A 97,038-nucleotide genomic window follows, 5' to 3' on the forward strand; every position below is an offset into this window, starting at 1 on the left:
ATTCTAAGGATGCAGAAAGATATATAAAGGAGGCAGGATCTCAAACACTTATAAGATTAAAACCAAATTGGATTAGAAATAGAATCATTAATGAGAAAAGAGAAATAAAATTTAATAGATTAGCTTCTCTTAAAGTGATGTTGTATTCTCAGTACTATAGATTATATGATCCTTATTGGAAGCCTGAGCCTCAAGAAGTAACAGATGTAACAATTTTTGCAGCCGCTCCTTATGTTGATAGTATAATTACAGAAAAATTTCAAGCTAACATTTTTGATAAAATTAATAATAAAGTGCCAAAGCTGAATAATATGGAAGTATTTAGACTTAATCACATAAGATATTAGTCTTTGATTAATTACATTAAAGTTTTGAGGTGAATACTTGATGAACATTTTTACTGCCTTAAGTCAGGGTAAAGGAAGCTTAAATGAGAATAACATGAGTGCAATGCTTTCGTTTCTTATTAATCCCTATCAAGAACATGGTTTAAAAGACACTTTTTTAAAAGAATTCCTTAAACTTTTAGATGAACTTACTACAAAAGAATTATTTGAAAATAACAGTGACCTGCTGAAAAATAAAAATAGTCTTGAAGTAGAAGTTACTCTTGAGTCTCCATATAATTACAATGGTCAAAAACGATATTTAGATATTGAGATTCAGCTTTATGATGATGTTTTTGATCCAGTAACAGCTGAATATGAAACTAAAGAAATTCTAAAAATAGCTGTTGAAAATAAGATAAAACCTTCTTCTGCTCAAAATGATCAGTTTAAACAGGAGTATAAAGCTATTAGATCAGAAATTAATAGAACTGAAGATAAAGAAACAAAAGTGTTAATGGTTTTTCTAACTCCTTCTGGTGATTTTAATTCACTTAAAAAAGAGTTCGATAATCTAATAATTGATCAGGAGTCAAATGATGATAAGGTTTGGTTGAAGTGGGATGCGGCGGATGATTCAGATACACTTGCAGGATTATTAAAGTCACTACTTAAGAGTGAAGCCAACTTTGAGATTGATCCTATTTCAGATTATGTTAGGAACACCCTTAAAGCCTTTATTCGACATATTATTGAGACGAATATTAAATTCACTTCTCCAGAGCGAGTAGCTGATGATTTGGGTGATATTAAAGAGTCTGTAACTGTAGAGCTAAGAGATGGAAAATATAGAATTGAAAAGTACGAGAGCAGCTCAATTAAGGTCTATAATCTAAATGAACAGGAATATGAAGTAGCAAAACCATTATTAAGAAAGATAATAAGAGATAAAGATTTAGATGTCAGTTTATATTTTGACTCAGGGAATAAAAGAAATACTAGATCACTGGGGAGAAAGGTAATAAAAGCATTGAAAGTAAAGGGATAACTAAAGGAGTTTTATAACGCAAGGAGGTTTTTATGGAGAATTGGGTACCAGTTGTAGGAACTGTTTCTTCTATAATAGGGACAATTGCTGCAATTATTGCCGCTTATTATTCTTTCAAATCCAGACCCAGAAAAGTTAAAGATTTAAAGGTTGCAATTGGAGAGATTACCTGTTTAGAAGATAAAGATCAGTGGAATGTTAATTTTTCTTTTTGTAATGCAGAAGATAGTTTGATTGCTAAGAATGGGATAGTAGTTGTAGAAACAGATAGTATTGATTTCATTAAATTTAATCCTATTCAAGATGCATCAGGTAGGTTTACTGTTCCAAGTGTTGCTTTTGAGAATAATTCTTTTAATTATTCTTTTAAAAATATTAAGCCAGAAACAAAACAAATTGTATCAATAAAATTGGCTGCAAAGCCAGGTGATTACCTTTTGCAGTGGCGTGCAAATGGAGAAAATATTAAAAAGGTTAATGGTGAAGTAGAACTAAAGCTAAAAAACAATTAGACTGTCAATTCACCACAATAGTTAATAAGGTGAGTTGACATTTGTGGTCTTTATCGCTGTTATAGCAACCTTAGCGGCGGTGAAGGCCCAATATTTTGCTTATGAAATCACTTCAATAGATGTCTATACTGTGTTAAATGAGCCTTTATGTATCTTAAACAAATTAGAGAGGGGATTAAACTATGAAAAAAGTTGAGCCGATCAGAGACAAGGAATTGATTGAGGAGATTAAACGCTTATTGCTGATGGATAATTACAGAAATTATCTGCTTTTTGTGCTCGGAATTAATACTGGCCTTAGAATTGGAGACATGCTGCAACTAAAAGTTTCTGATGTAAGGAATAAGACACACATCCAGATCAAAGAACAAAAGACTCAAAAGTCAAAGAAGTTCTTTATTAATGGTGCATTGCGAGATGCTTTAGATCAATACATTAAAAACATGGTTGATCATGAGTACCTCTTTCAGAGTAGGAATGGGGCCAACAAACCGATCACTAGAAGTCAGGCATATAGAGTGCTAAGTTCTGTAGGTAAAGAAGTTGGTCTGGAATCCATTGGCTGCCATTCCACTCGCAAAACCTTCGGTTACCACCATTATCAGCAGTACAAAGATGTAGCAATGCTGCAGAAGCTTTTTAACCATTCTGCTCCGAGCATTACTCTAGATTATATAGGGGTAAATCAAGATTTGATGGATGATTCAATGCGAGAATTTGAACTGTAAGTTAGAAAATAGATAGTGCTCTAAGTTCCTATGTAAAAAGGGCTGAGAAGGCTCGAGAATAGCTGTTTGAAGACCTGTATTTATGCTGGAGATTCTTTATGTAGAACGGTTAAGAACAGCTTTAAATAGCCTTTGTGCGCTCCCTGTAGTATATTGGTTGTTAAGTCTTTTTTTCTACTGCAGATATGTGCTATAATAGAGTTAGTAATACGCATCTGAGTATAATAAGTCCAGTAGGAGGATAATGACATGCCTAGAAAAATGGAGATAGAATATCCTGACACTTTGCCTGATTTACTTCAAGAAAGTCCTGAAGAATTTGAACGAGAAGCTAAATTGGCAATGGCGGTCAAATTATTTGAACTTAAACGAATATCTTCGGGTATGGCTGCAGAAATGGTTGGGATGGATCGAGCCGCATTTCTGTTAGAGTTGCACAGATATGGTGTAGAAATGATAAACATGGACCCAGAAGAATTAGCTTCTGATGTTGAGAATGCCTAAAACTCATTAATTCCTTCATTACTGGCAAATCTCTTGAAGGAGGTGATCATAGTGGGGAAGAAGGAAAAGAAATCTGATTGTCATTTCATCTTAAAAAAGAAGAAAAAAGGTGGTGATAAGAAGCAGGTTAGTATTCAATTAACTCAAGAACGAATTGATAAAGTTAATGAACTAAGTGAGAGATCTGGCCACAATAAGTCATACATTCATGGAGAAGCACTTGATTACTATTTTGATAATGTTGAAGTAATAGACTAATTTTTTAAGATACATCATCTCATTTTTATAAATTCGAGCAGTATGTCGATTACGATATTATCTATTTTGATAAAGAAGATAAGATGAATCAGCATTATGACAAGAGTTATCAATTGTTTTAGAGACATAATATAAATATCAGGAGCTGATAAGCATGACAAAGCAATTTGAAGTTGGCGCAAGTTACCAGGCAAAGAATTATAGAGACAGTGGCTATAACTTTCCAAAAGGAGAGTATCACCTTAAAATTATCCAGGAAGGATTTCCTGAAAAGCCAGTTAATGATGAAGAAGAACTAGTCATTGCTGAAGAACAGTGGCTGGAAGGTTTAGAGGGTACTGATCAATACAAGACTGATCTGGAAGGTAATTGGTACTATTTTGAGTTTCCTTTAAATGATGAAGGAGTAGAATACATGTGGATACCTGAATCACTGGTATTTGATGTATTTGAATAAACGTTAAGTATAGCAAGAAATGGACCTTTTCTTTCTCTGGCCGGCTGAACCACTATTATATAAGTTTTAGACATAGATCTCCTGTTGGTTATAGCCCGGCAGTTAAAATCCTGCGGCGCGCATCCAGGTGTTATCTAATAGGGAGTAAGAGTAAAATATTTAGTTGTCAATGTTCAAGCAGGAGAGACACTATGCTGCAATAGTAGCTGGCATATATCCCTGATCTTTGTAGAAAAGTTCATGCTTTGCCTGATAGTATATATCTTTGGTTATGATGTCACTATTAAGTTTCTCTGCTATTTCTAGAATCTTATCCAGTAACTGGCCTGCTCTTTGTTCTATCATTGAGTAGAGATTAGAATCTTCCATAACTCTTCTTTTTATGTTGGAGCTTTTTGAATACTCTCCCTTACCTTCGATTAACCCACTTTCCCAGTCTACCCCAACAGAATTACTAAACACATATTGGTCCACCTGTCGTTGTAATTCAGGAGTAATTACCTCCAGTGGCTGTTTTAGTAAGTCATTACTTCTCAAAAGTATTTTTCTATTTTTAGTTCTAGAATCTTTTCTAGTTTCACTAATTTCTTCGCAGAGATAATTTGACAACTTAGTCGCTTTTGCCTTTAAATTATCTTTTTTACTGATGTGTAGGCCAGGTCTACTAATCGAATTAAGAGAGCTAATATGAGCTATTCCGTGACCCCACTTATCCTGAAGTTTAGATTGCTCCAGGTACTTTAGATTAGACAGCATGTGAAAGTGTGGTCTACCATTTTCCTGGAATTCTAACACTGCTATGTATTTGAAGTCACCTTCATAGGCTTCTGATAAATTCTTCAGATTCTCAATGAATTTACTGAAAGCAGAGTAGGCATTTTCAATATTATACGGAGACTTACCAGACAGAAGAGAGTTGATTCTTGAAGCAAGTTCTCTTTTAATAGCTTGATTACGAGCACTGACACTTTTGAATGTTTTTTCATCCTTTACAAAAGATTCTTCTATTTTGGAAATCATAGATGAAGCCTGCTTGATTAAGATGTTTATAATTTTTTTACGTAGATAATTTTCTTCCTCACTGTTATTTAAGTATCTTCTATCTTTCTCCTTTTTATACTTCAGGTTGGTCTTACCTTTAAGAAGCTGCAATTCACTTTCACTCAACTGATCAGCAAGGTAGAGTTCATTTTTATCTTTATCGCTTCTTTTTGAAGAAAAGAGGTTGTAGAAGTCTACATCTCCCATAGTTACTGTGGTAAAAGTATTCATGTCTTCAATATTAGCAATGGTCAATTTCCAGGTCTTCTTTTTCAGTTGATTGATATTAGAAGCTATTCTTTCTTCTGGAGTTGGAGTATAGGTACTTTTACTTCTTGATGGTTTGTTATCATTTGTCTTAGACTTCCATTTATTTTCCTTTTCTCCGCCCCTGTATATTTCATCTTCATAACTTATTTCATCGAGAATATTACCGTATAGATCTAGCTTTCTCGAGTACCATACTCCTTTAATATCCCTTTCGATAGAGTTTAATGTTGCTACATTTCTGCCTTCCGCCTTATCCTCATTCTTTTTCATGGTAGTTCTGAGATTTTGAGCTGTCACTGTCATTGTTATTACCTCCGTTATTGTTTTCCTGTTTCTTTCTGCTCTGGAATATATCTTCTTTAAGCAAACTAAGTATTTGAATGTTACTGAGTTTAGATTTCTTTAACTTTAAGATTTCGTCTACTTTCACTGTTTTAGAAGCCTCCTTAATCCGATCACAGGATTTCGTAAGTACTTAAGTAGTTATTTAAAAGAACTTAACAGCAGGTCTTTTTTTATGGCTGAAGGCAGAGAACCTTGCTTGGGATCCTCTACCTTCATCCCCCCATTTTAAAAAGTGCTTCTATATATATAATACCGATTAAAAGGCCGTTTTTGACAGTGAAATTCAAATTTTGATAATAAAATTACTCAAGCTCACTAAAAGAGCATATGTTCATTTAGAATGAAAGTTAAAATATTAGTAAATAAAAAAAGACCCAGGCCCGTTAAGACCTGGATCTGTTGGAGGATTTTCAGATTATTACTTCACTATTCTGAGTGTGATAATTTCGGGGGAGAGGAGACTCTTCTTTCTCCCCCTACTATTATAATTAAACGATTACCTGTTCTTCCAAATCTAGATTTTCTTCAGATCCGTAAAACCAGGCAAGGAACTCTGCCCTTGAGACTGTCCATTTACCTCCCATCTTTCTTGCAGGAATTTCTCCTGCTTCCAGCATCATATAAATTTTAGAATCAGATAGGGGTAAAAGCTCTTTTAAGTCGCTCACACCTAAAGAAAAAGGTATCTGCTCAAAGTCAAAGTTGATCTGTTCTTTTACTGCATTCTTAAAATAAATTATCAGATCTGTTTTAGTATCTTTCATCTTAAATCCTCCTAAAATATTAGTGTGTGCAAATATTGAACAACAATCAATTGCTGCTTATTTGCTTTATTACAATAATATTATAGCATGAAGCCTTCTTTTTGTAAAGTATAATCCTAAAATAATTAAAAAAGTGTTTGTAATAATCCCGAAAATGTGTTACAATCTATTTAGAGGTGAGAGAAAGTGAAAAAAGATAAAGTGAAATTAATGAATTTAGTAAGTAGAGCAATTGGTGATAAATCAGTCACGAAGTTTGCTAAAGAAGCAGACATACACAGATCTTATTTATCTAAACTCAAAAACGGGTCGCTTGAGTTTGATCCTAAGCCAGATATTTTAGAAAAAATAGCCGAGAATAATGATAAAGTTCGTTATATTGAATTAATGGTAGCCGCAGGTTATCTGGATGAGAAGTATCTTTTAGTTATGGATAAGGATGACGAGGGGCAATATGAGGAAAAAAAAGACACTCAAGGAGCAAAAGGGTTACTTTCAACTTATCTTGAGCAGGTAGAAAAGAAGAACCCTAGAGAAATGGTTACAAGTTACAATTATAATAATGAAGCTTTTTGGGATGAGAAGCAAGAATGTGTTAAAGAAGACTATTTCACTTTTCCAGAAGGGTATGTTACAGATTCCTCTTATGCTTTAAAGATGACAGATAATAAATTTAAGGATTGGGGAATTGTCAGAGGTGATTACATTCTAATTAGACCCATGAATGATGAGCCTGAGAATGGCTCTACAATATTAGTGATTATCAGAAAAGGTGGTGATTGCAACAGAACAATAAAAAGATACTACATTATTAATAAAGATAAGGTGAGGCTAGAACCAGATTTTGAGAACTATGGTGAAATTGATAAGACAGAAATTGAAGTTAAAGGATTAGTAGTTTTTGTAGGAAGACAATATATAAAATAATAGGAGGAATTAATATGGGAAGCTTTAAAAAGTTAAAGTCAGGAAACTGGCAAGCACAAGTTTATATTGGGAAGGACCCAGAGACAGGAAAGACAATGAGAGAGTATAAGACATTTACCCGTAAGAGAGATGCAAAAAAATGGGCTAGAAAAATGGAATTGCAGGCTGATCAGGGAGTTGTAGTACAGACGGACATGACAGTAAAGGATTTGTTACTGAAGTGGTTTGAGGAGTACGCGGTTGTTCAGACAGAAAAGACTACTCATGATAGATATGAGATCATACTTAAAACTCACCTGATTCCTGCCCTCGGACATATTAAGTTAAAAGAACTGAGTCCGGCTCACATTCGAGTATATTTGCAGAAGAAGCGGAAAGACGGGAGAAAAGACGGTAAAGAAGGCGGGTTATCAGAAGCAACTTTATTAAAGCACTATAAGAAGCTAAAGCAAGCTTTAAGCTTTGCGGTTAGAAATAGATACATTGCAACTAACCCTGCTGATCCTGTTGAAGCACCAAAAATTGATCGGAGAAGGAATAATACCATTGTTGCTTTAACGAAAGAAGAAATAAGTAAACTGTTAGATGTTGCTAAAGAGGATGATCCGCTATTACATGACTTTATCTATCTTGCAGTCCATACAGGGATGAGAAAAAGTGAGCTTTTAGGCCTGGAATGGGATAATGTTGACTTTGAGAATAAGAAGATTCGGGTGAGACAGGCTCTTGTAGGTGAAAAGGGTAATGGCTCTGTTCTAAGAGAAAGTACTAAAACGGCAAATAGTAACAGGAATATCGATATTACTGACGAAATAGTAGAAGTACTGAAGAAAAGAAAAGAGAAACAGGAGGAGTTCAAAGAATTCCTGGGAGATAATTATCACGATGAGTATAATCTGGTGTTCTGCAAAGAAGATGGTGAAAAATATTACCCGGACAGGTATAATGTTAGATATGCTGAATTAAGAGATAAAGCTGGGTTAGATAAAGAAAAAACGCTCCATACACTTCGCCATACACATGCTTCGATTCTGCTGCAGCTAAATGAACATCCTAAGATTGTTCAGGAGAGATTGGGTCATGCCTCAATCACTCAAACAATGGATACTTACTCTCATTTAATTCCAACTTTACAGGCTGAAGCTGCTGAAAAAGCTTCTAAATTTCTGGATGCTTGATTGCGGTGGATAGAAAGTACTGCGGTGAAATCACGGTGGGAAGCTTAATGAGAATAGATACTGAAAAAGAAAAACTGCTATAATCGCTGTTATAGCAGGAATGATATATGGTGCCCCCGGTAGGAGTCGAACCTACGCTCAAGGCTTCGGAGGCCTTTGCTCTATCCACTGAGCTACGGGGGCAGTACTTAAATTATTTTAACAGACAGTTTGAATAATGTCAATAAGTTGTATGATTTTAAGTATAATTAGATTATTTGCTTAAAAAGATTATCAATATTTTTAAATCATATATAAATTCTTAAAAAATTTTAGCGTAAAGAAATTATTTAACAGATATAAATTCTTTTAAATGCTACAATTTTTATAAATACAAATTATACAGGGGGAGAAAATATGATTGATATTTGTGATTCTGATGAGTGAGCACCATCATGAACACGATCATTCTGCAGTTGGAAATATTAAATTTGCTTTTTTCTTAAATTTATCATTTTCAATTATTGAAATTATTGGTGGTTTGTTAACAAACAGTATGGCAATTTTGTCAGATGCCTTACATGACCTTGGAGATTCAATTTCTCTGGCAGTTTCCTGGTATTTGGAGAACTTTTCGCAAAAAGAAGCAGACGATGATTTTAGTTATGGTTATGCTCGTTTTTCTCTGCTGGGAGCTTTAATTAACAGTATAGTTTTAATTTTAGGATCGTTTTTTATATTATCTGAAGTGGTTCCAAGACTTTTTAATCCTCAAACTGTTCAACCTAAAGGAATGTTATTTTTATCTATTTTTGGGATAATAATCAATGGAATATCTGTTTTAAAATTACGAGGTGGCAGTTCTTTAAATAAAGAGGTGGTTAGCTGGCATCTGATGGAAGATTTACTTGGTTGGACAGCAATTTTTATTGTTAGTATAATTTTGATTTTTAAAAGTGTCCCTATTTTAGATCCCCTTTTATCTTTATTAATTAATATTTATATTTTATATAATGTTATATCAAAGCTGAAAAGAGTTTTAGCTATATTTCTACAGGGAGTTCCAGATGATATTAATATTGAAAATTTACAGCAGAGAATTGTTGAACAGAGCAATGCTCTTGCTGTTCATCATACCCATGTCTGGACATTAGAGGGTGAGAAAAATTTTTTGAGTACACATCTAATTGTCAGAGATCAGATGAAAAGAGACGATATTATTGAATTAAAAACAAGAGTTAAAAAACTGCTTGCTGAAGAAGGAATTGATCATGTTACAGTTGAAATTGAGTATGAAAATGAAGAATGTGAGTCTGAAGACTGTAGGGCTTAAGCCTGGAATTTACTTGACACAAATCTTTTAATATGGTAAAGTAATTAAAAATAGAAAATTGTCTTATCGAGAGTGGTGGAGGGATCTGGCCCTGAGAAACCCGGCAACCAGCAGTTATACTGCCCGGTGCTAAATCCAGCAGGTTAAGCCTGAAAGATAAGTAGTTGTGAAGCCCACTTCTACTTAAGAAGTGGATTTTTTCTTTTTTATGTTATTTTTTAAACATAAAATTTTAGAAGCTTTTAATAATTAAGCAGAGAGTAATTTGATTAGAGCTTATAAGTAAATAACTTTTAAAAGTAGTAGAGCAGTATGAGGAGGTTAAAATGAAAATTAAAAGTATTTTTGACGAAAAAGAAGTGGTATTTTCTCTGGAGGTATTTCCTCCCAGAGCAGATGTGCCAATTGAAAATATCTATCAAACTTTAGAGGAGCTGAAAGATATTGACCCTGATTATATAAGTGTGACCTATGGGGCTGGAGGTGGAGTTCACAAAAATCGAACCTGTGAACTATCTTCAATTATTAAAGAAAAATATAAGGTAGAAGCACTGGCTCATTTGACATGTATTAACTCTGATCAGCGGACTTTAAATAAAATACTGGCCAGACTCAAAGCAAAGAATATTGATAATGTACTGGCTTTGCGGGGAGATAAACCTGTTGACGGTGACCCATTAGGAGATTATAATTATGCTTATCAGCTGGTTGAGCATATCAAACAACAGACTAATTTTGGAATTGCAGCTGCCTGTTATCCAGAAGGCCATTTAGAAACAGAGAGTCTGGATCAGGATATTGAGTATTTAAAACAGAAGGTAGATTATGGAGTGGATTATTTAATCTCACAGATGTTTTTTGATAATTCTCTTTTTTATAAATTCAGAGATAAAGTAGAGGAGAAAGGGATAAATGTACCAATTGAAGCAGGAATAATGCCGGTAATAAATAAAAAGCAGGTTGGAAGAATTATAGAATTATCTGATGCTTATTTTCCGGATAAATTTCAGAAGATTTTAGATAAATATGAAGATAATCCTGAGGCTTTAAGAGATGCTGGAATAGCATATGCAGTTGAACAGATAGTTGATTTGATTTCCAGTGAAGTAGATGGAATCCATCTTTATACTATGAACAACCCTTATGTGGCTCGTAGAATAAAAGAAGCCGTTGGTTCTTTAATAACCCACATTAATGGTAAAAAGGTTGGTTAAAATGGAATTTAAAATTGACAGAAAAGAAGTTTTAAGATACTTACAGACTGCTAAAGATATAGAAGATAAGAATATAAATCGTCTGCTTGCTGAATCAATTTCAGAAATAAAAGAGTTGATTAATTTTCGTTATCTATATCATAAATTTCCGATTGAACATACAAAAGAGGGTGTGAAAATAAAAAATACTACTTTAACTTTAAAAGGTAGAAGTATTAAAAAACATCTCCAAAATTCAGCGGAAATTTATCTAATGGCAGCCACACTTGGAGCTCAGGTAGATAAAAAGATTTCCTTTTATGAGAAAATTTCTGTAACTAAGTCAATGATTTTTGACGCCTGTGCCACTACAGCGATTGAAGAGGGTTGTGACCGGGTGGAAGCTGAAATTAAAGAGAAAGCACTAAAAGAAGGGAATGACGATATAACATTTCGCTATAGTCCTGGATATGGTGATCTCGGGATAGATATTCAAAAAGAATTTCTAAGGATTTTGAAGGCACCAAAAAAAATTGGCTTAACTGCTTCCAGCTATAATATGCTGCTTCCGACTAAATCTGTAACTGCAATTATTGGGGTTATAGACAAGAAAACAGCTGCAGAAGAACATTCAATTAAGCAGGAGCAGAAAATAGAAAATTCGAAAGATAGGGACTTAGAATTTGAAAAAAGGCACTGTAAAAATTGTCTTCTGTATGAAGATTGTGAGCTTAGAAGAAAGGGGATTTACTGTGGAGCTAAAGGCTAAATTGGGTAAAGAAATAATTTTATTTGATGGGGCAATGGGTACAGTACTTCAGCAGCGGGGGTTAAAGGCTGGCGATGTTCCAGAAAAATTAAATATTGAAAATAGCAAAGAAATTATTGATATTCATAAAAGTTATCTTAAGGCTGGTGCTGAAATTATAACTACCAATACCTTTGGAGCAAATGCTTTAAAAATGCAAGAAATTAAGTATTCAGTTGAAGAAATAATTACAGCTGGAGTGGAAAATGCCAGACAGGCAGTAATTGAGTTAGGTGTTGACGCTGCAGTAGCTTTAGATATGGGACCTCTGGGAGAACTCCTGGAACCAATGGGCAGTTTAACTTTTGATGAAGCATATGATCTCTATCAGCAGCAGGTTCTGGTAGGAGTTGAATATGGTGCCGATTTAATACATATAGAAACAATTTCTGATCTTTATGAAGCCAGAGCTGCAGTACTGGCAGCTAAGGAAAATTCCAATCTGCCTGTATTCTGTACATTAACTTTTGAAGAAGATGGCCGCACTTTTACAGGTGGCAGTATTCGTTCCATGATATCTGTGCTGGAAGGTCTGGGTGTTGATGGAATTGGACTTAATTGTTCTTTAGGGCCGGAAAAACTGGAACCATTAGTAGAAGAAGTTTTAGAGTATTCTGAGAAACCAGTTATTCTGCAGGCAAATGCAGGTTTGCCAATAGTTGAAGATGGAGAAACTGTATTTAAGATTTCACCTGAAGACTATTTTAAGCCGTTGGCAAGATTATACGAAAAAGGACTGGCAGTTGTTGGTGGTTGCTGTGGCACTAACGAAGAGTTTATTTCTTTGATTGCAGATAATTTAAAAAACAAAAAAGTCAAAGAACGGAATGTAATTAATGAAAGTCTTGTTTGCTCGCCTTCTCAGTATGTTAATCTAGCAGGAGTTAATGTAGTGGGAGAAAGAATTAACCCCACCGGTAAAGCAGCATTTAAACAGGCTTTGAGAAATGATGATTTAGATTATATTCTCAAGGTAGCGGTTGAAGAAGTTGATGCAGGAGCAGATATTCTTGATGTTAATCTGGGACTGCCTGAGATAGAAGAAAAAGAAATGATGGTCAAAATAATTAAAGAGCTGCAGGGGATTTTGGATACTCCCCTTCAAATCGATTCCAGTGATCCTGAAGTTATAGAAGAAGCTTTGAAATATTATAATGGGATTGCCATTGTCAATTCGGTTAATGGTGAAATTGAAGTTCTCGAAAATACTTTTCCTGCTGTTAAAAAATATGGAGCAGCAGTAATCGGACTGACTATGGATGATGATGGGATTCCTGATACTGCTGCAGGTCGTTTTGAGATAGCAAAAAGAATTGTAAAAAAGGCAGCTGAATATGGGATTAGTAGAGACAAAATTATTATTGACTGTTTGACACTTACTGCTTCAGCCCAGCAAGAGGGAGTTAAAGAAACTCTTAAAGCTTTAAAAATGGTAAAGAACGAACTGGGAGTCAAAACAACACTTGGAGTTTCCAATGTTTCTTTTGGGCTTCCAGCGCGTCCTGTTTTAAATAGAACTTTTTTGAGTATGGCCCTTTATCAAGGCTTAAATTTACCGATTATTGATCCTAATGATGAAGAGATGATGGCAGCTGTTAAAGCAGCAGCTGTTTTAAATAATATTGATCAAGGAGCAACAGAATATATAAAATATATGGCAGAAGTAGAGACTAATTCAGCTAAAACAGAAAATTCTCAAGAAAAAAATAAAAGTCATGATTTAAAAACAGTCATTGTAAAAGGTCTAAAAAGTGAAGCTGCTAATTTAACTGAGGAAATTTTAAAGGAAAAAGAAGCACTGGAAGTAGTGAATTCTTACCTGATTCCTGCTTTGGATATTGTGGGTAATCGCTACGAAAAAGGTGAGATATTTTTACCTCAGTTAGTGCAGTCGGCAGAAACTGTTAAAGAAGCTTTTGCTATTTTAAAACAGGATATGGCCAGTAAAGGGGGAAGGGATATTTCCAAAGGTACAATAGTAATGGCTACTGTAAAAGGGGATGTCCATGATATTGGCAAAAATATTGTTAAAACAGTACTTGAAAATTATGGATATCAGATTATTGATCTGGGACGCAATGTTAATATTAAAGAGGTAGTCCAGGCTGTTAAAGAAAATCAAATTAAACTTTTGGGATTAAGTGCATTAATGACTACGACAGTTAAAAATATGGAAAAAACAATTAATGCTGTTCGTGAGATATCACCCACAACCAAAATTATGGTTGGAGGAGCAGTTTTAACGGCAGATTATGCTAAAATGATTGAAGCTGATTATTATGCTAGAGATGCTAGAGAAGCTGTTGAAATTGCCAGAAAAATATTTACTGATTAACTTTTATTTTAAGCATTTTAATAATCAAAATGCCTCCAATTTAAAATCTGGAGGCATTACTAATTTTGCTATTCTGTTATTTCACTATTTTCTTGTTCAGCAGCAAGCTCAGCATAATGAATAGCGTGTTGTTTTAACTCAATTATTTTTTCTTTTGTAATACTTCTTACTATTTTGGCAGGTACGCCTAAAACCAGACTGCCGGGCGGGATAACAGCATTTTCGGGGACAACTGCTCCGGCCCCTACAATTGAACCTTCTCCAATTTTAGCTCCACTTAAAATTGTAGTGTTCATTCCAATTAATGATTTATCTGCAATTTTACAGGCATGAATTACTGCATTATGACCAATTGTTACATAATCACCGATTTCAACTCCTCTGTTTTGCTCAACATGAATTGTTGAATTTTCTTGAACATTGGAAAATTTACCAATTTTGATCCTGGCAAGATCAGCTCTAACTACACTATTATACCAGACACTACTGTGTTCAGATAATTCTACATTACCAATTATTTTACTTCCGGGAGCAATAAAAGTGTTTTCGGCAACTTTGGGACTATAATTTTTAAATTTATAAAGCATTTTTAAAACCTCCAGTCATTTTACTCTAATTAATTATTTCTATTAAAAAGATAAAACTCCTCTTTATAAAGGTGATTAAACTTGCAAGCATTGTTAAAATAATTTATAATTAAAGATGTATGAAATTAGAGGTGAAAAATATGTCAAAAAAAAGAGTGGCTATTTTTGGTGGAACCTTTGATCCGCCACATTTAGGGCACTTTATTTTAGCTGAACAGATTGTAAACCGTTTTGATCTGAATGAAGTAATATTTATGCCTGCTGGTAGACCGCCACATAAAAAAAACAAGGATATTTCACCTGATTTTATAAGATTTAGTATGTTAAAATTAGCAGTAGATAACAATAAAAACTTTTTGCTTTCTGATTGGGAATTAAAAAATGATGGGTATTCATATACTGCAAAAACTCTGGCGCAGTTTGTACCCCAGTTAGATGCAGAAGAAGTTTTTTTTATTATAGGCGCAGACTCTCTCGCTGAAATTTTCAAATGGAAAGAACCTGAGTATCTATTATCTGAAGGAAAGTTTATTGTTTTTAATAGGTATGGGTATAATTTTGAGGATATTTTAAGTCAGCCCAAATATTTACCCTATCTGGATAATATCCTGACATATCAGGGGTTGAATATAGAAATCTCCTCTTCTTTTATTAGATCTGAAATAAAAAAGAATAAATCTATTCGCTATTTAACTCTGGATAGAATTGCAGAGTACATAATGGAAAATAATCTTTATAGGTGATTGGATGTCATTAAACAAAAAAAATTCGAATTCAAATCTTGATTTAGAAAAAATAAAATCACTGCTGGGAAAAGAAAGGTATCAGCATACAAAAATGGTATTGAAATCAGCTTTAAAACTGGCAAAAAAACTTGGCTTGGATTTAACTAAAGTAGAAACAGCTGCTTTATTACATGATATTGCTAAAAGCAAAAGAGATTTTGAATTAAAAGAAATAATTAAAGATTCAAGATGGGAGCCTGATCAACTCGAATTAGAGATAGAACCGGTTTTACATGCACCGGCAGGAGCTGTAATGGCAGAAGAACTTTTTGGTGTAACTGATTTGGAAATTCTGGAAGCAATTAGATTTCATACACTTGGTCATCCGGAAATGGGAAAGATTGCTCAGGTGATTTATGCAGCTGATTTTATTTCTGAAGATCGTAATTTTGATGGTTTAGATGGGATCAGATCAGAAATTGAATCAAATTTTTATTTTGGACTTTATTTAATAACTACTCATATTTTTAGATATCAGCTGGAAAAAAATAATTTTATTCATCCGTATTCGAATGATTTACGAAATAAATTATTAAAAAAAAGAAGTGATTAATAAATGTTGGAAAAATTAACTGACTGGAAATATATTGCATTAATAATATTTCTAGTTATAATTGGTGTTGCAATTCCCTTTTTGTGGAATGATGAATTAAGTCAGATTTCATCAAGTGGACCTTTTAAAGAAAATAAAGTAAACATTCTGGCTGTTGGGTATGATTCAAATGTCAACGGCCCTTCACGAGCAGATACTATTATTTTAATTAGTCTTGATGTAGAAACGAATGAGGCAGGATTAATCTTTTTACCGCGTGACACTTATGTGAATTCTGACAAAAGAAAATTTACCAAATTAAATTCTTCTCATGTTTATGGGGGGATTGAATTAACCCGCAAAACTGTAGAAGAAATGTTAGAAATTGATGTAGACTATTATCTGGAAACAGACTTTAGAGGTTTTGAAAAGATTATTGATCGTCTTGGTGGTGTAAATATTAATGTTTCTCGAAACTTACACTATGTTGATAAAGCGGGAGGCCTTTATATTGATATTCCTGCTGGTGAGCAGACTTTAAATGGAAAAGAAGCTTTAGAATATGTACGCTACAGAGATTTAAGAGGAGATATTGGAAGGATTGAGAGACAGCAGAAATTTTTAGATGCTGTTTTAGCAAAGGTTCTTTCTCCTACCATAGTCACTAAGATTCCCGGAATAATAAAAGAGGTTAATAATGCTGTTAATACAAATATTCCGATTCAGGATATTACACCATTTTTAAACACAGCTAAAGAGATTGATCTCAGTAATATAGAGAGCAAAATGTTGCCTGGTAAAGCAAAATATATTAATGGAATTAGTTATTGGGTTCCTGATATGCAAGCAGCGGAAATAATGGTTGATAATTTGATAAGAAATAAATCTTATCTAAATAATAAAGACTATCAGCTCAATATTTTAAATGGAGTTGGCGAATCAGGTGCAGCTTCCAAAACGGCAGAACTACTTAAAAAATATGGCTTTCAAATTGCAGATATAGGTAATGCTGATAATTATGCTTATCAAAACTCAATTATTAAATATTATGTGAAAGATGATCAGGAGACTGCTGCTAAGATTGCTGAATTACTTGGAGGTAAAACTGAATTTATAGAAACAGATAAAAATGTTTCTGAAGAAAAAAATAATAAGATAGAGGTTATAGTTGGTAAAGGCTATAGCAAATCTGTCTGAGGAGGAAGTTATTAATGTCAGATTTAAATATTAAAGATATTGCTTTAATGGCTGCTGATGCTGCCGATGATAAAAAAGCTGAAGACATAGATGTTTTAAATGTACAGGGCTTAACAGTAATTGCTGATTACTTTGTACTTTGCAGTGCTAATTCGGATAAGCAGGTCAGAGCGGTTGCCAGAGCTATTGAAGATAAGTTAGCAGAAAAGGGTATTGAACCTAAAAGAATGGCAGGGATGAATGATGCCCGTTGGGTCTTGATTGATTATGCCGATGTAATTGTTCATGTCTTTCAAAAAAGAGAAAGAGAGTATTATGATCTTGAAAGGCTCTGGTCAGACGCAGAGAAAATTCTGCGGCAGGAAGAGCAAGATAAAGAGTAGACTGACCCGAGTTTAATTTTATTTTATTATAGAAAGATAAAATTTCAATTTAATGAGGAGAGTGAAGATCTTTGCAGGACTATTATCCGTTTCAAAAAGTAGAGGAAAAATGGCTTAAAAACTGGGAGGAATCAGATTTACATAAAACTGGAGATGATCCTGATAAGGAGAATTATTATGTTCTAGAAATGTTCCCTTATCCATCCGGTAATTTACATATGGGTCATGTGAGAGTGTATTCAATTGGTGATGTTATTGCCCGCTATAAGAGAATGCAGGGTTATAATGTTTTGCATCCAATGGGATGGGATGCTTTTGGCTTACCTGCAGAAAATGCAGCTATAAAGCATGGAAATATTCATCCAAAGGAATGGACCTGGGATAATATTGCTCATATGAAAGAACAGATGAAGGCTATGGGTTTAAGTTATGACTGGGATCGCGAAGTAACAACAGCAGCAGAGGACTATTACAAATGGACTCAATGGTTTTTTACTAAGATGTTTAATGATGATTTAGCTTATCGTAAAGAATCTACTGTTAACTGGTGTCCTAGTTGTGAGACAGTATTGGCAAATGAACAGGTTGTAAACGAATCCTGTGAACGTTGTGGTACTGAAGTAGATAAACGTGATTTAGAACAGTGGTTTTTAAAAATTACTGATTATGCAGAAAGACTTTTAGATGATCATCAGCTACTGGATGGCTGGCCCGAAAAAGTTAAATTAATGCAGAAAAACTGGATTGGCCGAAGTGAAGGTACAAGAGTTAACTTTAAGCTGCCAAAACTTGATAAAGATTTGGAGGTATTTACCACCAGACCTGATACCCTATTTGGTGCAACTTATATGGTTTTGGCTCCTGAGCATCCTTATGTCAGAGAATTAACTGAGGGTACAGATAAAGAGGAAGAAGTTGAGACTTTTGTTAAGAAAGTTAAAAAACAAAAAGAACAGGAAAGAACTTCAGCAGAATCAGAAAAACTGGGTTTATTTACAGGTGCTTATGCTGTTAACCCAGTTAATAATAAAGAGATACCAATTTATATAGCAAATTATGTACTGATGGGTTATGGAACAGGTGCAATAATGGCTGTACCAGCTCATGATCAGCGAGATTTTGATTTTGCCCGTAAATATGATATTGAAATAAAAGCTGTAATCCAGCCGGAAGATAAAGAAGAAGAACTGGTTGGTAAAAAGATGGATGAAGCCTACGCTGGAGATGGATATTTAATTAATTCTGGTAAATATAATGATTTAAGTGTAGAAGAAGCTTTTGACAAGATGGCAGAAGATTTTTCTGAAGCAGGATTCTTAAAGGTTGAAACCAATTACAGATTACGTGATTGGTTAATTTCCCGTCAGCGATACTGGGGAGCTCCAATTCCGATTGTTTACTGTGATGATTGTGGTCCAGTTGCAGTGCCAGAAGAAGATTTGCCGGTTAAATTACCTCATGATGTTGAATTTTCTCCAACCGGTGAGTCTCCATTAAAAAAAGTAGAGAGTTTTGTTAATACTACCTGTCCTGAATGTGGTGCTCCAGCAAGACGTGAAACTGATACTATGGATACTTTTGTCGATTCTTCCTGGTATTTTATGCGTTATGCAGATCCTAAAAATGAGAAACAACCTTTTACCAAGAAAAATGTAGATCAGTGGTTCCCTGTTGATCAATATATTGGTGGAATTGAGCATGCAATTTTACATCTTCTATATGCTCGTTTCTTTACAAAAGTTGTGCACGATATGGACCTGACTGATCATGTAGAACCATTTACAAATTGGTTGGCTCAGGGAATGGTGCTTAAAGATGGAGCAAAAATGTCTAAATCTAAAGGAAATGTTGTTGATCCCAAAGATATTCTTGCTGAATATGGTGCTGACACGGCCCGGTTATTTATACTTTTTGCTTCACCACCAGAAAAAGATTTAGAGTGGAGTGATAAAGGAGTTGAAGGAGCTGATCGGTTTTTAAATCGTGTTTGGCGTTTTGTAACTGAGAACCTTGATTTGATTAAAAACGCTGAAGGAAAAGTTGATGTTGACGTTCTGGATAAAGAGGCTAAAAAACTTTATCGGTCAATGCATGCCAGTATCAAAAAGGTGACTGAAGATGTTGGTGAAAGATTAAACTTTAATACAGCTATCAGTGCAATTATGGAATTAACAAATGAAGTATATTCTTATCTTAATGACCGTAGTTCAGAGAATACAGATGCTGTGTTAATTAAAGATGTAGCTGAAAACATTGTGCTTTTACTGGCTCCATTTGCTCCTTTTATTACAGAAGAGTTATGGGAGTATTTAGGACATGCCGGAAATGTTCATCAGGCAGTCTGGCCTGAATATGATGAAGAGGCTCTTAAAAAAGATGAAATTACTATTGTTATTCAGGTAAATGGTAAAGTAAGAGATAAGATTAATGTGGCTGCCGATGCGCCTGAAACTAAAGTAAAAGAAAAAGCTATGGCTGCCGAAAAAATTCAATCTTATCTTGAAGACGGTAATTTAATTAAAACTATTTATATTCCAAAGAAATTAGTTAATTTAGTCATTCAGTAAAATTTACAGTTGACTTGTATTATTCGAATTATGTTAAAATAAATAGTTATTTTTTAAATAGCTCCTGGAGCTGAATGTAAATTCAGTTTACAGGAGTTTATTTATTAGTAACTCTTATTTATAAACTTGATAATTCAACTATAAATTGATAAAAGCTGTTGACTTTGAAAATCGTTTTCAGTATAATAAAGTTAGAGAAATAAATATTGCTGGTAAAGTTAATTTAAATAACTAAAGCTTATTTATAAAAAGAAGCAAAGCAGCAGGAGGTAAAATTGATGACTTTAGTTGATATGAAACATGGACATAAATTTATAATAGATAAAATTGAAGATAAGGATACTCGTTTACAGGCCTTGCGTTTTGGAATTAGTGAGGGTTCGGAAATAGAGTGTGCTGGTTCAATGCCAGGTGGACCTGTTATTTTAAAGAAAAATTTGCAGGAGATTGCTATTGGTCGCAGGACAGCTGAGAAAATAAGTGTCAAGAAAAAAGGAATGATTTAATTGAACGACTGCAGTCAGATAAATATTGATAGTGAACTGCAGGCTAATAAAAAGATAGTGCTGGCTGGAAATCCTAATGTAGGTAAATCAATATTTTTTAATTATCTTACAGGGATTTATGTCAGTGTTTCTAACTATCCCGGGACTACCCTTGATATAAGCAGCGGGAAAATGGGAGATGCAGCTGTTTATGATACACCAGGAGTTTATGGAGTCGGTTCCATAAATGATGAGGAAAGAGTAGCCAGGGATTTTATTATGTCTGCGGATATTATTATTAATGTTGTAGATGCAAGCCATTTAGAAAGAGATCTTTTTTTAACACAGCAGTTAATTGATCTCGACAAAAAAATAATTGTTGCTTTAAATATGATGGATGAAGTAGAAAAAAATAATATTTCTATTGATCTGGAAAATCTGGAAAAAGAGCTGGGAGTTCCTGTTATTCCCACAACTGCTGCTAAAAATAGAGGTTTAGATCGGGTTAGAGATTCAATTGATAGTGCGGTTAATGGTAATAGTATATTTTCCAACAACTCTAATTTAGGTCAGAAATTAAATAATATAAGAACAGCAGTGAAAAACACAGCTGATGCTTTAATGATTCTGGAGGAAGATGAAAATATTCGCTGCAATTATCCTGAGCTTCAGAATATTCCTGATCTCAGAGAAGAAATTTATACTGCTCGTCGTCAGAGGGTAGATCAAATTACAAATAGTGTTTTGACATATGATCAGAATACAGGTCAATTTGCTAGAAAATTGGGTTCATATATGTTGAAACCAGCAACTGCAATTCCGATGCTTTTAGTGCTTTTATATTTTATTTATCAATTTATTGGAGTTTTTATTGCGCAGACTGTTGTAGATTTTACAGAAGGATATATTTTTACTGATATTTACGAGCCATTTGTTAGAAATATAATAGCCAGTTCAATTGGTTTTGATAACTTTTTTGGTCAGCTGCTGGCTGGAGAATATGGGATTTTAACCATGGCGGTAACATATATTTTTGGCCTTCTTTTACCTTTAGTTGCCGGTTTTTATTTTTTGCTTTCTTTACTAGAAGACTCGGGTTATCTGCCAAGAATTGCTGTTTTGATGGATCGATTACTGCAAAAAATTGGTCTAAATGGAAGGGCAATTATCCCTATGCTTCTGGGCTTTGGCTGTGTGACCATGGCTACTATCACCACCAGATTATTGGGGACCAAAAGAGAAAGAATTATTGCTATTTTTCTTCTTGGTCTTGCTATCCCCTGTTCAGCTCAGCTTGGAGTTATTGCAGGGTTAATAGCTCAGCTTGATCTTGTATATATTTTAGTATATGTTCTAACAATATTTGCTGTCTATGTTCTTGCAGGCACTTTCTTAAATAAAGTTTTGCCTGGTGAATCAAGTGATCTCTTAATTGATCTACCTCCGATTCGATTACCAGATCTTAAGAATGTTTTTAATAAAACCTATCAGCAGACAGTAGCTTTTGTTAAAGAAGCTGGTCCTATCTTCGTTTTAGGTGCAGCTTTAATTACTGTGATGCAGAAAACAGGACTTCTTGCTTTAATTACCAGCCTGGCAGAACCAGTAACTGTTAATTGGTTGGGACTGCCTGCGGAAACAGCTACAGCTTTTGTAATGGGAATAATTCGTCGTGATTTTGGTGCTGCAGGATTGACTGCCATTGCACTGACTCCAGCTCAGGTAACTATTTCTTTAATTACTTTGACTCTATTTGTACCCTGTATAGCAGCAATGATGATTATGGTTAAGGAAAGAAATTTTAAAGAAGCAGTTTATATTTGGTTTGGAAGCTGGATTACAGCATTTATAACTGGGGGGCTTGTTAATTTTTTGATATTTTAAATTAACTTAATTTAATTGAGTTAAAATCTTGACTGTCTATTTATTTGATATTAATTTTAAAAGAAAGAGGGTGCAGCAGGTTGGATAATTGTAATTTGAACAAACAGAACAGTGAGGATAAGAAAATAATTTGTCCTACCTGTGGTTATAAGATGGAAAAATTTAAAACAATTAAATGTCCGCGCTGTAATAGTTATTTATTCAAAAAGTGTTCTGAATGTGATAAATGCTCTTTATTTTAGAAATTATTTCTGTTAAAATATATTTGGATTAATAAACTGAAGCTTGATCATGATTTTTGTAATATTTGTTTTTGATTGGATTTATATAATTAATTGAAGAAAGAGTGATTTTGATGAAGGAAAAAGCAAGAGTGATAAAAAAAGAAGATGGTCAGAGTTTGGTTCAGATAATAAGGACATCTGCCTGCAGTCACTGTGACGAAAAATGTATGCTGGCTGATGATTCACATGAGGTAGAAGAGATGGAAGTTCTTGTAAATGATCCAATTGGAGCAGAGGTTGGTAATATGGTTGAATTAGAAATGGGGGCCAGGCCAATTTTGTTTTCTGCTTTTATTGTTTATCTTTTGCCTTTAGTAGCTATTATAGCTGGTTATTTTGCCGGCAGCAGCTGGTTATCTGTGTTTGTCAGTAGTGCAGAAATAGCTGGAATTATTGGCTCTGGAATCGGATTTTTACTTTCATTTGTTTTACTGAGAGTTTTTGATAAAAAAGCTGGATCTAAAAGTTATTTTCATCCTGAAATAACACGAGTTGTAACTCACAATGGATTTTATTATGATAATTAAAATATAATGAAGGATCAGGCGGCAGGCTGGATGCCTGCCTGGAGCCTGGACTGCAATGGTTATCGACTGGACTTAGAGGTGGTTATATTTTTTATCGATTTAAAAAAAGAAAGTAATTAATATATGAATGATTTATCAGAATATTTTTACTTTTTAAAAATACTTGCAATTCTCTTAGGACAGCTATATAATTATAAAAAATAAGATTCATAATAAATAAATCCAGTGAATGAGAAAGTAAAAATAATTTTGCTTTTAGAAGCAAGGTGGAGTAGCTGAAAGTCCATCAGGTAGATTATTTTGAAACGCACTCAGGAGGATCTCTGTTGAAAGAAGTAGGTGGAGACGTCGGACACGCGTTAAGTTCTAGAGTGGTCAGTTATTGCTGGCAACTGGAGTGGTAACACGGGTAATTCCTCGTCTCTTTTTGTTAAGAGTACGGGGGTTTTTTAGTTTATAATGGTTTTTATAAGATCATTGTTTTTTTAACTTGATATTTTAGTTTTTTAAATTATTAAAGTAATTGAAGAATTAGCAAATAATTTTTAAAAGCCAGCGAGAATTTAAGGAGGAGATTATTATGGCTTATAATTTAAAAGGAAGAAATTTATTAACTCTTAAAGATTTTTCAAAGGACGAAATTAATTATTTATTATCTTTATCGGAGGATTTGAAGGCCAAAAAGAGAGCAGGTATTGAAGGGAAAAGTCTCTCGGGGAAAAATATTGCTTTGATTTTTGAAAAGCCATCTACCAGAACCAGATGTGCTTTTGCAGTAGCTGCAAAAGATGAAGGGGGAATGCCTGAATATCTTGGTAAAAATGATATTCAGCTTGGAAAAAAAGAGACTGTCGCAGATACAGCAAGAGTATTGGGGAGAATGTTTGATGGAATTGAGTTTAGAGGCTATGAACACAAAACTGTCGAAATTTTGGGCGAATATGCGGGTGTCCCTGTTTGGAATGGATTAACTGATCTTTATCATCCAACTCAAATTCTTGCTGATTTTTTGACTTTAAAAGAAAACTTTTCTAAACTGGAAGATTTAAATTTGGTTTATACTGGTGATGGAAGGAATAATATGGCGAATTCACTTATGGTGGGTTCAGCAATTATGGGAATTAATTATACTATTGTTGCTCCTGAAGAACTCTGGCCTGATAAAGATCTGATTAAGGAGTGTAAAAAAACAGCAGCTGAGTCAGGAGCAAAAATTGAAATAACAGCTGATATAAAAGATGGTGTTGAAGGTGCTGATGCAATCTATACTGATGTCTGGGTTTCAATGGGTGAAGAAGCTGAATTCAAAAAAAGAATTGAACTTTTAACTCCCTATCAGGTTAATATGGAGATGATTAAGCTGACAAAAAATCCAGATGTTATATTTCTGCACTGTTTGCCAGCTTATCATAATACAGAAACTGAAAACGGCAAAAAAATATTTGAAGAATATGGATTGAAAGAAATGGAAGTTTCAGATGAAATTTTTGAGAGCAAGTATTCTAAGGTTTTTGATCAGGCTGAAAATAGAATGCATACAATTAAAGCTGTTATGACAGCTACACTATAGGGGTGATTGCAGTGATGACAGCAGTTAGCAGAAAGAATAAGTATACATGTCGACAGGGTAAATTAGTTGATGCAGAGGAAATCCATATTTTAATGCAGCAGGCCTTTGCAGATTATGCGAAGAAAGATGATGGAGAGAAAGTAATTAACTCTGCCTTAAGAGAAGAATTAGAAGCTGTAAAGGCAGATTTAAATAGAAATACTGTATTGGTGCTTAGTGATGGAGATCAAATAATTGCTTCTCTTAGACTGGAAGAGATTAGCGAGAAAAGATATCTTCTTAAACGTTTTGCAGTCTCACCTGATTATCAAAATCAGGGACTTGGAACAATGCTTTTTCAGCAGGCAGTAGATAAATTAAAGAATTTAGATGCACATTACTTACAGCTCTATTCTTCTTTAGAAGATAAAAAATTAATAAGTTTTTATCGGGGACTGGGTTTTAATTGTCTGGAAACAGACCATAGTAAAGGTTATGAACGAGGTCTCTGGGTAAAAACAATTAAATAAATTTGTCGAAATTCCCTCGACAAACTTCATTTTAAATAATATTAAATTATTTAAGAATGGAGAAGTGAGAAACCCACTCTGTTTGCGAGCAGTGTGGGTTTCCTTATATCTGTTTTTTAAAGGTATTAGACTATTTTGGCAGAAATAATAGTATAGGATAAGATTATAAATTTGGGGGAATTGAAATGCAAAAAAAAGAGATTCTGCAATCTATTCCAGCTGTAAATGATTTTTTGGCTGCGCCTGAGGCTGGTTTATTAATAGAAAAATATTCAAGAAAAGAATTTTTAAAAGTATTGAGAGAAGAGTTAAATAAAATTCGCAGTCAAATTATTAATTCCAGAGGTGAAATTCAGAAGGATGAATTCGATTATAGTTCTTTAAATATAAAAATTATAATAAATAATCTAGCAGAAAAATTAAAATTAGAGTCAAATGTTGGCATAAAGAAGGCTATTAATGCTACCGGAGTAATTATTCATACAAATCTTGGTAGGTCAGTATTAGCAAAAGAAGCTTTAAATAAAGTTATGGAAGTTTCAGAAAATTATTCTACTCTGGAACTTGATCTTAAAAGTGGTCAGCGCGGTTATCGCTCTAAAAAAGTCAAAAAAATATTTAAGGATTTAACTGGAGCTGAATCCGCTGTGGTTGTTAACAATAATGCGGCAGCAGTGATGCTGATTTTAACTGCTCTGATGCGGGATAAAGAAGTAGTAATTTCCCGGGGTGAAATGGTTGAGATAGGTGGCTCTTTTCGAATTCCTGAGGTGATGGAAAATAGTGGGGCTATTTTAAAAGAAGTTGGTTCCACTAACAGAGTTTATGTAAAAGACTATTTGAATGCTGTTAGTGAAAAGACTGGTGCTTTTATAAAGGTTCACCCAAGTAATTATAGGATTGAAGGATTTACACATTCAGTTAAAACATCAGAATTAGTAAGAGTAGCCAAAAAAAATAATCTGCCAGTAATTGAAGATCTGGGCAGTGGAATTATATTTAACTTAAGTGAATATGGCCTTCCAGATGAGCCAACTGTAAAAGAAAGAATAGAAGCCGGGATAGATATTTTAACTTTCAGTGGTGATAAGCTTTTGGGGGGGCCACAGGCGGGGATTATTGTTGGCAGGAAAAAATATTTAAATCAGATTGAATCACATCCAATGATGCGAGCTCTGCGAGTAGACAAGATGACTCTTGCAGCCCTGGAAGAGACGCTTAATCTTTACTATAATTTTGATGAGGCAGTTAAAAAAATTCCAACTTTAAAGATGATTACTGAAAAGCCAGAAAATGTTAAATCAAAAGCTCAGCAACTTTTAAATAAGATTAAAAAAGTAGAAGGATTAAAGATTGAATTGGTAAAAACAGAGGCCAGGGTGGGTGGAGGAGCTTTTCCGGTAAGTACTTTTGACAGCTATGGGTTGGCAGTTGAAACTGGAACAAAAGATATCGAAAATTTAGTTTCAAAACTTAGAACTTCAAAAAATTCTGTAATTGCTAGAATTCAGGCAGACAGAGCGATTTTCGATTTGAAAACTGTTAGATCGATCCAGCTTGATCAACTGGCTGCTTCTATAAATAAAGCCGTATCTGAGGTGTTTTAAATGAGTAAAAATGTTATTATCGGTACAGCAGGCCATATAGATCATGGCAAAACAACTTTGATTAAAGCTCTAACCGGAGAAGATACCGATCGTCTGCTGGTAGAAAAGCAGCGAGGAATTTCGATTGAATCTGCCTTTACACATCTGGAAAACAAGGAAACTCAGGTGCGTAATTTAAATCTGGGAATTATAGATGTTCCGGGCCATCAGAAATTTGTTAATAAAATGCTTGCAGCAGCAGGTGGAATAGACCTGGCTTTAATAGTAGTGGCAGCAGATGAAGGTGTAATGCCTCAGACAAAGGAACACCTTTCAATATTAGAGTTAATGGGAACAAAATCAGCTCTAATTGTAATTAACAAAATAGATCTAGTTGATAAAGAATGGCTTGCTTTAATAAAACTGGATATTTTAGATCAATTTAGCGGAACTTTTGCAGATAATGCAGAAATTTTAGAGGTTTCAGCAGTTAAAGATCAGGGAATAAAAAAATTAAAAAATAAAATAATTGAACTAGCTGCTAAGATTAAGATAAATTCGACGGTTCAAATTCCTTATTATCCTATAGATAGAGTTTTTTCTTTGAAAGGACAGGGAACTATTGTTACCGGGACTCTTTTTACGGGAGAATTTTATTCAGGACAGGAATTATATTTATACCCAAAAGCAAAGAAAATAAAAATTAAAGGCATGGAAAATCATCGAAAAAAAATTAAAAGAGCAAATTCAGGCAGCAGAGTGGGTATTAATCTCAGTTATCCAGATAAAAATGAAATCAGGCGCGGTGATGTTATCTCTACTGCTGAATCTTTACTTAGCACCAAGTATGTGGAAGCAAAATTGAAGATTCTTGATTCAATAAATTTTCGGGTGACAAATGGGGACAGAGTTCATTTTTATGCTGGTGCTAATGAGGTGATGGGAACTATTAATATTTATGGAAGAAAAGAAGCCTTTCCCGGAGAAGAAATATTTATAAAAATAAAGCTTGAACAAAAAATATCACCTTATTACAGGCAGAAATTTGTGCTTAGACGTTTCTCGCCTCTGCAAACTATAGGTGGTGGTGAAATACTAGAAATTGATCCTCCTCCCAGAAGAAAAAAAGATTCGAAAGAAGTAATCAATCATCTAAATTTATTAAATGAAATAACTATCAAAGATACTCTGGAGTTATTTATTAAAAATCAAACTATTACATATCTAAATTTCTTAAAGAAGAAAACTTCTTTAAAGACTGAAAACATACTAAGCCTCCTTTCAGAATTAAAGGCGGCAGATAAGATTGTAGAACTAAAAACTGATTATAGTTTTATTCATCACGATAATTTTAATGATTTAGCAGATAAAATAAGCAAAGTTATAAATGATTATCATCAACAGCACAGACTTAAATTAGGAATTCCCCGAGAAGAAATTCGTTCCAGACTTACCTTAAGTTTAAGCAAAAAAGAATTAGATAAAATATTAAATATCTTATTCGATAAAAATTTACTAATCGAAAAAAAATATCTTGTTGCTCTGCGAAATTTTAATATTAAGCTGACTGACAGAGAAAAAAAACAGAAAGAGTATGTTATAAATAAAATTAGAGAAAATTATTTTGCTCCTCCAGGCAGAAAAGAACTTCTGGCAGAAAATCAGGAGCTGGAATCTATAATAGATTATCTTGAGCAGACTTCAGAATTAATCCGTCTGGATCAGGATCTATATTTTGATAAAAATATTTTTTTAAGAATAAGAATAATTTTACAAGACTATTTTAAAACAAATAAAACAATTGAACTGTCAGAATTTAGAGACCTATTAGATAGCAGCCGCAAATATGCTCTTGTACTTTTAGAAAAATGTGATCAACTTCAGCTTACTGTGCGCAGAGGAGATATTCGTTATCCTGGAAATAAACTCTAGTGGTTTTTGATTTTTGGCTAAAGAGATTAATTCTTTTATTATAACTGCTTGAATAACTGGAAATATCATGTTAAAATTATTAAAGAAAATAGTCGGGAGTGGCTGTGTCCATGGTGGACATCCTGGACTTCAAATCTAATGGCAGGCAGGCGGACCTGTCTGTGGTGGGTTCGATTCCCACACATTCCCGCCATTTGACTGCAGTCTGAGGGCTGTAGTTTATTTTTATTTCGTTATATATTTTATATTATTTTGATATATTTTAAAACAAACACATATGAGGGGAATAAAAATGTATGGACTGGTGCTTGAAGGTGGGGGAGCAAAAGGAGCTTATCATATAGGTGCTCTGAAAGCTCTTAAAGAACTTAATATTGAAATCGAAGCAGTTGCTGGCACCTCAATTGGAGCAATGAATGGAGCTATGTTTGTCCAGGATAAACTGGATCTAGCCTATGATTACTGGTATAATATTTCCACCTCCAAGGTTCTAGATATAGAGGATAAATATTTATCTGAGCTGTTGAATTTAAGTATTAATCAAAATAATTTATCATATTTTATTAACAAAGCGAAAGAAGTATTACAGAATAGAGGTCTCGATAATTCGTTTTTACGAGAAATTCTAGAAGAAAATATAGATGAGGAATATTTAAGAAAATCTAATATTAATTTTGCAATAGTTACTCTTTCTCTAAGTGATTTAAAACCGCTGGAGTTATTTTTAGAAGATATTCCGGAGGGAAAAGTTATTGACTATATTATGGCCAGCTCTTATTTACCCGCTTTTAAGATGCAGAGAATTGACGGTAAAATTTTAATCGATGGTGGGTTTTATGAGAATTTGCCAATAAAAACTCTCCAAAACAAAGGATATAAAAATATAATAGCAATTAGAACTTATGGGCTTGGAGATATAGAAAAAAAGACTGATGAAAAACAAGAATTAATTTTTATTAATCCCAGTCAGGAACTGGGAAGAATGTTAAATTTTGATCAACAAAATGCTCGTAAAAATATTAAAATGGGTTATTATGATACACTGCGGTATTTTAAAGACCTGGCTGGAGATAAATATTATTTAAATATTAAAGAGAATGAAAGTTATTTTATTAATTATTTGCTGAATCTTGATGAAGAAATTATAAAAAGACTTTTAAAACAATTATCACTGGCTGAAAAACCCTATCTTCGTTCGTTTTTCGAAAATTTAATCCCTAAGCTGGTTAATATGTTAGAAATTGATTATAGTTCCAGCTATACGGTTATTGTGACCAGATTATTGGAGGAGTTGGCTGCTTCTTTGAATATTGATCGGTATCGGATTTACAGTTTTGAGGAACTATTAAAACTGGTTAGAGAAAACTATCAGCAAAAAGATGAAAGTTTAGCCAGAAAACTGCCAGCTTTTATTAAAACAAGTACATTACTGCCCGGGCAGCTCAAAAAAGATTTGTTAATTGATATAGCAGAAAAATTATTCATAAAAACAGGGAGTAAGTAATTTTAATCAATAAAGCAAATAAAGTTAAAATAATTGTTTGATTAATAGAAACAAATATTAATAAATAAAAAGGAGTTAACTGAATGAGTGCACTTTTAATTGGAATAGCAGGCGGAACTGCATCAGGTAAAACAACACTTGCCAGAATTTTAAAAGATTCTTTTCAGGATAATGTTACAATCTTAAAACATGATTACTATTATTATGATCGTAGTCATTTTAGAGTTGCAGATCATAAAATTAATTTTGATCATCCTGATTCTTTTGAGACTGATCTGCTGGTAAAACAGCTGCAGGAACTTAAAGCCGGTAAAACTATAGAGAGACCAGTTTATTCTTATAAAACAAATGAAAGACTTGCAAAAAAGAAAAAGGTCCAACCGGCTCCGATAATTATTGTGGAAGGTATTTTGATTTTTCATTATGAAGAATTAAAAAATCTTTTTGATTTAAAGATTTATGTTGATACTGATGCTGATATCAGGCTTTTAAGAAGAATCAGTAGAGATATAAAAGAAAGAGACAGAACTTTTGAGTCTGTTAAAAATCAATATTTAAAAACTGTAAAACCTATGCATCAAAAATTTGTTGAACCCAGTAAGTATCAGGCTGATATTATTATTCCTCATGGAGGATTAAATGAGATAGCCAATGATTTAATAATAAAAAAAATTAAGGATCATTTGAGACAAATTTAGAAAATAGCAGCTAAGGCTGCTATATTTTTTTGGTTAAATTGTAAAAAAAATACAGGAAAACTAAATTTTATCTTGAATAAAGATTTAGGAGGTGTAATAATGTTTAAAAATAAAGTCAATTTTATTTTAGTAGTATTTGTGTTGTTGATAGTTTTTATTTATTATAATCAGGATCCTGAGTCAGTTCTGGATTCCGGTTCAGAAAGTAATCTAAATATTTTAGAGACAGGTAAGATGCAGGATAATATAAATAATGAAGAACTAGATAAAAAAATTGTTGTTCATCTGGCGGGAAATGTAAAAAAACCTGGAGTATATAAATTAAATAAAAATGACAGGTTGGTTGATTTAATTAAGGCTGCTGGCGGTCTTAAAGAAAAGGCTGATCTGGCTAAGATAAATTTGGCTGAAAAATTATATGATGGCCAGAAAATATTTATTGAAGAAAAAATAAAAATTAAACCTAGTTCGACTTTTGCTGATCCAGAAAATGAAGTAAATGAGAAGTCTGTAATTAATAATTTTTCAGCTAATAGTTCTTTGATTAATATCAATCAGGCTGATCAAAATCGCTTAGAAAAATTGAGTGGAATTGGTCCTGCCAAGGCAGCAGCTATTATAAAGTATAGAGAGCAAAATGATTATTTTTCTCGTAAAGAAGACCTTTTAAATGTGAGTGGTATTGGAGAAAAAACGCTGGAAAATATTAGAGATGAGATTGTTTTACAGTGAAAATTAAGAGGAGACCTGCTTTTTTTCTGGCTGCAGCTTTAATGACTGGAATTTTAAGTAGTTATTTACTGATTAAGATGGAACTAATAGATATTCTAAAAATATTTATATTTATCGAAATAGTATATCTGTTTTTTTATATTTTCTTTATTTTAAATAGCAGCAAAAACTCAATTTATATCTGGCTGCTAATACTTTTTCTGATTCTTGGTAGTGTTTTATATAGCTTTCAGGAATATAAATATAGAAGTAATTACTCCTGTATAAATTCTGCTGATGAGGGTTTGAATAAAGTTCTGGCTGAAATTAAATTTGATATTGGTGATCTGGAAAGTGATCAGATTTGTCTTAAACCAGTTAGGATTAATGGGAAAAAAACTAAATATGGTAAAATAATTTTAAATTCTAAAATGATTAAGAGGTTTAATGATGGTGATCTGGTTAGCCTGGAACTGAAATTAAATAAACCGACTCCTGCTTTAAATCCGGGTGCATTTTCTTATCTTAAATATTTAAAAAAGCAAGAAATTTATCTTCAGGGGTGGGACCCTCATAATATTAGTCTGCTCAGGCAGAAAAAAACATTTAGAAACTTAATTATTAATATTAAAAAAATTTTTATCAAAAAAATAAATTGTTTATTCTCTAAAGATAAGGCTGCCTTTATTAAAGCAATTTTGCTTGGTGAAAGAAAATATTTAAGCTATAAGCAGGAGTCACTGCTTCGAAATGCAGGTGCCAGTCATTTGCTTGCTATCTCGGGACTGCACATGGGTATTTTAATTTTTACTTTCTCTTTTATTTTATTTAAACTCTGTTCTGAAAGGAGAAATGCGCTTTATTTACTTAGCATTTTAACTTTTATCTATATTATCATGGTCGGGGCTGCTATTTCTATAATTAGGGCGGCACTACTTGCTTTATTATTTTTATGGTCAGATGAATTTAATCGTGAGGGAGATTTTTTAAATATTATTTCTCTAACTTTAATTGTCAACCTGATTATAGATCCTTCTGCTTTATTTAGTGTATCTTTACAGCTATCTTATATTCTTGTACTGGCACTATTTTATCTAACTCCTTTATTTAATCAGTTTTTACCGGTTTTTTTTGCTGTCTCAGTTTCTGCACAACTTTCTTCTCTGGCTGTAGTTGCTTATTATTTTAATGAATATTCTTTTATTGCTTTAATCACAAATCTCTGGGCAATTCCATTGATTACAATACTTCTACCTTTAATATTTTTTATACTTATATTTTCTTTTATAAGTTTAAATCTGCTAAAAGTCCCTGTTCTTTTAGTGAGCCTGGGATTGAAAATTTTATTTGCTGGTCTGGAGCTGATGACTTCGATTCAGGGTAAAGCCCTGATCATTGCTCAGCCTAAAGTAATAATTGTTATTTTTTACTACTTGCTTTTGTTTAGTTTACCCTATGTTTATCAAAAAAGATATATTAATTTAAAAGCCAGGCAGTATAGAATCTGGCGGTTAATAGTTCCAGTTCTATTAATCATAGTTATAATTTCTTTTTTTATAAATCCAACATCTGGTAATCTGGAAATAAATTATTTAGCTGTCGGACAGGGAGATGGGATATTAATTCAATTTCCAGATGGCAAAAATATGCTGCTTGATACAGGACCTCCAGGTAGTGAAGGTAGAAATATCGAATACAGTATTATCTCATATCTTAATTACCTTGGCATTAGAAGTCTTGATTATCTGATGATCAGTCATTTTGATGCAGATCATGCAGGAGGACTTAGCCATCTGCTTCAGCGGAAAAATGTTAAATCAATTATGATTCCTCCCTATCTGCAAAAAACTGATTTACATTATCAGCTGGCAGCAGAAATAGATAAAGATTCGAAAGTAAACTTTTTAACTGCAGGCATGAGTTTTAAAATTGCTGATTGTTACTTTAAAATATTGAACCCGGCGCCAGATAATATTAGCGAAGATCGGAATGAAAACTCAATTGTTTTTCTACTGAAATATAAAAAAAGAAATTTCTTGTTTACAGGTGACTTATCTAAAGATGGGGAAGCAAAAATAATTAAAAAATATAATCTACCTGAAATTGATATTCTCAAGGTAGGTCATCACGGCAGTAAAAGCTCAAGTGGGAAAATTATGCTTTCACAATTAAAACCTAAGCTGGCTATTATCTCTGTTGGCAGAAATAATTTTGGTCATCCTGCCAGAGAAGTTATCAATAGATTTAATAAGTTAAAAATAAAATATTTACGTACTGATCAGCAGGGAATGATTAAAATAATTTCTGATGGTCAAAATATTAAGCTAAACACTTTTAAATAAAAATTCAGTTGAGTTATTTTTCTGACTGGAGAGGATCCCTAAAATATGTTAAACTATAATAGCAGATAAAGTTATTTATAATTATTGAGGTGTAATAAAAATGGATGTAGAAGGATTTATTAAGAGTGAAAAAAAAGCAAAGAGTTTATATTATATTTATGCAGAAAACTCATATTTAAGGAATAAATTTAAAGAAAAATTTATTGCAAAATTTGTGCCGGAGTTAATAAGGGATTTTAATCTTTCTTATGTTAATCCAGGAGAAGACTATTTAAAAAGACTTTCAAATGCTGTTAAGACTCCTCCGATGGGAGCAGAAAAAAGATTTGTTATTTCTCATTTTGGTGATGATGAATCTTTAAACAAGAAAGAAAAGCAGAAACTTCTGGATATTTTTAATAATTTAGATAAGAGTGTAAGTCTGCTATTTCTAACAGCAAATAAGGTAGATAAAAGAAAAAAGTTTTATCTTAATTTAAAGAAAATTGCTGTGTATCAGGAATTTGAAACTCCTCGTTATCGAGATCTGGATCAGTGGATTATTAAGCGTTTTCACAACCATAATAAAAAAATTGATAGACAGAGTATAAAAATGCTGGAAAATATGTTTAGTAATAAACTGGAAATTTTAAATAGTGAGATAGAAAAAATTATAACTCGCTATCCAGATAAGCAGAAGCTCTCATATTATGATCTTAAGGCTATAATCAGCAGAGAAAAATTTTTAGAAGATGAAGAAATTTTTAGTTTTTTAGATTTGATTGGTGATAAAAAAACTGATCAGGCTCTTTTGACTTTAAAAGAAATGTTAAATAAAGGAGTATATCCTCTGTATTTACTGACAATGCTCAAGAATCAAATTGAACTTTTGATGCAGGTTAAATTTTACAGTCAGTATACTCATGATAACCGAGAAATAGCCAGGAAAATAAATAAGCACCCCTATCCAGTAAAAAAAGCAATGCAGAGATGTAAAAACTTTACTCAAAAAGAACTTGAAAAAATTCTAGAAGAAATTTTACAGGCTAATTATCATTTTTTAACCGGTTACTACCCAGATCAGAATACCGCTTTAGAAATGATTATAATTAAATCAATTGCCTATTAAAAAAATCCAGCCTCAGCTTCAGACGAAGGGGCTGGATTTTTATATTTAAAAACAAAAACTCACCCAGCTGGATGAGTTTAATAATTTAAAAGATAGCTATCTTTTAAACAAATTCAATTTTAAATTACATATTATTATACATCTTTGTGAGGCGGGATTTTTTGCGGGCTGCATTGTTCTTATGAATAATATTTCTTGTTACAGCCTTATCGATGACCTTTTTAGTCTCTTTTAACTGTTCTGCAGCAGCTTCTTTGTCCCCTGCTTCAACTGCTTTTTCCATATCCTTAATCGCATTTTTTAATCTGTCCTTCCACTCGCGATTTTGAGCAGTTTTCTTTTCTGTGATTTTAACTCTTTTCTTAGCAGATTTAATAATAGGCATCTAACTTCACCCCCTCTTAAATGTAAGTATTTATACTCTCAGACTTAATTTGCAACATTTCAATTTTAACATGTTGTTCTTTAAAATGCAAGAGTTAAATTTAAAAAATCAGTCCCAGGTTAAAAGAGTTTAAAGATATCTATCTTAATTAAGGCAGCCTAAAAAGAGAATTGATTAATAGAGCCAAGTATAATATAATAAAATTGCTGTAAATATATTTTGGTTAGAGCAAAATGATTCAAAAAAGGAGGAAGTTTTTTTGCAGACTGAAAAAATAAGAAATTTTTGCATAATTGCTCATATTGATCACGGGAAATCAACTCTTGCTGATCGTATGTTAGAATATACAGGAACTATTACAGACCGTAAAATGCAGGAACAGGTTTTAGATAAAATGGATTTAGAAAGAGAAAGAGGGATAACAATTAAGGCTCAAGCAGTAACTATTGAGCATCAGGGGTTTGAGTTAAATTTAATTGATACTCCTGGCCATGTTGATTTTGCCTATGAGGTTTCTCGATCTCTGGCTGCCTGTGAGGGAGCTCTTTTAGTAATTGACGCTGCTCAGGGTGTGGAGGCACAGACTATGGCCAATATTTATCTGGCCTTAGAGCATGATTTAGAAATTATTCCGGTTATTAATAAAATTGATTTACCGTCCGCCAATCCTCAGCGAGTTAAAGAGCAGCTTTTAGACATAGGAATAGATCCGGATGAGGCGATTTTAGCCAGTGCTAAAGAGGGAACCAATATTGATCAGATTCTAGAAGCCATTATTGAGCGTGTTCCAGCACCTCACAACGGGGAAAACAAAGCTTTAAGAGCTCTGGTTTTCGATACTCTTTATGATTCCTACCAGGGAGTAATCGCTTATGTAAGAGTAATGGAGGGTTCGGTTAAAAAAGGGGATAAAATTTTATTAATGTCCAATCAAAAAAGTTATGAGGTTGATGAGGTTGGATTTTTTAGCCCGGCTATGCAGAAAAAAGACGAATTGAGTTCAGGTGAGGTCGGTTATATTATTTCAGGGATTAAAGATGTTCGAAACTGCAGGGTCGGAGATACAATTACTTTAAAAAATAATCCAGCTAAAAAAGCTCTTCCTGGTTATCAGAAAGTACAGCCGATGGTATTCAGCGGACTTTATCCGACTGACAATGCTGACTATGAAGTATTAAAAGAAGCTTTAGAAAAATTACAGTTAAATGATGCATCCTTTACTTTTGAGCCCGAAACCTCTGAGGCGCTTGGTTTTGGCTTTCGCTGTGGCTTTTTAGGGCTGCTGCATATGGAGGTTATACAGGAAAGACTGGAAAGAGAATATGATCTGGATCTTGTAATTACCGCTCCCAGTGTTGAATATCAGATTATCAAAAAGAATGGTGAGCAACTTAGAATAGAAAATCCGGCAGCTTTTCCCGAACAAAGCGAAATTGATAAAATTAAGGAACCTTTTGTAACTGCAGAGATTCATCTGCCGGAAGAATATGTTGGTCAGGCAATGGAGCTCTGTCAGGATAATCGGGGTGATTTTAAAGACATGCAGTATATAGATCAAGATCGAGTTACCTTAAAATATGAAATGCCTTTAAGTGAAATTATTACTGATTTTTTTAATCAGTTAAAATCAAAGACCAGGGGTTATGCAACCTTAGATTATGAGTTAGAAGGGTATAAAGAATCAAAGCTGGTCAAACTTGATATTCTGGTAAATAAAGAGGTCGTTGATGCTCTTTCTACAATTGTACATGACGAAAATTCATATCAACAGGGGAATGCTCTGGTAAGGAGATTAAAGGAAGTAATACCAAGACATATGTTTAAAGTTCCAATTCAGGCTGCTGTTGGTGGGAAAATTATTGCCAGAGTTAATATTCCTGCTATGCGTAAAAATGTTCTGCAGAAATGTTACGGTGGAGATGTCAGCCGTAAAAGAAAATTACTAGAAAAGCAGAAGGAAGGAAAAAAGAGAATGAAACAGGTTGGAAGTGTAGAAATTCCTCAGGAAGCATTTATGACAGTTTTAGAGAGGGATGAAAATGCCTGATTTAAGTTTTAAGCAAGCAAATGCTTTATATATTCATTTTCCGTTCTGCAGCAGTAAATGTCCTTACTGTGACTTTTATTCAGTTAAATATTCGAAAAAAAGGGTGGACCTTTACTGGTTCGCCCTTTTTATGGAATTGGAAGAATTATCTCAAAAAGTAGATAATAATTTACTGCAGACAATTTATTTTGGTGGTGGGACTCCTTCTCTGGTGCCTCCATTTTATATTAAAGAAATGATCAAATTGATAAGAAAGAGATTTAGGGTCACTCCAACTGCAGAAATTACTGCAGAAGTAAACCCTGCTTCTATTAATGAAGAAAAAATAGTTGCTTTGAAAAGAGCCGGAATTAACAGATTAAGTGTAGGAATTCAGAGTTTTAATGATCATCATTTAAGCTTTTTGGGACGAGAAAGCAGTGGTGAAAAGAATAAAAAGATATTAAATTTAGTTAACAATTATTTCAATAATTATAGTGCTGATCTGATTTTTGCTTTGCCCAATCAGACTTTAAATGAGTTAAAAAAAGATTTGGAAACTTTGTTAAGTTTTAAACCTCCTCACATCTCTTTATATAACCTGGAAATACACGAAAACACACCATTTTATAAGCGTTATAATAGAGGTGAACTCAAATTACCGGCAGAAGAACTGGATGCAGAGATGTATGAGTTTGCTTTAGAACAACTAACTGCTGCTGATTATCAACACTATGAAATCTCAAATTTTGCTCAGAGAGCTTATAGAGCTCGTCATAATTATATTTACTGGTTATTTGAGCCTTATTTAGCACTAGGACCAGGGGCGGCTGCTTTTGATGGCAGTTGTAGATCAGAAAATATAGCTGATTTAAATCATTATCTTAAATATTATAATCCGGAAAAATTAAGTTTTAAAGAAATAATTGAAAATAATCAGCTTTTAGATTCGGTAAAAAAATTTAATCCTAATCCAGAAATTAAAATTAGAAATTTGAACTGCCTCAGTAAGAAAGAACAAATGGCTGAATATTCATTTCTGGCATTAAGAACCTCAGCAGGCATATTTTATCATCAATTTTATCGTAAATTTGATCTAGAGTTTAAATTAGTATATAAAGATGAGATTAAAGAATTAAAGTCAAGTAAATTAATTAAAGAGGGAAATGAACGTATTTATTTAACAGAGAAGGGAAAAGAATTGGCAAATGAAGTTTTTTTGAAATTTTTGCTGGACTAAATTGAATTATAATTTGACAAAAAAAAATCAATATGTTATTTTATTATTAGCTGTTAGCACTCTCCTTAATTGAGTGCTAAAAAAAGAGGTGAGAAATGATGGTTGAAGAATTAGATCCAAGGAAAAAACGAATACTGCAGGCCATCATTCAGGAACACATAATTTCTGCATCTCCGATTGGCTCAAGGACACTTGCAAAAAAATATAATCTGGATGTAAGTCCTGCAACTATCAGAAATGAAATGGCTGATCTAGAAGATTTAGGTTATTTAGAACAGCCTCATACTTCTGCTGGTCGAGTGCCTTCTGATAAGGGTTATCGTTATTATGTTGATCAGATTGTCAGCAGAGAAAAGAATGAGGCCCCTGGTGTAATCGAAAATATAGAAAATTTGTATCAGGATCTTCAGGATGTACAGGATATAATTTCTGGTATGGCAAAAATGCTTTCAAATATGACTCATTATACTGCTATGGTTAGTGAGCCTAAGAGTCAGGTGAGCCGTTTAAAAAAAGTTGAAATTATGCAGCTGGCAGATAATTCGCTGCTTTTAGTTCTGGTAACTGATGCTGGAATGGTTAATAATAAAATTATCAATCTGGATCAGAGTTTATCCACGGGTAAAATTTCCTATCTTAATAAATTTTTAAGTGAAAAGCTGGAAAATAAATTACTTGCTAATCTGGATACTAGATATTTAAAAGAAGTAGAAAAAGAACTAATGGCCAGGCTGGACCTGTCTGTTGGCCTGTTTAAACAGTTTTATAATGAGTTTGAAGGTGCATTTGAACCAGGTGGAGTTAAAGTTTATCTGGGGGGTACCTCCTATATTTTAGAACAGCCTGAATTTAATGATTTAGAAAAGGTAAAAAAAATGCTCAGACTGCTTGATCAAGAGGAAATGCTTAACAAAATCATTAACAGTATTTCTGGTTCTGATCTCGAAATTAAGATTGGCCAGGAAAATGAGGTTGAAGATATCAAAAACTGCTCACTGGTTGTAGCAACTTATTATATTTCAAATCGAGCAGTTGGAAAAATTGGAGTTATTGGTCCCACCCGAATGGAATATCCGCGTGTTATTTCATCGGTTGATGTTATATCAGATATTTTGGGTAAATTAATTTCTAAAGCTAGTGGGTGATAATTATGAACAGAGAAAAAGAAAATAATGAATTAAAAGAAGAAAACAAAGAACAGGATACTGAAGAAACTGTTCAGGCAGAAGAAAATGAAAAAAGCAAAACTGAAGAATTTGAAGAACTTGACGGGATCCAAATAGAACTTTCCCGGGAAGAATTAATTGAAGAAGTAAAAGAGAAGAATAAAAAAATTGAAGAAATGGATGCTGAAATAGATGATTTACTGAGCAGATTACAGCGCTTGCAGGCTGATTTTGTGAACTATCGCAAGAGAAGTCAGCGCGAAAAAGCTGAGATGTCTGCGCGTGGTAAAATCAAACTATGTGCAAGTTTGCTGCCTGTTATTGATAATTTTGAGCGGGCTTTAAAATCAGAAGAGAGTGAAAGTGATTTTTATAAAGGGGTCGAGATGATCTATAATCAGCTTTTAAAAACTTTTGCTGATCAGGGTATTGAAGAAATTTTAGCTAAAGGTGAAGAATTTAATCCTGAGTACCATGAAGCAATTATGAGAGTTGAAAGTGAAGAGTTTGAAGAAGGGACAGTTGTTGAGGTAGTTCAAAAAGGGTTCACCCTTGATGATAGAGTTATTAGACCGGCGATGGTTAAAGTAGCCGGATAAAATAAAGTTTTAACTTTTTAATAAATTTTGTTTTAATTTAAACTTTGTTTAAAAAATTTGGACAACAATTTTATAAGGAGGAATATAAAATGGGTAAAGTAATTGGTATTGACTTAGGAACAACTAATTCCTGTGTAGCAGTAATGGAAGGTGGAGAACCAACCGTTATTCCAAATAAGGAAGGTGCTCGAACTACTCCTTCTGTAGTAGCATATTCTAAAAAAGGGGAAAGAATTGTTGGTGAGCATGCTAAGCGTCAGGCGGTAACTAATCCTGATCAGACAGTAGCTTCCATCAAAAGACACATGGGATCTGATTATAAAGTAACACTGAATGAGGAAGAATATAATCCTCAGCAGATTTCTGCGATGATCTTACAGAAATTAAAAAGAGATGCTGAAGAGTATTTAGGTGAAGAAGTAGAAGAAGCTGTAATTACAGTTCCAGCTTATTTTAGTGATGCTCAGCGTCAGGCAACAAAAGATGCCGGTAAAATTGCTGGCCTAAAAGTAGAAAGAATTATTAATGAGCCTACAGCGGCTTCCTTAGCTTATGGTCTTGATGATAAGGGAGAAGAAACTATTCTAGTTTATGACCTTGGTGGAGGTACCTTTGATGTTTCAATTCTTGATATCGGAGATGGAGTTTTCGAAGTTATTGCAACTAATGGTAATAACCATCTAGGTGGAGATGACTTTGATCAGAGAATTATTGATTATCTGGCAGAGGAATTTCAAAATAGAACTGGAATTGATTTAAAGAAAGATAAGATGGCATTACAGCGTTTAAAAGACGCTGCTGAGAAAGCAAAAATTGAACTTTCAAGTGTAAAACAGACCAATATTAATCTGCCATTTATTACTCAGACTGATGAAGGTCCCGAACATTTAGATATTGATCTGACCAGAGCAAAATTTGAGAGTTTAATTAGCGATTTAGTTGAACAGACAATGGAACCAGCTCGTAAAGCGTTAAAAGATGCTGGTATGGATAAATCTGACATAGATGAAGTTATCTTAGTTGGTGGATCTACCAGAATTCCTGCTGTTCAGGAAGCTGTTAAAGAATTAATTGGCAAAGATGCACATAAAGGTATTAATCCTGATGAGGTTGTAGCTGTTGGTGCTGCAATTCAGGGTGGTATTTTAGCTGGTGATGTAGATGATGTAGTACTTCTGGATGTTACACCTTTGTCTTTAGGTATTGAAACACTGGGTGGAGTATTTACCAAGTTAATTGATAGAAATACTACAATCCCTACTTCAAAATCAAAGATTTTCTCCACAGCAACCGATAACCAGTCAAGTGTGGATATTCATGTTCTGCAGGGAGAAAGAAAGATGGCTAAAGATAATAAGACTCTGGGACGTTTCCAGCTGACAGATATTCCACCTGCACCACGTGGAGTGCCTCAGATCGAAGTAGAGTTTGATATTGACAAAAACGGTATTGTGCATGTAGCTGCTAAAGATAAGGGAACAGGTAATGAGCAGAAGATCACTATTAAGTCAACAAGTGGTTTATCTGACGAAGAAATTGAAGATATGGTAAAAGATGCTGAAGAACATGCTGAAGAAGATAAAAAACGAGTAGAAAAGATAGAAACTCGCAATGAAGCTGATGCTTTAGTCCATCAGACAGAAAAGACTTTAGATGAAGCAGGAGATAAAGTTGATTCTGCTATTAAGGAGAAAGTTGAGGCAGCTAAGGACGAGCTTAAAGATGTATTAGATAATGAAGATGCTGAAACTGAAGAAATCAAAGAAAAAATGGAAGCTTTAACTGATGAACTGACAGAATTAAGTTCTGAATTATACTCTCAAGCAGAAGGAGCTCAAGCTGGAGCAGGAGCTGCTGGTGCCGGTGCTCAAGCTGGAGCAGGACAGGCAGGTCCACAGTCACAGTCCGAAGCTGACGATAATACAGTAGATGTAGACTTTGAAGAAGTAGAAGAAGACGAAGAAAAATAAATCAGATAGTTTAAAAACCCACAATAATTATTATTAGTGAGTAAGGGGAAAGACGTTTCAGTTTAGGGAGAGTAGGCCTCTCCCTATAACTGTTTTCTCTTTCTTTTTTAGAGAGGTGATTCTAAAATGGCAAAAAAAGATTATTACGAGCTGCTCGGTGTTGACCGGGATGCCGATCAAAAAGAAATTAAGCGAGCTTATCGTAAGCTGGCCAAAAAATATCATCCTGATATGAATCAGGATAAAGATACCTCAGATAAGTTTAAGGAAATTTCTGAGGCCTATGAAATCTTAAGTGATCCGGATAAAAGAGCACGTTATGATCAATACGGACATTCGGGAATTAATGATCAGGACTTTAATTTTGACGACTTTGCTCAGGGTGGTTTTGGTGGACTTGATGATCTATTTAACATGTTTGGTTTTGGCGGTGGTATGGGAGGTCGCAGACGTAATGGCCCTCGCCGCGGAGCTGATTTACAGTACAGACTTGAAATCAAGTTTGAAGAAGCTGCTTTTGGTGGCAAAAAGGAAATTAGAATCCCCCGGGAGGAAGAGTGTGATCACTGTAATGGCAGTGGTGCTGAACCGGGAACAGATGTAAAAACCTGTCCGGAATGTAATGGACAGGGGCAGGTGCGCAGCAGTCAACAAACTCCTTTTGGTCAGTTTACTCAGAGTAGAGTCTGTCCCAAATGTGGTGGAGATGGTAAAATAGTTGAAGAAGCCTGTCATAAATGTAATGGTTCAGGTAAGGTGCGTAAACAGCGCAAATTAACTGTTAATATTCCAGCTGGTGTTGATACAGGAACCAGACTTAGAATGTCTGGAGAAGGACAGGCAGGAGAAAAAGGTGGGCCTGCAGGTGATTTATATATTGTAATCGATGTTCAGGACCACAAAATCTTTGATCGTAAAGGAGATGACCTTTACTGTGAGGTTCCAATAAGTTTTGTTCAGGCTTCCCTTGGTGATAAAATTAAAGTACCTACTTTAGAGGGGAAGGTTCAGTTTGATATTCCTGAGGGAACACAGCCGGGCACAACTTTTAGACTCAAAAACAAAGGTATTCAGCATCTTAATGGTTATGGTCGTGGTGATCAGTATATTAAGGTTAAAGTTATGATTCCAAAAGACTTAGATGCTAAACAGAAGGAATTGCTGGCGGAATTTGCAGAAATTAGTGGTGAAGAAATAAATCCGGAGCATAAAAGTTTCTTAAAAAAAATAAAAGATGCAATTAATATTTAAATTCCAATAATGGAGTGAAAAAAATGCATAGATTTTTTATAGATCAGAGTACTGAAATTGAAAGGAAAGTAATTATTTCTGGAAATGACTATAACCATCTAAAAAATTCCCTGCGCCTAAATATAGGTGACAGGGTTATTCTTTCTGATGGTAATGGTTTTGATATGAAAGCAGAAATAATTAATTTTAATGATGATGGGGCCGAACTTGTAGTTTTAACTAAAGAAAAATCAAAAGTCGAATCAGAAATTAAGGTCTGGCTGGCTCAGGGCTTACCCAAAAAGAGCAAAATGGATTTAATAGTCGAAAAAGCAACAGAAATTGGTTTTGCCGGTTTAATTCCTTTAGAAAGCAAAAGAACTATAGTAAAATATAATCATAAGAAAAAAGATAAAAAACAGAGCCGCTGGCAGCGAGTTGTTGAAGCAGCAGCAAAACAGTCAGGAAGATCTGTGATTCCAGAAATCAAAGATTTTTGTAGTTCAGATAATCTTAAGGACTTAAAGGAAAAATTTGATTATATTTTAGTTTTATGGGAAGATGAAACCAGTTATTCTATTAAACAATTTTTTAAAGATAATAATGTTAAGCGGGATGCCAAAATTTTGCTGATTATTGGTCCTGAGGGAGGTTTTTCTGAGTCAGAAGTTGAGAAATTCAAAACTGAACTGGGAGCAGAAATTATCAGCCTGGGGCCAAGAATTTTAAGAACAGAAACTGCAGGTATTGCTGCTTTAACAGCAATTTTATATGAGAAAGGTGAACTTGGTGATTAAAAAATGATTAAAAAAGCAGCTTTTTATACCTTAGGTTGTAAAGTAAATCAGTATGAAACAGAAGCTGTAATAGATATATTTTTAGACAGCGGTTATCAGATTGTAGATTTTTCAGAAGAGGCAGATGTTTATATAGTTAACAGTTGTACAGTAACCAATGAGGCTGCTCGCAAAACAAGACAGATCGCTCGTCGAGCTAAAAGACGCTCTCCTGGTAGTTTAGTAGCGATTGTTGGCTGCTATACTCAGGCGTTTCCAGATGAGGTCAGCGAAATAGAAGAAATTGATCTGGTGATGGGTAGTAATAACAAAGCAAAAATTCTGGATAAAACTGAAGAAATGTTAGCCGGTAGAGATGTTGATACTAAAGTTAAAGAATATAAGCAGCTCAGAGATTATGAAGATTTAAACTTAAAACGTCTTTCTAATACTACCAGGGCCAATGTTAAGATTGAAGATGGCTGTAATCAATTTTGCAGTTATTGTATAATCCCCTATGCTAGAGGTCCAGTCCGCAGTCGAAAAAAAGAAGACATTGTAGCAGAAGTTAAAAAATTAACTAAGCAAGGAGTAAAAGAAATTATTTTAACCGGTACCCATCTTGGGGCTTATGGTAGTGAAAAAGGGAATTCTCAGGCTTTAACCGAACTAATGCAGATTTTGACTGAAATCGATGAACTTCAAAGGGTACGGTTAAGTTCAATTGAAGGTACAGAGATTGATAGCGGAATGATGGACTTGATTTCTAAAGAAGATATTTTCTGTCCTCATTTACATTTACCCCTGCAGAGTGGCAGTGACAAAATTTTAAAGGCTATGAAGAGACCTTATTCAGTTAAAGAATTTAAGGAAACTGTAGCTGAACTCAGGAAACGCATTCCTAATCTAGCAATAACTACAGATGTGATTGTTGGATTCCCCGGGGAAACTGAGACAACTTTTAAAGAAACTTTAGATCTAGTAAAAGAGATCGGATTTGCTAAAGTCCATGTTTTTCCTTATTCAGCTAGAGAAGGTACACCTGCAGCGGAGATGGAGCAGTTAAATGGAAATCTTGTAACAGAATACAGTAAAGAGTTGAGAGTTGTTAATGAGGCTTTAATGCTTGATTATCAAAAAAAATTCCTGGGAGAAAAAAAAGAAGTTTTAATTGAAGAGGTCAGAGATCATCAAACCAATTTACTAACTGGTTATACTGATAATTATCTAAAAGTTTTAGTTGATGGACCTGATAAACTTAAAAATGAACTTGTTGAAGTGAAACTGGCAGAAACTTTTGATTCTTATCATATTTTGGGAAAAATAATAGATTAGCAGGAATATTCTTCTTTTAAGAGAATATAGTTAATAGTCAGGGTTTTGATAAGATTATTGGCTAAAGTTTATTGTTTAAGTGAAGATTAAAGGAGGGGTTGTTTTGACAGACTGTTTATTTTGTAAAATTTCTGCAGGTAAAATGGATACTGATTTTGTTTATGAAGATGATAAATTGGTAGTTTTTGAAGATATTAATCCTCAGGCACCTGTTCACTTATTAATTGTTCCTAAAAAGCATATTGCTGATTTAAATAATTTAGAAGAAAGTGAAAACGAGTTAATTGGTCATGTATATCAGGTAGCTAAAAAAATGGCAGCTGAAAAAGGGATAGCTGATTCAGGTTATAGACTTGTAAGTAACTGTGGTGATGATGGTGGTCAGACCGTTTTTCATATTCATTTTCATCTGTTAGGTGGACGTACTCTGCAGTGGCCTCCTGGTTAAAGAAGATAATGTTAGGAAATACTGGTTTATAATAAGTTATCAAATACGTTTTATGTAATAAGATTGGAGATGTTAAAATGAGTGAATTAAAAGAACAATTATTAGAAGATATGAAAAAGGCAATGAAGAAAAAAGATAAAGCCAGACTTTCAGTTATTAGAATGACTCGTTCTGAGATTAAAAATAAAGAAATTGAAACAGGCGAAGAATTAGATGACCAGGGTGTAACTGCTGTGATTGCAAAGCAGGTAAAGCAGATTAAAGATTCTCTTTCTGATTTTGAAAAATCGGGAAAAGAAGATGTTATAAAAAAATTACATCAGGAAATTGAAATACTGCAGGAATATTTGCCTGAGCAGATGTCAGAAGAGGAAATTGATCAACTTGTAGAAGAAGTTATTGCAGAAACTGGTGCTGAAAACATGTCTGATATGGGAAAAGTTATGGGAGCCATTATGCCCAGGATTAAGGGAAAAGCTGACGGCTCTCTGGTTAGTGCAAAAGTAAAAGAAAAATTAAGCAGCTAATTAAAAAGTTGAATTTTTTATAGAGGGGTAATTCCCCTCTTTATCCCTCTTTAAGGGAGGTCAGCAGATGAAAAGAAAAATTATATTTTTTTTAATCTTATTGTTGATTTTTAGTTTCTATACGATTGCAGTCGAAGCGGAAGTAATCCACCTAAAAATTGATGGTGAAATTAATAATGCCGAATATGCTTTTATTAATAAAAATTTGACTGCGGCTGAAAAAGAGAGGGCAGAATTTATAATTATAGAAATCAATTCTCTTGGTGGCTATGTGGACCCTGCCCTTAAAATTAGAGATCGAATTTTAGAATCGGATAGAGAAGTAGTTACCTTTGTCAGTGGAAGAGCCTGGTCTGCTGCTGCCCTGATTGCTCTTGCGGGTGAGGAAATGTTTATTTCTCCTTCTGCAAGTATTGGAGCTGCCGAAACAAGGCCTAAAGAAGAAAAGTATATTTCTGCTTTAAGGAAAGAATTTGCAGCTACAGCAGAAAGAAGAAATAAAAATCCTCAAATTGCTGAAGCAATGGTTGATTCTTCAATTGAAATTAATGATTTGATAGAAAAAGATAAACTTTTAACTCTAACGGCAGCTGAAGCCCTTAAATATCAGATTGCAGATTTTAGTGCTTCTACTTTGGCTGATGTTGCAGTGATTAAGAAAGTTAATTTAAGTGATATTAAAACTGTCGAAAAGACTACTCTGGAAGTTATTATGGGTATTATCAGCGGCCCGTATATCAGTTCACTGGTTTTAATTATTGCTTTTTCTGCTTTGATTTTTGAGGCTCTGACTCCTGGTTTTGCTCTTGGAGGTACTATAGGGATACTTGCTTTATTAGTCTTTTTTGCGAGCCATATTTTTACTGGATCAATAGGAACCGGGATTGTAATCTTATTTATCATTGGAATCATATTGATTTTGGCAGAAATTTTTATTATTCCTGGCTTTGGAATTGCTGGTATAACTGGAATTGCAGCAGTTATAGTTAGTTTGTTTTTTATTTTTCCCAATACGACAATTGCAATTAATGTTTTATTGGCAGTGATTTTAGTTACTCTGGTAATAGCAGTTTTAATGTTTAAAAAGTTTGGTAGTAGCCGTTTTTGGAAGCGAATTTCTTTAGAAAGTAATTCTGAAAACTATTATTCTTCAAGTTCAAAAACAGATTATTTGAATCAGGAAGCTAAAACACTTTCTAAGTTACGTCCTGCTGGTACAATAGTGATTGCTGGGAAAAGAGTTGATGCTGTCAGTGAAGGAGCTTTTATAGAAAAAGGTAAAAAAGTAAAGGTGATTTCTGTTTCTGGTTCAAGAGTTGTTGTCAGGGAAATATCAGAGGGGGAATAAATAATGGAGATTTTTTCAATTTTAATTTTAGTTGCTTTAATATTATTTTTTGTTTTATTTTTTTATTTTATACCGATTGGTTTGTGGATTTCAGCAACTGCTGCTGGAGTTAAGGTTGGCTTTTTTAATTTAATTGGGATGCGCTTAAGAAGGGTTGTTCCTTCTTCAATTGTTGGCCCGATGATTAAGTCTCATAAGGCGGGCAAAGGGTTAAGTAGTGATCAGCTAGAAGCGCACTATCTGGCCGGAGGTAATGTGGATCGGGTGGTTGATGCTTTGATTGCTGCTCAGAGAGCGGAGATTGATCTTACTTTTGAAAGAGCTGCAGCAATTGATTTAGCAGGAAGAGATGTTTTAGAAGCTGTAAAGATGAGTGTTAATCCAAAGGTTATTCAGACACCAGTTGTTACAGCTGTGGCAATGGATGGAATACAGGTGATGGCCACGGCAAGGGTAACAGTAAGAGCAAATATCGATCGTCTTGTAGGTGGAGCTGGTGAAGAAACTGTTCTGGCAAGAGTTGGAGAGGGGATTGTTACTACAGTAGGTTCTGCAGAATCACATAAAAAAGTACTTGAAAACCCTGATTCGATATCTAAGACTGTTTTAGATAAAGGACTTGATTCGGGAACTGCTTTTGAGATTTTATCTATTGATATTGCTGATGTTGATGTTGGTAAGAATATTGGTGCTCAGCTGCAAACTGATCAGGCGGAAGCTGATAAGGAAATAGCTCAGGCAAAAGCCGAAGAGCGAAGAGCGATGGCTGTAGCTGAAGAACAGGAGATGAAAGCTAGAGTTCAGGAAATGAGAGCTAAGGTTGTAGAGGCAGAGGCAGAAGTACCGCTGGCAATGTCCGAAGCACTTAAAAAAGGTAATATGGGAGTAATGGACTATATGAAAATGAAAAATGTAGAGTCTGATACAAAAATGAGAACAAGTATTTCCGAAGCCTCGGAAAATGAAAATGAAAATCAGAATGGTAACTAATTTTTAAAATGTCGTCAATGCTGGAGGTGAAGAAACTTGGGAGATCTTATTTTTGTGCTTCCTTCATTAATAATATTCTTTTTTATTATCTTTCAGATTTTTTCTTTATTTAAAAAAGTCTTTGGTTTTATTAGTAAAAACTTTGATCTGACAATTGAAAATGCTGATCAGGAAACAAAAAAAAGCAGCACTCAGGTTGAGCAAGACTATGATCAGGATCAAGTAAAGACTAGAATTGCAGAGGCTGAAAAGCAATCATTAGCTGAGAATAAAGAAAAGATTATGAGAAAGTCAAAAACTGATTTAAAGCAGAATAATTCTCATAAAAAATCAAGTCAGACAGGTGCAAAAGAGCAGATGCAGATGCATAAGAAAAAAAGATTTAAGAAAAAAAACAGCTCTCTGGGTGAAATATTTGCCCGGTATAATGAGGTAGAAAAAGCTGTGATTTATAATGAAATTTTATCTAAACCAAAAGCTTTAAAGAGAGATTAATTCTAAATCTTCTTCAAAACTGTGGCCTCCCTCCGGCTGCAGTTTTTTCGCTAAATTTGTTTAAAGAAATAAATATGATATAATAAATAAGTAAAAGTATTAAGGAGGAGTTATAATTTGAGTCAAAAAGAAAAAATAATTGAAATAAATGATTATCAACTTGCACAGAATTTTTTCGGCCATAATGATCGGAATTTAAAACTTTTAGAGGAGATATTATCTTTAAAATTGAATGGCAGAGGTAATCAAATTAAAATAAAGAATAATGGTAAACTTAAAGAATCAGAAAAAATAATAAAAAAATTAATTTCCTTGACAGAAAAAAATGAAGAACTTTCACCAAGGAAGCTTAAATATGCAGCTGAACTTTTAAAAAGAAATCCGGCTGTAGATTTAAATAGAATTTATGATGAAGTTATACTTGAAAATTATAAAGGTAGAAAAATTAAGGCTAAAACTGTAGGTCAGAAACTGTATTTAGAATCAATTAAAAACAGAGATATTGTCTTTTCTATTGGTCCTGCTGGTACAGGGAAAACTTATCTGGCAATGGTCATGGCGGTTAAAAGTCTTTTAAACAATGAAATAAATAGAATTGTATTAACCAGACCTGCAATTGAAGCCGGCGAAAATTTGGGTTTTTTACCTGGGGATATGCAGGAAAAAGTTGATCCCTATTTAAGACCATTGTATGATGCCCTTTATGATATTCTGGGACCGGAAAAAGCTAAATTGTATCAGGAAAAAGATATTATAGAGGTGGCTCCTCTTGCCTATATGAGAGGAAGAACTCTTGATGATTCTTTTGTGATTTTGGATGAAGCTCAGAATACAACTTTAGAACAAATGAAAATGTTTTTAACTAGAATTGGATTTAACTCTAAAGCTGTAATTACAGGTGATATAACCCAGATTGATCTTCCAAGTAAAAAGCGTTCGGGTCTGGCTACTGTTCAGAAAATACTAAAGAATATTAAAGGTATCGATTTTGTTTATTTAAGCAGGCACGATGTAGTCAGACATGATCTGGTTAAAGAAATCATAAAAGCATATGAAAGTTATGAAAGTGGGAACTAAAAATGAAATTTATGAAAAAATTAAGAGTCAGACTCCGCAATTGGAGAAAAGAATATCTTGATTTTTCCACAAATACCTATAAAATCATCTGGGCAGTGATCTTTTTTGTTCTGGTTGTTCTGATTTTGAGTCTGGACTTGATTCCTAATCAGGTTGATCTAAGATCTGGACAGGTAAGCCAGAGTGATATTACAGCGCCCAGAACTATTACTTTTATTGATAGAAATAGGACTTCAGAGCTGAGACAGCGGGCAGCAGATGCTGCACCTCGAGTATATGAAGAAGACAGCACTGTAGAAGAAGATGTATTAAAAAAAGTAAATAACTTATTTAAAGCTATCAATGACAAAAGAGAGTTTTTTTACTATAATAAAATTACTATTAATGAAGAAAGTACTGCTCAAAATAGTAATGCTGATAGTGAACAGACTGCAGCTGACAAAGAAAATAATCTCACAGCAGCTGAAATCGAAAAATTTAGTCAGGAAGAAATTACTGAAATTGCTGATTTGGTCAGGGGAGAAATTGATTATGATCTTAGTCGCGAAAGTCTAGCAGTTTTAATAACTCTTAATAATGAAAAATTATTGGGAATTAAAAATAGAGCTCTTGATCTTTTAGAGACTAAACTAGAAGGCAGAATTTTACCATCTGATCTTGCTTCAGCCAGGGAAGAACTCCGACAGAGTGCAATGGAAATGGACATTTCCAGAAGAGAACGACTTGCTCTCGCTGAAGTTACAGAATCAGTTATTGCTGCAAATATGTTTTTGAATCAGGAGGCGACTGCCAGCAGAAGGCAGGAAGCAATATCTGAAGTCGAAGCTGTAGAAAAAACAGTGAGACAGGGTGAAATCATTGTTCGTAAGGGTGATGTAGTTACTGAATCTGACATTGATATTTTAGAAAGACTGGGTTTACAAAAAGGTGGAATTAATTATTATAATATAACAGGTAGAATTATTATTAGTTTTATTCTAGTTTTATTGCTTGGCTTTTATTTTTATAAATATCAGAAAAAAGTCTGGCAGGATAACAGTAAGCTTTTATTAATTGAACTGTTAATTTTAATTGTAGTTTTCTTTGCTAAAATAATGACTCTGTTTCAGAACCCATTTGTTGATTTTATGGTTCCTACAGCAATGGCGTCTATACTGCTGACAGTTCTGATTAGTAGTGATACGGCTTTAATTACAACTCTATTTATTAGTTTATTAGTTGCTCCGGTTTATGATATGAATTTTAATATAGTTCTTACTTCCTTTCTGGCCGGTTTAATTGGTATTTTTAGTGTTACTAAAGTTAAAGAAAGAGGAGATATTATAAGAGCCGGTTTAAATGTTAGTTTTATTCTGGTATTTTTAATTGGAGGACTTTCACTGCTGCAGCAGAATCAGGACTGGACATATCTGATCTGGTCAATTGGGGGTGGAATTGTCAATGGTCTTTTAGTTGGGGTGCTTGCAAATGGTTTACTGCCTTATCTTGAAGATTTATTTGATATGACAAGTTCTGTAAAATTACTGGAATTATCTAATCCCAGTCAGCCAATTTTAAAAAGAATGCTGGTCGAAGCACCTGGCACTTATCACCATAGTGTAATAGTGGGTAATTTGGCGGAAACAGCTGCTGAGGATGTGGGAGCAGACTCATTATTAGCCCGAGCTGCTGCTTATTATCATGATATTGGTAAACTAAAAAGGCCCTACTTTTTTTCGGACAATCAATTTGGGGGAGAAAATCCTCATGATAAAACTTCTCCTAATCTTAGTGCACTTATAATTAAGTCCCATGTTAAAGATGGTGTAGAAATGGCTGAAGAAAATGGACTCCCTGCTAAAATAATTGATATAATTAAACAGCATCATGGAACAAATTTAATTTCTTATTTTTATCAGCAGGCTTTACAGGACAATAAACATGATGATATTGAAAAGAAAGATTTTCGCTATGATGGTCCTAAACCTCAGAGTAAGGAAGCAGCAATAATTATGCTGGCAGATATTACAGAAGCGGCAATTAGATCTAAAAACTTTAATAAAAACAATCATGATCGAATTGAAGGTTTTGTACGAGGTCTTGTCAAGGATAAATTAATAGAAAATCAGCTTGATCAATCTAATCTAACCCTCAGTGATTTAGATACAATTGTAAAAAGCTTTGTTAAGGTACTAACCGGTATTTATCACCAGCGTGTGGAGTATCCAGAGAAACTTTTGAAAGAAATGAAGGGTGGTAATAATAGTGATTAATGTAGAATTTAATGATCAACAGGATGAAATTGAAATCAGCCAGGAGATGCTAAAACTTTTAGAAGAAGTTATTATAACGGCTGCTGAACTAGAAGGTTACAGTGGTGGTGAAGTAAGTATTGCATTTGTGAGTAACCAGCAAATTAAGGATTTAAATAATGACTATAGAGATAAAAATGAAGTTACTGATGTACTTTCTTTTCCAATAGATGATGAGATGTTGGGAGATATAATAATTTCAGCAAATAGAGCTCTTGAGCAGGCGGATGAGTATGGTCACTCTTTGAAAAGAGAGCTTGCTTATTTAACTGTTCATGGGATGCTGCATCTTTTTGGTTATGATCATCATAGTAAAGAAGAGAAAAAAGAAATGCGCCAAAAAGAAGAGAGAGTTTTAACTCAGCTGGGTATTAGCAGAGATTAGGTGTAATAAATGTGGATTTTAAAAACTATAGATAGTTTTAATCATGCAATCGCAGGTTTTATTCATGCCATAAGGACTCAGCGTAATATGCAGATTCATCTAACAGCTGCAATTTTAGTACTGGCTTTTAGTCTTTTCTTTGATTTGAGCAGAATAGAGCTGGGGCTTGTAATAATTGCTATTTCTTTTGTTATTTTTGCTGAGTTAATAAATACAGCTGTAGAAGTTATTATTGATATCATAAGTCAGGAGTATAGTTTTAAAGCCCGGATTGCAAAAAATATAGGTGCTGCTTCTGTTGTTATTGCGGCTGGAAATGCTTTGTTTATTGCTTACCTTGTTTTTTTTAATAAAGCCCAGGAATTATCATTAAATCTTATTTTTAATATTCGCCATGAACCACTGCATTTAATTTTTATTAACCTATCATTAATATTTATCCTGGTTATTATTATTAAATCAATTTTCAGTAGTGGCACCCCACTTAAAGGAGGAATTATCAGTGGGCATACAGCTCTGGCGGCTTCTTCAGTATTAATTATCTGGTTTCTGACCAAAAGTTTAATTGCTCTTTCTTTAGCTTCTGTTCTGGCTTTTTTAACAGCACAGAGTCGTCTGGAGGCTGGTACACATTCCTTTAAGGAGATTTTGTTGGGGGCAATACTTGGTATTATAATTACATTTATAGTCTTTTATTATTTTAGTATATAATAATTTTGGTGACTGTGGAGGAATTAATAATGTATTTAGAATTAGGATCGTTATTTATATTAATATTTTTATCTGCCTTTTTTTCAGGTTCTGAGACAGCATTTATGTCTGTCAATAGAATTAAAATTAAGGAAAAAGTTCAACGAGGAGATGAACATGCAGCAAAAGTAGATAAATTATTGCAGGATCAGACTAAATTATTAACAACTATTTTGATCGGTAATAATCTTGTTAATATTGCTGCTTCCTCCATAGCGACAGCACTTTCTATTGAATTATTTGGGAGTAAAGGTGTTGGGATTGCAACGGGTGTAGTAACTTTATTAATCCTAGTTTTTGGAGAAATCACTCCTAAATCTATGGGTAATAATAGATCTATTGATTACGCCAAAGTTGCTGCAGCTCCTCTTTATTATCTTGAAATCATCTTATCACCTTTTATCTATCTTTTTACTAAAATAGTTAATCTTTTTGTTAAAGATAAAAGCTTAATTTCTTCTGCTTTTTTAAGTGAAGAAGAAATCAGACGTTTTGTTGATGTAAGTCAGAGAGAAGGTGTAATCAAAGAAACGGAACAGGAGATGATTCAGAGTGTTTTCGATTTTGATGATACTCTGGTAAAAGAAATTATGATTCCACGAATTGATATGGTCTGTATAGAAAAAAATGCTAATTTAACAGAATTAATAAAAATGGGTGTTGAAAAAGGACATTCCAGAATTCCAGTCTTCGAAGAATCTATTGACAACATTGTAGGTCTAATTTATATTAAAGACCTGCTGGAATTGCTGCTGGAGCCAAAGAAAGATGTAGATATTAAGGAGTTTGTTAAACCAATATATTTTATTCCAGAAGGGAAACCAATTAACCAATTATTATCAGAAATGAAAGACAGAAAAGAACATATGGCAATTGTAGTGGACGAATATGGAGGTACATCCGGTTTAATTACTATTGAAGATTTACTAGAAGAGATTGTTGGTGATATTCAGGATGAATTTGATTTAGAAAAAAGTTATATTGAAGTGATTGATGACAATAAATTACTGCTTGATGGCAGAGTTGATATTGAAGAATTAAATAATTATTTAAAAGAGCCTCTGGCTGAAAGTGATGACTACGAAACAGTAAGTGGTTTGGTTTTATATTATTTAAATCGACTGCCTGTACAGGGAGAAAAACTGGAACTGGAAGATGTAACATTTGTTATTGAAAGTATTATCGATAATAGAATTAGAAAAATTAAATTAATAAGTGAAAAGGAATTAAAAATTGAAGATGATGAATAATTTTTGGGGTGAGAAGATGAAGTCGAAGTTATATATTTTACTAATTTTGCTGCTGTCAGCACTGCTTTTATTTACAGCTTGTAGTTCAGAGAAAGTACAACAACCACAGCAGACAGAAGATGATATTAAACAGCAGGGGAATTTAAGTCAGGATGACCTGAAAGAGGAAATCCAAAATATTGAAAAAGAATATGAAGCTCAGACCCCGGAAGAAAAACAGATAACAGAGAATGATTATAATGCTGTTTCGCCTTTTACAGGGCTTCCGATTACTAAAAATTACTATAAAAGAGCTGTAGCTGTCTCAATTGAAAACTCGCCAGCTGCCCGCCCCCAGAGTGGGTTAAATGAAGCTAAATTAGTTTATGAGTTCATGCTTGAGGGAGGGATTACTAGATTTCTGGCGATTTTCTGGCCGGAGGTACCAGAAAAAATTGGTCCGATTAGAAGTGCCAGACCAGCGCTGGTTAAAACAGCTCAATCATATGATGCCGTATTTTTACATGCTGGAGCCAGTCCTGATGGATTTGCCATCCTGGCAGTTAACGATATTCTACATCTGGATCAGTTATATAAAAGCCAGTATTTCTGGCGAAGCAGTAAAAGAAGTGCTCCACATAATTTATACTCAGGTGAAGAACCCCTGAAAAACTATTTGGACAATCTGGCTGAGAAAGAATACCCAGAACAGTTTAATTTTTTAACAGCCTCTGTAGTTAGTGATTTTGAGGAGGCAGAAAATATAAGTATTGATTACTGGGGACCTTATAAGGTTCTTTATGAATATAACAGTCTGGAAAATAATTATTTAAGATTTTTAAATAGCAGAGATAATCCGCATCTTGTAGAAAATGGTGATCAGTTAAAAGCCAAAAATATTATAGTTCAGTATGTTAAGACATCTACTAAAGACCGGGAAGGACGTCAGGATATTGATTTAAAATCTGGCGGCAAAATGAAATTGTTTAGAGACGGGCTTGTAATTAAAGGCAGCTGGGAAAATAATGATAATCAAATAACATATTTTAATACTGCTGGTGAAGAAATTGAGCTCAACAGAGGACAGACCTGGATTCAGGTAGTCCCAAATAGTACTGAGGTTACTTATTAGTTATTAAAACATTGATTTAAAGTAATTTTGTGAGGTGGTAGTAATGAAAAAAGAGATTAAAGAAAAAATGTTTAAAAAGGCAGCAGAAGCTAAAAAGAATGCTTATGTTCCTTATTCTGAATTTCCACTGGGAGCAGCTATTTTAACTGAAGATGGTTCGATATATACAGGAGTTAATATAGAAAATGCAGCTTATGGTTTAACTAACTGTGCAGAAAGATCGGCAATTTTTTCAGCTGTCTCTCAGGGTCATAGAAAAATTGAAGCTGTATTAATTGTAAGTTCTACTGAGGAACCGGTACCTCCCTGTGGTTCCTGTCGTCAGGTTATTAATGAGTTTGCTGATGGAGATATTGAAATAATTATGATGACAGAAACAGGTAAAGAAATAACTATGACCAGTACAGAACTGCTTCCGGGAGCATTTTCGGACAGTTCAATGGAGAAAGATAATGAGTTATAAATCTGGTTTTGTAACAGTTATAGGCAGACCTAATGTTGGTAAATCAACTCTGGTGAATAGTCTTGTAGGAGAAAAAATTAATATAATTTCTCCCAGACCTCAGACAACTAGAAATAGTATTAAAGCAATTTACACTGAAGATGATGGACAAATTATTTTTATTGATACCCCGGGAATACATCAACCCCGAAATGAGCTTGATAAATATATGCTGGATGAAGCATATAATAGCCTTGACGGTATTGATGTTATTATTTTCATCTTAGATGGCAGTACTTACTGGGGGAAAAATGACCAGTTAATTTATGAGCAAATAAAAAATAGTAACCAGGAAATTATTTATGTAATGAATAAAATTGATAAAATTTCAAATAAGGAATTAATAAAAAGGCAGAAAAACTACAGTCAAAAAGTTGGAAAGCAGGTTATACCAATATCTGCTCTGAATAATAAAAATGTTGATAATTTGCTGGAACAGATATTTTCTAAATTACCTGAAGGTCCTCAGTATTATCCAGAAGATATGATAACTGACCAAATAGAAAGATTTGTTTTTGCAGAAATGATCAGGGAAAAGATTTTTTATCTGACCAGAGAAGAGGTACCTTATGGGGTGGCGGTTTTAGTTGAAGAAGTTAAAGAAAGAAAAAATGATGATTATTATATTAGAGCCAATATTTATGTAGAGAAGAAATCTCATAAAGGTATTATTATTGGTAAAAATGGTAAAATGTTAAAAAAAATAGGCCAGGCAGCCCGAAAAGAAATAGAAGATTTAATGCAGACTAAAGTTTATTTGGATCTCTGGGTAAAGGTATTAAAGGACTGGCGTGAGAAAGATAATCTCCTCAAAAGAATGGGTTATAAATAAATTTATTGCAGGACTATGACAAAGTTTGTAGAATATAAATATTGATAAAGCAAAAATATAAGAATTTAAGGAGTGGTTTTAAAAATGGCGATCAAACCTCGTGATATGGCTAAAATGATTGACCATACAAATTTAAGTCCAACAGCAACTGTGGACGATATTAAAAAATTATGTGCGGAAGCAAAAGAGCATGAATTTGCATCAGTTTGTGTAAATCCTATATATGTTCCTCTGGCTGCTAAATTGCTTGAAGAAAGTTCAGTTAAGGTCTGTACAGTAGTTGGATTCCCTCTGGGAGCAAATACTACAGAAGTTAAATCATATGAAACCAGAAATGCAATTAAGAATGGGGCCCAGGAAATTGATATGGTAATGAATATTGGAGCCTTTAAATCAGGTGCCTATGAGATTTTCAAAGCTGATATTAAGGCGGTTGTAGATGCAACTAAAAAAGCAGGTGTAAGTTCTGATATTATAGTAAAAGTTATTTTGGAGACCTGTTTTCTGGATGAAGAGGAAATAGTTAAAGCCTGTGAAATTGCAAAAGAAGCAGGAGCTGATTTTGTAAAAACTTCAACTGGTTTTGGTGATTATGGAGCTCGTGTTGAAGATGTAAGTATTATGCGTAAAACTGTTGGTCGAGATGTCGGAGTTAAAGCGTCTGGTGGCATTAAAAACTTTGAACAGGCTTTAGAGATGCTTGATGCAGGCGCAAATAGAATTGGAGCAAGTTCAGGTGTAACAATAGTAACAGATGATGAGGAATAAACGGGAGTTGAATTAAGTGGCAACTTTTGAGACAGAAGCAGTAGTCTTAAAACAGTTTGATTTAGGTGAGTCAGATCGTCTGATTACTTTATATACCAGAGAAAGAGGTAAAATTAAGGCAGTTGCTAGAGGAGCCCGGAAGGGGAAAAAAACTCGTTCCGGACTTGTACTGCCCTTTAGTTATCATAATTTTACTTTATATCAGGGAAAATCACTGGCTAAAATAAATCATATCGAGTCTATAGCAATGAATTCTAGATTGCGAGAAGACTTAGACTATATGGCTTATGCCAGTGTTGTTTCCGAATATGTAGAGCGGGCCGGCCTGGAAGATGAAGCTGATCAGGCTCTTTTTTCTCTTTTAGCCCTTATTTTAGAAAAAATGGCTCAGGCGGAAAAGAAAGAGCTTTTATTTTATCTGACAGTCTTTAAAGCTAAATTACTACTTTTGCTGGGGGTTAAACCTGAGATTGAGACCTGTACAATCTGTGGAGAAAAAATAAATCTTAAGGGATCAACCCCACTTAGTGTAGAAGAGGGCGGTTCAATCTGTCAAAATTGCTTTAATAAAAATGATTTTAAAAATGTTTTTTTCAATTTAAACGAAATGAGAGCTCTTTATAAAATAATTTTTGCAGAGTTTTCTCAACTTAAAGCTGAAAGTTTTCCTAATCAGATTACAGAAAAATTAAATCAACTGACAGAAAAATTTTTGGTTTATCATCTTGATTTGAAACCTAAATCATTAGCATTTCTTTATACAATAAGGAAAATGAATAGTTAATTAAATTTGAGCCTTGTCCTGAAGGATAAGGTTTTATTTTAGTGAAAATTATTAAAATGAGTACGAGAGGAAGTGTGTTTATGAATTTCCAGGAAATTATTTTTTCGTTGGATAGATTTTGGAGTGATCAGGGGTGTGTTATTGAACAGCCATACGATATAGAGGTGGGAGCAGGGACAATGAGCCCTTCTACCTTTTTGCGTTCCCTGGGTGAGGAGGGTTGGGATACTGCTTATGTTCAGCCCTGTCGGCGTCCTACTGATGGTCGTTATGGTGATAATCCGTATCGACTGCAGAGATATTTTCAGTATCAGGTAATTATGAAACCTTCCCCTGATAATATTCAAGAAATTTACTTAGATAGTCTGCGTGCTCTGGGGATTGAACCTGAAAAGCATGATATTCGTTTTGTAGAGGATAACTGGGAATCTCCCACTTTGGGAGCCTGGGGTCTTGGCTGGGAAGTCTGGTTGGATGGGATGGAAATCACCCAGTTTACCTATTTCCAGCAGGTTGGGGGATTTAAAGCAGATCCCGTGACAGTAGAAATAACATATGGATTGGAAAGAATAGCTATGTATTTACAGGAAGTAGAAAATGTATATGATTTAACCTGGGTAGAAGGTGTTAAATATCATGATATTTATCATCAAAATGAGGTTGAACAGTCTAAGTATAATTTTGAAGTGGCAGATATTGACCACTTATTTAAATTATTTGATATTTACGAGGCAGAAGCAGAAAATTCACTGGCAGCCGAACTACCCTTAGCTGCTTATGATTATACTTTGAAATGTTCCCACGCTTTTAATCTTCTGGATGCCAGAGGAGCAATTAGTGTAACAGAGAGAACTAGATTTATCAAGCGAGTTAGAAAACTGGCTCATCAATGTGCGGCCAGTTATTTAAACTCAGGAGAGCAGGAGTGATAATGATGGCAAAAAATTTAATTTTTGAAATTGGAACTGAAGAAATGCCAGCTGCTTCCATGCAGAGATTTAGAGAAGATTATTTAAAAACAGCAGCTGCTATTTTTGATAATAATAATTTAGAATATGATAAAATGAATGTTTATTCTACCCCAAGAAGACTTGTGCTTGCTGTTGATGCTTTAGCGGAAGAGCAGGAAGATCAGCGGGATATTGTTCGTGGTCCGGCAGTAAATATTGCTTTTGATGATGATGGGAATCCTACCAGAGCCGGTGAAGGATTTGCTCGAGGACAGGGAGTAGCTGTAGAGGACCTGGTAGAGAAAGATGGTTATCTTTATGCTGAAAAAGTAGAAAAAGGTGAAAAGACAGCAGTTATTTTAGCTAATATCTTAGAAAAGATTGTGGATCAGGTACCTCTACCAAAGGCAATGCGCTGGGGCAGTATTCAGATGGAGTTTATCCGCCCGATTAAATGGTTATTAGTTTTATTTGGCAATCAAAAACTTGATCTTGAGCTAGCAGGTGTCAAAAGTGCCAATTATAGTATAGGACACCGTTTTTTGAGTGAGGGAAAGGTAGAGATCAATTCTGCTGAAGATTATTTTTCTGCTTTAGAATCTGCATCAATTATTGTTAAACAGGACAGGAGAAAAGAATTAATTAAGAAACAGATTTCAAATCTTAATCTAACTGCACAGGCAGTTATCAAAGATTCTTTGCTGGCTGAGGTTATTGATTTAATAGAGTTTCCAACAGCATTTAAAGGAACTTTTGCTGAAGAATATTTAGAACTGCCGGCTGAAGTTTTAATTACTGCTATGGAGAAACACCAGCGTTATTTTCCGGTGATGACTGAAGATAATAAACTGCAGGCCCAATTTATTGGTGTTCGTGACGGGGGAAAAGAATATCTTGATGAGGTAATTTCTGGTAATGAAATGGTCTTAAAAGGTAGACTTGATGATGCTCAATTCTTCTTTGCTGAAGATCAGAAATATGGTTTTTTAAATAGAAGTAAGGATATTAAAGATATTGTTTTTCAGAAAGATATAGGTAGTGTTTATAAAAAAGTGGAAAAACTGCAGCAGATTACAGCCAGGCTGGCTGAACTTTTAAATTATAATAAGGATCAAAAAGAAATGACAGTAAGAGCAGCTGAAATTTGCAAAAATGATCTTGCTACAGAAATGGTAAATGAATTTGCCAATCTTCAGGGATTAATGGGAAAAGAATATGCTCTTTTAGAAGGTGAAAATAAAGAAACAGCAGAAGCTATTTTTGAACATTATTTGCCGAGATTTGCTGGAGATAAATTACCAGAGACAAAAAGTGGAACTGTACTTGCTATGGCAGAAAAATTATTTAATTTAAGCAGTCATTTTCTTTTAGGTAATATTCCGAGTGGATCTCAGGATCCTTTTGCTCTAAGAAGACAGGCTACAGGGCTTTTAAGAATTATTTTATCCAGGGATCTGGCAATTAATATTGAAGAAATAATTAAGTTTTCAATGGATATAGTTGCTATAAATCCTGATAATATTGATTCTGCAATTTTAGAATTAAAGGAATTTATTAAGCAGAGATTAGAAAATCTGCTGACTGAAGAAGATGTTAGATATGATATTATCAACGCAGTAATTGATATTAATGATCAAAACTTACTTGATCTTTATCAGCGAGCTCATAAATTAATGGAATTTAGATCTGAAAACCCTGATTTATTTGTTGATTTAATTCGCGGGCTGGTTCGAGCTAAAAATATCAGTGATAAAGCTGAAAATAAAATGGAGATAAATGCAGGATTATTAGTTGAAGAAGAAGAAAAAGAACTATATAAAGCATTTAATCAGAGGAAAGCAAATATAAATCAATATTTTACTTCTGGTCAGTATCAAAAAGGATTTTATCTACTGGTCGAATTAAAGAAATATATTGATGCTTTTCTGGATAATGTAATGGTTATGGTTGATGACATTGAATTAAAAAATAATCGACTGGCCTTATTAGCTCACATCGCAGTCTTAATGTCCGAGGTAATGGATATCGAAAAAATAGCTCTAGACTAACAATAAACCGGGGTGAGAAATTATGAGTGAAAAAAAATTGATTGCTTATGCAGTGTCAGATTCAACCGGTAAAACAGCCAAACATTTAATGGAGTCAGCAGTAGGACAATTTCCTGACTCTGATGTAAAAATCAGGTCATTTTCTTTTGTGCGTTCTCTGGAAAGAATTGACGAGATTATAGAAAAGGCGAAAGCAGATAATGCAATTATTGCCTATACTTTTGTTAAAACAGAGATGAGAAAACATTTAAATATGCTGGCAGAAAAAAATAATCTGGAATATATTGATATGATGGACCAGCCTCTAAATATGGTAGCGGGAAGACTGGGGGTTGAGCCAAGAGAGGAATTTGCGCTTAAATATAAATTGGATGAAGAATATTTTAAAAGAATTGAAGCAATGGAGTTTACTCTCCGATTCGATGATTTAAATGAGTCCAAAGGGATTGCAGAAGCTGATATTGTTTTAGTAGGAGTATCCAGAACCTCTAAAACACCTCTTTCTGTTCATCTTTCATATTTAGGTTATAAAACTGCCAATGTGCCGCTGGTACCTGAGGTAGATGTCCACCCCTCTGTTTTAGAAAATAAAGATAACAAGGTAGTTGGACTGACTATAGATCCTGAATTATTAAATGATATCAGGATAGAAAGATTAAAAAAGATGGGACTTGGTGATGATGCAACCTATGCAGCTAAAGAAAGAATAAATCAGGAATTCGAATATGCTGATTCTATTATGGAAGAAATAGGCTGTCCCATAATTGATGTTACGGATAAAACGATAGAAGAAACTGCTGTTGAGGTTCTTTCATATTTTAATGATTAGGAGCTGATACTATGTTTTCCAGAGTTGAACAGCTGGCATGGGAAAGAGAAAAACTTTCGGATTTTGCCTGTTTGAGTTCCGAGAGTAGAGGACGAATAAAACCAGAATCTGATTCTGATATTCGCACGATATTTCAGCATGATCGTGATAGAATTATTCATTCTAAAGCCTTTAGAAGACTTAAACATAAAACACAGGTTTTTATTGCTCCCGAAGGAGATCACTATCGAACTCGACTTACTCACACTCTGGAAGTGTCTCAGATTGCTCGTACGATAGCAAGAGCTCTTAAATTAAATGAAGATTTAGTAGAAGCAATTGCTCTGGGACATGACCTGGGGCATACTCCATTTGGCCATGCTGGTGAAGCAGCTCTTTCGGAAATCACTGGAGCAGACTTTAAACATAACCTTCAAAGTTTAAGAGTTGTGGATCTGATAGAAAAAAGAAGTAGTGGCAGCAGGGGACTTAACTTAAGTGTTGAGGTTAGAGATGGTATTTTAAATCATACAGGTGCTAATAAACCTTTAACTCTTGAGGGAGAGATTGTCAGAATTGCTGATCGAGTTGCCTATATTAATCATGACATTGATGATGCTTTAAGAGCGGGTATTATTGCTGATTCTGATTTACCCGCTAAGGCAATTTCTATTCTGGGCAATACTCATTCTGAGAGAATCGATGTAATGGTGAGAGATTTAATAAATTCCAGCTGGCAGCATGGCGAAATAAGACGTTCAGCTGAAGTTAAAGCTGCGACCAAAGAATTAAGAAGTTTTCTTTTTGAAAATGTTTATATTGGTTCTGAAGGTAAAAGTGAAGAGGGTAAAGCAAAAAGACTTTTAAAATTACTTTATGAATTTTTTATGGAGAATATTGATTATATTCCTGATGAATATTTAGAGTTTGAAAAGAATTACAAACAGGCAGTAATTGACTATATTGCGGGCATGACAGATCGTTATGCTATTAATCTGGGTAGAAAATATTTTATTCCTACTCCGTGGTTCGACAAAAATCGATAAACTTTTAGTTATTAATATAAATAAATGCAGGATTAATAATCTTTTTAGAGAAATATTATTACAGCGGTAAAATACTTTTTTAACTTGAAATAATAATTAAGGTCAGGGTGGATAAATTGACCAGATATTCCGATGAATTTATTAATGAATTAAAAGAAAGTGTTAATTTAGTAGATTTGGTTTCTGATTATCTTGAATTAAAAAAATCAGGAAATAGATATAAGGGTCTATGCCCTTTTCACAGTGAAAAAACCCCATCATTTTTTGTTAATCCTGATAATAATTTTTACCACTGTTTTGGCTGTGGAGCTGGTGGAGATGCAATAAATTTTGTGATGGAAATTGAAAATCTTACCTTTGTTGAATCAGTGAAAATGCTCACTGAGAGGACTGGAATGGAACTTCCTGATCTCAGCAACCAGCAGCGACAGCGTTATAAAGAACGTGAACAGTTATTTTCTTTAAATAAATTAGCAGCCAGGTTTTATAATTATTTATTGACTGAAACTGAGATGGGAAGGGATGCCCTGAATTATCTAAAGGAAAGAGGTTTTGGAGAGTCAGAAATTGAAGAATTTAAGCTTGGTTATGCAGCTGATGAATGGCAGCTTTTATTAAATTTTTTACAAAAAAAGGGGTTCGGTATTAATTTAATTAATAAAGCTGGTTTGATCAGTGAAGGGAAAAATAATTCTTATTATGATAAGTTTAGAAACCGAGTTATGTTTCCTATATTTAATAATCGAGGGGAAGTAATTGCATTTGGAGGTAGGATTTTGGAGACTGAGGATGGTTATGGTCCTAAATATCTTAATTCTCCCGAAACTCAAATTTTTAGTAAAAAGAAAAATTTATATGGTTTACATCTTGCTAAAGAAACTATTCGTAAAAAAAATAGCTGTATTATTATGGAAGGTTATACTGATGTCATTCAGGCTCATAAAAATGGATTTAATAATTCTATCGCTTCTCTAGGCACAGCTTTTACTGAAGAGCAGGCAAAATTAATCCATAGATATGCCGAAAACGCTTATATAGCTTATGATGCAGATACAGCCGGTAATAAAGCAACTTTAAGAGGGCTTGATATATTGAGTGGAACAGGAATCAATGTCAAAGTTATTCAGTTAGCCGAAGGTAGTGATCCAGACCAACTATTAAAAAATGAAGGCAAAGAAAGCTTTGATAAATTAATAGAAGAAGCTGTAAATTTAATTGATTTTAAAATTAATATGATTGTTAAGAATAAAAATCTTAATGATCCAGGAGTGCGAAAAAAAGTTTTGAAGTCAATTGTTAAACTTTTGAGTGAGGTTAGTGATAATCTGGAAAGAGAAATTTATATTGAAAGGGCTGCTGCTAAAACAGATTTCAAGGCAGAAGTGCTGGCCGATGAAGTGGAAAAAGAATTTCAGAGAAATAAAAGCAGGAATTATCAAAGAAATAGAGAAAAACAAAATAAGCAAACAGAAAAATCATTTGACTTATACTCACAATTATCGTATTATCAAAAAGTTGAGGAAGAAATTCTGGCTCATTTTATTAGTAATCCTGGTTTAAGAGAACAGATTACAGCCAGACTTTCTAAAAATGATTTTAATGGTAGAACTTCTCAACTTGCGGAACGTTTATTTAGGGGTAGTGTGATCAGCAATTCAGTTAAAATTGATAAAATAAAAAATGAGTTAGGAGATGAACTTTTATCTTACTGGTCAGAAATTCTGGTTAAACAGGATAATTCTTTAACTAAAGAACACATTTTAGAACTGGCTGAATATTTAAGTTCTAAAAGAATAGCCAGCAACAAAAAAAAGCTGTGCAATTTACTCAGTAGAAGAGAACTAAGTTTAAATAAATTAAATCGCATTTTATTAACATTTTATAGTTTGAATTATAATATTGAAAGGAGGGACTAAAGTGGCTGAAAAAGATATGAGTCCTGCCAAAATAGATGAAGTTAAGAATCTTGTCAATCGTGGAAAAAAAGAAGGGGAATTAACTTATGAAGAAATTATGGATGCCCTGGAGGATATTGATTTAGATTCTGAAGATATAGAGAAAATCTATGATATATTCAGTGAAATGAATATTGAAATAGTTAATTCTAAATTAGAAGATGAAGAGGATGAAGATGACGAAGATGAAAATAGTGGTCTTGATCTGAGTGTTCCTAAGGGTGTTGGTATAGATGATCCTGTTCGAATGTATTTAAAAGAGATTGGTAAAGTGGATCTTTTAACAGCAGATGAAGAGGTGGAACTTGCCAAAAGAATGGAACAGGGGGATGAATGGGCTAAACAGCAACTTGTTGAAGCAAATTTGAGGCTTGTGGTGAGTATTGCCAAAAAATATGTTGGTCGCGGAATGCTTTTTCTTGATTTAATTCAAGAAGGTAATATGGGACTAATGAAAGCAGTAGAAAAATTTGATTATACCAAAGGTTATAAGTTTAGTACCTATGCTACCTGGTGGATCAGACAAGCTATTACTCGTTCTATAGCTGATCAGGCCAGAACAATTAGAGTTCCAGTCCATATGGTTGAAACTATTAATAAACTGATCAGAGTTTCAAGACAGCTTCTACAGGAAAAGGGAAGAGAACCCAAGGCGGAAGAAATTGGTGAAGAGATGGATATCTCCGCTGAAAAGGTAAGAGAAATTATGAAAATTGCACAGGAACCTGTTTCGCTTGAGACTCCCATCGGAGAGGAAGAAGACAGTCACCTTGGTGATTTTATTGAAGATGAGGATTCTCCTGCTCCTGCATCAGCGGCATCATATATATTGCTTAAAGAACAGTTAGATGGAGTTTTGGATACTCTTACTGATAGAGAAAAGAGAGTACTTGAACTTAGATTTGGAATTGAAGATGGTCGACCAAGAACTCTGGAAGAAGTGGGAAAAGAATTTGGAGTTACCAGGGAAAGAATTCGACAGATTGAAGCTAAAGCACTGCGGAAATTAAGACATCCCAGCCGCAGTAAAAAGTTGAAGGATTACCTGGAATAAAGAGTATGAATGGGGAATTGGAAGTATTTATGAGATATTACAATATTATCATTAATATTTCGGAGATTAATTGCAAATTTACTCTTGACCTGGACTGATTTCTATCATATAATTATTCTTGTCGTCACAAATAATAGATTTGTTTTTTGCAGCGGGCCCATAGCTCAGCTGGTCAGAGCAACCGGCTCATAACCGGTTGGTCCCAGGTTCGAATCCTGGTGGGCCCACCAAGGAATATTAACACCCTGTTCTTTAATTAGAGCAGGGTTTTTTTGCTTTTAAATAATCCGCTAAGATTAATAAATAATAAGTATGCTAATGAGTATCTATTTGAGGAGGTTAAGTTATGGCAAAAGTAGCAGAAGTTGTTCAGTTGGTGGGAGAACTTGCTCCCGGTAGATTGGCAGAAGACTGGGATAATGTAGGTCTGCAGGTTGGAGATCTAAACCAGGAAGTAGAAAATGTACTGCTGGCACTTGATTTTAATAATGAAATTTTCACTGAAGCTTTAGATAAAAATTGTCAGTTAATTATTACTCATCATCCTTTTATTTTTAACGGGATCAAATCTGTGGATGCCCAGAGTGAAAGTGGCAAATTAATTTATGGACTGATTAAAAATGATATTTCCTTATTTTCTGCCCATACAAATTTGGATATTGCTGAAGGTGGTTTAAATGATTATCTGATTAGAAAATTAGATGTGGAGAATATTTCTGTTTTAAAAACAACCAGCAGCCTTAACTATTATAAGCTGGTTACTTTTATTCCTGAAGGCAGCTTTAAAAATGTACGAGATGCACTTTATGCTGAGGGGGCCGGTAAATATAAAAATTACAGTCACAGTGGTTTTTACCAGCAGGGAAATGGTAATTTTAGACCTTTAGAAAATTCTGATCCTTATTTGGGGCAGAAAGACTCGCTTAATCAGGTAAATGAATATAGATTTGAAACTATAGTAGCACCTGAAAATTTAGATAAGGTCGTTAAAACTTTGCTAAGAGAGCATCCTTATGAGGAACCTGCCTGGGATTTATATCAGATGGAGAATTTAAAAAATGAAAAGGGTATTGGCAGAATTGCTGATTTAAAAGAAGAAATTGAGCTCCAAACTTTAATAGAAAAGATCAAAGAGGTTTACAGCATAGATCAGCTTAAAGTTGTAGAGCAGAAAAATAAAATAAAGAGAATAGCTCTCTGCAGTGGAAGTGGGGCTGATTTTATCAAAGATGCCTATTATCAGGGGGCAGACCTTTATCTAACAGGAGATATTAAATTTCACGAAGCTCAGACAGCAGAAGAGTTGGGCTTATCTTTAATTGATTTTGGTCATTATGGCAGCGAAAAATTTGTTCGAGATTTATTAGCTGCCAGTTTAAAGACAAAAGCCTCAACAAAATTAAATAAAGAGTTAAACTTTATAAAATCAGAGCTTAATACAAATCCCTGGACCTATAAATAAGGTCTAATAAGTGGGTGTTTTTAACTTGAGTAGAATGCTTGACATATTATAAATCTGGTGGTATACTTTATATGGTAAAAAAATAAGTTAACCGGATGATCGCATCTTTTATGATGAGGAAAGTCCGAGCTCCACAGGATAGGATGCCGGGTAACACCCGGTGGAGGTAACTCCCAGGCTAGTGCCACAGAAATATACCGCTTTTTGATGAAAGGGTTTTCTTGAAATTCTTATCATTGGAAGTAAGGGTGAAAAGGTAAGGTAAGAGCTTACCGGGTTTCAGGTAACTGGAATGCCAGGTAAACCCCATCTGGAGTAAGTCCAAATAGAGAGAATATAAAAGTGATCCGCTTTTCTCCGGGTAAGGACGCTTGAGGGTTCAGGCAACTGTGCTCCCAGATAGATGATCATCTAATACAGAACTCGGCTTATAGGTTAACTTATTTTTTTCTCTGTTATATTTTCAATTTTTATAAAAATCAAAAAAGGGGTGTTTGAATGGAGAAAGCAGTAATTGATGTAATAGATTATATTGATGCGGCAGTAAATAAAACAGAGCAATTTAATGATTATTCTCCTGAAATGAGTAACAAAGTTCTGGATAATAGAATTATGACACTCGAAGGTTACATAAGATATATTGAACGAGAAACGATGCCCAGATTAGAAGGTCTGGTAGAAAAGCTTGAGGAGGTAAATGATGGTTGATCAGATATATTATAAAATTCAGTATCCTCTTAAAAAAGCTATAGATTTAATGAAAGATTTGGATAGTCATGATCTAGATTCACTTGGTGAAGGTTTAAGTGATTATGACAGAGAAAAGATTGCTAGCTTTATAGAAGACTGGAATAATGGCGGTAGAGAAAAACTGACAGCATTAATCAGTGATTTGAGAGCCCAACAATAAATAATATTATTTTAAACCATAGCTGATTGGCTGTGGTTTTTTTATGTCAATAAAATATTACCTTAATTTATTAAAGGTGTCTGAGGGATATTTTGTTCTTTAAAAGACTATAAATATTATAAAAAGAATATTTATAGATAAAAAATACTTAAATACTCTAATAATACCTATTTACTTTATTATAATACCTATATCCTCTTCAAATTGAGCTCTCTTCGCTCTAAGATATATATTAGAGGTGAGCTGAATGCAAAAAGAATTTATTGGTAGAAAAATTAAAGAATACCGGAAGATCAATGAGTTAACCCAGGAGGGTCTAGGTGAAAAGGCAGGACTTCATTATACATATATTGGTCAGGTAGAACGAGGAGAAAAGGAACCTTCCTTAAAATCACTGATAAATATTGCTGATGCTCTTGGGGTAGGTGTGGACAAATTACTGATTAATTATGATTTGAGTTCGGAGGCGAGTATTAAGATTTCTAATATAACTGATCTGCTTTTAAATAGAGACGAAAAAGAACTAGAGATGATCTACACACTTTTAAAAGATCTGACACAGATTTTAGAGGAACATAATATTGAAAAACAATCATAATTATGGTACAATAAACTGCAAACTGATTAATGAAGTGTAATTTGATTTAAGGAGGGTTATTATATGGCCGGACATTCTAAGTGGGCTAATATAAAGCATAAAAAGCAAAAAGAAGATAAGAGAAGAGGTAAGTTATTTTCAAAATTAAGTCGTAAAATAGCTGTAGCTGCAAGAGAAGGTGGCGGAGATCCTGAGATGAATTCGGATCTCAGAATGGCTATTCAGAAAGCTAAAGATAATAATATGCCTAATGATAATATTGAGAGGGCAATTAAGCGAGGTACAGGTAATTTAGAAGGAATGACCTATGAATCCTTTGTTTATGAGGGGTATGGACCTGGTGGAGTTGCATTATATCTTGATATTATGACTGATAATAGAAATAGAACTGCATCAGAAGTACGCCACATTTTAGATAAAAATGGGGGTAATCTTGGTTCTAATGGCTGTGTTGCCTGGATGTTCCAGCGTAAAGGCGAGCTTGTAATTGATCTCAACGAATTTGAAGTTGGGGAAGAAGATTTATTATTAGAAGCATTAGAGGCAGGAGCAGAAGATTTAGATTATGGAGAAGAGGAAGCAATAATTTATACTGATCCGTCTAATTATGAATCAGCCAGAGAATCTTTGGAGGAAGCAGGTTACGAATTTGAATCTGCTGATCTGGCAATGATTCCTGATAATAAAGTTACTTTAGATAAAAGTGATGCTAAAAAAATGCTGAGATTAATGGATCAATTAGAAGATCATGATGATATTCAAGATGTTTATTCTAATTTTGAGATTCCTGAAGATGTTAGAGCTGAACTTGAAGCTGAAGAGAATTAATTAAAATTTAATCTAATTTTAATTTAGATGTTTTAAAATAATTGTAGATTTTAATAAGGGCACTGTGCAGCAGTGTCTTTATTTTTTTGTTTTAATATTTTTACTCATTGTGATATAATTGTTTCAAACATTAGTTTGAGTGGGGTGTGATTTTTGCGAATTCTAGGTATTGATCCGGGGCTGGCAACTATTGGTTATGCTCTGGTGGACAAAGAGACAAATCATTTTAATGTGTTAGAGTATGGTGTTATTAAAACTTCAGCAGATAAAAGCAATGTGGAAAGGCTTGAAATTATCCATAGGAATATTGAAGCTTTAATTAAAGAGTTTCAGCCAGAGCAAATGGCAGTCGAAGAATTATTTTTTAATAAAAATGTTAAAACGGCAATAGTAGTTGGACAGGCGAGAGGAGTAATTTTACTTGCAGGTGCTCAGGCTGGCTTAGAGGTTGCTGAATATACTCCTCTGCAGATTAAACAGGCGGTTGTCGGATATGGAAGAGCTGACAAAAAACAGGTTCAGATGATGGTTAAATCATTACTGAATTTATCTGAAATTCCCCGTCCTGATGATGCCGCAGACGCTCTGGCAATTTCTATCTGTCATGGACATGTATACAGTGCTCATTCTGGATGGGAGGAAAGATTATGATTGGCTATTTAGAAGGAGAAGTAATTGATTCTGAAAATAATAAAATAATACTGAATATTGGTGGGGTAGGTTATGAATTAGAACTGGCTGGTTTTAAAAAACAACCCCGGGTTGGAGAAGAGATAGAGGTTTATACATACACTTATGTAAGAGAAGATGCTTTAAAACTATTTGCTTTTCCAGAAAAAAATGGTAAAGAGCTTTTTGAAATTTTAATAACTGTTAACGGTATAGGTCCCAGTGCGGGTTTGAATATTTTAAATACAATGCCTGCTCCCAGGTTTATTAATGCTATAATGCAGAAAAACGAAGTGGTTTTAAAAGAAATATCGGGTATTGGACCTAAAACTGCTCAACGACTTATACTTGAGCTTCAAAGCAAGTTAGAGGAATTTGCTTACTTGCAGAGCGAAAATAACACAGCAGCTAAAGATTTTACTACTGATAAAGAACGTCAGGATATAATTGATGCCCTAACAGCACTTGGTTATAAAATATCAGAAATAAATCGTGCTTTAAGAGAAGTAGAATATAATGCTGAAGCTGACCTATCAGAAAAAATTAGATTAACTTTAAGCCAGCTTGGTAAGGAGAGATAATAATGGAAAATGAAAGAAGAGTTGTTTCTCCCAAAAAGAAAAAAGATGATAATTCTATAGATAAAGGGTTAAGGCCGCTCAGTCTGGAAGAATATATTGGTCAGAATAAATCGAAAGAAAAACTAAAGATATTTATTCAGGCAGCCAGAGATAGAAAAGAAGCACTTGATCATGTTATGCTTTATGGACCACCTGGACTTGGTAAAACTACCCTGGCTAATATAATTGCAAATGAGTTAAATGTAAATATTCATCAGACTTCCGGTCCGGCTATTGAAAGACCGGGAGATCTGGCATCGATTTTGACTAATCTGCAGCCGAGTGATGTGCTTTTTATAGATGAAATTCACCGCTTAAATAAAATGGTAGAGGAAGTTTTATATCCGGCAATGGAAGACTACTGTCTGGATATAATTATTGGAAAAGGACCCAGTGCTCGCTCGGTCAGACTGGATCTGGCTCCTTTTACTTTGGTAGGAGCTACAACTAAAGCTGGTAGATTGAGTTCTCCCCTGCGCGACAGATTTGGAGTTATTAACAGACTGGAATTTTATGAACAGACTGAGCTTCAGGAAATCGTTAGCAGATCAGCAGCTATTCTTGATGTAGAAATTGTAGATCATGGAGCTCTTGAAATAGCAAGACGTTCAAGAGGAACTCCCAGAATAGCTAATCGGCTCTTAAAAAGAGTAAGAGATTTTGCAGAAGTTAAAGCAGATGGTATAATTAATAGAGATGTTGTGGATGCTGCTTTAAAGTTGCTGGAAATTGATGAACTGGGACTGGATCGAATTGATCATAAGTTATTGGAAACCATTATACTTAAGTTTAGAGGCGGTCCAGTTGGTTTAAATACACTTGCGGCTGCAATCAGTGAAGAAACAGAAACTATTGAAGATGTGTACGAGCCTTATCTGCTTCAGTTAGGGTTTTTAGAGCGTACTCCAAGAGGACGAATTGCCACTACTAAGGCCTATCAGCATCTTAATATTGAGCAGAATATTGATTGATCTACATTAAAGTTAAATGATTTTGGAGGTAATTTTAGATGAAAGTAGAAGAATTTGATTATCATCTTCCAGAAGAGTTGATTGCTCAAACACCTCTTCCTGAGCGGGATGAATCAAGGTTAATGATTTTAAATCCAGAACAGGACAGGATTAAAGAGGATATTTTTAAAAATTTAAAAGATTACTTAGAACCTGGTGATATGATCGTTATGAATAATAGTCGAGTTATTCCAGCCAGGTTATATGGAGAGAAAATTCCAACAGGAACAGAAATTGAACTATTATTATTAAATGAATTAGCAGAGGGACGCTGGGAGGTTTTAGTTAGACCCGGCCGCAGAGCTAAAAAAGGTGTTAAGATTAATTTTGAAGATATTTTAGAGGCTGAAGTTGTAGAATATACTGATTTTGGCGGCAGAATAGTAGAATTTAGCTGGGATCAGCAGGAATATAATTTTGAAGAGATTTTAAATCAGCTGGGTGAAATGCCTTTGCCTCCATATATTAATGAAAAATTAGATGATCCCGAGCGCTATCAGACAGTATACAGTGAAAAAAAAGGATCAGCAGCAGCTCCAACAGCCGGACTTCATTTTACCGATCGTTTATTAGAAGAATTGCAGGAATACGGTGTAATACTAGACTATATAACTCTGCATGTTGGTTTGGGTACATTTAGACCGGTCAAAAGTGAAGATATTGAAGACCATGAGATGCATGAGGAGTACGCAGAGATTTCTGCTGAGACTGCTAAAAAAATTAAAGAAGTTAAAGCCAGGGGTAATAAAGTTGTAGCTGTTGGAACAACAGTAACCAGGACACTGGAATCCGCAGCTCAGGATGGTGAACTGAGTGAATATAAAGGATGGACTGATATTTTTATTTATCCGGGCTATGAATTTAAAGTTATTGACTCTTTAATTACGAATTTCCATCTTCCTAAGTCTACTTTATTGATGCTGGTTTCGGCTCTGGCAGGTAAAGAATTTGTTTTAGAAGCCTATGAGCAGGCTGTAGAAAATGAATTTAGATTTTTTAGTTTGGGAGATGCGATGCTGATTTTAAACAGGAAGGAAGATTAGTTTGTTTGATTTTAAATTATTTAAGAAAAATAAGAATTCACAGGCTCGACTGGGTGAGATAACTACAGATCACGGCAAAATTGAAACACCTATCTTTATGCCCGTTGGTACCCAGGCGACTGTTAAGGCAATGTCATCCAGAGAATTAAAAGAAATTGGTTCACAGATCATACTTGGAAACACATATCATTTATATTTGAGACCAGGTGATGATTTAATTGCTAAAGCTGGTGGGCTGCATAAGTTTATGAATTGGGATCGTCCAATTTTGACAGATAGTGGTGGTTTTCAGGTTTTTTCACTTGCAAATTTGCGAGAAATAGAAGAAGAAGGTGTTTATTTTCAATCACATCTTGATGGATCGAAACACTTTATATCACCAGAAAAATCAATGCAGATTCAAAAAAACTTAGGTTCTGATATTGTAATGGCTTTTGACGAGTGTCCTCCTTATCCAGCTGAAAAGGAATATGTAGAAAAATCATTAAATAGGACCCTTCGCTGGGCAGAAAGATGTAAAAAAGAAATGGAAACCGCCAGGGGCCAGGCACTTTTTGGAATCATTCAGGGAGGAGTTTATCCAGAACTAAGGAAACAGAGTGTCGAAGAGACAACAAAATTTGATTTCCCTGGTTATTCCATTGGTGGTTTGAGTGTTGGAGAGCCAAAAGAAGAAATGTATAAAATGCTTGATTATACAACACCATTGATGCCGGAAGATAAACCGCGTTATTTAATGGGAGTAGGAACTCCCGAAGATTTAATAGAAGGTATTTATCATGGTATTGATATGTTTGATTGTGTGATGCCAACCAGGATTGCTCGACATGGTCAGATATTTACCCATCAGGGAAGAAAAACAATTAGGAATGCAACTTATAAAGAAGATTTTTCTCCTCTTGATTCTGAATGTGACTGTCATGTTTGCCAGAATTATAGTCGTGGCTATGTAAGACATTTACTTAAGCGAAATGAAATACTTGGGGTTAGATTAACAACCTACCATAATCTCTATTTTATGCTGAAGTTTTCTGAAGAAATCAGGCAGGCTATTAAGGATGACAGGTTTATTGATTTCAGAGAGGAGTTTTATGATAAATATGAATTAAAATAAAATATTTTAATTCTTTTTAAAATAATATTTTGCTTTTAGCAGGAATATTATAATTATTGTTGAATTAGTTATGAGAGAAAAAAATTAATTAGGAGAGGATAGTTAATGGAATATTTATATGCAATTTTACCATGGGTCTTAATTTTTGGTATTTTTTGGTTCTTTTTAATCAGACCTCAACAAAAACAGAAAAAAGAACATCAGAACATGCTGGATAATCTTAGTATCGGTGATAAAATAGTTACTATTGGCGGTATTAAAGGTAAGATTATCAAACTCAAAGACAGTAATGTTCGAGTTAGAGTGTCTTCGAATGTTGATATTGACTTTGTCAAAAATGCAATTTCTCGTGTAGAAGAGAAAAGCAACAGCAAAAATGTTGATGATTCTGAAGACAGCAAAAAAGATAAAGAATAATTTATTTAGTGAGGAACTGGGGGAAATGATGTGAAAAATGCAGTAAAGGAGTTTTTGCAATCTTTAGTAATAGCAGGTATTCTGGCCTTTTTTATAATTACATTTGTAGCCCAGTCATTTGTAGTTGATGGAAGGTCAATGTCTAATACACTTCATGATGGGGAAAGACTTTTTGTAAATAAGTTTATTTACAGATTTCATCCACCTGAGAGAGGAGATATTATAGTTTTTACTCCTCGGAGCGCACCAGATCAAAAGTATATAAAGAGAGTCATTGGCAAGCCTGGTGATACAGTATATATTAAAGACGGTGTGACTTATGTTAATGGAGAGGCACTAGAAGAAAATTATCTTCCAGAAAAAATGATCGGTGATTTTGGGCCATATGAAGTCCCTGAAGAAAGTGTTTTTGTTATGGGAGACAACAGGAATCACAGTGCTGACAGCAGATTCAAAAGTATTGTAGGATTTGTTGATTATGATGCTATATCAGGAAGGGCCTTCTGGGTTTACTGGCCGCTGACTGAAATGAGAATTATTAATCATCAGAATTATAATTTATCATTTGAAAATTAATTGCTTATTGTTAGGAGGACATTTATTTAATGAGGTATAAACAAAAAAGACGAATTAAATTAATTATTATTTTAGCTATAATAGCCTTTGCTGCATTTTTATATTTTCAGCATGGCATTAATTTAGGACTTGACTTACAGGGGGGAGCCCATATTGTATTGCAGGCTCAGCCCACAGAAGAAAGAGAAATAAATGATTCAGTAATGACAGGGATTTTAAGTGTTATTGAACGACGAGTAAATCAATTAGGGTTAAGCGAACCTCTTATTCAAAGAGAGGGTAGTGATAGAATTATTGTTGAGTTACCAGCGGTAGATAGTCCGAATGAGGCTATTAATACAATTGGTAGAACAGCAATGCTAACTTTTAGGAATTCCAGTGGTGAAGTTTTAATGACTGGAGAAGCTGTAAAAGATGCCAGGGCTGATTATGATCAGTATGGTAGAGCTGTAATTGCTTTTACATTAACAGATAGTGGATCTGAGCAATTTGCAGACATAACTAGAAAATATATGGGTAAAAAGATTGGAATATATCTTGATAATGAACAGCTAACTAACCCTACTGTTCAGGCTGTAATAGAAGGAAAAGGACAAATTACAGGTTATGAATCAGCTCAGGCTGCAGAAAAAGATGCGATACTTATTAGAGAGGGTGCTCTTCCTGTTCCGGTTGAAGTAATTGAAACAAGAACAGTAGGACCTACTCTTGGCCAGATATCTATTCAGAAAAGTATAAGAGCTGGTTTGTTAGGATTATTATTAGTTGCTATTTATATGGTATTTTATTATCGATTCCCTGGGATTCTGGCCGCAGTAATTCTGGCAATTTATGGTTTAATATTAATGGGAACAATGGCTGGATTACAGGCAACACTGACTTTGCCTGGTATAGCTGGTTTAATTCTTTCTATTGGTATGGCGGTTGATGCGAATATTATTATCTTTGAACGAATAAAAGATGAGCTTAAGTCAGGTAAAACACTTAGAGCAGCTATCGATGCTGGTTTCAAAAGAGCCTATACAACCATTATTGATGCAAATGTTACTACAATTATGACTGCTCTTATTCTGGCCTATTTTACTAGTGGTACAGTTAGAGGTTTCGCTGTAACACTTGGTATAGGTATTATTGTCAGTATGTTTACTGCCTTCTTTGTTACCAGAAATGTAATTGACATTTTTGCAGGCAGTAAATTATTACGTGAAAATAAATCTTTCGGGGTCAGAAAGGGGTAATAAAGTGGATATTTTAGGTAAAAGAAAAATATGGTATACTATCTCGCTGGTTATAATTGGAATCGGATTATTGTTTTTATTAATCAATGGACTCAATTTAGGTATAGATTTTAATGGTGGTACATTAATGGAGTTTAGTTTTGATCATGATGTTACAACGGAACAAGTAAGGGCTGTTCTGCAGGATATTGGAATTGCAGAAGATAGTAAAATTCAACATTCTGAAGAATCAGGTACTAATGGTATAATTATTAGAGCTAAAACTTTAGATTCTGAAGAGATTGTTACAGTGGATAATGCTATAAAATCTGAGTTTGATTCTGCTGAAATGCTGAGAACTGAGATGGTTGGACCTACAATAGGTAGAGAATTAAGAATAAATGCTTTACTCGCTATGCTGGTAGCTTCAATCGCTATTGTTATTTATATCAGTTTCAGATTTGAATTTAGATTTGCTGCTATTTCAATTATTACTCTAATGCATGATGTTTTAATTACAATTGGAGTTTTTGCAATTCTTGGCAGAGAGGTTAATACACCTTTTGTAGCAGCACTGCTCACTATTGTTGGTTATTCGATTAATGACACCATAGTAATCTTTGATCGAATTAGAGAAAACATGAAGCTGATGCACAAAGTTCCGTTTATAAAACAGGCTAATACAGCTGTAGTTGACACTTTACCGAGATCAATTAACACATCTATAACTACTCTGATTACAATCCTTGCAATTTATTTCTTTGGAGGAGCTTCAATTCAGACATTTATGTTAGCTCTCTTTATTGGAATGTTTGCTGGTACGTATTCTTCTATCTTTATAGCCAGTCCTCTTTTAGTGACCTGGCAGGAAAGAATCAGCAAATAATAATTAGAAAATCCTTTAGAGCATAACCCCTCCTTTAGTTTTGGAGGGGTTTCTATCTTTAAAAAAGGCTGTGATAAAATGGATATGAACTTACCCAAACATTACCGTCATTTTCAGCGTTATAGTGAAATTGCACAGATTCTTGTTAAAAATGGGCTTGGTTTTATTATTTCTCAGCTTGACTTAAACAAATATTTACCTTTCAGAAAAAGAATTAGCACTGCAGAAAGGCCAACAGGTAAAATGCTGGCTGTTAAAATTAGAGAGGTTCTGCAGGAGTTGGGTCCTGCTTATATAAAATTAGGACAGCTTTTGAGCACCAGAGCTGATGTTTTCCCTCCTGTTTTTATAACTGAAATGAGGAAACTGCAGGATAAAGTCCCACCTGAGAATTTTGAACTAATAGAAGAATTTTTAAAAAATGAACTGGGTGATAAATTTGAACAGGAAATAATAAAAATAGAAAAAGAGGCTGTTGGGGCTGCTTCGATTGCGCAAACTCACAAAATTGTTTTAAAAAATAATGAAGAAGCAATCATGAAAGTTAAAAGACCTGGAATTGATAGGAAAATTAGTGTAGACATAGAAATTATGGAGAATCTTGCTCGACAGGCTGAAGAAAGAAACTTATTTAATTCTGTTATTAGACCTGTGGAAATCATTCAGGAATTTAAACGAACTATAAAAGACGAATTGAATTTCAAAGGAGAAATGGCTAATATAATCCGTTTTCGCAGTGATTTTGCTGATAATCCATATATTACTGCTCCTGAAGTATATTCTGAGCTTTCGACAGTTAACCTTCTAATCATGGAAGAAATTAAGGGTATTAAACTGAGAGAGGTGGATCAAAGTCATCCCCATAACAAATTTATTGCAGAGCTGGGAGCTAAAGCTTTGATGAGGCAGGTATTAATAAATGGTTTTTTTCATGCTGATCCTCATCCCGGAAATATTTTTATTACTGACGAAAAAACTATTGCCTATGTTGATTTTGGTATGGTTGGTAGGATTACAGAAGAAGATAGAGATTTGATGGCACTGCTATTTTATGCGCTGATAAATAAAAAGATTAATGTTTTAATGGATGTAATTTTAATTCTGGGTAGTAAACCTGATAATTTTAATCGCAGAAGGTTTCAACTTGATATGGAAAAAATTCTGGATAGATATTATGGTAGTGATTTAGCCAATATTGAGATTAAGGCAGTTTTTGAAGATTTGCAATATTTTATTTATGAACATCAAATAAGAATGCCTCAGGATTTCTTTCTTTTATTTAGAGCAATTGCGGTAAGTGAAGGAGTTGGTCAGGACCTGGATCCTGATTTTAATGTGGTTGAAGTAGGGCGCAGTTTTATTTCAGATATACTTGATGATAGAATGCAGCTAAATAGAATTGCAGCAAGAGTTGGTTCAGAAATTTGGAAATTTGGCCGAAAAAAATATGAATTAAATAATCAATTAAAATCTGTTTTAGAAAAACTGGTAAAAGATGATTTTACCATAAATTTCAGACATACCAACCTTGAAAATCTTATTTCCAGACTTGATATTATTTCAAATAGAATATCGATGAGTATGATTATTGCATCTCTGATTATTGGTTCAACTTTACTGATCCAGACAGATATGGAACCTCGAATTTTTAATATACCTCTGCTTGGGTTTATTGGATATTCATTTGCAGGAATACTGGGTTTGCTTCTTGTTATTTCAATTTTTCGTTCAGGTAAATATTAAATAATAGATTTTATGGTGATAATTGATGAATAAATTATGGAAAATACTTTCTTACAGACAGGATAATCGATCAAATTTTATGGAAAGCTTACTTGCTGATCGGGGAATAAAGACAAAAAAGGAAAAAGAAATATATTTAAATGCTGATCTAAAATATTTAAGTGACCCGTTTCAACTGCCGGGGATGGACAAGGCAGTTAAAAGAATTGAGCAAGCTGTAAAAGAAAAACAAAAAATTTTAGTTTTTGGAGATTATGATGTTGATGGAATTACTTCTACAGCAGTTTTATACAGATTTTTCAAAAAAGCTTATAATCTGGAGGTTAATTATTTTTTACCTGACAGAATTGAAGATGGTTATGGGTTAAATCTTTCTGCCTTAAAAAAGATTATTGCAGAAAATATTGATTTGATTATAACTGTTGACTGTGGCATAACAGCTTTTAAAGAAGCTGAGTATTTAAAAGAAAAAGGAATTGACTTGATTATTACTGATCACCATACTCCATCAGATCAACTTCCGCTGGCAGAGGCGGTAATTAATCATCATCTTGTTCAGCAGAACAATTATTTTGCTAATGAAATAGCAGGAGTTGGTACAGCTTTTAAATTAATACAGGCATTAAGGCCTAATGTGGTAAAAAAAATGTATCAGGAACTGCTGCCAATAGTTGCTCTGGGAACAGTTGCAGACATAGCTCCCCTCAAGGATGAAAATAGAATTTTAGTCAAAAATGGGCTGGAATTGATCAGCAAAGACAGAGTCTTGGGTTTAAAAGTTTTAATTGAAGAACTAAAACTTGACAAAAATAGGATTACTGCCGGACAAATTGGTTATATAATTGCTCCACCTTTAAATGCTGCCGGCAGAATTCATGATGCTGAAGAAGCTTTAAAATTATTGATAGTTGAGGACGAAAATGTGTTAAAGGATATTGCTAAAAAATTAATCAAAATAAATAAGAAGAGGCAGCAGGAAGAAGAAATAATTTATCAATCAGCTGAAAAAAAAATAAAAGATCTTGAATTGGAAAAAGAAAAGGCAATAATTCTTGCTGACTCAGACTGGCACTCTGGAATTATTGGTATTGTTGCTTCCAGATTGCTGGAAAAGTATAATTTGCCTGTAATTTTATTTGCTATTGATCAAAATTCTAATGTTGCTAAGGGTTCGGCCCGAAGTATTTCCGCTCTTAATATTTATCAGGCTCTTAAATTTTGTAGTTCTGAGCTGTTAACTTTTGGTGGACATAAAGCAGCTGCTGGTCTTAGTATTAAGCCAGCTATGTTTTCTAAATTCAAAGAACTTTTTAGACGGTATTTAAAGCAGAATCTCACTGAAGAAGATTTTTTGAGGCGAGAAAAAATAGATCTTAATTTAAAAATTTCAGAACTCAACAGAGATTTTGTTAAGAATTTAGAAAAATTTCGTCCTTATGGGATTGCTAATCCAGCTCCTAAATTTTTATTTCAAAATTTAGAAAGCAGGGGTTGTTACCAGATGGGCAAAGAAAATAAGCATTTAAAAATTTATTTAAATGGCGGTATTCAGGCTGTAGCCTTTAATCTTGGTGATCAGGCTGATAAAATTGCTGCTTCTAATTTCGATCTAATTGGTCAGGCTGAAATTAATTACTGGCGGGGTCAGGAAAACCTGCAGCTTAAGGTTAATGATTATCGGTCTGTAAATGATATTTCAACTGCTCTTATTTTTGAAAAAAATGATTATCAATTTTATGATTTTAGAAATATGAAAAATAAAAATGAGAAATTAGAGAATTTACTGGCTAAAAAAGTGATTAAAAAAGCGGCGGTTTATGTCAGCCATAAAAAGGAAAAAAATTATTTTAAAAATATTCATCCAGCTCATTGTTTTTTTAGTAAGGAGAGAGACCTGGAATCAGATTATTCTCATTTGATATTTTATTCACTGCCATTTTCTCTGAGTCACTTTAATAATATTCTGGATATATATCAGAAAAGATCTTTAACTCCAAAGGAGAAAATAATTTTTCTGTTTTCAGAAAGAGATATTAAATTTAATCAGCAAATAATTAAAGATCTAAACAGGAAAGAATTAGCTCTTAATAATCAAAATCAATTGGACTTTAAAGGCTCAGTACGATATAATAAATTATCCAGGCGAATGGAAAATTTTATGACATTTAAAAATTTAATTTTTAAAGAAAATCTGTTTGACCTGATTGCAAATGTATCTAATTTTAAGGAGGATAAAAATGAATCTTAGTGACAAAATAAGAAACATTCCTGATTTTCCCAAAGAGGGGATTTTATTTAAAGATATTACTCCACTTTTGAGAGATAGGGAAGCACTTAAAGAAGCCATAGTTAAAATGGCAGATATGTTTAGAGATTATGATATTGATTATGTGGTAGGGATTGAAGCACGAGGGTTTCTGGTAGGAACACCACTTGCTATAGAACTTGATCGAGGTTTTATTCCTATTAGAAAACCAGGTAAACTTCCTTATGATGTTCTAAAAAAATCTTATGAATTAGAGTATGGTAAAAATGAAATTGAAATACATAGAGATGCAGTATCTGAAGGAGATAAAATTTTAATTGTGGATGACTTACTTGCTACCGGGGGTACTACACTTGCTGCTACAGAAATGATTGAAGAACTTGGTGGAGAAGTAGTTGGCTGCGCATTTTTACTAGAACTTGAGGCTCTGACTGGAAGAGAAGTCTTAAAAGATTATGAAGTTAAATCATTATTAATTGAATAATTTGTTATAAATTCCCGGGTAATTAAAGGAGTATAAATATAGATGGAATTAGATACCTTATTAGATAAAATAAAATCTTATATGGATGATCCGGATTTGGATATGGTAAAAAAAGCTTATGGATATGCCGAAAGAGCTCATCAGGAACAGTATCGTGTTTCTGGAGAACCTTTTGTTGAGCACCCATTAGGAGTAGCTATTATCCTTGCTGATTTAGAGCTTGATATTGTTTCAATTGTAGCTTTATTATTACATGATGTGGTTGAGGATACTGGCATTAGTAGTGATGAAATTGAAAGAGAGTTTGGATCTGAGGTAGCTCATATTGTAGATGGAGTCACAAAACTAACAAGAATGCAGTTTAAAACTAAAGAGGATCAGCAGGCTGAAAGTCTGCGGAAAATGTTTGTAGCTATGGCCGAAGATATTCGAGTCGTACTGATTAAACTTGCTGATAGACTTCATAATATGAGAACATTAAATTATCTCAAAAAGGAAAAGCGAAAAGAAAAATCCAGAGAAACATTAGAAATTTATGCTCCTCTTGCCCACCGTCTGGGAATGTCAAAGATTAAGAGGGAGTTAGAGGATTTATCTTTTAGATATTTAAAGCCTGATATGTATTATGAAGTCTCTCATAAGGTTCAGGCTAACCGTAAACAGCGGGAAAAGGATATTCAACAGGCTATTGATAAATTAAAATCAACTTTAAAAGAACATGGTATAGATGCCGAAATTTATGGAAGACCCAAACACCTTTATAGTATTTATAATAAAATGAAGCGCAAAGAAGTTGAGTTTGATGAAATTTATGATCTAACAGCAGTTCGAGTGCTGGTAGAGAATGTTAAGGAATGTTATGAAGTTCTTGGGATTATTCACGAAATTTGGAAACCTATGCCAGGTAGATTTAAAGATTATATTGCAATGCCTAAATCCAACATGTATCAGTCTCTTCATACAACAGTAATAGCGCCTAATGGTGATCCTCTTGAAGTTCAGATTAGAACTTATGAGATGCATAAAACGGCCGAATATGGTATTGCTGCTCACTGGAGATATAAAGAGGGTAAGGTTGGCGATGAAAAATTTGAAGAAAAACTATCCTGGTTAAGACGTCTTCTCGAATGGCAGAAAGATCTTCAGGAACCACAGGAATTTATGGAAACTTTGAAAATTGATTTATTTGAAGATGAGGTTTTTGTTTTTACACCTGAAGGAGATGTTGTTTCCTTACCTAAAGGGGGGACACCGGTAGATTTTGCCTATCATATTCATACTGAAGTTGGTCATCGCTGTGTTGGGGCAAAGGTAAATGGTAAAATTGTACCTCTGGAATATAAATTGAAAAATAGTGATATTGTTGAAATATTAACCTCCAAAAAGAGTAATGGCCCCTCACGTGACTGGTTAAAATTTGTTAAAACCTCAAAGGCGCGAAGTAAAATTAAACACTGGTTTAAAAAGCAGAGACGAGATGAAATTATTGAAAAAGGCCATCGAATCCTGGATGATCACCTGGAGAAATATAATATTGAATTAAGCGAAAAAGATAAAGAAAAGGAATTAAAAGAAATTACAAAAGAACTGGGACGGAAAGATGTTGATGACTTATTAGAAGAACTTGGATATAGTAATATTAGTCCTAAACAGGTAGTTAGTAAATTTAGTGATTATGAGGAAGAAAAAGATCTTGAAAAAAAACATAGTTCTTCTCAAAAAAAGACTACCTCAGTTGATAAAGGTGTATCAGTTAAAGGTATGGAAGAAATGCTTGTCCGGATGGCAAAATGCTGTAATCCTGTTCCTGGTGATGATATAGTAGGTTATATCACTCGGGGGCGTGGCGTTTCCGTTCACAGGAAAGATTGTAAAAATTTAAAAAATCTTGAAGAAAGTGAACCAGAGCGAATAATAGAAGTTAGCTGGGATAGGGGGCGGACGGAATCCTATCAGGTTGATCTACGGATAGATGCTGTAAATAAGAGTGCTTTGCTTAATGATATAACTCATATCATAAAAGAAGAAAAAATTAATCTGCTGTCTGTTATGGCCAGAACAAGTGAACATAATAGAGCAGTAATAAATCTATCTCTGGAGTTAAGTTCTACAGAGCATATGTACGATATTATGAAAAAAATTGAATCAATATCAGGGGTTCTAAATGTAAGTCGAGCCAAACCTGCTTAATAGGAGTGGATTAGATGAGAGCAGTTGTTCAGCGAGTCAAAAGTGCTAAAGTAGAAGTGGATTCAGAAATAACCGGAGAAATCAGCTCCGGTTTACTGGTGTTTTTAGGGATTGGAAAGGAAGATGAACATCAGGATGCTGATTATCTTCTGGAAAAAATAATTAATTTAAGAATTTTTGAAGATGAAGATCAAAAGCTTAATTTATCTGCTGTTGATTTGAATAAAGATATAATGCTGGTTTCTCAGTTCACACTTTTTGGTGACTGCCGACAGGGGCGAAGGCCCAGTTTTTTTGAAGCTGCAGCTCCAGCTGAAGCTGAAAAACTATATGATTATTTTGTTAAGAAAGCAAAAGAGTCGAGTTTGAAAATTGAAACGGGAGAGTTTCAGGCAATGATGGATGTTAGTTTAATTAATGACGGTCCCGTCACAATTCTGGTGGACAGTAAAAAGAAATTTTGATATATAAATGGAGGCTAATATGGATTTAAAAGAATTTACTGTTGGTGAACTTATGGTAAAATCTTATATTGTTTCTCAGGCTGGGCAGGCAGTTATAATTGATCCCGGGGCTGAAGGTGAAAGATTATTTGATTATCTTAAGAATAATAATCTAGAGCTGAAATATATAATTAATACTCATGGTCACTTTGATCATATAGCTGCCAATGAGTTTCTAAAAGAAAAAACTGGTGCGGAGGTATTGGCTCATCCAAAAGCTAATTTAAAATTTACTGATCCAAAATTAAATCTTTCCGCTCTCTTTTTAAGCCATAAAGTTACAGCGCCCGCAATAGATAGATCAATTGATGATGGTGAGTCACTTAAATTTGAGTCACTGACTTTAAAAATTATTAGCACTCCTGGACACAGCGAAGATGGGATTTCTATTTATATTCCGGAAGAAAACATACTATTTTCTGGGGACTGTATTTTTGCAAATGGTATTGGTAGAACCGACCTAGAGGACAGTGATTTTAAAGAATTAAAAAATTCAGTAGAAAAAAAGCTGTTTCAGCTACCAGCCAGCTGTATATTTTATCCCGGTCATGGACCCAGCGGTAATTTGGGTAGTTTTAAAAATAGTGTCTGGCCAGCAATTAGCTGAGGTTTGACATCTAAAATTTAATAGGTTAAAATTAAAAAGAATTAAAACAATTTTTAGGCATAATTTTTATTTTTAAAAATAAATATTTAAGAGAGGGGAGTGTAAGGTTTTGTTTGATACTTTACGCGATAATAGTAGAATTATTGTTTATATAGTTGTAATTGCTTTTGTGATCTCTGGTGGATTTATGGGCTATGGTGCCTATTTAAATAATCAGAGTGGAGGCAGGCAGGCTCCTAATCAAACTGCTTCCTCTGTAATTGCTGAAGTTAATGGTATGGAAATTTCTCAGCAGGAATATTTTTCACTGTTACAGCAGCAGGCACCACAATCCAATCTAAGCAGTACCCAGATTATACCATTTAGATATAATGTTCTGGATGCTTTAATTGAAAGAAAGCTGCTCATGGCTCAGGCGGAAGTGCTTGATGTTAAGGTTGATGTTTCAGAAGCAGAAATTGACGAAAATTATAATAAGATTTTAGAACAAAATGATATGACAGATCAAGAATTAGCAGATGCTCTTTCAAAACAGGGTTATACAATTGGTGATTTAAGAGAAGATATTAAGACAAGTATTCAGGATAGCAAAACAATAACTCAGACAATTGATCAGGGGATTGGAGAAATAGAAGTAAGTGAAAAAGAAATAGAAGAACTTTATCAGCAGAGGTATCCTCAACCTAAAAATTCTGAAGATACTTCTAATTCTGAAGCGGCTTCAGGTAAGGAATCAGATTCTGAAACAAAAGCTGCTAAAGACGAAAGACCAGCACTTTCAGAAGTTAAAGATAAACTGAAACAGGAAATAAGAACCCAGAAAAGAAATGAAGCTTTAAATAGTTGGTTGGCAGAATTAAAAGCAAATGCTGATATAACAATTAATGATCCTGTGCTGAGCGCCTATCATGCTCTAGAAAACGAAAATTATAATCTGGCAGTGGAAGAATTCTCAGCCTTTGTTGAGAAGGAAGATACTGATCCGATTTTTTACAGTTATTTAGCTCAGGCATATGAAGGACAGAAAAATTTAGAAAAAGCAAAAGAAGTTTATAATAATGCTGTAGAGGCTTTTCCCGACAATAATGATTTGAGATTCAATTATGCTCAATTCCTGGCTGATCAGGAAAATAAGGAAGAAGCTATAGCTCAGTTAGATAAGATTGCTGCAGGTGCAGAAGATGATTTTATGACTTATTATCAGTTGTTTATGATGTACAGTCGACTGGGGGCTGAAGAAAAGGCGCAGTCCGCGATGAAAGAAGTGCAGCGTATTAGTGAAAGTATGCAGTCTCAATCAGCTGCAGAGACAGATCAGCCATCTAGTGAAGATATCCAGAAAGAAGCAGATCAATTAAAAAAAGACATTAAGGTTGAAACTCCAGTTGAAACTGAAAATGCCAATTAAAGACCTTTTTAAACAACTTAAGTAAATCATTAAATCTATCAGTTTCAATCTCATTATGGGTTGAGCTGATAGATTTTCTAAAAATAAATGAATAAACAGTAGGTGAAAAAAATGAAGTTTAATGCTCCAAGAGGAACTAATGATATACTACCACCGGATACTTTAAAGTGGCAGTATATTGAAAAGAAAACACATGAGATTTTTTCAAATTATAACTATCAGGAAATTAGAACTCCTATTTTTGAATATACAGAGCTTTTTCAGCGGGGAATTGGTGAGGTAACTGATATTGTTGAAAAAGAAATGTATACTTTTGAAGATAAGGGTGGCAGAAGCATAACTCTTAGACCTGAAGGAACTGCTTCAGTAATCAGATCTTTTTTGGAAAATAAAATTTATGGTCAGACTCAACCAACTAAATATTATTATATTGGTCCCATGTTTAGGTATGAAAGACCTCAATCCGGGAGATTTAGACAGTTTCATCAGTTAGGAGTCGAAGCAATTGCTTCCAATGATCCTGCTCTTGATGCTGAAATTATATCTCTGGGAATGCGATTACTGCAGGATTTTGGTCTTAGTAATCTGGAACTACACTTAAATAGTGTTGGTTGTGGAGAATGTCGCCCAACTTATGTAGAAAAATTAAAAACTTATTTAAATGAGAACAAAGAGCAGTTATGTGATAACTGCAAAAATAGAATTGAGAGAAATCCACTGCGAGTACTGGACTGCAAAAATGAAGGCTGTCAGAATGTAATTGAACATGCCCCTAAAATCACGGATAATCTCTGTGATAGCTGTTCTGATCATTTTGATGATGTTCAGGAATATCTTGATATTCTTGACTTAGAATATATTATTAATCCACTACTTGTGAGAGGCCTGGATTATTATACTAATACAGCTTTTGAAATAAAAGACAATGCTCTGGGAGCTCAGGATACAGTTTTTGGTGGAGGCCGTTACAACGGACTGGCTGAAGAAATTGGAAATAGAGATCTGCCGGGAATTGGTTTTGCACTTGGAATAGAAAGATTACTTCTTTCTCTAGAAGCTAAGGAGATTGAATTACCTGTTGAATCAGGCGTAGATCTTTACATAACTGTAATTGGGGAACAGGCTAAAAAAGAATCTTTTAAACTTCTGGATCAGCTGCGAAATAATGGTTTCAGAACTGAAATTGATTATCTAGGTAGAAGTGTTGGTTCACAGATGAAATCAGCTGATCGGATGAATGCTGAGTATACAATAATCATTGGAGAAGACGAATTAAATAAAAACTCTGCTACAATTAGAAATATGAAAAGCGGAGATGAAAAAGAAATTCAATTAAGCAATTTATTAAAGGAAATGAAGCAGCTAGTAGATAAGGAGGAAATTTAAGATGGGGGAAACAATAAAAGATTTAAAAAGAACCCACCTTTGTGGAGAAGTTAGTAAAAAAGATAATGCGAATAAAGTTACAATTATGGGTTGGGTACAAAAAAGAAGAGATCATGGTGGTGTAATATTTACAGATATTAGAGATCGCTCCGGAATTGTACAGGTAGTTTTTAATCCTGATTCAGGTGAGGAATTGTTTGAAAAAGCTGATACACTCAGGTCTGAATATGTTGTCGCAATTACAGGTGAAGTTGAGCCCAGACCAGAGGGGAATGTTAATTCTGATCTGCCAACTGGTGAAATTGAAATAAAGGCTGAAGAATTAAGGGTTTTAGATGTAGCCAAAACACCTCCAATTCAGATTGAAGATAATATTGATACGGGAGAAGATGTAAGATTAAAATATAGATATTTAGATTTAAGAAGACCCAAAATGACTAAGTTGATGGGTTTAAGACATGATATTACTAAGACTACCAGAGATTATCTTGATCAAAACGGATTCTGGGAAATTGAAACTCCAATTTTAACCAAGAGTTCTCCTGAGGGAGCCAGGGATTATCTGGTTCCGAGTAGAGTAAATCCCGGTCAATTTTTTGCTTTACCTCAGTCACCACAAATTTTTAAACAGTTATTGATGGTTTCTGGAATGGAAAGATATTTTCAAATAGCACGCTGTTTTAGAGATGAAGATTTAAGGGCCAACCGACAGCCTGAGTTTACTCAGATTGATATGGAAATGTCTTTTGTTAACCAGGAAGAGGTTATGGAAATTACTGAGGGTCTAATGAAAGAGTTATTTGCTGTAGGTAATATTGAAGTTCCAGAAAAAATAAAACGAATGTCCTATCAAGAAGCAATGGACCGCTTTGGTACAGATAAGCCTGATCTGCGTTTTGGAATGGAGCTTAAGGATCTATCTGATGTGGTTAAAGATAGTGAGTTTAATATCTTCAGTGGAACTGTAAGTAATGGCGGTCAGGTAAAGGGGATTAATTTTAAAGGGGGAGCTGATTCTCCAAGAAGTACAATTGATGCCTTTGAAGATTATGTAAAGATGTTTAAAGCTAAGGGTTTAGCCTGGATGGCTTTAAGAGAAGATCAAATGAAGTCTCCAATTGCTAAATTCCTTTCTGAAACTGAAATAGAGGGTATTAAAAAAACAATGGAAGCAGAAAAAGGTGACTTATTATTAATTGTAGCGGATAAGCCTTCAGTTGTAGCTGCAGCTTTGGGCAATCTGCGGCTTAAAATTGCCAAAGAAAATAATTTGATTCCTGATGAAGTATATAAGTTTGCCTGGATTGTTGATTTTCCATTATTTGAATATGATGAGGCAGAAAACAGACTGACTGCAATCCATCATCCTTTTACTGCTCCACTGGAAGAGGATATAGAAAAACTGGATACTGATCCTGCTTCTGTAAAGTCAAAAGCTTATGATCTTGTATTAAATGGGGAAGAACTTGGTGGAGGAAGTATCAGAATTAATAACCATCAACTTCAGGAAAAGGTATTTTCTGCTCTATCTATAAGTGAAAAAGAACAACAGGAAAAATTTGGATATATGTTGGAGGCTTTTGATTATGGTACACCTCCTCACGGAGGAATTGCTTTTGGTCTTGATCGTTTAATGATGATAATTGGTCGAACTGATTCGATTAGAGATGTGATTGCTTTTCCTAAAACTCAGAAAGCAACTTCACCTTTAACAAATGCGCCTTCTGAAGTTGACAAAAAACAACTGCAGGAACTTGGAATTTCTATCCGTTCTTAGTGGCATTATAGGGATTTTTTGCTTGCAGATTTAAAGAAGATATGTTAATATTATTAATAGAAAAGTAAATACCATCTGCCGTGTTCGATAATGATTAAACATTTTGACCAACACTTAGACATAGGGAGCCTGAGCTCTACCTGCGGCGTAGAAGCCTTTAATGGACCTATAAACCAGGTAGGAGGGCACCCACTTGGCAGACAGGGATCAAAATTCCAAATCAACCGGCACGGCGGATGGACTTTTAGCTAACCTTTAAGGGTTAGCTTTTTTTATATATGCAATTATTTATCTAATTATTTTTCAGTACTGTTGGATCTTCATATTTTTGCGGAAATATCGATTTTCTGCTATTATAGAATTAGAATTTAATAATTAATTGAGGTGAATTTGATGCTGGAAAAAGAAAAATTAAGAAAAAAATATTTAAATGAGAGATCTCAAATTTCGCAAACTAAAATAATCAGCTGGAGTAAAAAAATAAAAAACAGATTTTTGCAGCTGCCGCAATTAGAAAATGCAAAGAAAATTATGGCTTATGCTTCGATGCGCAAAGAAATTGAAACTTTTGATTTAATGGAAGAACTGTTGGATCGTGGTTATTTAGTATATCTTCCTTATACCCGAAAAGATAAGATTGATTTAGGAATAGCTCAGGTAAACAATCTTGATTTAGATCTAAAAGAGGGTGTTTATGGTGTTCAGGAACCTGTAGCAAGAATAAGAGGGCAGGAGATACCAAAGGACCTAGATCTGATAATAGTTCCAGGAGCCTGTTTTACAGCAGAAGGTTACAGGATTGGGTATGGTGGAGGTTATTACGACAGTTTTTTAAGCAAACATGCAAATAATGCTATAAAAGTAGGTTTCTGTTATAATCGCTTTCTTGTTGATTCTATTCCAGTTGAAGACCATGATGTTCCTGTTGATTTAATAATTACAGAAAAAGAAATTGTACCCACAAAATAGAGGTGAGAGTGTGAATCTTTTTGAGAATCAGAATAATAGAGAAAAGAATAATGATCGACCACTGGCTTACAGAATGCGACCTCGTAACCTGGAAGAATTCTATGGTCAACAGGAAATTGTCGGTGAAAATAAACTTTTAAGTAGAGCTATTAAAGCTGATCGACTGCAGTCTCTAATTTTTTATGGTCCTCCAGGGACAGGGAAAACAAGTCTGGCTCAGGTAATAGCGAATCAGACTGAAGCAGATTTTGTAAAATTGAATGCAGTAACTTCTGGAGTAAAAGATATTCGCGAAGTTATTAAAAAGGCAAAATCTAATCGAAATTTATATAATAAAAAAACCATTCTTTTTATTGACGAAATTCACCGATTTAATAAATCACAACAGGATGCATTGCTGCCTTCAGTAGAAAATGGGACTGTTATTATGATTGGAGCAACTACTGAAAATCCTTATTTTGAAGTTAATTCACCTCTCCTATCGCGTTCAAGAATTTTTAGGCTGGAAAAATTAAATAGTAAACAGGTTTTTTCTATTTTAAATCAGGCCCTTAATGATCAGGAGAGAGGACTGGGAAAACTTAAAGTTAATATTTCAGATAAGGACCTTAATTTTATTGCCGAACTTGCAGATGGTGATGCCAGGGTGGCTTTAAATACACTGGAACTTGCAGTTTTAACAACTCCAGCAGATAAAGATGGTGTAATTAAACTTGATCAAGAAATAATAGAAGAATCAATGCAGAAAAAAATTCTTAATTATGACCGCTCAGGTGATAATCATTATGATATTATTTCAGCATTTATTAAAAGTATGCGCGGTTCGGACCCTGATGCAGCAATTTACTGGCTGGCAAGGATGATTGTTAGTGGTGAGGACCCCAAATTTATAGCTAGAAGGGTAGTAATACATGCAGCAGAAGATGTTGGTATGGCAGATCCAACTGCTCTAATAATAGCTGAATCCGCAGCTAGAGCAGTGGAGCAGATTGGATTTCCAGAGGCAAAAATACCACTGGCTGAAGCAGTAATTTATATAGCAACTGCTCCCAAAAGTAATTCAGTTGTTAAGGCAATTAATAGCGCTGTAGAATTTGTAGAAAATAATAGAGCGGGGGATGTCCCTCCTCATCTTAAAGATAGTCATTATGCAGGTGCTTCTGAGTTGGGACATGGACTTAATTATAAATATCCTCACAATTATTCTAAAAATTATGTTGACCAAAACTATCTACCTGATGATATGCAGAATCTTTCTTTTTATGAACCCGGTAAAATGGGTCGAGAAAAAAAGACAGCCCAATTTTTAGATTATTTAAAAAACAATACTGAGTCAGAGGATGATAAATAGTGGCCAGACTAAAAAAAGGACCTTCTAAAAATATGGAGGTCAGAAATCAGGTTAAAGATAGTAAATTTTATGGGAGCATATTCTCGGTTGAAAATAGAAAAGAGGCTGAAAACAGAATTAAAGAAATTAAAAACAAATATCCAGATGCCAGTCATAATGTTTCAGCTTTTAGAGTCGAAAATACTGAATTAGACCAGGATCCGATTGAATTTTTTGATGATGATGGTGAGCCTTCTGGTTCTTCTGGTCCTCCAGTATTGGAGGCTATCAAGGGAGAAAACTTGATTAACACAGTAATAATTGTTACTCGTTATTTTGGGGGAACTAAACTAGGGATTGGTGGTTTAATTAGAGCTTATGGTGATACAGCTAGACTGGCAATTAAAGAAGCAGGTATAGAGACTTTAAATGAGTATTACTTAATTGAGGTTAAAAGTTCTTTTGAAAAACTTGGTACTGTACTTGGACAATTAGAATCATTTAAAGCAGATATTAAAAACACTGAGTATACAAATACTGGAGCAGCTGTTAAAGCAGTCATTTCAACAGATATTAAGAATCATCTTAAAAAAATATTGAGGGAAAAGACCGCTGCTGATTGTGATTTTGAAATAATAAAAAGTGTTTTTAAATAATCTTGATCTATTTGGGAAAGCAGTATTGACAGTATTTTAATCATATGTTAAAATTAATTGAAAGTTGATAATTGAAGTCAAGTTTATACGAGGTGAAAATATGAGAGTATCAACTAAAGGAAGATATGGTCTTAGAGCAATGGTCGATCTGGCAGAAAATGAGGAAGGTAAAGCAATTCCCATTCGTGAAATTTCTGAAAGACAAAATATTTCAGAACAGTATTTGGAACAATTATTTGCAACATTAAGAAAGGCTAAATTAGTAAAAAGTGTTAGAGGAGCTCATGGCGGATATATGCTTAACCATGAACCTGAAGACATAAGTGTTGCTGATATCTTAACGACTTTAGAAGGTCCAATTGCACCTGTTGATTGTGTAATAGAAGATGATTTTTGTAATTATATTGATAAATGTGTAATTCACGGCTTATGGGAAGAATTAGCTGATGTAATTAATGAAGTAATTGAAAATATGACCCTGGCTGATTTAAGAGATAAAGCAGTAGCAGAAAAAGAAAGAGAGCAGCTGGCTAAAAAAGAAAAAATAGAGGCTGGATAAAATGAACGATATTTATTTCGATCATGCGGCAACAACTCCTATGTTAAAAGAAGTAATTAAAGCCATGGAGCCTTTTTATAATCAGTCTTTTGCAAACCCAGCTAGTTCTCATCTTAGTGGGCAGAAAGCTGCTGCAGCTCTGGAAGACGCTAGAGAATTAGTAGCAGAGCTTGTTGGTGCCCAGAAAGCAGAGGAGATTGTTTTTACTGCGGGTGGAACTGAAGCTGATAACCTGGCAATTAAAGGGGTGGCGATGGCCCTCTCTAAAAAAGGTAAACATATTATTACTTCAAAAATTGAACATCACGCCGTTTTGAAAAGCTGTGAATATTTAGAAAAACATCTGGGCTTTGATATTAGTTATCTTAATGTGGATCAAAATGGGCTGGTTGATATTGAGGAATTGAAAAATGAAATACGAGAAGATACCATTTTGATTTCAATTATGCTTGCTAATAATGAGATTGGGACAATTCAACCGATTAAAGAACTGGCTGCTGTTGCCAGTCAAAATGACATTTTATTTCACACAGATGCTGTTCAGGCGGCAGGGCAATTGAAAATAGAGATTGATGATTTAGGAGTGGATTTACTTTCTCTGTCAGCACATAAATTTAACGGGCCGAAGGGTATTGGGGCTCTTTTTGTACGTAGGGGTGTAGAGTTAATCCCTCAGATATCTGGAGGCAGTCAGGAAAGAAAAAGAAGAGCTGGGACAGCTAATTTAGCAGCTGCAGTTGGTATGGGAAAAGCAGCAGAAATTGCAGTTAAAAACTTGGAAAAAAAAAGAAAGAAATTAATTTCTTTGCGTGATTATTTTATTATTCAACTTCAAGACAGTTTTAATAATTTGAAAATTAATGGACCTGAATCAGATAGTAGATTACCAGCCAATATAAATGTGTCTTTTAGAGAACTGGATGCGGAGTCAATATTATTTAACTTAAGTTTGAGTAATATTGCAGCTGCAACTGGTTCAGCCTGTGCTTCTGGTTCGTTAAGTGTTTCTCATGTCTTAAAAGCAATAAACTTAGAAGATGAGTATCTAAAAGGAGCTATTAGATTTTCTCTGGGGAAGGGTAACACCAGAGAAGAAATAGATTTTGTAATTGATAAATTAAAAGAAATTATTAATAGATTAAATTCATTAAAGTAGATCGAGTTAATTTGATTAAGAATAAATAAATTTATAAGGGTGTAAGTTATGAAAAAAGTAATGATTGCAATGAGTGGTGGTGTAGATAGTTCGGTAGCTGCTGCTCTCTTAAAAGAAGAGGGTTATGAAGTTATAGGAGGAACAATGCATATTTTCCCTGATTATGAAGAAGCAACCGACAGAGAAGATCACTGTTGTTCTTACTCTGCAGTAAGGGATGCAAAAAGAGTTGCGCAAAAACTTAATATACCTCATTTTGTTTTTAACCTGCAGGATGAGTTTCAGGATAAAGTAATCGACTATTTTGTTGATGAATACAGTCGGGGAAGAACTCCAAATCCCTGTGTGATGTGTAATAAAGAAATTAAATTTGAAGCTCTGCATAAAAAAGCAATTGAAATCGGTTGTGATTATATTGCTAGTGGACATTATGCTAAAATCGAAAAAGAAGATGGACGTTATATCTTAAAAAAAGGTCTAGATGAGAATAAAGATCAGAGCTATATGTTATATGTCTTAAATCAGAAACAATTGAGTCAGACATTATTTCCTTTAAGTGAATATACAAAAGACGAAATTAGAGCAAAAGCTAAAGAACTTGGTTTTGAAATTCATAATAAAGCTGAAAGTCAGGAAATTTGTTTTGTGCCTGATGATGATTATGTAAGGTTTTTAGACACAAATTATCCTGACATTTCTAAGGAAGGTCCTATTTTAGACAGTGAGGATAACCAGGTTGGAACTCACAATGGTTTATCTCACTATACAATAGGTCAACGAAGAGGTTTGGGAATTTCTATGGGCTACCCAATTTATGTTACAAAGCTGGATTATGAAAACAATGCTGTGATAGTTGGAGAGGATAAAGCTGTATTTAGTGATGGCTTAATTGCAGAAGACATTAATTTTATTCCTTTTGATAATATTGATGGTCGCATGGAAGTTGAAGCCCAGATTAGATATAACAGTTATCCGGTTAAAGCTTATATTGAAAAATTAGCTAAAAATGAATTAAAGGTTGAATTCGAAGAGGCACAAAGAGCTGTTACACCGGGTCAGTCAGTTGTTTTTTATCTTGGTGATCTGGTTCTTGGTGGAGGAATAATTAAAAAAAGTTTTAAAACCTCTTGACAAAGTAAAAAAGCCTTGATATGATAATAAACGTCGCACAGAAAGCAAGTTTATTTCTGAGCTTTTCAAGGCTTTTAAGTTTTCCAAAGTTTTTCTAAAAAGTTCTTGACAAAGTGAGGCGGAGTTGATAAGATATTAAATGTCGCTGAGAAAAAAGGCGGCAGGAAATATAGAAACATT

The 97,038-nt window shown here is 34.0% G+C and carries 93 protein-coding genes, 3 tRNA genes, 2 other RNA genes, 1 riboswitch and 1 other annotated feature (1 of these 100 cut by a window edge); of the genes, 92 read left to right on the forward strand and 6 right to left on the reverse strand.

The window, feature by feature from the left end:
* The 7 genes from BW929_RS06320 to BW929_RS06350 form a co-directional block, all read left to right on the forward strand.
* A protein-coding gene (locus BW929_RS06320; RefSeq protein ID WP_159437153.1) for a PIN domain-containing protein crosses the window boundary here: on the forward strand, positions 1-347 show its 3' portion. It extends 484 nt beyond the left edge of the window; only the last 347 of its 831 coding nucleotides appear in the window; its start codon lies off the left edge, out of view; its stop codon occupies positions 345-347.
* Positions 348-387: 40 nt separating this feature from the next.
* Complete coding sequence (locus BW929_RS06325) at positions 388-1,374, forward strand: PD-(D/E)XK nuclease family protein (RefSeq protein WP_076544527.1); 987 nt, start codon at positions 388-390, stop codon at positions 1,372-1,374.
* A 32-nt stretch (positions 1,375-1,406) separates the two neighbouring features.
* A complete protein-coding gene (locus BW929_RS06330) occupies positions 1,407-1,886 on the forward strand; it encodes a hypothetical protein (protein WP_076544528.1) in 480 nt (159 codons plus the stop codon).
* Positions 1,887-2,068: 182 nt separating this feature from the next.
* Positions 2,069-2,614 (forward strand): site-specific integrase, encoded by a 546-nt coding sequence (locus BW929_RS06335; protein WP_076544529.1) that lies wholly within the window; start codon positions 2,069-2,071, stop codon positions 2,612-2,614.
* 249 nt (positions 2,615-2,863) lie between these two features.
* The gene (locus BW929_RS06340) at positions 2,864-3,118 is read left to right on the forward strand and encodes a UPF0175 family protein (RefSeq protein WP_076544530.1); all 255 of its coding nucleotides are present in this window, start codon (positions 2,864-2,866) and stop codon (positions 3,116-3,118) included.
* Between the two features lie 51 nt (positions 3,119-3,169).
* Positions 3,170-3,376, forward strand: a complete 207-nt coding sequence (locus BW929_RS06345) for a ribbon-helix-helix domain-containing protein (RefSeq protein ID WP_076544531.1) — start codon at positions 3,170-3,172, stop codon at positions 3,374-3,376.
* Positions 3,377-3,530: 154 nt separating this feature from the next.
* Positions 3,531-3,833 carry a hypothetical protein gene (locus BW929_RS06350; RefSeq protein WP_076544532.1) on the forward strand — a complete coding sequence of 101 codons (303 nt, stop codon included), beginning with the start codon at positions 3,531-3,533 and terminating at the stop codon, positions 3,831-3,833.
* Between the two features lie 189 nt (positions 3,834-4,022).
* Here the strand turns inward: BW929_RS06350 and BW929_RS06355 are convergent, their stop codons facing one another.
* The 3 genes from BW929_RS06355 to BW929_RS06360 all read right to left on the reverse strand — a co-directional run bounded on the left by BW929_RS06355 (position 4,023) and on the right by BW929_RS06360 (position 6,253).
* Complete coding sequence (locus BW929_RS06355; protein ID WP_076544533.1) at positions 4,023-5,447, reverse strand: rolling circle replication-associated protein; 1,425 nt, start codon at positions 5,445-5,447, stop codon at positions 4,023-4,025.
* Positions 5,401-5,574, reverse strand: coding sequence for a hypothetical protein (locus tag BW929_RS15235; RefSeq protein WP_158531783.1), 174 nt, complete (start codon positions 5,572-5,574; stop codon positions 5,401-5,403). Before BW929_RS15235 ends, BW929_RS06355 begins: the two co-directional genes overlap by 47 nt.
* Before the next feature lie 403 nt (positions 5,575-5,977).
* Positions 5,978-6,253, reverse strand: a complete 276-nt coding sequence (locus BW929_RS06360; protein WP_076544534.1) for a helix-turn-helix domain-containing protein — start codon at positions 6,251-6,253, stop codon at positions 5,978-5,980.
* A gap of 186 nt (positions 6,254-6,439) precedes the next feature.
* On the opposite strand from BW929_RS06360, the gene BW929_RS06365 reads away from it, so the two are divergent.
* Together BW929_RS06365 and BW929_RS06370 are read left to right on the forward strand one after the other, a co-directional pair.
* Positions 6,440-7,180, forward strand: a complete 741-nt coding sequence (locus tag BW929_RS06365) for a LexA family transcriptional regulator (RefSeq protein ID WP_076544535.1) — start codon at positions 6,440-6,442, stop codon at positions 7,178-7,180.
* 14 nt (positions 7,181-7,194) lie between these two features.
* Positions 7,195-8,358, forward strand: coding sequence for a site-specific integrase (locus tag BW929_RS06370; protein WP_076544536.1), 1,164 nt, complete (start codon positions 7,195-7,197; stop codon positions 8,356-8,358).
* Positions 8,359-8,466: 108 nt separating this feature from the next.
* Here the strand turns inward: BW929_RS06370 and BW929_RS06375 are convergent.
* Positions 8,467-8,541, reverse strand: a tRNA-Arg gene (locus tag BW929_RS06375).
* A 226-nt stretch (positions 8,542-8,767) separates the two neighbouring features.
* On the opposite strand from BW929_RS06375, the gene BW929_RS06380 reads away from it, so the two are divergent.
* From BW929_RS06380 to BW929_RS06395, 4 genes are all read left to right on the forward strand, one after another.
* Positions 8,768-9,670, forward strand: a complete 903-nt coding sequence (locus BW929_RS06380; protein WP_234978071.1) for a cation diffusion facilitator family transporter — start codon at positions 8,768-8,770, stop codon at positions 9,668-9,670.
* 60 nt (positions 9,671-9,730) lie between these two features.
* Positions 9,731-9,833, forward strand: a riboswitch (SAM riboswitch).
* 163 nt (positions 9,834-9,996) lie between these two features.
* The gene (metF, locus tag BW929_RS06385; RefSeq protein ID WP_076544537.1) at positions 9,997-10,884 is read left to right on the forward strand and encodes a methylenetetrahydrofolate reductase [NAD(P)H]; all 888 of its coding nucleotides are present in this window, start codon (positions 9,997-9,999) and stop codon (positions 10,882-10,884) included.
* 1 nt (position 10,885) lies between these two features.
* Positions 10,886-11,632 (forward strand): Vitamin B12 dependent methionine synthase activation subunit, encoded by a 747-nt coding sequence (locus BW929_RS06390; RefSeq protein ID WP_076544538.1) that lies wholly within the window; start codon positions 10,886-10,888, stop codon positions 11,630-11,632.
* The gene (locus BW929_RS06395; protein ID WP_076544539.1) at positions 11,616-14,006 is read left to right on the forward strand and encodes a homocysteine S-methyltransferase family protein; all 2,391 of its coding nucleotides are present in this window, start codon (positions 11,616-11,618) and stop codon (positions 14,004-14,006) included. Before BW929_RS06390 ends, BW929_RS06395 begins: the two co-directional genes overlap by 17 nt.
* A gap of 68 nt (positions 14,007-14,074) precedes the next feature.
* On the opposite strand, the gene BW929_RS06400 is transcribed toward BW929_RS06395, so the two are convergent.
* Positions 14,075-14,593, reverse strand: coding sequence for a gamma carbonic anhydrase family protein (locus BW929_RS06400; protein WP_076544540.1), 519 nt, complete (start codon positions 14,591-14,593; stop codon positions 14,075-14,077).
* Between the two features lie 140 nt (positions 14,594-14,733).
* Here BW929_RS06400 and nadD point away from each other — a divergent pair, with 140 nt between their 5' ends.
* The 18 genes from nadD (at position 14,734) to holA (ending at position 35,197) form a co-directional block, all read left to right on the forward strand.
* Positions 14,734-15,336, forward strand: coding sequence for a nicotinate-nucleotide adenylyltransferase (gene nadD / locus BW929_RS06405; RefSeq protein ID WP_076544541.1), 603 nt, complete (start codon positions 14,734-14,736; stop codon positions 15,334-15,336).
* Positions 15,337-15,340: 4 nt separating this feature from the next.
* Positions 15,341-15,931, forward strand: a complete 591-nt coding sequence (gene yqeK, locus BW929_RS06410) for a bis(5'-nucleosyl)-tetraphosphatase (symmetrical) YqeK (protein WP_076544542.1) — start codon at positions 15,341-15,343, stop codon at positions 15,929-15,931.
* 3 nt (positions 15,932-15,934) lie between these two features.
* Positions 15,935-17,107, forward strand: a complete 1,173-nt coding sequence (locus BW929_RS06415) for an LCP family protein (protein WP_076544543.1) — start codon at positions 15,935-15,937, stop codon at positions 17,105-17,107.
* 14 nt (positions 17,108-17,121) lie between these two features.
* Complete coding sequence (gene rsfS / locus BW929_RS06420; RefSeq protein WP_076544544.1) at positions 17,122-17,490, forward strand: ribosome silencing factor; 369 nt, start codon at positions 17,122-17,124, stop codon at positions 17,488-17,490.
* 71 nt (positions 17,491-17,561) lie between these two features.
* The gene (leuS, locus tag BW929_RS06425; RefSeq protein WP_076544545.1) at positions 17,562-20,057 is read left to right on the forward strand and encodes a leucine--tRNA ligase; all 2,496 of its coding nucleotides are present in this window, start codon (positions 17,562-17,564) and stop codon (positions 20,055-20,057) included.
* Positions 20,058-20,335: 278 nt separating this feature from the next.
* A complete protein-coding gene (locus tag BW929_RS06430; RefSeq protein WP_076544546.1) occupies positions 20,336-20,563 on the forward strand; it encodes a FeoA family protein in 228 nt (75 codons plus the stop codon).
* Complete coding sequence (gene feoB / locus BW929_RS06435) at positions 20,564-22,426, forward strand: ferrous iron transport protein B (RefSeq protein ID WP_076544547.1); 1,863 nt, start codon at positions 20,564-20,566, stop codon at positions 22,424-22,426.
* A gap of 355 nt (positions 22,427-22,781) precedes the next feature.
* Positions 22,782-23,237, forward strand: coding sequence for a SoxR reducing system RseC family protein (locus BW929_RS06440; RefSeq protein ID WP_076544548.1), 456 nt, complete (start codon positions 22,782-22,784; stop codon positions 23,235-23,237).
* 216 nt (positions 23,238-23,453) lie between these two features.
* Positions 23,454-23,665 (forward strand) — a binding site (T-box leader).
* Positions 23,666-23,811: 146 nt separating this feature from the next.
* The gene (gene argF, locus BW929_RS06445) at positions 23,812-24,807 is read left to right on the forward strand and encodes an ornithine carbamoyltransferase (protein WP_407645370.1); all 996 of its coding nucleotides are present in this window, start codon (positions 23,812-23,814) and stop codon (positions 24,805-24,807) included.
* A 14-nt stretch (positions 24,808-24,821) separates the two neighbouring features.
* Positions 24,822-25,316, forward strand: a complete 495-nt coding sequence (locus BW929_RS06450; protein ID WP_233493764.1) for a GNAT family N-acetyltransferase — start codon at positions 24,822-24,824, stop codon at positions 25,314-25,316.
* A gap of 185 nt (positions 25,317-25,501) precedes the next feature.
* Positions 25,502-26,923, forward strand: a complete 1,422-nt coding sequence (gene selA / locus BW929_RS06455; RefSeq protein WP_076544551.1) for an L-seryl-tRNA(Sec) selenium transferase — start codon at positions 25,502-25,504, stop codon at positions 26,921-26,923.
* On the forward strand, positions 26,924-28,834 hold the full coding sequence (selB, locus tag BW929_RS06460) for a selenocysteine-specific translation elongation factor (RefSeq protein ID WP_076544552.1): 1,911 nt from the start codon (positions 26,924-26,926) through the stop codon (positions 28,832-28,834). It begins immediately after the preceding gene.
* 94 nt (positions 28,835-28,928) lie between these two features.
* Positions 28,929-29,027: transfer RNA gene (locus BW929_RS15240), tRNA-Sec, on the forward strand.
* A 99-nt stretch (positions 29,028-29,126) separates the two neighbouring features.
* A complete protein-coding gene (locus BW929_RS06465; protein WP_076544553.1) occupies positions 29,127-30,338 on the forward strand; it encodes a patatin-like phospholipase family protein in 1,212 nt (403 codons plus the stop codon).
* A gap of 83 nt (positions 30,339-30,421) precedes the next feature.
* Complete coding sequence (udk, locus tag BW929_RS06470) at positions 30,422-31,036, forward strand: uridine kinase (protein ID WP_076544554.1); 615 nt, start codon at positions 30,422-30,424, stop codon at positions 31,034-31,036.
* 99 nt (positions 31,037-31,135) lie between these two features.
* Complete coding sequence (locus BW929_RS06475; protein ID WP_076544555.1) at positions 31,136-31,768, forward strand: helix-hairpin-helix domain-containing protein; 633 nt, start codon at positions 31,136-31,138, stop codon at positions 31,766-31,768.
* On the forward strand, positions 31,765-34,089 hold the full coding sequence (locus BW929_RS06480) for a DNA internalization-related competence protein ComEC/Rec2 (protein WP_076544556.1): 2,325 nt from the start codon (positions 31,765-31,767) through the stop codon (positions 34,087-34,089). The genes BW929_RS06475 and BW929_RS06480 overlap by 4 nt, the downstream gene beginning before the upstream one ends.
* Before the next feature lie 100 nt (positions 34,090-34,189).
* Positions 34,190-35,197, forward strand: coding sequence for a DNA polymerase III subunit delta (gene holA, locus BW929_RS06485; protein WP_076544557.1), 1,008 nt, complete (start codon positions 34,190-34,192; stop codon positions 35,195-35,197).
* Between the two features lie 124 nt (positions 35,198-35,321).
* On the opposite strand, the gene rpsT is transcribed toward holA, so the two are convergent.
* Complete coding sequence (rpsT, locus tag BW929_RS06490; RefSeq protein ID WP_076544558.1) at positions 35,322-35,582, reverse strand: 30S ribosomal protein S20; 261 nt, start codon at positions 35,580-35,582, stop codon at positions 35,322-35,324.
* Between the two features lie 259 nt (positions 35,583-35,841).
* Here rpsT and lepA point away from each other — a divergent pair, with 259 nt between their 5' ends.
* The 61 genes from lepA (at position 35,842) to mnmA (ending at position 96,858) form a co-directional block, all read left to right on the forward strand.
* On the forward strand, positions 35,842-37,629 hold the full coding sequence (lepA, locus tag BW929_RS06495; protein ID WP_076544559.1) for a translation elongation factor 4: 1,788 nt from the start codon (positions 35,842-35,844) through the stop codon (positions 37,627-37,629).
* Positions 37,622-38,848, forward strand: a complete 1,227-nt coding sequence (hemW, locus tag BW929_RS06500; protein ID WP_076544560.1) for a radical SAM family heme chaperone HemW — start codon at positions 37,622-37,624, stop codon at positions 38,846-38,848. Before lepA ends, hemW begins: the two co-directional genes overlap by 8 nt.
* A 98-nt stretch (positions 38,849-38,946) precedes the next feature.
* Positions 38,947-39,993, forward strand: a complete 1,047-nt coding sequence (hrcA, locus tag BW929_RS06505; protein WP_076544619.1) for a heat-inducible transcriptional repressor HrcA — start codon at positions 38,947-38,949, stop codon at positions 39,991-39,993.
* Between the two features lie 5 nt (positions 39,994-39,998).
* A complete protein-coding gene (grpE, locus tag BW929_RS06510) occupies positions 39,999-40,613 on the forward strand; it encodes a nucleotide exchange factor GrpE (RefSeq protein ID WP_076544561.1) in 615 nt (204 codons plus the stop codon).
* An 89-nt stretch (positions 40,614-40,702) separates the two neighbouring features.
* Positions 40,703-42,583 carry a molecular chaperone DnaK gene (gene dnaK / locus BW929_RS06515; protein ID WP_076544562.1) on the forward strand — a complete coding sequence of 627 codons (1,881 nt, stop codon included), beginning with the start codon at positions 40,703-40,705 and terminating at the stop codon, positions 42,581-42,583.
* 126 nt (positions 42,584-42,709) lie between these two features.
* Positions 42,710-43,834, forward strand: coding sequence for a molecular chaperone DnaJ (gene dnaJ, locus BW929_RS06520; protein ID WP_076544563.1), 1,125 nt, complete (start codon positions 42,710-42,712; stop codon positions 43,832-43,834).
* A gap of 23 nt (positions 43,835-43,857) precedes the next feature.
* Positions 43,858-44,610 carry a 16S rRNA (uracil(1498)-N(3))-methyltransferase gene (locus tag BW929_RS06525; RefSeq protein ID WP_076544564.1) on the forward strand — a complete coding sequence of 251 codons (753 nt, stop codon included), beginning with the start codon at positions 43,858-43,860 and terminating at the stop codon, positions 44,608-44,610.
* Positions 44,611-44,613: 3 nt separating this feature from the next.
* On the forward strand, positions 44,614-45,924 hold the full coding sequence (gene mtaB / locus BW929_RS06530; protein ID WP_076544565.1) for a tRNA (N(6)-L-threonylcarbamoyladenosine(37)-C(2))-methylthiotransferase MtaB: 1,311 nt from the start codon (positions 44,614-44,616) through the stop codon (positions 45,922-45,924).
* A 103-nt stretch (positions 45,925-46,027) separates the two neighbouring features.
* The gene (locus BW929_RS06535) at positions 46,028-46,372 is read left to right on the forward strand and encodes a histidine triad nucleotide-binding protein (protein ID WP_076544566.1); all 345 of its coding nucleotides are present in this window, start codon (positions 46,028-46,030) and stop codon (positions 46,370-46,372) included.
* 77 nt (positions 46,373-46,449) lie between these two features.
* Positions 46,450-46,899, forward strand: a complete 450-nt coding sequence (locus BW929_RS06540) for a GatB/YqeY domain-containing protein (RefSeq protein WP_076544567.1) — start codon at positions 46,450-46,452, stop codon at positions 46,897-46,899.
* Between the two features lie 67 nt (positions 46,900-46,966).
* On the forward strand, positions 46,967-48,247 hold the full coding sequence (locus BW929_RS06545; protein WP_076544568.1) for an NfeD family protein: 1,281 nt from the start codon (positions 46,967-46,969) through the stop codon (positions 48,245-48,247).
* Positions 48,248-48,250: 3 nt separating this feature from the next.
* On the forward strand, positions 48,251-49,237 hold the full coding sequence (gene floA, locus BW929_RS06550; RefSeq protein ID WP_076544569.1) for a flotillin-like protein FloA: 987 nt from the start codon (positions 48,251-48,253) through the stop codon (positions 49,235-49,237).
* A 36-nt stretch (positions 49,238-49,273) separates the two neighbouring features.
* Complete coding sequence (locus BW929_RS06555; protein ID WP_076544570.1) at positions 49,274-49,732, forward strand: hypothetical protein; 459 nt, start codon at positions 49,274-49,276, stop codon at positions 49,730-49,732.
* Positions 49,733-49,849: 117 nt separating this feature from the next.
* Positions 49,850-50,809 (forward strand): PhoH family protein, encoded by a 960-nt coding sequence (locus tag BW929_RS06560; protein WP_076544571.1) that lies wholly within the window; start codon positions 49,850-49,852, stop codon positions 50,807-50,809.
* A 2-nt stretch (positions 50,810-50,811) separates the two neighbouring features.
* Positions 50,812-53,061, forward strand: a complete 2,250-nt coding sequence (locus tag BW929_RS06565; RefSeq protein ID WP_076544572.1) for an HD family phosphohydrolase — start codon at positions 50,812-50,814, stop codon at positions 53,059-53,061.
* Positions 53,054-53,485, forward strand: coding sequence for an rRNA maturation RNase YbeY (gene ybeY, locus BW929_RS06570; RefSeq protein ID WP_076544573.1), 432 nt, complete (start codon positions 53,054-53,056; stop codon positions 53,483-53,485). Before BW929_RS06565 ends, ybeY begins: the two co-directional genes overlap by 8 nt.
* A gap of 9 nt (positions 53,486-53,494) precedes the next feature.
* Entirely contained in the window at positions 53,495-54,196 is a 702-nt protein-coding gene (locus BW929_RS06575; protein ID WP_076544574.1) for a diacylglycerol kinase, read from the forward strand.
* 29 nt (positions 54,197-54,225) lie between these two features.
* A complete protein-coding gene (locus BW929_RS06580) occupies positions 54,226-55,485 on the forward strand; it encodes a hemolysin family protein (RefSeq protein WP_076544575.1) in 1,260 nt (419 codons plus the stop codon).
* Positions 55,486-55,501: 16 nt separating this feature from the next.
* On the forward strand, positions 55,502-56,596 hold the full coding sequence (locus tag BW929_RS06585; protein ID WP_076544620.1) for a DUF3048 domain-containing protein: 1,095 nt from the start codon (positions 55,502-55,504) through the stop codon (positions 56,594-56,596).
* Positions 56,597-56,639: 43 nt separating this feature from the next.
* Positions 56,640-57,059, forward strand: coding sequence for a cytidine deaminase (locus BW929_RS06590; protein ID WP_076544576.1), 420 nt, complete (start codon positions 56,640-56,642; stop codon positions 57,057-57,059).
* The gene (gene era / locus BW929_RS06595) at positions 57,049-57,930 is read left to right on the forward strand and encodes a GTPase Era (protein ID WP_076544577.1); all 882 of its coding nucleotides are present in this window, start codon (positions 57,049-57,051) and stop codon (positions 57,928-57,930) included. Before BW929_RS06590 ends, era begins: the two co-directional genes overlap by 11 nt.
* A gap of 84 nt (positions 57,931-58,014) precedes the next feature.
* On the forward strand, positions 58,015-58,698 hold the full coding sequence (deoC, locus tag BW929_RS06600) for a deoxyribose-phosphate aldolase (RefSeq protein ID WP_076544578.1): 684 nt from the start codon (positions 58,015-58,017) through the stop codon (positions 58,696-58,698).
* Between the two features lie 16 nt (positions 58,699-58,714).
* Positions 58,715-59,482, forward strand: coding sequence for a DNA repair protein RecO (gene recO / locus BW929_RS06605; RefSeq protein ID WP_076544579.1), 768 nt, complete (start codon positions 58,715-58,717; stop codon positions 59,480-59,482).
* A gap of 80 nt (positions 59,483-59,562) precedes the next feature.
* Entirely contained in the window at positions 59,563-60,411 is an 849-nt protein-coding gene (glyQ, locus tag BW929_RS06610; protein ID WP_076544580.1) for a glycine--tRNA ligase subunit alpha, read from the forward strand.
* Positions 60,412-60,416: 5 nt separating this feature from the next.
* Positions 60,417-62,480 (forward strand): glycine--tRNA ligase subunit beta, encoded by a 2,064-nt coding sequence (gene glyS / locus BW929_RS06615; RefSeq protein ID WP_076544621.1) that lies wholly within the window; start codon positions 60,417-60,419, stop codon positions 62,478-62,480.
* 22 nt (positions 62,481-62,502) lie between these two features.
* Positions 62,503-63,309: a pyruvate, water dikinase regulatory protein gene (locus BW929_RS06620; RefSeq protein ID WP_076544581.1), complete on the forward strand. Its 807-nt coding sequence runs from the start codon at positions 62,503-62,505 to the stop codon at positions 63,307-63,309.
* Positions 63,310-63,320: 11 nt separating this feature from the next.
* Positions 63,321-64,334 carry a deoxyguanosinetriphosphate triphosphohydrolase gene (locus BW929_RS06625; RefSeq protein WP_076544582.1) on the forward strand — a complete coding sequence of 338 codons (1,014 nt, stop codon included), beginning with the start codon at positions 63,321-63,323 and terminating at the stop codon, positions 64,332-64,334.
* 107 nt (positions 64,335-64,441) lie between these two features.
* Positions 64,442-66,250 carry a DNA primase gene (dnaG, locus tag BW929_RS06630; RefSeq protein ID WP_234978070.1) on the forward strand — a complete coding sequence of 603 codons (1,809 nt, stop codon included), beginning with the start codon at positions 64,442-64,444 and terminating at the stop codon, positions 66,248-66,250.
* Between the two features lie 16 nt (positions 66,251-66,266).
* Positions 66,267-67,343, forward strand: coding sequence for an RNA polymerase sigma factor RpoD (gene rpoD, locus BW929_RS06635; RefSeq protein ID WP_199505818.1), 1,077 nt, complete (start codon positions 66,267-66,269; stop codon positions 67,341-67,343).
* A 153-nt stretch (positions 67,344-67,496) separates the two neighbouring features.
* A tRNA-Ile gene (locus BW929_RS06640) sits at positions 67,497-67,573 on the forward strand.
* A 116-nt stretch (positions 67,574-67,689) separates the two neighbouring features.
* On the forward strand, positions 67,690-68,805 hold the full coding sequence (locus tag BW929_RS06645) for a Nif3-like dinuclear metal center hexameric protein (protein ID WP_076544585.1): 1,116 nt from the start codon (positions 67,690-67,692) through the stop codon (positions 68,803-68,805).
* Positions 68,806-68,888: 83 nt separating this feature from the next.
* An RNA gene (gene rnpB, locus BW929_RS06650) (RNase P RNA component class A) lies at positions 68,889-69,252 on the forward strand.
* A 51-nt stretch (positions 69,253-69,303) separates the two neighbouring features.
* A complete protein-coding gene (locus tag BW929_RS06655; protein ID WP_076544586.1) occupies positions 69,304-69,513 on the forward strand; it encodes a hypothetical protein in 210 nt (69 codons plus the stop codon).
* Positions 69,506-69,715 carry a hypothetical protein gene (locus BW929_RS06660; protein WP_076544587.1) on the forward strand — a complete coding sequence of 70 codons (210 nt, stop codon included), beginning with the start codon at positions 69,506-69,508 and terminating at the stop codon, positions 69,713-69,715. The genes BW929_RS06655 and BW929_RS06660 overlap by 8 nt, the downstream gene beginning before the upstream one ends.
* Positions 69,716-69,962: 247 nt before the next feature.
* Positions 69,963-70,313, forward strand: a complete 351-nt coding sequence (locus BW929_RS06665) for a helix-turn-helix domain-containing protein (protein WP_076544588.1) — start codon at positions 69,963-69,965, stop codon at positions 70,311-70,313.
* A 63-nt stretch (positions 70,314-70,376) separates the two neighbouring features.
* On the forward strand, positions 70,377-71,141 hold the full coding sequence (locus BW929_RS06670; RefSeq protein WP_076544589.1) for a YebC/PmpR family DNA-binding transcriptional regulator: 765 nt from the start codon (positions 70,377-70,379) through the stop codon (positions 71,139-71,141).
* A 153-nt stretch (positions 71,142-71,294) separates the two neighbouring features.
* Positions 71,295-71,792, forward strand: coding sequence for a crossover junction endodeoxyribonuclease RuvC (gene ruvC / locus BW929_RS06675; RefSeq protein WP_076544590.1), 498 nt, complete (start codon positions 71,295-71,297; stop codon positions 71,790-71,792).
* A complete protein-coding gene (gene ruvA, locus BW929_RS06680) occupies positions 71,789-72,391 on the forward strand; it encodes a Holliday junction branch migration protein RuvA (protein WP_076544591.1) in 603 nt (200 codons plus the stop codon). Before ruvC ends, ruvA begins: the two co-directional genes overlap by 4 nt.
* A gap of 2 nt (positions 72,392-72,393) precedes the next feature.
* Complete coding sequence (ruvB, locus tag BW929_RS06685; protein WP_076544592.1) at positions 72,394-73,401, forward strand: Holliday junction branch migration DNA helicase RuvB; 1,008 nt, start codon at positions 72,394-72,396, stop codon at positions 73,399-73,401.
* A gap of 38 nt (positions 73,402-73,439) precedes the next feature.
* Positions 73,440-74,483, forward strand: coding sequence for a tRNA preQ1(34) S-adenosylmethionine ribosyltransferase-isomerase QueA (gene queA / locus BW929_RS06690; RefSeq protein WP_076544593.1), 1,044 nt, complete (start codon positions 73,440-73,442; stop codon positions 74,481-74,483).
* A gap of 1 nt (position 74,484) precedes the next feature.
* Positions 74,485-75,597: a tRNA guanosine(34) transglycosylase Tgt gene (gene tgt / locus BW929_RS06695; protein ID WP_076544594.1), complete on the forward strand. Its 1,113-nt coding sequence runs from the start codon at positions 74,485-74,487 to the stop codon at positions 75,595-75,597.
* Between the two features lie 105 nt (positions 75,598-75,702).
* Positions 75,703-76,014: a preprotein translocase subunit YajC gene (gene yajC, locus BW929_RS06700; RefSeq protein WP_076544595.1), complete on the forward strand. Its 312-nt coding sequence runs from the start codon at positions 75,703-75,705 to the stop codon at positions 76,012-76,014.
* Positions 76,015-76,044: 30 nt separating this feature from the next.
* Positions 76,045-76,590, forward strand: a complete 546-nt coding sequence (gene lepB, locus BW929_RS06705) for a signal peptidase I (protein WP_076544596.1) — start codon at positions 76,045-76,047, stop codon at positions 76,588-76,590.
* 29 nt (positions 76,591-76,619) lie between these two features.
* Complete coding sequence (gene secD, locus BW929_RS06710) at positions 76,620-77,828, forward strand: protein translocase subunit SecD (protein ID WP_076544597.1); 1,209 nt, start codon at positions 76,620-76,622, stop codon at positions 77,826-77,828.
* A gap of 4 nt (positions 77,829-77,832) precedes the next feature.
* The gene (gene secF, locus BW929_RS06715) at positions 77,833-78,693 is read left to right on the forward strand and encodes a protein translocase subunit SecF (protein WP_076544598.1); all 861 of its coding nucleotides are present in this window, start codon (positions 77,833-77,835) and stop codon (positions 78,691-78,693) included.
* 78 nt (positions 78,694-78,771) lie between these two features.
* On the forward strand, positions 78,772-80,436 hold the full coding sequence (locus BW929_RS06720; RefSeq protein WP_076544599.1) for an ABC1 kinase family protein: 1,665 nt from the start codon (positions 78,772-78,774) through the stop codon (positions 80,434-80,436).
* Positions 80,437-80,461: 25 nt separating this feature from the next.
* Positions 80,462-82,684, forward strand: a complete 2,223-nt coding sequence (gene recJ / locus BW929_RS06725; RefSeq protein ID WP_076544600.1) for a single-stranded-DNA-specific exonuclease RecJ — start codon at positions 80,462-80,464, stop codon at positions 82,682-82,684.
* On the forward strand, positions 82,674-83,186 hold the full coding sequence (locus tag BW929_RS06730) for an adenine phosphoribosyltransferase (RefSeq protein ID WP_076544601.1): 513 nt from the start codon (positions 82,674-82,676) through the stop codon (positions 83,184-83,186). The genes recJ and BW929_RS06730 overlap by 11 nt, the downstream gene beginning before the upstream one ends.
* A 42-nt stretch (positions 83,187-83,228) precedes the next feature.
* Positions 83,229-85,376 (forward strand): RelA/SpoT family protein, encoded by a 2,148-nt coding sequence (locus tag BW929_RS06735; protein WP_076544602.1) that lies wholly within the window; start codon positions 83,229-83,231, stop codon positions 85,374-85,376.
* A gap of 14 nt (positions 85,377-85,390) precedes the next feature.
* Positions 85,391-85,840: a D-aminoacyl-tRNA deacylase gene (gene dtd, locus BW929_RS06740; RefSeq protein WP_076544603.1), complete on the forward strand. Its 450-nt coding sequence runs from the start codon at positions 85,391-85,393 to the stop codon at positions 85,838-85,840.
* 19 nt (positions 85,841-85,859) lie between these two features.
* Positions 85,860-86,486: an MBL fold metallo-hydrolase gene (locus tag BW929_RS06745; RefSeq protein WP_076544604.1), complete on the forward strand. Its 627-nt coding sequence runs from the start codon at positions 85,860-85,862 to the stop codon at positions 86,484-86,486.
* Between the two features lie 109 nt (positions 86,487-86,595).
* Positions 86,596-87,894, forward strand: coding sequence for a SurA N-terminal domain-containing protein (locus tag BW929_RS06750; RefSeq protein WP_076544605.1), 1,299 nt, complete (start codon positions 86,596-86,598; stop codon positions 87,892-87,894).
* 111 nt (positions 87,895-88,005) lie between these two features.
* Complete coding sequence (gene hisS, locus BW929_RS06755) at positions 88,006-89,280, forward strand: histidine--tRNA ligase (protein ID WP_076544606.1); 1,275 nt, start codon at positions 88,006-88,008, stop codon at positions 89,278-89,280.
* A gap of 1 nt (position 89,281) precedes the next feature.
* The gene (gene aspS / locus BW929_RS06760) at positions 89,282-91,057 is read left to right on the forward strand and encodes an aspartate--tRNA ligase (RefSeq protein ID WP_076544607.1); all 1,776 of its coding nucleotides are present in this window, start codon (positions 89,282-89,284) and stop codon (positions 91,055-91,057) included.
* A 69-nt stretch (positions 91,058-91,126) separates the two neighbouring features.
* Positions 91,127-91,300, forward strand: a non-coding RNA gene (gene ssrS, locus BW929_RS06765) — 6S RNA.
* A 150-nt stretch (positions 91,301-91,450) separates the two neighbouring features.
* On the forward strand, positions 91,451-92,026 hold the full coding sequence (locus BW929_RS06770; RefSeq protein WP_076544608.1) for a 5-formyltetrahydrofolate cyclo-ligase: 576 nt from the start codon (positions 91,451-91,453) through the stop codon (positions 92,024-92,026).
* 10 nt (positions 92,027-92,036) lie between these two features.
* Positions 92,037-93,377 carry a replication-associated recombination protein A gene (locus BW929_RS06775; protein ID WP_076544609.1) on the forward strand — a complete coding sequence of 447 codons (1,341 nt, stop codon included), beginning with the start codon at positions 92,037-92,039 and terminating at the stop codon, positions 93,375-93,377.
* Complete coding sequence (locus BW929_RS06780; protein ID WP_076544610.1) at positions 93,377-94,012, forward strand: IMPACT family protein; 636 nt, start codon at positions 93,377-93,379, stop codon at positions 94,010-94,012. Before BW929_RS06775 ends, BW929_RS06780 begins: the two co-directional genes overlap by 1 nt.
* Positions 94,013-94,112: 100 nt before the next feature.
* Positions 94,113-94,571, forward strand: a complete 459-nt coding sequence (locus BW929_RS06785; RefSeq protein WP_076544611.1) for an RrF2 family transcriptional regulator — start codon at positions 94,113-94,115, stop codon at positions 94,569-94,571.
* Between the two features lies 1 nt (position 94,572).
* The gene (locus tag BW929_RS06790; RefSeq protein ID WP_076544612.1) at positions 94,573-95,727 is read left to right on the forward strand and encodes a cysteine desulfurase family protein; all 1,155 of its coding nucleotides are present in this window, start codon (positions 94,573-94,575) and stop codon (positions 95,725-95,727) included.
* Between the two features lie 48 nt (positions 95,728-95,775).
* On the forward strand, positions 95,776-96,858 hold the full coding sequence (gene mnmA, locus BW929_RS06795) for a tRNA 2-thiouridine(34) synthase MnmA (protein ID WP_076544613.1): 1,083 nt from the start codon (positions 95,776-95,778) through the stop codon (positions 96,856-96,858).
* Positions 96,859-97,038 lie beyond the last annotated feature (180 nt).

Origin of the sequence: Halanaerobium kushneri (genome assembly GCF_900156285.1) — a bacterium.
In the GTDB taxonomy this organism is placed as follows: domain Bacteria; phylum Bacillota; class Halanaerobiia; order Halanaerobiales; family Halanaerobiaceae; genus Halanaerobium; species Halanaerobium kushneri.

Coding starts and splice junctions, on each gene's coding strand:
- BW929_RS06325 (WP_076544527.1), top strand. CDS start 388: ATGAACATTTTTACTGCCTTAAGTCAGGGTAAAGGAAGCTTAAATGAG.
- BW929_RS06330 (WP_076544528.1), top strand. CDS start 1,407: ATGGAGAATTGGGTACCAGTTGTAGGAACTGTTTCTTCTATAATAGGG.
- BW929_RS06335 (WP_076544529.1), top strand. CDS start 2,069: ATGAAAAAAGTTGAGCCGATCAGAGACAAGGAATTGATTGAGGAGATT.
- BW929_RS06340 (WP_076544530.1), top strand. CDS start 2,864: ATGCCTAGAAAAATGGAGATAGAATATCCTGACACTTTGCCTGATTTA.
- BW929_RS06350 (WP_076544532.1), top strand. CDS start 3,531: ATGACAAAGCAATTTGAAGTTGGCGCAAGTTACCAGGCAAAGAATTAT.
- BW929_RS06355 (WP_076544533.1), bottom strand. CDS start 5,447: ATGACAGTGACAGCTCAAAATCTCAGAACTACCATGAAAAAGAATGAG.
- BW929_RS06360 (WP_076544534.1), bottom strand. CDS start 6,253: ATGAAAGATACTAAAACAGATCTGATAATTTATTTTAAGAATGCAGTA.
- BW929_RS06370 (WP_076544536.1), top strand. CDS start 7,195: ATGGGAAGCTTTAAAAAGTTAAAGTCAGGAAACTGGCAAGCACAAGTT.
- metF (WP_076544537.1), top strand. CDS start 9,997: ATGAAAATTAAAAGTATTTTTGACGAAAAAGAAGTGGTATTTTCTCTG.
- BW929_RS06390 (WP_076544538.1), top strand. CDS start 10,886: ATGGAATTTAAAATTGACAGAAAAGAAGTTTTAAGATACTTACAGACT.
- BW929_RS06400 (WP_076544540.1), bottom strand. CDS start 14,593: ATGCTTTATAAATTTAAAAATTATAGTCCCAAAGTTGCCGAAAACACT.
- nadD (WP_076544541.1), top strand. CDS start 14,734: ATGTCAAAAAAAAGAGTGGCTATTTTTGGTGGAACCTTTGATCCGCCA.
- yqeK (WP_076544542.1), top strand. CDS start 15,341: ATGTCATTAAACAAAAAAAATTCGAATTCAAATCTTGATTTAGAAAAA.
- BW929_RS06415 (WP_076544543.1), top strand. CDS start 15,935: ATGTTGGAAAAATTAACTGACTGGAAATATATTGCATTAATAATATTT.
- rsfS (WP_076544544.1), top strand. CDS start 17,122: ATGTCAGATTTAAATATTAAAGATATTGCTTTAATGGCTGCTGATGCT.
- BW929_RS06430 (WP_076544546.1), top strand. CDS start 20,336: ATGACTTTAGTTGATATGAAACATGGACATAAATTTATAATAGATAAA.
- BW929_RS06440 (WP_076544548.1), top strand. CDS start 22,782: ATGAAGGAAAAAGCAAGAGTGATAAAAAAAGAAGATGGTCAGAGTTTG.
- BW929_RS06450 (WP_233493764.1), top strand. CDS start 24,822: ATGACAGCAGTTAGCAGAAAGAATAAGTATACATGTCGACAGGGTAAA.
- selA (WP_076544551.1), top strand. CDS start 25,502: ATGCAAAAAAAAGAGATTCTGCAATCTATTCCAGCTGTAAATGATTTT.
- selB (WP_076544552.1), top strand. CDS start 26,924: ATGAGTAAAAATGTTATTATCGGTACAGCAGGCCATATAGATCATGGC.
- BW929_RS06465 (WP_076544553.1), top strand. CDS start 29,127: ATGTATGGACTGGTGCTTGAAGGTGGGGGAGCAAAAGGAGCTTATCAT.
- udk (WP_076544554.1), top strand. CDS start 30,422: ATGAGTGCACTTTTAATTGGAATAGCAGGCGGAACTGCATCAGGTAAA.
- BW929_RS06475 (WP_076544555.1), top strand. CDS start 31,136: ATGTTTAAAAATAAAGTCAATTTTATTTTAGTAGTATTTGTGTTGTTG.
- holA (WP_076544557.1), top strand. CDS start 34,190: ATGGATGTAGAAGGATTTATTAAGAGTGAAAAAAAAGCAAAGAGTTTA.
- rpsT (WP_076544558.1), bottom strand. CDS start 35,582: ATGCCTATTATTAAATCTGCTAAGAAAAGAGTTAAAATCACAGAAAAG.
- hemW (WP_076544560.1), top strand. CDS start 37,622: ATGCCTGATTTAAGTTTTAAGCAAGCAAATGCTTTATATATTCATTTT.
- hrcA (WP_076544619.1), top strand. CDS start 38,947: ATGGTTGAAGAATTAGATCCAAGGAAAAAACGAATACTGCAGGCCATC.
- grpE (WP_076544561.1), top strand. CDS start 39,999: ATGAACAGAGAAAAAGAAAATAATGAATTAAAAGAAGAAAACAAAGAA.
- dnaK (WP_076544562.1), top strand. CDS start 40,703: ATGGGTAAAGTAATTGGTATTGACTTAGGAACAACTAATTCCTGTGTA.
- dnaJ (WP_076544563.1), top strand. CDS start 42,710: ATGGCAAAAAAAGATTATTACGAGCTGCTCGGTGTTGACCGGGATGCC.
- BW929_RS06525 (WP_076544564.1), top strand. CDS start 43,858: ATGCATAGATTTTTTATAGATCAGAGTACTGAAATTGAAAGGAAAGTA.
- mtaB (WP_076544565.1), top strand. CDS start 44,614: ATGATTAAAAAAGCAGCTTTTTATACCTTAGGTTGTAAAGTAAATCAG.
- BW929_RS06540 (WP_076544567.1), top strand. CDS start 46,450: ATGAGTGAATTAAAAGAACAATTATTAGAAGATATGAAAAAGGCAATG.
- BW929_RS06545 (WP_076544568.1), top strand. CDS start 46,967: ATGAAAAGAAAAATTATATTTTTTTTAATCTTATTGTTGATTTTTAGT.
- floA (WP_076544569.1), top strand. CDS start 48,251: ATGGAGATTTTTTCAATTTTAATTTTAGTTGCTTTAATATTATTTTTT.
- BW929_RS06565 (WP_076544572.1), top strand. CDS start 50,812: ATGAAATTTATGAAAAAATTAAGAGTCAGACTCCGCAATTGGAGAAAA.
- BW929_RS06575 (WP_076544574.1), top strand. CDS start 53,495: ATGTGGATTTTAAAAACTATAGATAGTTTTAATCATGCAATCGCAGGT.
- BW929_RS06580 (WP_076544575.1), top strand. CDS start 54,226: ATGTATTTAGAATTAGGATCGTTATTTATATTAATATTTTTATCTGCC.
- BW929_RS06585 (WP_076544620.1), top strand. CDS start 55,502: ATGAAGTCGAAGTTATATATTTTACTAATTTTGCTGCTGTCAGCACTG.
- BW929_RS06590 (WP_076544576.1), top strand. CDS start 56,640: ATGAAAAAAGAGATTAAAGAAAAAATGTTTAAAAAGGCAGCAGAAGCT.
- era (WP_076544577.1), top strand. CDS start 57,049: ATGAGTTATAAATCTGGTTTTGTAACAGTTATAGGCAGACCTAATGTT.
- deoC (WP_076544578.1), top strand. CDS start 58,015: ATGGCGATCAAACCTCGTGATATGGCTAAAATGATTGACCATACAAAT.
- glyQ (WP_076544580.1), top strand. CDS start 59,563: ATGAATTTCCAGGAAATTATTTTTTCGTTGGATAGATTTTGGAGTGAT.
- glyS (WP_076544621.1), top strand. CDS start 60,417: ATGGCAAAAAATTTAATTTTTGAAATTGGAACTGAAGAAATGCCAGCT.
- BW929_RS06620 (WP_076544581.1), top strand. CDS start 62,503: ATGAGTGAAAAAAAATTGATTGCTTATGCAGTGTCAGATTCAACCGGT.
- BW929_RS06625 (WP_076544582.1), top strand. CDS start 63,321: ATGTTTTCCAGAGTTGAACAGCTGGCATGGGAAAGAGAAAAACTTTCG.
- rpoD (WP_199505818.1), top strand. CDS start 66,267: ATGAGTCCTGCCAAAATAGATGAAGTTAAGAATCTTGTCAATCGTGGA.
- BW929_RS06645 (WP_076544585.1), top strand. CDS start 67,690: ATGGCAAAAGTAGCAGAAGTTGTTCAGTTGGTGGGAGAACTTGCTCCC.
- BW929_RS06655 (WP_076544586.1), top strand. CDS start 69,304: ATGGAGAAAGCAGTAATTGATGTAATAGATTATATTGATGCGGCAGTA.
- BW929_RS06660 (WP_076544587.1), top strand. CDS start 69,506: ATGGTTGATCAGATATATTATAAAATTCAGTATCCTCTTAAAAAAGCT.
- BW929_RS06665 (WP_076544588.1), top strand. CDS start 69,963: ATGCAAAAAGAATTTATTGGTAGAAAAATTAAAGAATACCGGAAGATC.
- BW929_RS06670 (WP_076544589.1), top strand. CDS start 70,377: ATGGCCGGACATTCTAAGTGGGCTAATATAAAGCATAAAAAGCAAAAA.
- ruvA (WP_076544591.1), top strand. CDS start 71,789: ATGATTGGCTATTTAGAAGGAGAAGTAATTGATTCTGAAAATAATAAA.
- ruvB (WP_076544592.1), top strand. CDS start 72,394: ATGGAAAATGAAAGAAGAGTTGTTTCTCCCAAAAAGAAAAAAGATGAT.
- queA (WP_076544593.1), top strand. CDS start 73,440: ATGAAAGTAGAAGAATTTGATTATCATCTTCCAGAAGAGTTGATTGCT.
- yajC (WP_076544595.1), top strand. CDS start 75,703: ATGGAATATTTATATGCAATTTTACCATGGGTCTTAATTTTTGGTATT.
- secD (WP_076544597.1), top strand. CDS start 76,620: ATGAGGTATAAACAAAAAAGACGAATTAAATTAATTATTATTTTAGCT.
- BW929_RS06720 (WP_076544599.1), top strand. CDS start 78,772: ATGGATATGAACTTACCCAAACATTACCGTCATTTTCAGCGTTATAGT.
- recJ (WP_076544600.1), top strand. CDS start 80,462: ATGAATAAATTATGGAAAATACTTTCTTACAGACAGGATAATCGATCA.
- BW929_RS06730 (WP_076544601.1), top strand. CDS start 82,674: ATGAATCTTAGTGACAAAATAAGAAACATTCCTGATTTTCCCAAAGAG.
- BW929_RS06735 (WP_076544602.1), top strand. CDS start 83,229: ATGGAATTAGATACCTTATTAGATAAAATAAAATCTTATATGGATGAT.
- dtd (WP_076544603.1), top strand. CDS start 85,391: ATGAGAGCAGTTGTTCAGCGAGTCAAAAGTGCTAAAGTAGAAGTGGAT.
- BW929_RS06745 (WP_076544604.1), top strand. CDS start 85,860: ATGGATTTAAAAGAATTTACTGTTGGTGAACTTATGGTAAAATCTTAT.
- hisS (WP_076544606.1), top strand. CDS start 88,006: ATGAAGTTTAATGCTCCAAGAGGAACTAATGATATACTACCACCGGAT.
- aspS (WP_076544607.1), top strand. CDS start 89,282: ATGGGGGAAACAATAAAAGATTTAAAAAGAACCCACCTTTGTGGAGAA.
- BW929_RS06770 (WP_076544608.1), top strand. CDS start 91,451: ATGCTGGAAAAAGAAAAATTAAGAAAAAAATATTTAAATGAGAGATCT.
- BW929_RS06785 (WP_076544611.1), top strand. CDS start 94,113: ATGAGAGTATCAACTAAAGGAAGATATGGTCTTAGAGCAATGGTCGAT.
- BW929_RS06790 (WP_076544612.1), top strand. CDS start 94,573: ATGAACGATATTTATTTCGATCATGCGGCAACAACTCCTATGTTAAAA.
- mnmA (WP_076544613.1), top strand. CDS start 95,776: ATGAAAAAAGTAATGATTGCAATGAGTGGTGGTGTAGATAGTTCGGTA.